General features: G+C 37.8%; 78 protein-coding genes, 4 tRNA genes, 2 pseudogenes and 1 other annotated feature. Of the genes and pseudogenes, 33 read left to right on the top strand and 51 right to left on the bottom strand.

Annotated features, from left to right (window positions below):
- Both AAX15_RS01930 and AAX15_RS01925 read right to left on the bottom strand, forming a co-directional pair.
- Nucleotides 1-660, bottom strand: a 660-nt coding sequence (locus tag AAX15_RS01930; protein WP_046938875.1) for an NAD(P)-dependent oxidoreductase, incomplete at its 3' end; no start/stop codon positions are given.
- A 12-nt stretch (nucleotides 661-672) separates the two neighbouring features.
- Nucleotides 673-1,782 carry a methionine biosynthesis PLP-dependent protein gene (locus AAX15_RS01925; RefSeq protein ID WP_046938874.1) on the bottom strand — a complete coding sequence of 370 codons (1,110 nt, stop codon included), beginning with the start codon at nucleotides 1,780-1,782 and terminating at the stop codon, nucleotides 673-675.
- Between the two features lie 245 nt (nucleotides 1,783-2,027).
- Between AAX15_RS01925 and AAX15_RS01920 the strand changes: the two genes are divergently transcribed.
- From AAX15_RS01920 to AAX15_RS01905, 4 genes are all read left to right on the top strand, one after another.
- Nucleotides 2,028-2,103: transfer RNA gene (locus tag AAX15_RS01920), tRNA-Gly, on the top strand.
- Nucleotides 2,104-2,109: 6 nt separating this feature from the next.
- Nucleotides 2,110-2,183, top strand: a tRNA-Cys gene (locus tag AAX15_RS01915).
- A gap of 27 nt (nucleotides 2,184-2,210) precedes the next feature.
- A tRNA-Leu gene (locus AAX15_RS01910) sits at nucleotides 2,211-2,297 on the top strand.
- A 19-nt stretch (nucleotides 2,298-2,316) separates the two neighbouring features.
- Nucleotides 2,317-2,392: transfer RNA gene (locus AAX15_RS01905), tRNA-Lys, on the top strand.
- A gap of 212 nt (nucleotides 2,393-2,604) precedes the next feature.
- Here AAX15_RS01905 and thrC read toward each other — a convergent pair.
- The 3 genes from thrC to thrA are packed head-to-tail and all read right to left on the bottom strand — an operon-like array spanning nucleotide 2,605 to nucleotide 7,315.
- Nucleotides 2,605-3,879 (bottom strand): threonine synthase, encoded by a 1,275-nt coding sequence (thrC, locus tag AAX15_RS01900; RefSeq protein ID WP_046938873.1) that lies wholly within the window; start codon nucleotides 3,877-3,879, stop codon nucleotides 2,605-2,607.
- Nucleotides 3,880-3,910: 31 nt separating this feature from the next.
- Nucleotides 3,911-4,855 (bottom strand): homoserine kinase, encoded by a 945-nt coding sequence (gene thrB, locus AAX15_RS01895; protein ID WP_046938872.1) that lies wholly within the window; start codon nucleotides 4,853-4,855, stop codon nucleotides 3,911-3,913.
- A gap of 12 nt (nucleotides 4,856-4,867) precedes the next feature.
- Nucleotides 4,868-7,315 (bottom strand): bifunctional aspartate kinase/homoserine dehydrogenase I, encoded by a 2,448-nt coding sequence (gene thrA / locus AAX15_RS01890; protein ID WP_046938871.1) that lies wholly within the window; start codon nucleotides 7,313-7,315, stop codon nucleotides 4,868-4,870.
- A gap of 35 nt (nucleotides 7,316-7,350) precedes the next feature.
- Nucleotides 7,351-7,469, bottom strand: a sequence feature (Thr leader region).
- Nucleotides 7,470-7,639: 170 nt separating this feature from the next.
- Between thrA and AAX15_RS01885 the strand changes: the two genes are divergently transcribed.
- Nucleotides 7,640-8,341 carry a YggS family pyridoxal phosphate-dependent enzyme gene (locus tag AAX15_RS01885; protein WP_046938870.1) on the top strand — a complete coding sequence of 234 codons (702 nt, stop codon included), beginning with the start codon at nucleotides 7,640-7,642 and terminating at the stop codon, nucleotides 8,339-8,341.
- A 75-nt stretch (nucleotides 8,342-8,416) separates the two neighbouring features.
- Here the strand turns inward: AAX15_RS01885 and AAX15_RS01880 are convergent, their stop codons facing one another.
- From AAX15_RS01880 to AAX15_RS01850, 7 genes are all read right to left on the bottom strand, one after another.
- Complete coding sequence (locus AAX15_RS01880) at nucleotides 8,417-9,172, bottom strand: class I SAM-dependent methyltransferase (protein ID WP_032824169.1); 756 nt, start codon at nucleotides 9,170-9,172, stop codon at nucleotides 8,417-8,419.
- A 132-nt stretch (nucleotides 9,173-9,304) separates the two neighbouring features.
- Nucleotides 9,305-10,450, bottom strand: coding sequence for an N-acetylglucosamine-6-phosphate deacetylase (gene nagA / locus AAX15_RS01875; protein ID WP_046938869.1), 1,146 nt, complete (start codon nucleotides 10,448-10,450; stop codon nucleotides 9,305-9,307).
- 57 nt (nucleotides 10,451-10,507) lie between these two features.
- Nucleotides 10,508-11,311 (bottom strand): glucosamine-6-phosphate deaminase, encoded by an 804-nt coding sequence (gene nagB, locus AAX15_RS01870; protein WP_046938868.1) that lies wholly within the window; start codon nucleotides 11,309-11,311, stop codon nucleotides 10,508-10,510.
- Nucleotides 11,312-11,488: 177 nt separating this feature from the next.
- Nucleotides 11,489-12,367, bottom strand: coding sequence for an N-acetylneuraminate lyase (nanA, locus tag AAX15_RS01865; protein ID WP_005631506.1), 879 nt, complete (start codon nucleotides 12,365-12,367; stop codon nucleotides 11,489-11,491).
- Between the two features lie 10 nt (nucleotides 12,368-12,377).
- The gene (locus AAX15_RS01860; RefSeq protein WP_046938867.1) at nucleotides 12,378-13,244 is read right to left on the bottom strand and encodes a MurR/RpiR family transcriptional regulator; all 867 of its coding nucleotides are present in this window, start codon (nucleotides 13,242-13,244) and stop codon (nucleotides 12,378-12,380) included.
- Nucleotides 13,237-14,139, bottom strand: a complete 903-nt coding sequence (locus tag AAX15_RS01855; RefSeq protein ID WP_046938866.1) for an N-acetylmannosamine kinase — start codon at nucleotides 14,137-14,139, stop codon at nucleotides 13,237-13,239. Before AAX15_RS01855 ends, AAX15_RS01860 begins: the two co-directional genes overlap by 8 nt.
- Before the next feature lie 45 nt (nucleotides 14,140-14,184).
- Nucleotides 14,185-14,871 (bottom strand): putative N-acetylmannosamine-6-phosphate 2-epimerase, encoded by a 687-nt coding sequence (locus AAX15_RS01850; RefSeq protein WP_046938865.1) that lies wholly within the window; start codon nucleotides 14,869-14,871, stop codon nucleotides 14,185-14,187.
- A gap of 360 nt (nucleotides 14,872-15,231) precedes the next feature.
- Between AAX15_RS01850 and AAX15_RS01845 the strand changes: the two genes are divergently transcribed.
- The 5 genes and pseudogenes from AAX15_RS01845 (at nucleotide 15,232) to AAX15_RS01825 (ending at nucleotide 21,440) form a co-directional block, all read left to right on the top strand.
- Entirely contained in the window at nucleotides 15,232-16,218 is a 987-nt protein-coding gene (locus AAX15_RS01845) for a sialic acid TRAP transporter substrate-binding protein SiaP (protein WP_080950397.1), read from the top strand.
- Nucleotides 16,219-16,289: 71 nt separating this feature from the next.
- Entirely contained in the window at nucleotides 16,290-18,140 is a 1,851-nt protein-coding gene (locus AAX15_RS01840; protein WP_046938863.1) for a TRAP transporter large permease subunit, read from the top strand.
- A 123-nt stretch (nucleotides 18,141-18,263) separates the two neighbouring features.
- The gene (locus AAX15_RS01835) at nucleotides 18,264-19,391 is read left to right on the top strand and encodes an N-acetylneuraminate epimerase (RefSeq protein ID WP_046938862.1); all 1,128 of its coding nucleotides are present in this window, start codon (nucleotides 18,264-18,266) and stop codon (nucleotides 19,389-19,391) included.
- Nucleotides 19,392-19,478: 87 nt separating this feature from the next.
- Entirely contained in the window at nucleotides 19,479-20,942 is a 1,464-nt protein-coding gene (gene nagE, locus AAX15_RS01830; protein WP_046938861.1) for an N-acetylglucosamine-specific PTS transporter subunit IIBC, read from the top strand.
- Between the two features lie 63 nt (nucleotides 20,943-21,005).
- Nucleotides 21,006-21,440 (top strand): annotated as a pseudogene (locus AAX15_RS01825) (methyltransferase family protein).
- Nucleotides 21,441-21,482: 42 nt separating this feature from the next.
- On the opposite strand, the gene hflC reads toward AAX15_RS01825, so the two are convergent.
- The 18 genes from hflC to AAX15_RS01735 form a co-directional block, all read right to left on the bottom strand.
- Complete coding sequence (hflC, locus tag AAX15_RS01820; protein ID WP_005625632.1) at nucleotides 21,483-22,370, bottom strand: protease modulator HflC; 888 nt, start codon at nucleotides 22,368-22,370, stop codon at nucleotides 21,483-21,485.
- Nucleotides 22,370-23,605, bottom strand: a complete 1,236-nt coding sequence (gene hflK, locus AAX15_RS01815) for an FtsH protease activity modulator HflK (RefSeq protein ID WP_046938860.1) — start codon at nucleotides 23,603-23,605, stop codon at nucleotides 22,370-22,372. The genes hflC and hflK overlap by 1 nt, the downstream gene beginning before the upstream one ends.
- A 463-nt stretch (nucleotides 23,606-24,068) precedes the next feature.
- Complete coding sequence (locus tag AAX15_RS01810) at nucleotides 24,069-24,365, bottom strand: hypothetical protein (RefSeq protein WP_032803375.1); 297 nt, start codon at nucleotides 24,363-24,365, stop codon at nucleotides 24,069-24,071.
- Between the two features lie 62 nt (nucleotides 24,366-24,427).
- On the bottom strand, nucleotides 24,428-24,871 hold the full coding sequence (gene cdiI / locus AAX15_RS01805) for a ribonuclease toxin immunity protein CdiI (RefSeq protein ID WP_052749714.1): 444 nt from the start codon (nucleotides 24,869-24,871) through the stop codon (nucleotides 24,428-24,430).
- Complete coding sequence (locus tag AAX15_RS01800; RefSeq protein ID WP_046938859.1) at nucleotides 24,855-25,097, bottom strand: hypothetical protein; 243 nt, start codon at nucleotides 25,095-25,097, stop codon at nucleotides 24,855-24,857. The genes cdiI (AAX15_RS01805) and AAX15_RS01800 overlap by 17 nt, the downstream gene beginning before the upstream one ends.
- Nucleotides 25,098-25,254: 157 nt before the next feature.
- A complete protein-coding gene (gene cdiI, locus AAX15_RS01795; RefSeq protein WP_080950394.1) occupies nucleotides 25,255-25,692 on the bottom strand; it encodes a ribonuclease toxin immunity protein CdiI in 438 nt (145 codons plus the stop codon).
- Nucleotides 25,676-25,897: a hypothetical protein gene (locus AAX15_RS01790; RefSeq protein ID WP_046938858.1), complete on the bottom strand. Its 222-nt coding sequence runs from the start codon at nucleotides 25,895-25,897 to the stop codon at nucleotides 25,676-25,678. Before AAX15_RS01790 ends, cdiI (AAX15_RS01795) begins: the two co-directional genes overlap by 17 nt.
- Nucleotides 25,898-26,068: 171 nt before the next feature.
- Nucleotides 26,069-26,776, bottom strand: a complete 708-nt coding sequence (locus AAX15_RS01785) for a 4'-phosphopantetheinyl transferase family protein (protein WP_046938857.1) — start codon at nucleotides 26,774-26,776, stop codon at nucleotides 26,069-26,071.
- 59 nt (nucleotides 26,777-26,835) lie between these two features.
- Complete coding sequence (locus AAX15_RS01780; RefSeq protein WP_046938856.1) at nucleotides 26,836-28,167, bottom strand: anaerobic C4-dicarboxylate transporter; 1,332 nt, start codon at nucleotides 28,165-28,167, stop codon at nucleotides 26,836-26,838.
- Between the two features lie 204 nt (nucleotides 28,168-28,371).
- Entirely contained in the window at nucleotides 28,372-28,602 is a 231-nt protein-coding gene (gene acpP, locus AAX15_RS01775) for an acyl carrier protein (RefSeq protein ID WP_005627318.1), read from the bottom strand.
- Nucleotides 28,603-28,874: 272 nt separating this feature from the next.
- Nucleotides 28,875-29,603 (bottom strand): 3-oxoacyl-ACP reductase FabG, encoded by a 729-nt coding sequence (fabG, locus tag AAX15_RS01770; protein WP_005627320.1) that lies wholly within the window; start codon nucleotides 29,601-29,603, stop codon nucleotides 28,875-28,877.
- A 12-nt stretch (nucleotides 29,604-29,615) separates the two neighbouring features.
- A complete protein-coding gene (gene fabD, locus AAX15_RS01765; protein ID WP_046938855.1) occupies nucleotides 29,616-30,554 on the bottom strand; it encodes an ACP S-malonyltransferase in 939 nt (312 codons plus the stop codon).
- 627 nt (nucleotides 30,555-31,181) lie between these two features.
- Complete coding sequence (locus AAX15_RS01760; protein ID WP_046938854.1) at nucleotides 31,182-32,132, bottom strand: beta-ketoacyl-ACP synthase III; 951 nt, start codon at nucleotides 32,130-32,132, stop codon at nucleotides 31,182-31,184.
- Nucleotides 32,133-32,152: 20 nt separating this feature from the next.
- Complete coding sequence (gene plsX / locus AAX15_RS01755) at nucleotides 32,153-33,172, bottom strand: phosphate acyltransferase PlsX (protein WP_046938853.1); 1,020 nt, start codon at nucleotides 33,170-33,172, stop codon at nucleotides 32,153-32,155.
- Nucleotides 33,173-33,193: 21 nt separating this feature from the next.
- A complete protein-coding gene (rpmF, locus tag AAX15_RS01750) occupies nucleotides 33,194-33,364 on the bottom strand; it encodes a 50S ribosomal protein L32 (protein WP_005544470.1) in 171 nt (56 codons plus the stop codon).
- Between the two features lie 22 nt (nucleotides 33,365-33,386).
- Nucleotides 33,387-33,911, bottom strand: coding sequence for a 23S rRNA accumulation protein YceD (yceD, locus tag AAX15_RS01745; RefSeq protein ID WP_005633285.1), 525 nt, complete (start codon nucleotides 33,909-33,911; stop codon nucleotides 33,387-33,389).
- An 89-nt stretch (nucleotides 33,912-34,000) separates the two neighbouring features.
- A complete protein-coding gene (locus AAX15_RS01740) occupies nucleotides 34,001-35,377 on the bottom strand; it encodes a rhodanese-like domain-containing protein (RefSeq protein WP_046938852.1) in 1,377 nt (458 codons plus the stop codon).
- 13 nt (nucleotides 35,378-35,390) lie between these two features.
- Complete coding sequence (locus tag AAX15_RS01735; protein ID WP_046938851.1) at nucleotides 35,391-36,377, bottom strand: YeeE/YedE family protein; 987 nt, start codon at nucleotides 36,375-36,377, stop codon at nucleotides 35,391-35,393.
- A 142-nt stretch (nucleotides 36,378-36,519) separates the two neighbouring features.
- Here AAX15_RS01735 and asd point away from each other — a divergent pair, with 142 nt between their 5' ends.
- From asd to yedF, 4 genes are all read left to right on the top strand, one after another.
- Entirely contained in the window at nucleotides 36,520-37,389 is an 870-nt protein-coding gene (asd, locus tag AAX15_RS01730; protein ID WP_046938880.1) for an archaetidylserine decarboxylase, read from the top strand.
- Between the two features lie 25 nt (nucleotides 37,390-37,414).
- Nucleotides 37,415-38,038 (top strand): FKBP-type peptidyl-prolyl cis-trans isomerase, encoded by a 624-nt coding sequence (locus AAX15_RS01725; protein ID WP_046938850.1) that lies wholly within the window; start codon nucleotides 37,415-37,417, stop codon nucleotides 38,036-38,038.
- 203 nt (nucleotides 38,039-38,241) lie between these two features.
- On the top strand, nucleotides 38,242-39,462 hold the full coding sequence (gene yedE / locus AAX15_RS01720; RefSeq protein WP_005638945.1) for a selenium metabolism membrane protein YedE/FdhT: 1,221 nt from the start codon (nucleotides 38,242-38,244) through the stop codon (nucleotides 39,460-39,462).
- A 17-nt stretch (nucleotides 39,463-39,479) separates the two neighbouring features.
- Nucleotides 39,480-39,749 carry a sulfurtransferase-like selenium metabolism protein YedF gene (yedF, locus tag AAX15_RS01715; protein WP_005627337.1) on the top strand — a complete coding sequence of 90 codons (270 nt, stop codon included), beginning with the start codon at nucleotides 39,480-39,482 and terminating at the stop codon, nucleotides 39,747-39,749.
- Between the two features lie 452 nt (nucleotides 39,750-40,201).
- Here the strand turns inward: yedF and AAX15_RS01705 are convergent, their stop codons facing one another.
- The 5 genes from AAX15_RS01705 to suhB all read right to left on the bottom strand — a co-directional run bounded on the left by AAX15_RS01705 (nucleotide 40,202) and on the right by suhB (nucleotide 46,038).
- A complete protein-coding gene (locus AAX15_RS01705; RefSeq protein ID WP_046938848.1) occupies nucleotides 40,202-41,407 on the bottom strand; it encodes a BaiN/RdsA family NAD(P)/FAD-dependent oxidoreductase in 1,206 nt (401 codons plus the stop codon).
- The gene (gene nrfF, locus AAX15_RS01700) at nucleotides 41,404-42,561 is read right to left on the bottom strand and encodes a heme lyase NrfEFG subunit NrfF (protein WP_046938847.1); all 1,158 of its coding nucleotides are present in this window, start codon (nucleotides 42,559-42,561) and stop codon (nucleotides 41,404-41,406) included. The genes AAX15_RS01705 and nrfF overlap by 4 nt, the downstream gene beginning before the upstream one ends.
- The gene (locus AAX15_RS01695) at nucleotides 42,558-43,088 is read right to left on the bottom strand and encodes a DsbE family thiol:disulfide interchange protein (protein WP_046938846.1); all 531 of its coding nucleotides are present in this window, start codon (nucleotides 43,086-43,088) and stop codon (nucleotides 42,558-42,560) included. Before AAX15_RS01695 ends, nrfF begins: the two co-directional genes overlap by 4 nt.
- Nucleotides 43,088-44,995, bottom strand: coding sequence for a heme lyase NrfEFG subunit NrfE (gene nrfE / locus AAX15_RS01690; RefSeq protein WP_046938845.1), 1,908 nt, complete (start codon nucleotides 44,993-44,995; stop codon nucleotides 43,088-43,090). The genes AAX15_RS01695 and nrfE overlap by 1 nt, the downstream gene beginning before the upstream one ends.
- Before the next feature lie 239 nt (nucleotides 44,996-45,234).
- The gene (suhB, locus tag AAX15_RS01685) at nucleotides 45,235-46,038 is read right to left on the bottom strand and encodes an inositol-1-monophosphatase (protein ID WP_005633301.1); all 804 of its coding nucleotides are present in this window, start codon (nucleotides 46,036-46,038) and stop codon (nucleotides 45,235-45,237) included.
- A 199-nt stretch (nucleotides 46,039-46,237) separates the two neighbouring features.
- On the opposite strand from suhB, the gene AAX15_RS01680 reads away from it, so the two are divergent.
- The 8 genes from AAX15_RS01680 (at nucleotide 46,238) to degS (ending at nucleotide 54,506) form a co-directional block, all read left to right on the top strand.
- A complete protein-coding gene (locus tag AAX15_RS01680; RefSeq protein WP_009499856.1) occupies nucleotides 46,238-46,756 on the top strand; it encodes a type II secretion system protein in 519 nt (172 codons plus the stop codon).
- The gene (locus tag AAX15_RS01675; RefSeq protein WP_046938879.1) at nucleotides 46,750-47,466 is read left to right on the top strand and encodes a PulJ/GspJ family protein; all 717 of its coding nucleotides are present in this window, start codon (nucleotides 46,750-46,752) and stop codon (nucleotides 47,464-47,466) included. Before AAX15_RS01680 ends, AAX15_RS01675 begins: the two co-directional genes overlap by 7 nt.
- Nucleotides 47,466-48,149 carry a DUF2572 family protein gene (locus AAX15_RS01670; RefSeq protein ID WP_046938844.1) on the top strand — a complete coding sequence of 228 codons (684 nt, stop codon included), beginning with the start codon at nucleotides 47,466-47,468 and terminating at the stop codon, nucleotides 48,147-48,149. The genes AAX15_RS01675 and AAX15_RS01670 overlap by 1 nt, the downstream gene beginning before the upstream one ends.
- Nucleotides 48,142-48,429, top strand: coding sequence for a DUF5374 domain-containing protein (locus AAX15_RS01665; RefSeq protein ID WP_046938878.1), 288 nt, complete (start codon nucleotides 48,142-48,144; stop codon nucleotides 48,427-48,429). Before AAX15_RS01670 ends, AAX15_RS01665 begins: the two co-directional genes overlap by 8 nt.
- A gap of 46 nt (nucleotides 48,430-48,475) precedes the next feature.
- Nucleotides 48,476-51,829 (top strand): exodeoxyribonuclease V subunit gamma, encoded by a 3,354-nt coding sequence (gene recC / locus AAX15_RS01660; RefSeq protein ID WP_046938877.1) that lies wholly within the window; start codon nucleotides 48,476-48,478, stop codon nucleotides 51,827-51,829.
- An 83-nt stretch (nucleotides 51,830-51,912) separates the two neighbouring features.
- On the top strand, nucleotides 51,913-52,362 hold the full coding sequence (nrdR, locus tag AAX15_RS01655) for a transcriptional regulator NrdR (RefSeq protein WP_005627362.1): 450 nt from the start codon (nucleotides 51,913-51,915) through the stop codon (nucleotides 52,360-52,362).
- A 2-nt stretch (nucleotides 52,363-52,364) separates the two neighbouring features.
- Nucleotides 52,365-53,483: a bifunctional diaminohydroxyphosphoribosylaminopyrimidine deaminase/5-amino-6-(5-phosphoribosylamino)uracil reductase RibD gene (gene ribD, locus AAX15_RS01650; protein WP_046938843.1), complete on the top strand. Its 1,119-nt coding sequence runs from the start codon at nucleotides 52,365-52,367 to the stop codon at nucleotides 53,481-53,483.
- A complete protein-coding gene (degS, locus tag AAX15_RS01645; RefSeq protein WP_046938842.1) occupies nucleotides 53,484-54,506 on the top strand; it encodes an outer membrane-stress sensor serine endopeptidase DegS in 1,023 nt (340 codons plus the stop codon).
- Nucleotides 54,507-54,567: 61 nt separating this feature from the next.
- Here degS and mutM read toward each other — a convergent pair whose 3' ends face one another.
- The 4 genes from mutM to radC all read right to left on the bottom strand — a co-directional run bounded on the left by mutM (nucleotide 54,568) and on the right by radC (nucleotide 56,752).
- Nucleotides 54,568-55,383 carry a DNA-formamidopyrimidine glycosylase gene (gene mutM / locus AAX15_RS01640; protein WP_046938841.1) on the bottom strand — a complete coding sequence of 272 codons (816 nt, stop codon included), beginning with the start codon at nucleotides 55,381-55,383 and terminating at the stop codon, nucleotides 54,568-54,570.
- 71 nt (nucleotides 55,384-55,454) lie between these two features.
- Nucleotides 55,455-55,625: a 50S ribosomal protein L33 gene (gene rpmG / locus AAX15_RS01635; RefSeq protein ID WP_005613503.1), complete on the bottom strand. Its 171-nt coding sequence runs from the start codon at nucleotides 55,623-55,625 to the stop codon at nucleotides 55,455-55,457.
- Between the two features lie 11 nt (nucleotides 55,626-55,636).
- Nucleotides 55,637-55,873: a 50S ribosomal protein L28 gene (rpmB, locus tag AAX15_RS01630; protein WP_005542826.1), complete on the bottom strand. Its 237-nt coding sequence runs from the start codon at nucleotides 55,871-55,873 to the stop codon at nucleotides 55,637-55,639.
- 213 nt (nucleotides 55,874-56,086) lie between these two features.
- On the bottom strand, nucleotides 56,087-56,752 hold the full coding sequence (radC, locus tag AAX15_RS01625; protein WP_046938840.1) for a RadC family protein: 666 nt from the start codon (nucleotides 56,750-56,752) through the stop codon (nucleotides 56,087-56,089).
- A gap of 163 nt (nucleotides 56,753-56,915) precedes the next feature.
- On the opposite strand from radC, the gene coaBC reads away from it, so the two are divergent.
- The 5 genes from coaBC to crp are packed head-to-tail and all read left to right on the top strand — an operon-like array spanning nucleotide 56,916 to nucleotide 60,216.
- Nucleotides 56,916-58,118 carry a bifunctional phosphopantothenoylcysteine decarboxylase/phosphopantothenate--cysteine ligase CoaBC gene (coaBC, locus tag AAX15_RS01620; protein ID WP_046938839.1) on the top strand — a complete coding sequence of 401 codons (1,203 nt, stop codon included), beginning with the start codon at nucleotides 56,916-56,918 and terminating at the stop codon, nucleotides 58,116-58,118.
- 47 nt (nucleotides 58,119-58,165) lie between these two features.
- A complete protein-coding gene (gene dut, locus AAX15_RS01615) occupies nucleotides 58,166-58,621 on the top strand; it encodes a dUTP diphosphatase (RefSeq protein WP_005631431.1) in 456 nt (151 codons plus the stop codon).
- Nucleotides 58,622-58,624: 3 nt separating this feature from the next.
- On the top strand, nucleotides 58,625-59,281 hold the full coding sequence (slmA, locus tag AAX15_RS01610) for a nucleoid occlusion factor SlmA (RefSeq protein WP_046938838.1): 657 nt from the start codon (nucleotides 58,625-58,627) through the stop codon (nucleotides 59,279-59,281).
- 21 nt (nucleotides 59,282-59,302) lie between these two features.
- Nucleotides 59,303-59,554 (top strand): YheU family protein, encoded by a 252-nt coding sequence (locus AAX15_RS01605; protein WP_005631427.1) that lies wholly within the window; start codon nucleotides 59,303-59,305, stop codon nucleotides 59,552-59,554.
- On the top strand, nucleotides 59,539-60,216 hold the full coding sequence (gene crp, locus AAX15_RS01600; protein ID WP_046938837.1) for a cAMP-activated global transcriptional regulator CRP: 678 nt from the start codon (nucleotides 59,539-59,541) through the stop codon (nucleotides 60,214-60,216). The genes AAX15_RS01605 and crp overlap by 16 nt, the downstream gene beginning before the upstream one ends.
- A gap of 366 nt (nucleotides 60,217-60,582) precedes the next feature.
- Here the strand turns inward: crp and rlmC are convergent, their stop codons facing one another.
- The 12 genes and pseudogenes from rlmC to AAX15_RS01540 all read right to left on the bottom strand — a co-directional run bounded on the left by rlmC (nucleotide 60,583) and on the right by AAX15_RS01540 (nucleotide 71,608).
- Nucleotides 60,583-61,761: a 23S rRNA (uracil(747)-C(5))-methyltransferase RlmC gene (gene rlmC, locus AAX15_RS01595; protein ID WP_046938836.1), complete on the bottom strand. Its 1,179-nt coding sequence runs from the start codon at nucleotides 61,759-61,761 to the stop codon at nucleotides 60,583-60,585.
- On the bottom strand, nucleotides 61,758-62,810 hold the full coding sequence (gene nagZ / locus AAX15_RS01590; RefSeq protein ID WP_046938835.1) for a beta-N-acetylhexosaminidase: 1,053 nt from the start codon (nucleotides 62,808-62,810) through the stop codon (nucleotides 61,758-61,760). Before nagZ ends, rlmC begins: the two co-directional genes overlap by 4 nt.
- Nucleotides 62,811-62,813: 3 nt before the next feature.
- Nucleotides 62,814-63,164: a YcfL family protein gene (locus AAX15_RS01585; RefSeq protein ID WP_005631419.1), complete on the bottom strand. Its 351-nt coding sequence runs from the start codon at nucleotides 63,162-63,164 to the stop codon at nucleotides 62,814-62,816.
- A complete protein-coding gene (gene hinT / locus AAX15_RS01580) occupies nucleotides 63,164-63,514 on the bottom strand; it encodes a purine nucleoside phosphoramidase (RefSeq protein ID WP_046938834.1) in 351 nt (116 codons plus the stop codon). The genes AAX15_RS01585 and hinT overlap by 1 nt, the downstream gene beginning before the upstream one ends.
- Before the next feature lie 78 nt (nucleotides 63,515-63,592).
- Nucleotides 63,593-65,461 carry a peptidylprolyl isomerase gene (gene ppiD, locus AAX15_RS01575; RefSeq protein ID WP_046938833.1) on the bottom strand — a complete coding sequence of 623 codons (1,869 nt, stop codon included), beginning with the start codon at nucleotides 65,459-65,461 and terminating at the stop codon, nucleotides 63,593-63,595.
- Nucleotides 65,462-65,527: 66 nt separating this feature from the next.
- The gene (locus AAX15_RS01570) at nucleotides 65,528-66,094 is read right to left on the bottom strand and encodes a manganese efflux pump MntP (RefSeq protein WP_046938832.1); all 567 of its coding nucleotides are present in this window, start codon (nucleotides 66,092-66,094) and stop codon (nucleotides 65,528-65,530) included.
- Nucleotides 66,095-66,104: 10 nt separating this feature from the next.
- Nucleotides 66,105-67,463 carry a tRNA uridine-5-carboxymethylaminomethyl(34) synthesis GTPase MnmE gene (gene mnmE, locus AAX15_RS01565; protein ID WP_046938831.1) on the bottom strand — a complete coding sequence of 453 codons (1,359 nt, stop codon included), beginning with the start codon at nucleotides 67,461-67,463 and terminating at the stop codon, nucleotides 66,105-66,107.
- Between the two features lie 158 nt (nucleotides 67,464-67,621).
- Nucleotides 67,622-69,250 (bottom strand): membrane protein insertase YidC, encoded by a 1,629-nt coding sequence (yidC, locus tag AAX15_RS01560; RefSeq protein ID WP_046938830.1) that lies wholly within the window; start codon nucleotides 69,248-69,250, stop codon nucleotides 67,622-67,624.
- Nucleotides 69,250-69,510 carry a membrane protein insertion efficiency factor YidD gene (gene yidD / locus AAX15_RS01555; protein ID WP_005627402.1) on the bottom strand — a complete coding sequence of 87 codons (261 nt, stop codon included), beginning with the start codon at nucleotides 69,508-69,510 and terminating at the stop codon, nucleotides 69,250-69,252. Before yidD ends, yidC begins: the two co-directional genes overlap by 1 nt.
- Nucleotides 69,474-69,833, bottom strand: a complete 360-nt coding sequence (rnpA, locus tag AAX15_RS01550; protein WP_046938829.1) for a ribonuclease P protein component — start codon at nucleotides 69,831-69,833, stop codon at nucleotides 69,474-69,476. Before rnpA ends, yidD begins: the two co-directional genes overlap by 37 nt.
- A 12-nt stretch (nucleotides 69,834-69,845) precedes the next feature.
- Nucleotides 69,846-69,980, bottom strand: a complete 135-nt coding sequence (gene rpmH, locus AAX15_RS01545; RefSeq protein ID WP_005539760.1) for a 50S ribosomal protein L34 — start codon at nucleotides 69,978-69,980, stop codon at nucleotides 69,846-69,848.
- Nucleotides 69,981-70,161: 181 nt separating this feature from the next.
- Nucleotides 70,162-71,608, bottom strand: a pseudogene (locus tag AAX15_RS01540) (surface lipoprotein assembly modifier).
- A 97-nt stretch (nucleotides 71,609-71,705) separates the two neighbouring features.
- Between AAX15_RS01540 and AAX15_RS01535 the strand changes: the two are divergent.
- From AAX15_RS01535 to AAX15_RS01510, 6 genes are all read left to right on the top strand, one after another.
- Entirely contained in the window at nucleotides 71,706-73,553 is a 1,848-nt protein-coding gene (locus AAX15_RS01535; protein ID WP_046938828.1) for a transferrin-binding protein-like solute binding protein, read from the top strand.
- A gap of 13 nt (nucleotides 73,554-73,566) precedes the next feature.
- Entirely contained in the window at nucleotides 73,567-76,257 is a 2,691-nt protein-coding gene (locus AAX15_RS01530; protein WP_046938827.1) for a lactoferrin/transferrin family TonB-dependent receptor, read from the top strand.
- Nucleotides 76,258-76,450: 193 nt separating this feature from the next.
- A complete protein-coding gene (gene dnaA / locus AAX15_RS01525; protein WP_046938826.1) occupies nucleotides 76,451-77,815 on the top strand; it encodes a chromosomal replication initiator protein DnaA in 1,365 nt (454 codons plus the stop codon).
- Nucleotides 77,816-77,827: 12 nt separating this feature from the next.
- The gene (dnaN, locus tag AAX15_RS01520; protein ID WP_046938825.1) at nucleotides 77,828-78,928 is read left to right on the top strand and encodes a DNA polymerase III subunit beta; all 1,101 of its coding nucleotides are present in this window, start codon (nucleotides 77,828-77,830) and stop codon (nucleotides 78,926-78,928) included.
- Nucleotide 78,929: 1 nt separating this feature from the next.
- Nucleotides 78,930-80,009: a DNA replication/repair protein RecF gene (gene recF, locus AAX15_RS01515; protein WP_046938824.1), complete on the top strand. Its 1,080-nt coding sequence runs from the start codon at nucleotides 78,930-78,932 to the stop codon at nucleotides 80,007-80,009.
- Nucleotides 80,010-80,250: 241 nt separating this feature from the next.
- Nucleotides 80,251-83,611 (top strand): S6 family peptidase (locus AAX15_RS01510; protein ID WP_329956734.1); only part of this gene is annotated, 3,361 nt, incomplete at its 3' end.

Here is an 83,611-nt window from a genome sequence, read left to right as displayed (position 1 = left end):
AAAAGCCTCGCGATTTAATAAATGATAGTTTTCTGGCGTTGCTGGGCAATGAAGCGTAATCACATGAGATTTAGCATAAAGCTCATCTAATTCAACATATTGCCCACCCAGTTCTTCCACCACTGGATTTTTGAAAGGATCGTACACCAAGATATTCATTCCAAAACCTTTCAGAATGCGCATCACTGCGATCCCGATTTTACCCGTTCCGATTACGCCAACCGTGCGTCCATGCATATTGAAACCAATTAATCCCTCAAGAGAGAAATTCGCCTCTCGGGTACGCTGATAAGCACGATGAATTCGACGGTTCAGTGTCATCATCAAACCAATGGTATGTTCTGCCACTGCTTCAGGCGAATAAGCGGGAACGCGTACAACTTGAATGCCTAATTCTTGAGCAGCTTTTAAATCAACATTATTGAAACCGGCACACCGCAAAGCCACGATTTTCACACCAAGTGCGGCTAATTTTTCTAATACTTTTCGGCTACCATTATCATTCACGAAAATGCATACTACTTCGCAATGTTCTGCCAAACGTGCGGTGCTCTCGTTCAGCATAAAATCAAAAAATTCTAAATCGAAATTATATTTCGCGTTAATGAGCTCAATATATTTTCGGTCATAGCTTTTAGTGCTATAGATTGCAATTTTCATGGTTTGCTCCAATTATTTTAAGTTTGCAAAAGCCTGTAGTAAGTCTGCTTTAATATCTTCTACATCTTCAATACCGACTGAAAAACGCAGCAAGGTATTAGTAATTCCACGAGCTACACGCTCGGCTTCTGGAATATCCATATGAGTTTGAGTGGCAGGATAAGTAATAAAACTTTCTGTGCCGCCTAAACTTTCTGCAAAAGTAATCAATTTGATGGATTTTAAGAACGTATTAACCCAAGCTTCATCTTGCAAACGGAAAGACAACATCCCACCTTTATTTGGATAAAGCACAGATTCCACTTGTGGTTGAGCTTTTAAAAATTCCGCAATAGCTTGTGCATTTTCTTGATGACGTTTCATGCGCAAAGAAAGGGTTTTCATACCACGAATAGTCAGCCAAGAATCAAACGGCGAAAGTACTGCACCCGCACCATTTTGAATATAAGCAATGCGATCACAAAGTTCTTGCCCTTTCGCAACAATCAAACCAACAAGTGCATCATTATGACCAGCAATATATTTAGTCCCACTGTGAATCACCACATCAGCGCCTAAATCTAATGGGCGAGAAAGCACTGGTGTTAAAAACGTATTATCCACAATCAACATCAAATTATATTTTTTCGCAAGTTTTGCAATTTCAACTACATCACATTCTTCCATTAAAGGATTTGATGGGGTTTCAATAAAAATCGCTTTCGTATTTGGGTTAATTGCCGCCTCAATTTCTGAAGCAGATGCCGTATTGACATAAACAGGTTTTACACTATTGTTATTTTTATAAGAAAAATCTAATAGTCGATAAGTACCACCATACACATCGCTAGAAACGATCCATTCATCTGGTGCAGTGAAAAGCGTCATCAAAACTTGAATTGCAGCCATACCAGAAGAAAACGCAAAACCACGATCTCCATTCTCTAATTTAGCTATCGTTTCTTCTAATACTGTACGAGTTGGGTTTTTGGTACGCGTGTAATCAAATCCCGTGCTTTCACCGATACCATAATGTCCATAAGCCGTAGAAAGAAAAATTGGTGTAGAAACCGCGCCGGTACGCTCATCACTGCGATTGCCTGCTTGAGCTAATAAAGTATCGATAGCATATTGTTGTGTCATAACATCCTCTAAAAATAATGAAAAAATCAACCACACTTTACGTGCTAAAAACGTTTAGCATTTTGGCACAAAGGAAAAAGTGATAAAAGTAGAAATTAGAAAATTACATAAAATTCCATTTTTCCATCATTTTCTGTGATTTATTTGAACAAAATGAACTTTTTTTAAACGGTTAGATAATTTTTTTAAATCTGTAATTGACAGTTATCTGAATTTCCGTAAAATGCGCACCACTAACAGCGAATGCGGGAATAGCTCAGTTGGTAGAGCACGACCTTGCCAAGGTCGGGGTCGCGAGTTCGAGCCTCGTTTCCCGCTCCAATTCGTGGCGTGTTAGCAAAGCGGTTATGCACTGGATTGCAAATCCATGTAGCTCGGTTCGACTCCGGGACACGCCTCCATAATACGCAAATGTTAGTTGTCTATATGCCCGAGTGGTGGAATCGGTAGACACAAGGGATTTAAAATCCCTCGCCTTTCGAGGCGTGCCAGTTCAAGTCTGGCTTCGGGCACCATTTCAAAAATGATACCAGTGGGTCGTTAGCTCAGTCGGTAGAGCAGCGGACTTTTAATCCGTTGGTCGAAGGTTCGAATCCTTCACGACCCACCACTTAAAAATAAAATAAGCACCGCAAGGTGTTTTTTTATTGCCTAATATCTTGTACAAATCTTTCAAATCACTTGATTACTAAAGAATAGTTATTCTTTCTACCTAATCTAAAATAATTAATATATTTTATCGCTACGTTATATTTTCTAAAATAAAATAGCGCCTGAAAATCAAGCGCTATTCAAAATACAATAAAAATTTACCGCACTTTATTACTTCAATAAGTAAGCCGGTAGTTGTGCAAAATCATTATCCATTTCATCAGAAAGCAATGGTAGCTTATTATGTTTATCCAGAGTTTCAGGTAATGAAAGCTGAATACCAAGAATTCGTTCAACAGATTCTTTAAATTTTGCAGGATGCGCTGTACATAGGAAGATTCCTGTTTCACCTTCTTTAAGTTGATCTTTCAGCACTTGGTAAGCTATCGCACCGTGAGGTTCACATAAATAACCTTTTGCCTGCATCGCTTTTAAGGTATCTTCTGTTTCACTATCACTTAGCATACCCGAACCTAAATCAGTTAAATTCCAACCATTTCGTTTAAACAATTCTTCCACTCTCGGCCAATTATTTGGGCGACTTACATCCATTGCGTTAGAAAGGGTTGCAACTGTCGTTTTAGGATCCCAATTACCCGATTTCAAATAACGTGGCACCGTATCATTTGCGTTTGTTGAGGCAACAAAGCGTTTTATCGGCAAGCCTAATGTTTTTGCAATTAACCCTGCAGTTAAGTTACCAAAATTACCACTTGGCACAGAAACCACAACATTATCACGTTTTTCTTTTGGCAATTGTGCGACAGCCTCAAAGTAATAACAAACTTGAGCTAATAAGCGGCTGATATTAATAGAATTTGCGGAGTTAAGCCCGATAGCTTGGCGCAATTCAGCATCATCAAAGGCTTGCTTAACCAAAGCCTGACATGCATCGAAATCAGCGTTAATCGCAACAGTACGAATATTCCCACCTAAAGTACAGAATAGCTTTTCTTGTAATGGGCTGATTTTACCTTTTGGATAAAGGATAACTACATTAATATTTTCTAATCCATAAAACGCATGTGCTACAGCAGCTCCAGTATCGCCAGACGTTGCCGTTAAAATAGTGATTTTTCCATCACCACGTACCGCCGCAAGTGCCTGTGCCATAAAACGGCCACCAAAGTCTTTAAATGCTAATGTGGGACCATGAAATAATTCAAGTGCATAAATATTATCTTCCACTTTTTCTAAAGGTGCGGTGAAAGTGAATGCATTTTTTACCATCTCATCTAACGTTGCTTTCGGTAATTCGTCACCAATTAATGCACCTAGAATTTTTTGGCTACGCTCAATAAGAGACAATTCAAGTAATTCATCAATGTTATTAAGTTGAGGAATTACTTCAGGAAAGAATAAACCTTGATCCCGACCAAGTCCTTGACGAACAGCCTGAGAAAAAGTGACTTGTTCTTCGGGATGTTTGATATTATATAAATTCATATTTAATCCGTTTTTATCTATTTAAATTAACTTATTTAATTTCTCTTGCGCCTTCGTTATCGACCTTACATACATGCACAAAACCTTCATTATTTTGTAAATAATGATTCTCTAAATAAGTTGAAAGTTTAATTGCAGTTTGTAAATCTGGGGCAATAGAGAAAATTGTTGGCCCTGATCCTGAAATACCTGTGGCAAGTGCACCTAAGTCTCGCGTAGCTTGTTTTACTTCAGCAAAATTAGGTAGCAGAGATTCACGATAAGGCTCAGCAATGACATCTTTCATCATAATCGCTGCAAGGTTTTCTTGATGAGTATGGCAAGCATGTACAAAGCCACCTAAATGACGACCATGGGCAATCACGTCTTGTCGAGTATAGCTTTTCGGTAAAATTGCTCGAGCTTCAGCAGTAGAAACTTCAATTCCCGGATATGCTAACACCCAATACCAATTATCAAAAAATGGAAGCTTTTGACAAATATTGCCGAGCGATTGCACCATAAATTGCACACCGCCAAGATAGCAAGGTGCCACATTATCATAATGGATTGAACCAGAAATACGCCCCTCCAATTCGCCCATCATTTCAAGCAATTCCATTTTCGAAAAAGGTTCATTATGAAACTGATTTAATGCCACTAATGCAGCAACAATAGAACAAGCACTAGAGCCTAAACCAGAGCCTATAGGCATATTTTTTTCGAGCGTTAAACGCAAAGGTTTCACATTTCCTCCGCGTAATTTTAATTGCTCGCTAAATAGCACATAAGCTTGGTAAACAATATTTTTTTGTGGTTCTTTCGGTAATTTACGAACAAAATAGCCCGCACTTCCTAATTCAAAACCACTTGAAATAGATTCTATTTGAACCACATCACCTAACAATGAGCCATCAATAGGAGAGATCGCCGCACCTAAAGTATCGAAACCTACGCTAATATTCGCGCTAGATGCAGGGGCGTAAATTCTTAACATCGGGAATCCTTATTAATGTTGTAATGTTCTTAAAATATCTGCAAAGATACCTGCTGCCGTCACCGCATTACCTGCGCCATAACCACGTAATAAAAGTGGGATAGGTTGGTAATAACGAGTATAAAATGCCAAAGCATTTTCACCGTCTTTCACTTTATAAAGTGGGTTATTCTGATCGACTGCAACAATAGATACTTTACATTTACCTTCACAAATTTTTCCAACATAACGCAATACTTTGCCTTCAGCTTTAGCGGTGGAAACACGAGCTTTAAACTCCTCATCAAGCTGTGGCAACATTGCCATAAATTCATCTGCAGATTTTCCTTCAGAGAAGCCTTTCGGCAATACACCTTCTACTTCAACATCTGAAAGTTCAAGCTCAATTCCAGCTTCACGAGCAAGAATTAATAATTTCCGCGCTACATCTTGTCCAGAAAGGTCATCACGGGGATCAGGCTCAGTAAACCCTTTTTCACGCGCAAGTGCGGTGACTTCTGAAAGAGAAAGTCCTTCTTCCAATTTACCAAAAATAAAGGAAAGGGAGCCAGATAAAATGCCTTCAAAATATTCAAGCTCATCGCCCGCGGCAAGTAAGTTTTGAAGATTTTCAATAACTGGCAAACCAGCGCCCACATTGGTTTCATACAAAAATTTATGTTGGCTTGCCTGAGCATTTTGGCGTAACTCATTGTAATAAGCTAATTCTCGTGTATTCGCTTTTTTATTTGGCGTAACCACATGGAAACCTTCTTTTAACGCTCGAGCATAAAGCCCTGCTACAGATTCGGCTGAGGTACAATCTACAAATACTGGATTCACCACATGATGTAATTTAATGAAAGAAAGCAATACATCAAAATCTGATGGCTGAGTCGCATTTTCTAAATCGGTTTTCCAATCGTCTAAACATAATCCATTTTCATCGAGTAACATGCGGTTGGAATTCGCAATAGCACAAACTCGAATTTCAACATTCTTCTTTGCTAGATACTCCTTTTGACGCTTTACCTGCTCAATTAATTCTCCGCCTACTCCACCAACGCCCACTAAAAACATATCCACTACTTTTTTATTATTGAAAAGAGCCTGATGGGTAGCTTTCACGGCTTCAATCGCCTTATTTTGCGGCACAACCGCAGAAATTGAACGTTCACTAGAACCTTGTGCAATCGCCACAATGCTAATATTTGCCTGTGCTAACGCAGAGAAGAAACGAGCAGCAATGCCTTTCGCTTGCTTCATTCCATCGCCCACAACAGAAATAATGGATAAATCTTTAATCACTTCAATCGGTTCTAATTGATGTTCATTTAATTCATTAGAAAACTCCGTTTCTAGTACGGTTTTCGCTACTTCTGCAGATTTCACTGGCACGCAGAAGCTAATACTGTATTCAGATGAAGACTGAGTAATTAAAATGACTGAAATGCCTGCGCCTGACATAGCTGAAAATACGCGAGATGCCATGCCTACCATGCCTTGCATACCAGGGCCTGATACATTAAACATCGCCAAATTATCTAAGTTAGTGATACCTTTGACTTGTAAACCTTCTGATTTCACATTGCCATCAATAATCGAACCCCGCGCAGAAGGATTTCCTGTATTTTTAATGACACAAGGAATATTTTGTGGCAACAATGGGCCAATCGTACGAGGATGAATCACTTTCGCACCGAAATAAGAAAGCTCCATCGCTTCACGATAAGAAAGAGTTGGTAATAAACGTGCATCTGGCACTAAACGCGGATCACAAGTATAAACGCCATCCACATCAGTCCAAATTTCGCATACGCTTGCGCCTAAACAAGCGGCTAAACAGGCTGCAGAATAATCTGAGCCATTACGACCGAGCAGTACCAACTCACCTTTTTCATTACCCGCAGTAAAGCCTGCCATAAGCACCACTTTATCTTTTGCGATACTTGCTGCATCAACACGTTTTGTTGATTCTTCAATTTCAACAGAAGATTCAAGATAACCGCCTTTCGCTAATAATTGCTTGACCGGATCCACAATATGTACGCTATAGCCACGCGCTTCAAACCAAGCTTTCATCATTGCGATAGAAAGTTTTTCACCTCGGCAATCAATCGTCGCTTTAACTGCATCTTCTACTTTTCCTGCCTGACGAATTTCTTCTAATAATCCTTTGATTTGAGCAAATTCAGCATCAATAAGCGCCTTGGTGCCATTTAAGTCGAATTGATTATTTTCGGCATGTAAGCCATTGACGATGTTATAGAAAATTTCGATTGCTTCGTTGAAATGCGTATCGGTTGGTTGATTTAATGCAGCTTTTTCAGAAAGGGCGACGAGATGATTAGTTATTTTGGCTGGTGCTGATAAAACACCTGCTGCTTGCTCTTCTAAATGAGCTTGCTCGATCAATTTCGCTGCTTGGGAAAAACGTTCCGGATTTGCAAGCGAAGTGCCGCCAAATTTAAGTACGCGCATGATTGGTTCTCCTAGAGATATTGTGTTTTTAAATTTATAAAAAAACCCGCTATTCAGTTGAATCGCGGGTTTTCTGTATCCTGTTTTTTGGTGCACTAACCCGCGCCATTAATCATAGTAATGGTCATCATAATGGTGGTAATCGTGCTAATGATTACAGATAAAGTGCGGTTATTTTTCATTGTGTTTTATCTTGAAAAACGAATGCGTAAAGAAATACCGAAATTTCCCTAGCTTGTCAAACAGAAAGTGACAAATTTTTCAGAAATTTTCTCAGCAAATAAATTTCGTGTAAACTAATCGTACTTTTATAAAGGAGAACCTATGGATATCCAGCATAATCTCAACCTAATTCATCAAAAAATTGAAACGGCTTGCGAAGAAGCAACACGCAATCAAAATACCGTAAAATTACTTGCCGTATCTAAGACCAAACCGATTTCCACTATTCTTTCGGCTTATCAAGCTGGACAAACGGACTTTGGGGAAAATTATGTGCAAGAAGGTGTAGAAAAGATCCAATATTTTGAATCTCAAGGTATTAACCTTGAATGGCATTTTATCGGTCCATTACAATCGAATAAAACCCGTCTCGTGGCAGAACATTTTGATTGGATGCAAACACTTGATCGAGCAAAAATTGCAGATCGTTTAAATGAACAAAGACCAACTAACAAAGCACCGTTAAATGTCTTGATTCAGATTAATATCAGCGATGAAGAAAGTAAATCAGGTATTCAACCTAAGGAAATGCTAACACTGGCAAAACACATCGAAAATTTACCACACTTATGCCTACGTGGCTTAATGGCAATACCCGCGCCGACCGATAAAATCGCTGAACAAGAAACCGTGTTCAGAAAAATGTCAGATCTATTTGAACAACTTAAACAAGCCTTACCCAATCAACAAATTGATACTCTTTCTATGGGAATGACGGATGATATGCCGAGCGCAATAAAATGCGGTTCTACTATGGTACGTATTGGTACTGCGATTTTTGGTGCAAGGGATTATTCAAAATAAATCTAAACAACCCTAGTGAAAAAATTATCGTAAAAGAAGCGAACCGCACATAAAAGAGCGGTTCGTTTTTTTATATTATTTTTGGCTACATACAGCAATAAAATGTAATTTATGTTCAGGATCATTAAAGGTTTTGAACATTCTTTTAAATTGCTCACGATTTTCCGCTTTCATCGCATTACGGATGATTTTTAACGTTCCAAGAATACCCTCATCATAAATCATTCCTTTTGGTGAAAGTAATGTCATCTCACCAGAGAAAGTATCAACATTTCTAAAGCCACTTTCTTGGAATATTCCTTTCCAGCCATCTTTCGTTAATGGCGTGACAGTCACATTAATCGCTTTGCGCATATTTTCTAGAATAGTTTGATGATCATTCCCTACCAGCATAACATCGTGAGTAAGCAATAAGCCATTCGGTTTTAATACTCGAAAATATTCTGCAATGGCCTTTTTCTTAGCTTCCACGGGTAACATCGTGAGCATCGCTTCATTGATGACAATATCAAAACTTTCATCCTCAAAAGGCAACTTCATCGCATTCGCACGCTGCACATGAATTTTTTCTTGCAAGCCATTTGCTTCGATATTTGCTTGTGCTTTTTCTAACGCATGTTCGTCTAAATCAACACCTTCAATATGGCAACCAAATTGCTTCGCCAATCCAATTGCTGTCGTTCCCATATTACAGGCAACCTCTAACACTTTTTTATCTTGGCTAAAATCACCATTGGCAATTAACCAATCTGTTGCTTTTTTACCGCCTGGACGCAAACGAGTTTTACCTAAACGTGCAAGAAAATTATGCCCTACTTCATCTTTCGCCATATCTATCTCCTAGTAATTAACTTGGTTTTTATATTATAGATGAAAATTATTCTTATTAAAGTAGTAAAGCAAAAAATAACCCAACCGATTGGCGGGGCTATAAAAAATCAGGAAAATTTACCGCACTTTAAATCAATTAGGTTTCCATTCACCATTGAGCACGGTTGCTGTCACTTTATAATCTGACGTAAACACGGCTAAATTTGCGATTTTTCCTTTTTCTACCGAACCTAAACGATCATCTACACCAATTGCTCGTGCAGGATAAAGGTTACTCATTCGAATTGCTTCAGCAAGTGGAATTTCAACAAACTCCACTGCATTCTTAATAGATTCGATCATGGTAATTGATGCGCCCGCGATCGTACCGTTCGCATCAAAACAGCGACCATCTCGGATATAAATGGTTTTACCTACAAAGGTGAATGTTTCCAATTCAGGTGGAGCGCCTGCTGCTGCAAGAGAGTCAGTCACAATACAAAGTTTGTCACCTTTGATTTTTTTATCAATGCGAACATTGCCGTAATTGATATGCACGCCATCCACGATAATACCAGTGTAAACATCAGAATCCAGTACCGCACCTACTACGCCCATTGCTCGTCCAGAACTAATTGGCGACATTGCATTATGCAAGTGCGTCGCAAAAGTTGCGCCTTTGTGGAATGCGGCTTTAGCGACTTCATAAGTCGCATTAGAATGGCCTACAGAGACAATGATGCCCGCTTTCACAAAATCAGGCGTATAGTTAATGGTTGGGTTTTCTGCAGCAATGGTAATTTTTGTAATGACATCACCATTTTCACAGAGGAAATCCTTCATTTCAGGCGTAATTTCACGAATATATTCGGGACGGTGTACACCTTTTTTCTCAACACTGATAAACGGTCCTTCAATATGTAAACCAAGTGCTTGGTTTTTATGCTTATTTAAATATTCACGCATAATTTTCACCGCACTTTTTATGTTTTCATCTGGCGCAGTGATAAAGGTTGGAAGGAAACTTGTACAACCTGATTTCAAGTTAGTTTCCTGCATAATTTCCAAGGTTTCAACGCTAGTTTGATCGTTAAACATCACGCCACCACAGCCATTTAATTGAAGATCAATAAAACCAGCGGTTAAATTATTACCTTGTAAATCAATGGTTTTGATACCTGTTTCTAATTCAGCTTGTGGAACTACCGCTTCAATAATTTCACCGTTAATAATTACAGCAAAATCACGTAAAACATCATATTTTGTGTAAATCACACAATTCGTTAATGCATATCTCATTTTTTGTCCTTAAATAAAATAATCAGAAAAATTACCGCTCTTTTAAGCGGTATGATCTTATAACACGCTATGAATCGCGCGTTGTTCTAATTCAGTAAAATATTTAACAGTTTTTACTTTCAATTCTTGTTGTGCAGGCTCATCACAAACTAACACAAAATGGCGATGTAGCTGAAGTGCACTTACTGTCCACATATGGTTCACACCACCTTCGACTGCTGCTTGAACTGCAAGCGCCTTATGATGGCCTGTCGCAAGAATCATCACTTCTTCGGCATCTAATAATGTGCCTACGCCAATAGTCAAAGCATATTTAGGCACTTTATTTACATCATTATCAAAGAAGCGTGAATTTGCGATCAGCGTGTCTTGAGTTAACGTTTTAATACGAGTACGGGAACTTAATGATGACGCCGGTTCATTAAAGGCGATATGGCCATCATTGCCTACTCCGCCCATAAATAAATTAATTTTTCCGTAAGATTTAATTTTTTCTTCATAACTGCGACATTCCGCATCATGATCATCCGTGTTGCCGTTAAGAATATTGATATTTTCTGGCTGGATATCGATATGATTGAAGAAATTGTTATACATAAAACTATGATAACTTTCAGGATGTTCCTCTGGTAACCCCACATATTCGTCCATATTGAATGTTACTACATGCTTAAAGCTCACCTCTCCCGCTTTGCAAAGAGCGATTAATTCTTGGTAAGTTTTTAATGGCGTGCCACCAGTTGGTAAACCGAGAACGAAAGGACGTTCAGCCGTAGGATTAAAATGATTGATACGATCAACAATATGGCGTGCAGCCCAACGACTCACCTGTTGTTCGTTGTGTAGAGGGATAAGACGCATACTATACTTCCTTTATTTTCAATACCGTGGATAAACAAACCAACGGTTAAACATAATGGTTTCCCACTACGAAATAGAAAACTGAGAAGCAGGAAACGAGAATTGCTACCCCAAGAGGGATAAATTATGAGTAACCTAGGGAAATCAATCCCCTAGGTTCTCACAATATTCCATTAATTATAAAAATTTCGCTTTCAACTCTTTTGCTTTAGCAAGCTGAGCATCTGTTGCTTTTGCTGTCATTGGCTCACGGCAATAACCCGCATCCACACCTTCTAATTTAAGCAATTCTTTGATGGTTAAATATAAACCATTCGCTAAAATGCCTTCGATTAAATCGTTGGTTACGTGTTGAATTTCTAACGCTTCGGCTAATTTACCCGCTTTGGTTAATTCAAAAATTTGACGAGCACGAACACCGTTTACGTTGAAAGTTGAACCGATTGCACCATCCACACCAAGTGCAGCCGCAGGTAACATCATTTCATCGAAACCAGCCCAAATTAAGTGGTTTGGATAGGCTTTTTTCAAACGTTCTAATAAATAGAAGTCACCTGCTGTGAATTTTACCCCTAATACTTTCGGGTTTTTGTAAAGTTCACCAAATTGTTCAATTCCCATATTCACGCCAGTTAAGAACGGAATAGAATACACGATCATATTATTGCCCGTTTCTGCAATAATGGTGTCGTAATAATGTTTGATTTCAGGGAAACTAAATTTATAGTAGAACGGAGTGACGGCAGATAAGCTATCATAGCCTAATTCTGTTGCATATTTACCTAATTCAACTGCTTCTTTTAAGTTTACGCTACCTACTTGAGCAATTAGTGCGATTTGATCTTTTGCTTCATCTTTTGCAATACGAAAGATTTCTTTTTTTTCTTCAGTTGAAAGCATAAAGTTTTCGCCTGTTGAACCACCCACATATAAACCATCAACTTTCATCTTGTCGATATTGTGGCGGATAATTTGACGTAAACCTTTTTCATTAATTGTGCCATCTTCATTAAAGGACACTAATAATGCACTGAAAATACCTTTTAAATCACGCATAAGTTTTCTCCTATTTTATACGTTGTTCAAGAATCACATTGAGAGTTTTTTGCTTGGTTTGAGCTGCAAGTTCTTCTTCGCCCTGCACTAACAAAGCATAAATTAAATCTAATACAAAAAGCTGTGCAATTTTGGTACCAATGGAGTCACCTTGTAGCTTCCCTTGTTTATTACCATTTACTAAAACATAATCAGCATATTCTGTAACGGGTGAACGCAAACTATGAGTTAATGCCACTGTCGTTGCGCCATTTTGTTTAGCAATTTTGAGTGTATGTGCTGTTTCGGCGGAATATCCTGAATGACTTAAACCAATTGCCACATCAGAAGGCGTAAGTAATGACGCCTGCATATACATAAAATGATTATTACCTGTTGCATCCACTTGGAAACCGATACGCATCAATTTATTTTTCGCATCTTCAGCGGTCACACCGGATGATCCCACGCCAAATAAAAAGATACGACGTGCTTTTTTAATGGCTTTAACCACTTGTTCAAGCTGTTTTAAATCTAATAAATTAACCGTTTCTTCCATTACATTAGAAACTGCCGCTTGCAACTTTTGTGCAATCGTTAAAGAATCATCGCTTGGCATAATTTCTGTTTCGAGCACAGTTTCATCATTGTTATCTTTCGTAGCAAGCTCAATGGAAAGTTCTAATTTAAAATCGCTGAAACCTTTAAAACCAATGGTTCGACAAAAACGGACGAGTGTTGCCTCTCCAACTTCCAAATGTTTAGCGATTTCTGAAAGGGGACATTGAGACACCAAATCAGGCGAACGTAAAATCGTATCAGCAATTTTTTTCTCTGATTTAGTTAAGCTATGGTAAAGCGAACTAATGGTATTTAACACATTTCCGGATTTAGCCATAAATTGTTCCTTTTGGTTTATCAAGCAGAACATCTTTCACCCAATAAGCTGCGCCGACTAATCCTGCATCTTGACCAAATTTAGCAGATTCAATGTCACAGCTATATACAGCAGGCATATCCTGTAAGAAACGTTTGACTAATGGTAAATAACCTTCAGCCAACCCGACACTACCACCTATAACAACTTTTTGCACATCCAATCCAATCACTAAATCCGCCACTAAATTGGCAATAGCTTGGGCTGAACGTTCTATAAGTGCGGTAGCTTTTGCATCATTTTTTCTAAAACGTTCAAAAACTTCTCTTGGCTCACAAGGATCATCCCATTGGGAAGACACTGCTTCAATTGCACGCCCTGCAGCAACGGCTTCTACACAACCTCGACGACCACAACCACACATTGGACCATTAGGATCCGCTAATGTATGCCCAATATGTCCTGCGATTCCCTTCGGACCAGTTTGTAATTGTTGATTTAATATGACACCACCACCCACACCAGTAGAAACAGTAATAAAAACAAAGTTTGATACTTTTTCTGAATCTTGGAGTTGGTATTCCGCATAGGTTGCGGCTTGCGCATCATTTAATAAACCAATTGGGTTATCTGTGTGTTTAGCAATACTTTCTTTTAGTGGAAATTGATTCAAACCACCTAAATTTTTAGGATTAAGTGCGGTTAAAACACCATCATTTATAATACCGGTTGAAGCCACCGCCACATAATCAAATTTCCCCGCATAATGAGTAAGAAGTTGTTCTAATGCTTGATGCATTCCTTCTACCACATTTTCACGCGGTGTATGAATTTGTTGGCGTTGTTCAACTTCGCCATTTTTTACGATAGCCGCCGCGATTTTTGTACCGCCAATGTCTAGAGCTAAACAACGCATAACTTATCCTTATTAGTATGAAGTATTTTCTCACACGTCTTACGACTATCTTGCAGATTTCACAGAATTAGCGAACCAACTCACGATATGCTCAAGGCGAGTTAAAGCTGAACCAACGGTTACGCAATCTGCGCCAATTTCAATGGCCACTTTTGCCAATTCAGGCGTGTTATAGCGACCTTCTGCCATCACAAAACAACCCGCTGCTTTTAAATCTTTCACTAATTGATAATCAGGTTCTTCGGGAACTGGACCACCTGTATAACCAGACATTGTGCTGCCCACAATATCAAAACCGAGTTTTTGACAATACAAGCCTTCTTCTAAATTAGAGCAATCTGCCATTGCCAAGCAGCCCATTTCATGGATTTTATTCACCGCACTTTCAATATCAACTGGACGAGGACGGCTAGTGCCATCTACTGCAATAATATCTGCCCCAGCATTGGCAAGATCTTCAATATCTTGCAGAAATGGCGTAATACGAATCGGACTATCAGGTAAGTCGCGTTTTACAATACCGATAATTGGAATGTTTACAAAAGGACGTGTCGCTTTAAGGTTATCTACACCTTCAATACGTAAACCTGATGCGCCACCAGCAACGGAAGCCTGAGCCATGGCAGAAACAATTTCAGGTTTATCCATTGGACCATCATCAACTGGTTGGCAAGAAGCAATGAGACCATATTGAATTTGAGAAAGCACATCTTGATGAGATAATTTCGACATAATATCACTCCTAAATATATTGAGGCCGATAATGCTTAAATGCTTTATTACAAGCCATCTAGGCGCTAGCATTATTTAGACTCAATCATCCTCAAAAATATAACTGAGCCCGCATTTTCGTCAGTGCTCAGCATTATATAAAAACATAACTCCATTTTAAAATATTTTTTGAAGTATTTTTTTGCAAATGTGATCTACCTCTCAATTTTGAAATAAAACTTCAAAGAGCAGTTCAAAAAGTATTTTTTTACTTTAGAATAGCGCCCGAGTAGTTTTTTTTGATGTCTAAAACATCAAGCATTCACTTTCAATTCAAGCCAATTATGGCTTATATCAACATAGGTTCACACAGGAGCGAACATTATGAAATTTACTAAACTTTTCCTTGCAACTGCTATCACATTAGGCGTTTCTTCAGCCGTTTTTGCCGCAGATTATGACTTAAAATTTGGTATGAATGCGGGTACTTCATCTAATGAGTACAAAGCAGCAGAAATGTTTGCAAAAGAAGTAAAAGAAAAATCACATGGTAAAATTGAAGTTTCACTTTATCCAAGTTCACAACTTGGTGATGACCGTGCAATGTTAAAACAATTAAAAGATGGTTCTCTTGACTTCACTTTTGCTGAATCAGCTCGCTTCCAATTATTCTATCCTGAAGCGGCAGTGTTCGCGTTACCATATGTAATCAGCGACTACAATGTTGCACAAAAAGCATTACAAGAAACCGAATTTGGTAAAGATTTAGTTCAAAAAATGAATAAAGAATTAGGCTTAACCTTATTATCACAAGCTTACAACGGTACTCGCCAAACAACTTCAAATAGAGCGATCAATAGCATTGCAGATATGAAAGGCTTAAAACTTCGTGTACCCAATGCTGCAACTAACTTAGCATACGCAAAATATGTAGGCGCATCTCCAACACCTATGGCATTCTCTGAAGTATATCTTGCACTTCAAACTAACTCTGTAGATGGTCAAGAAAACCCATTAGCGACAGTACAAGCACAAAAATTCTATGAAGTGCAAAAATTCTTAGCGATGACTAACCACATTTTGAATGACCAACTTTATTTAGTGAGTAACGAAACTTATAAAGAATTACCTGAAGATCTTCAAAAAGTAGTCAAAGACGCCGCTGAAAATGCAGCAAAATACCATACTAAATTATTCGTAGATGGCGAAAAAGATTTAGTGACATTCTTTGAAAAACAAGGTGTTAAAGTGACTCACCCAGATTTAACTCCATTTAAAGATGCGATGAAACCATTCTATGCTGAGTTTGTAAAACAAACTGGTGAGAAAGGCGAAAAAGCATTAAAAGAAATCCAAGCAATTAAATAATCTCTATCACGTGCGCCAGCAATCTGGTTGGCGCACTCATTTTCGTTCTCCACAATCTCTCGGAGTGAAGTATGAAATTTTTTAACAAACTTGAAGAATGGATTGGCGGCGCGCTATTCCTTGTAATCTTCGGTATTCTTGTTGCTCAAATCCTATTCCGCCAAGCTTTCCAATCACCATTAATTTGGAGTGAAGAACTCGCTAAATTATTGTTTGTATATGTAGGTATGCTCGGCATTAGTGTTGCTATCCGCAAACAAGAACACGTTTACATCGACTTCTTAACCAATTTAATGCCAGCTTCTGTCAAAAAAGTAACAAACTCTTTTGTGCAGTTAGTGATTTTCCTTGGCATTATTTTCTTTATCCATTTTGGTATTAAAACGTTCCTTGGCGCAGATTTCCCTATTGACGCATTAGGCGGAATTTCAGAGAAATGGATTTATGCTTCTCTGCCGATCATTTCTATCCTAATGTTAGTGCGCTTCTTCCAAGCTCAAGCAGACAATTTTAAAGAAGATAAAAGCTATTTACCAGCGATGTTCTTCATTGTAAGTACGATCATTTTATTAGGCATTTTATTTACGTTCCCAGAGTGGTACAAAGTATTACGCATCACAGAATATGTGAAATTTGGTTCTAACTCTGTATACGTTGCCCTAATATTCTGGCTAGTTATTATGTTCCTTGGTGTGCCGGTAGGTTGGTCATTATTTATCACTACATTGCTTTATTTCTCTATGACCAGATGGAATGTGGTAAACGCAGCAGCTGAAAAACTAACCATGAGTTTAGATAGTTTCTCATTACTTGCTGTGCCGTTTTATATCCTAACGGGTATTTTAATGAATACTGGCGGTATCACAGAACGTATCTTTAATTTCGCAAAAGCCTTACTCGGTCACTACACTGGTGGTATGGGGCATGTAAATATTGGTGCAAGTTTATTGTTCTCAGGGATGTCAGGTTCTGCACTTGCTGATGCGGGTGGCTTAGGTCAGTTAGAAATCAAGGCTATGCGCGATGCAGGTTATGATGATGACATTTGTGGTGGTATCACTGCAGCATCTTGTATCATCGGTCCATTAGTTCCACCAAGTATCGCCATGATTATTTACGGTGTAATCGCCAACGAATCCATTGCGAAACTCTTCGTTGCAGGTTTTGTACCAGGCATACTTGTAACAATTGCTTTGATGATCATGAACTACTATGTATCTAAAAAACGTGGTTATCCAAGAACACCAAAAGCAACTCGTGAAGAACTTTGCACATCATTCAAAAAAGCATTCTGGGCAATTTTAACCCCATTACTCATCATCGGTGGTATCTTCTCTGGCTTATTTAGCCCAACAGAATCTGCCGTTGTTGCTGCAACTTACTCCGTCATCATTGGTAAATTCGTTTATAAAGAATTAACCATGAAAATGCTCTTTAATAGCTGCATTGAAGCTATGGCAATTACTGGTGTGGTTGCATTAATGATTATGACCGTGACCTTCTTCGGAGATATGATCGCACGTGAACAAGTTGCAATGCGTATAGCAGATGTATTCGTTGCCGTAGCTGATTCTCCACTTATGGTATTAGTCATGATCAATGCGCTCTTGCTCTTCTTGGGTATGTTCATTGATGCATTAGCATTGCAATTCTTAGTCTTACCAATGTTAATTCCAATCGCAATGCAATTTAATATCGACTTAGTATTCTTCGGTGTAATGACTACTTTGAATATGATGATCGGTATCTTAACACCGCCAATGGGTATGGCTCTGTTTGTGGTGGCGCGTGTGGGTAATATGTCAGTATCCACTGTGACTAAAGGTGTATTGCCGTTCTTAATACCGATATTCTTAACATTAGTATTAATTACGATTTTCCCACAAATTATTACTTTTGTACCAAATCTATTGATGTCTTAACACTAAAGTGCGGTTAAAAAAAGCAAAGCTTTTATAACCGCACTTTTTTTATAAAATAAATCCTATTCAATGCGGTTTTATGAATAGCAAACCATAAACATAACTTAATAAATGAGGTTTATTATGACATTGACAAAAACAGCATTATGCGCCGCACTTTTTGCAACTGTTGCATTTTCAGCTAACGCACAAGCCTATCCAGATTTACCAGTAGGCATCAAAAGCGGAACTGGCGCACTCATCGGCGATACCGTATATGTAGGCTTAGGTTCGGGTGGCAATAAATTCTATTCTTTAGACTTAAAAGATCCTGCTGCACAATGGAAAGAAATTGCAGCATTTCCTGGTGGTGAACGTAATCAACCTGTTGCAGCAGCCGTAGATGGAAAACTTTATGTATTCGGTGGTTTGCAAAAAAATGAAAAGGGCGAACTCCAACTTGTTAATGATGCTTACAGCTACAATCCAGCTGATAATACTTGGGTGAAACTTCCTACTCGCTCTCCGCGTGGATTAGTGGGTTCAAGCAGCGCATCTCACGGTGATAAAGTTTATATTTTAGGTGGTTCTAACCTCTCTATATTTAATGGTTTCTTCCAAGACACCGTAGCAGCAGGTGAAGATAAAGCGAAAAAAGATGAAATCGCAGCAGCTTATTTCGATCAACGTCCAGAAGATTATTTCTTCACAACAGAATTATTGAGCTATGAACCATCAACTAATAAATGGCGTAATGAAGGTCGTATTCCATTCTCTGGTCGTGCTGGTGCGGCATTCACTATCCAAGGTAATGACTTAGTGGTGGTCAATGGTGAAGTTAAACCAGGGCTTCGTACCGCAGAAACTCATCAAGGCAAATTCACTGCTAAAGGTGTGCAATGGAAAAACTTACCTGACTTACCTGCACCAAAAGGTAAATCACAAGATGGTTTAGCCGGTGCACTCGCAGGCTATAGCCATGGTCATTATTTAGTCACGGGTGGAGCAAACTTCCCTGGTTCAATTAAACAATTCAAAGAAGGCAAACTTCACGCGCATAAAGGTTTAACCAAAACATGGCATAACGAAGTTTACACTTTAAATAATGGTAAATGGAGTATCGTTGGTGAATTACCAATGAATATTGGCTATGGTTTCTCTGTGTCTTACAACAATAAAGTATTACTCATCGGTGGTGAAACAGACGGTGGTAAAGCGTTAACTAGCGTCAAAGCTATTAGCTACGATGGTAAAAAATTGACCGTTGAATAATTTGGCATAGAATAATGTTAAGGCTTGAGGCAAAGAATGGGCTCAAGCCTTTTGATTTCATCAAAATATAAAAATTAAGGAGATTATATGAGTGTACTTAGTTACGCACAAAAAATCGGTCAAGCCTTAATGGTGCCCGTGGCAGCCTTACCTGCTGCAGCATTATTAATGGGTATTGGCTATTGGATAGACCCAGATGGTTGGGGTGCAAACAGTCAATTAGCAGCATTATTAATTAAATCTGGTGCAGCAATTATTGACAACATGGGCTTACTCTTCGCAGTAGGCGTCGCGTTTGGTCTTGCAAAAGACAAACACGGTTCCGCCGCACTTTCAGGTCTTGTTGGTTTCTATGTAGTAACCACCCTGCTTTCCCCTGCTGGTGTAGCACAATTACAACACATTGATATTAGTGAAGTGCCTGCCGCATTCAAAAAAATCAATAACCAATTTATCGGGATTTTAATTGGTGTAATTTCAGCTGAACTTTACAACCGGTTCTATCAAGTTGAATTACCAAAAGCGCTTTCGTTCTTTAGCGGAAAACGCCTCGTCCCAATTTTGGTTTCTTTCGTCATGATCGCCGTATCATTTGCCTTACTCTATATTTGGCCTCATATTTTTAACGCACTCGTTTCATTTGGTGAATCCATCAAAGATTTAGGTGCAGTCGGTGCGGGTATCTACGGTTTCTTCAACCGTTTATTAATTCCTGTTGGTTTACACCATGCCTTAAACTCTGTATTCTGGTTTGACGTAGCGGGTATCAATGATATTCCAAACTTCTTAGGCGGTGCTAAATCCATTGCCGAAGGCACTGCAACTATGGGGGTAACAGGTATGTATCAAGCTGGTTTCTTCCCAGTGATGATGTTTGGTTTACCAGGTGCTGCTCTTGCAATTTATCACTGCGCAAAACCAAATCAAAAAGTACAAGTTGCCTCAATTATGCTTGCGGGTGCGTTAGCCTCTTTCTTTACAGGGATCACCGAACCGCTTGAATTCTCATTCATGTTCGTTGCACCTGTACTTTATGTATTGCATGCATTATTAACGGGTATCTCTGTATTCATTGCAGCCACAATGCACTGGATCGCAGGATTCGGCTTTAGTGCTGGTTTAGTGGATATGGTACTTTCTAGCCGCAACCCACTTGCCGTTAGCTGGTATATGTTGCTTGTACAAGGTATTGTATTTTTTGCTATCTATTATTTTGTGTTCCGTTTTGCAATAAATACCTTTAATCTCAAAACACTGGGACGTGAAGATAAAGCAGAAACAACAGCAGCCCCAACACAAAGCAACCAATCTCGCGAAGAAAGAGCGGTAAAATTTATCGCGGCTTTAGGTGGTTCAGAAAACTTCAAAACCGTAGATGCTTGTATCACTCGTTTACGCTTAACTTTAGTTGACCATCACAATATTAATGAAGATCAACTTAAAGCGCTTGGTTCAAAAGGTAATGTAAAATTAGGTAATGATGGATTACAAGTCATTTTAGGGCCTGAAGCAGAACTTGTGACAGAAGCGATTAAAGCAAAATTAAAATAAATTTTGACCGCACTTTACATGCCGTCTATCACTAGGCGGCATTTTTATTAATGAGATTTAGCGATGTTATTTATTCCACCACCACTACTCTGTTTATTAATTGGCACTGCAATGTATTTTTTGCCAAAAGTTGCTAGTTATTCTGTCCATTTTGCAATTATTGCCTTTGTCATTACTCTTTCATTTTTGATTGCTGGGGGCAGTGTGCTTCAATTTTTTATCCGCAAAACGACTATCAATCCTCATGACTTAAAACATACAACACAATTAGTTTCTACGGGCATATTTCGATTTAGCCGTAATCCAATGTATTTAAGTTTGCTGTTAATGTTAATTGCGTAGTCTCTTTGGTTGGGTAATAGTTTGGCTTGGTTAGGCGTGATTGTCTTTATACTAGTTATGAATCGCTTTCAAATAGCCCGAGAAGAAACCTATTTGGAAAGTAAATTTGGCGATGAATACCGTCATTACAAACAAAAAGTAAGACGCTGGCTATAAAAAAACACCTTCACGAGGAAGGTGTTTTTATCAATTTTAAATCTACTTCTTCGGTGCCTGCATAAAGCGGAAGAAATCACTATCTGGTTTTAAAATCATCATATTGTCAGAGCTTGCAAAACTCGCTTCATAGGCTTTTAAGCTACGTACAAAAGTAAAGAATTGTGGTTCTTGAGCAAAAGCATCTGAATATAATTTTGCAGCCGCAGCATCGCCTGAACCTCGTAATTCTTGTGCAGTTTTATTTGCATTAGCAAGAATCAACGTTACTTTACGATCTACATCAGCTTGGATAAATGCAGCTTTTTCTTTACCTTGAGAACGGTGTTCACGCGCGACTGCATCACGTTCTGCACGCATACGTTGGTAAATTGAAGAAGATACTTCGTCCGGTAAATTAATTTGTTTTACACGCACATCAATCACTTCAATACCCAATTCTGCCGTACTATCTTGCCCTGAATTTAAAGCTTTTTTTGCCCCTTCCATTAATTCACCACGCGTACCAGAAACGATATCTTTAATAGTTCTTGTACCAATTTCAGAACGCAAACGGTCATTTACTTTACGGCTTAACAAGCTTGAAGCTTGAGTATAATCGCCACCACCAGTAGATGTGTAGAATCGACCAAAATCACTAATCTTCCATTTCACATAAGAATCTACTAGCAAGTCTTTTTTCTCAACAGTAACAAAACGTGTTGCCGATCCATCTAAAGTACGAATACGCGCATCTAAAACTTTAATGCTATCAATCAAAGGTACTTTAAAATGCAAGCCTGGTTCATAGACAACCACTTTGTTATCTGCATCACGTTGTACTTTGTTGAATCGCAACATAATACCACGAGTACCTTCCGTCACGACCACGACACTGGAATAGACTACTGCTGCAATGACAAAAATAGCTGGTAATAAAAATTTACGCATTAGTTAAATCTCCCTTGTCGAATCGGCTCAACAGTGCTTGGTAGTTGGCTTGAAGAATGATTAATACGCTCTGGCTGTGATAAAACAGGCGCAGATTCTACCGCTCTTTCTGTTACGGCTGGCGCTTTAGCTGATACTTTTTTACCCATGATTTGTTCTAAGGGTAACACGGTTAAATTGTTACCATTATTGCCATCAAGCATCACTTTTGGCGTATTTGCCATGACTTTTTCCATGGTTTGAATATATAAACGCTCACGCAGTAAATCTGGCGCAGCTTTAAATTCAGGCAATAAACGCTGCAAACGTTCCACTTCGCCTCGTGCATCTAACACAATACGATCTTTATAAGCTGTTGCTTCTTCAATAATACGTTGTGCATCACCACGCGCAATCGGCTCCTTCTCACGGGCATAGGCTTCCGCTTCACGAATGAAACGTTGTTCATCTTCTTGCGCTTTAATCGCATCATCAAAGGCATCTTTTACTTCTTCAGGTGGGCGCGCAGATTGGAAATTCACATCAATAACCTCAAGTCCCATATCATAGGATTTGATAATGTCATTTAACGTTTTCCACGTATCTTCACGAACAACCGCACGGCCTGTTGTTAAAATATCATTCATTGACATATGGCCGATCACATAACGCAATGCACTGTCAGTCGCTTGACCTAAACTATCATCAGCATTCGTCACGCTAAAACGATATTTAGCAGGATCTTGCACTCGATATTGCACGGTCATTTCCACTCGAACCATATTTTCATCTTTAGTCAGCATCGAACCTTGCGTGCGAAGTTCTTTAACTTGCTCTACATTCACTGGCAATACTTTATCTACAAATGTTGGTTTCCAGTTCAAACCAGGTTGAACAATAGAATGCAACTCACCAAAACGAAGCACCACACCACGCTCAGCCTCTTTAATGGTGTAGAAACCACTTATGCCCCAAATAATCGCACCAATGGCAACAGCAAGCGGAACCACTTTTCCAAAATTAAATGGCGTACTGTTTTGAGAACTACCATTATTTTGACCGCTCTTTTTATTTCCACCACCTAATTTTCTGAGAAGGTTATTAAAAATCTCCTCAATATCTGGCGGAGATTGTTCTTGATTCCCACGATTTTGATTGTTATTCCATCCATTATTATTGGATGAATTTCCCGGCTGTTGGTCGTTGCTTTGCCCTGGTTTGCTCCAAGGATCGCGATCTGAACCGTTCTGTGACATTTCATTCTCCATTTGTCAAAAAATTGTTAAGAGTTTAGCTAAATAAATGGGGCGCGTCTATGAAAATGCAAGAGGAGATAACCATTAATTTCGCCTCACTTTTAAGTTATGCCCCTTAGGCGCGGAGATTTTTTTCCGTTAGCGTTGGATAGCTTTTACTGTTTGCTATCGTAGCAGTTACTGCCTTAACAGATTTTTAAATTAAGATTGCCTTTAATAGCAATACGTACATTTTCAGAAAAAGCGATGTTAATTCTCATCACAGCTTAGGTGTCTTGCTCTCTCGTGATATTTCCGTAGAAAATCGGGTGTGCTTACGCGAAGTTGGATGTGGAATTATAAGATTTGCTTAAAGATAAACAGCTCTAAAAATACAAAAAGTGCGGTCAATTTTTGAGAGGTTCAAAAACTCTTTAAAAATTAGCCGCGCTTGATATATCCAAGCTATAAAAACAGATTTTCACTAATCATCATTAAATAAAATCTCCATAAATTCAAAAAAATCTTTTTCTGATACTTCCTCAGGAGAAATCATTTTGTTATATATAATATCTATATCCCTATTTTCTAATTTATATATTTCCAATCCTACCCAATGACTACTCCAGAGCTCAATAGTTGCTGTTTTTTTATTTGAATATAAGTCAAATCTAGTTAAATAACCAAAATCTCCCTCTTTCTCAAAATCAACTTGAACAACTCCGAATTTTTCAATCACCCTAGGATAAACAAAATTTTCAAAAAATTTATATATATTCATTATTTTTTCTAGCACTCTTATATTATTAACTTACATATAAAAACAGACATAAATTTTGACTTTTATTTCATCTTTGATGGTTCCCAGTTGTTTAAAATATCATAAATAAACGCTACATATTCTTTTTCAGGATGTAATTCCAAAAAACGTTCACATGCTTTTTTAAAATACATAAAGCAGATTTCTTCAGATACATGAACCTGATATTTAGGATCACATAAGCCTCCAATCTCAAACCTTACCCCTTCGAAGTGATCTTCTGGAAATGGGCTATTCATATCAGGGTAATAGCAATCTGCTCCCTCCTCACAGAATCCATCCTTTTCTACCAGAACAGAATAAATAGCTTTTAAAAAATCTCCCTCATAATAAACAATATTAAAGTAGCTTTTTATACTAAACTCAGGTTCATCTAAGCCACCTGTTCCACCATAAAAAAAATTTAAAGGACTACGAGAATCTTCTCCTTTGGCTGTATATAAGGGAATACTATTCTGGGTGTACATTTGTTACTCCTTTAGTATCTTTATCAATATAATAACGAAATTTTATCCCATTAATTTGCTGGGAATCTTGATAATTTTTTAAATAATTATTACTTGCTTTAACACTACTAACATATCCTTTAGCTACAGCCTTTTGCCCCATTTCAAGCATCTCATGATCTGAGAATTTGATAAGAAGACTGCCTGCGGTATCGTTTTGTGCTGCCGCTTGTAATGCCGCCGTCACCGCTCGAATCCCCCCACGATGGCGAGCGTCTCCTGACGCGTGCCAAAAACATCAATTTCGTTTAATGATGATTTTACTATTTTCATTAACAACTTCATTTTGTTTATTTTTAGTTAGATATAAGCACGCGTCAGGAGAGGCCGCTATCTGGGAACTTTTATTTCATATTTGATGGTTCCCAATTATTTAAAATATCATAAATAAACTCTGCATATTCTTTTTCAGGATGTAATTCCAAAAAACGTTCACATGCTTTTTTAAAATACATAAAACAGATTTCTTCAGATACATGAACCTGATATCTAGGATCACATAGGCCTCCAATCTCAAACCTTACCCCTTCAAAGTGATCTTCTGGAAACGGACTATTCATATCAGGGTAATAGCAATCTGCTCCCTCCTCACAGAATCCGTCTTTTTCTACTAGAACAGAATAGATAGCTTTTAAAAAATCTCCCTCATAATATACATTGTCAATATACCCACTTATAGTAAGTTCTATTTTATCATTTTCATGCACAACTTCTTTAAGAATAGGTGTATAGAAAGCTCCTATAGGAATGTACTTAGGAATAGTGTTATTTAGGGTGAACATTAGTTACTCCTTTAGTTTCCGTATTTATATAGTAGTGAAATTGTATACCGTTAATTTTTTGTGAATCTTGATAAGCTTTTGGATCTAATCTATTTCTCTCAAGTAAATCACTATATCCTTTAGCTACAGCCTTTTGCCCCATTTCAAGAATCTCATGATCTGAGAATTTGATAGGATCATGCAACAAGACTGCCTGCGGTATCATTTTGTGCTGCCGCTTGTAATGCCGCTGTCACCGCTCAAATCGCCATGCCTGTTTTGCTTCCAATGCCATCAATCTTTTTTTAATGAGGCTAATTTGTTTACTGATTTATTGCGCTTAGTCACTATTTTTACAGCTCGTTACGGTGAGGTTTTAAATATAATAATAGTCCCTCTAGTTCACATGATAAAAACTGAATTCTTGTAGTATTTTAAGTTGCAATCGTTCTCCACTCCATTCATAAAAGTGCGGTAATTTTTCTTGATGATTGACAAAAGCAGCTAAATAAACGGGGAGTTCATCAGTAAACCACAACTGCCCCTGCGGACAATAATCTGAAAAAATTTTTTGTTGTTCAGGGAAATGACGAACATTAGATAATTTTACGATCCCAAATCCTTGAGATTTCAATACAGCCTCTCGCAAACACCAACAGCGATAAAAAGCCTTCAAAGAATCCTGCTGATGATGAAACCAATCAATTTCTTCTTTTGGTGCAATATGTTCCATCAACGCCGTAAAATTTCTTATTTTAGGAAATTCAATATCAATTCCCACCGCACTTTTTTCTTCATTTCTAATATCTAATATCACCGCCACCCAATCACCAGAATGGCTAATATTAAAATCTATTCGCTCATCAAGAAAATAAGGTCTGCCACTTTCAGTACGATGAATTTGAGATAAAAGTGCGGTGGATTTTCCTGATATTTTTAGAAGTTGGAAAAGTAATAAGTGAGCAAGCCGACGACACTGATGACGCTGAAAAACACGCGAGCTATCCGTTTCAATTTGATATAGATTTTCTGGAATCAGTTCATCGGGTAAGGATTCCAAAGAAAAAGGTTGATTTATATTGCCATAGGCGATGTAGGTTGTCATAAAATAAAAGCACCATTCAAAGGTGCTTTTATATTAAAAGGATTTAGTTTGTGTGTAAATTAGCGAATCACTAATTCCGCCACAGAAACACCGACCAAGCAAGCAACAACAACCCCAATTAAACCTGGCACCATGAAACTGTGGTTAAAATAATATTTACCAATTTTCGTTGTACCCGTTACGTCAAAGTTTACTGTTGCAATGTCTGATGGATAATTTGGAATAAAGAAATAGGCATAAGTTGCTGGCATTAAACCAACCAAGATTGGTGCTGGAATACCTAAACCAATACCAACAGGTAATAACATGACTGCAGTCGCTGCTTGGCTATTAATCACAACAGAAACTGCAAATAATGCCAATGCGAATGTCCAAGGATAAGTTTGAACCATATCAGTAATCGCGGCTTTAAATTCTGGCATTGCATATTGGAAGTAAGTATCGCTCATCCAAGCAATACCATAAATCGCAATGGCTGCCACCATACCAGACTTAAATACTACGCCATTTGGCACAATTTGAGGATTTGTTTTCGTTGCGAGTAAAATCACACCGCCAAAGCAAAGCATCATCATCTGGATGATTAGCGACATAGAAATCGCTTTTCCGCTACCGATAGTACGAATTTCAGGAATCATCGCAATCGCAACAATCACCACCAATGCTAATAAGAACAAATAAACTGATTTTTTAGCGCCTTGTGGAAGGGCTTCATTCAATGTTGTGCTTGTGGTATTTAAAATTCGTTCGCTCCATACGGGATCTTGTAAACGACGTTGATATTCTGGATCTTGTTCCAACTCTTTACCACGACGCATACTATATAAAGAAAGCGCTATCGTACCCGCTAAGGTTGCAGGAACTGTCACACAAATAATATCTAACAAACTAATATGCTCAAAACCAGGCATTCCAGTAATTTTACCTAGATAGAAAACAACAGCTGCAGAGAGTGGACTAGATGTGATCGCTAATTGAGATGCCACTGAAGACGCTGCCATTGGACGTTCTGGACGGATTTTGTTTTTCAATGCAACATCACCGATGATTGGCATAATTGTGTAAACAGAATGGCCAGTACCAAGCATAAACGTTAATAAATACACTACCAATGGGCCAAGTAAAGTTACACGTTTTGGATTTTTACGGAGAATGCGTTCGGCAATTTGTAACATAAATTTCAAACCGCCTGCCGCTTCAAGTACAGATGCACAAGTCACCACCGCAAGAATGATGAGCATTACATCAATCGGTGCTTTCCCTACTGGCATACGGAATACAAAAACTTCGATAGCAAGACCGATACCAGAAACAACACCTAATCCGATACCACCGTAACGGCTTCCCATATAAAGCATTAATAATAGGAATAAAAATTCTAAATAAAGCATAAGTACCTCAAAAATAAAAAAACTGTAAAAATAATACCCTTTTTGAGGCATAAAACTAAATATTTTTTAAATTTTAGAGCAAGAATTTAATGAAAAGGTAATTCAGATCAATTTTATAATGCAGGAATAAGAGAAAAGTGCGGTGATATTAGAAAGAAATTTTTGAAAAAAATTAGGCGACTTAAAAAGTCGCCCAACTTGAAATTATTGATTGTTTTGCACGTAGTCAATCGCAGATTGAACAGTTGTGATTTTTTCAGCTTCTTCATCTGGAATTTCGATATCGAATTCCTCTTCTAAAGCCATTACTAATTCAACTGTGTCTAAAGAGTCCGCACCTAAATCTTCAACGAAAGAAGCTTCAGATTTAACATCTTCTTCTTTAACACCTAATTGTTCAACGATGATTTTTTTCACGCGTTCTTCAATACTCATTTGTTTTTCCTATTTTGTTGGTTTTAACTCATAAAAGAGCGGTTAGTGTATGTATTTTTTATCAACTTGCAACTATTTTATAGGCTGGTCGCACCACAAAACGGGCAATCTGAATACACACATTAAAAATAGTTACGTACCGTTGCATACGCTCAAGGCGTAACCAAGCTACACTGCGAATGGGATTCTAACATTATCTAAAATCTTTGGCTATGATTTTGTGTTTAGAACGCCACTCAAGTCTAAATAAAGAGAAATGCTGATTTTCAGCATTAGCTCATATATAAACCACCATTTACATGCAACGTTGTGCCTGTAATGTAAGCCGCATCATCAGAAGCTAAGAAAGCAACGGCTTTAGCAATATCTTTAGCCTCGCCTAAACGACCTGCTGGAACATTAGATAAAATACCCGCTTTTTGTTCATCAGTAAGGACTTCTGTCATATCCGTTGCAATAAAACCAGGGGCAACCACATTTACAGTAATACCACGTGCAGCTACTTCTTTCGCTAAAGATTTAGAAAAACCAATCACACCCGCTTTTGCTGCACAATAGTTAGCTTGTCCTGGATTACCCATTGAACCAACCACTGAGCCAATATTGATGATACGACCAAAACGTTTTTTCATCATTGAACGTAACATGGCTTTAGAAAGATGATACACCGAAGTTAAGTTAGTTTGCATAATATCAAACCACTCATCATCTTTCATGCGCATCAATAAATTATCGCGAGTAATACCTGCGTTATTCACGAGAATATCAATATCGCCAAAATCATTTTTAATTTGCTCAAGTAAAGTTTCGATAGATTCTTTATCCGTTACGTTTAAGACTAAACCTTTACCTTTATCTCCTAAATATGCAGAAATTGCTTCTGCACCTTTTTCAGATGTTGCAGTACCTATTACAAATGCACCTTTTGAACTAAGTTCTTCTGCAATTGCACGACCGATACCACGAGTAGCTCCTGTCACTAAAGCAATTTTACCTTGCATTTTTTCTTCCTTTTACGCTAAAAATTCTTCTACAGCATTGAATGATGCAACATCATTTACAGATATTGCTTGTAAATCACCCACAATGCGTTTGGTTAAACCATTTAATACTTTACCGGGTCCCACTTCAACAAGTGCTTGGACGCCATCTAGCGCCATTTTTTCAACTGTTTCAGTCCAACGAACCGGGCTATATAATTGACGAACAAGTGCGGTGCGAATTTCTGCACTTTCTGTTTCCGCTTTCACATCAACGTTATTTAATACCGATGTTGTTGGTGTATTAATTTGAATATTCTCAAGTGTTACCGCTAATTGCTCTGCTGCTGGTTTCATTAATGCACAGTGAGAAGGTACGCTCACAGCTAATGGCAATGCACGTTTTGCGCCCGCTTCTTTACATAATGCAGCCGCACGCTCAACTGCAGCTTTCGCACCAGCGATAACTACTTGGCCTGGTGAGTTGAAATTCACCGCTGATACAACTTCACCTTCTTCCGCTTGTTTACAAGAATTAATAATCGTTTCATTATCCAAACCAATAATCGCATACATTGCGCCAGTGCCTTCAGGCACAGCTTGTTGCATTAATTTTCCGCGCAATTCCACTAATTTAATCGCATCTTGGAAATCCAACACGCCGGCACAAACTAACGCAGAATACTCACCTAAGCTATGGCCAGCCATTACTTCTGGTTTTAATTGAGGAAATTTTTCTTGCCATACGCGATAAATAGCGACTGAAGCGGCCAAAAGTGCGGGCTGAGTTTGCCAAGTTTTATTAAGTTCTTCAGCTGGGCCTTGTTGAACAAGATTCCATAAATCATAACCAAGAACATCAGATGCTTGTTTAAATGTTTCAGTAACGATTGGATATTCAGTTGTAAGATCAGCAAGCATACCGACAGTTTGGGAACCTTGACCTGGGAAGACCATTGCGAATTTTTTCATTATGTTTTGTCCTATTGTTTTTTAATTGAGAATTCTTCTTCGGTAATTAAAATCGGGTTTCGCCGATGGCGACTTACTTTTTCTTTGCCTCGCCAAAGAAAAAGTAAGCAAAAAGAAAAGCGCCCCTGCTTTTCCTTATTTCCTTTGTTCCATTGAATTTGCTTAACGGAAATTTTCTAAACTCGCTACGCTCAAACAGACGAAAATTTCCTACAAATTCAATTCCACAAAGGTGGAAAAGAAGGGAACCCAATTTGTTCTTTCTCCGATTTAAAGTGCAGTCAAAACTCAAAATATTTTTTGTTCTTAAAATGAATTCAAAATTAACCGCACTTTTTAAATAATGCTCCGATAAATTCCGGACCCCATATAAATCGCCTTTGCGACTTTCAATTTTTAGGCAATTTGCGTCTGTTTGAGCGCAGCGAGTTCAGCAAATTGTCGTTAAGAAAATTGGAACAAAGCAAAGACCAGCGATTTAACTGGGGCGTGTTTTCTTTGCCTACTTTCTTTTACACGAGTAAAAGAAAGTAGGTCGCCGTCAGGCGAAACCTGACAACAAAATACCAAAAGTGCGGTCAAAATTAACCGCACTTTTTAAATTACTTACCTATTCTAACAAATTAATTAGAAGCGTACTAACGCTGAACCCCAAGTCCAACCACCGCCAAAGGCTTCTAATAATAGTAACTGCCCACGTTGAATACGGCCATCTCGAACAGCCTCATCTAGAGCAACAGGCACTGTTGCTGCACTGTTGTTAGCGTATTTATCTAACGTTACCACCACTTGCGACATATCCATTTCTAATTTTTTAGCTGTCGCTGTAATAATACGTAAATTTGCTTGGTGTGGAACAAGCCAATCTAAATCTTTTTTATCTAAATTATTCGCTAAAAGTGTTTCTTCCACCACATTTGAAAGTTCACGAACTGCCAATTTGAACGTTTCGTTACCTTGCATTTCGATATAGCCAGATTTTTCTATACCACGTTCTGGCTGAGCTAAAACAAGGGCATTATTTTTATCTGCTGAAGCGTGCAAATGAGTAGAAATAATCCCTTCTTGCTCACTCGATTCAAGAATGACCGCTCCCGCACCATCACCAAATAGCACAACAGTGCTACGATCAGTTTCATCTAATTTACGAGAATTGAGATCTGAGCCTATCACTAAGGCTTTTTTCACTTTACCTGCACGAATAAATTGATCTGCCACGCTCAATGCATAGACAAAGCCTGTACAAGCCGCTGCCAAATCAAAAGAAATCGCATCATCAATATTTAATAACCCTTGTACTTGGCATGCGGCACTTGGATAAGCGTGTGAATTACTTGTTGTTGCAACAATAATCAGTTCAATATCTTGAGGATTAATTTGAGCAGCTTCGATCGCATTTTTTGCTGCTTCAAAACCCATTGTTGCAACAGTTTCATCTGCCGCTGCAATACGACGTTCACGAATACCGGAACGAGTGACAATCCATTCATCTGATGTATCAACCATTTTTTCCAATTCCGCATTAGTGCGGATATAGCTTGGTAAATAACTACCAGTAGATAAAATTCTGCTATTCATAATAAATAAAAATTAAGTCATTAATAACGAACAAGCCCAGCCAATATTTTTTCTGGAAGTTGCTGGCGAGCTTGGAAAGCGGCATCAGCAATAGCATGTGCAAAAGCGTTCACGTTTGCGCTACCGTGGCTTTTTACCACCACAGCTTTTAAGCCAATAAGTGATGCGCCATTATATTCATCAGGGTTAATTCGTTTCAAGCATTTATAGCGTTGTTTAAATACAAAGCGAAAAAGCCAAGCAAGAATGGGCTTTATAAAACGTGAATTCGCTTTATCTTTAAACAGAGATAACAAATTTCTCACCGCCCCTTCTAAGGTTTTCAATGCTATATTGCCTGCAAAACCATCACTCACAATGACATCGGCTTTCCCATTCAGTAAAACATCACCTTCGATAAATCCGACATAATTAAGTGCGGTTGATTTTTGCAGTAAATTAGCGGCATCACGAATAGATTGATGGTCTTTAATTTCTTCAATACCTATATTCAATAATCCAATTCGCGGGTACACCAAATTAAGTCGAGCTTCAGCAAAAATCGCGCCCATTATAGCAAATTGATAAAGATTTTCCGCACTACACTCAATATTTGCACCAAGATCCAACATCACTGATTTTTCACCATCAATAGTCGGAATCAAAGAAATCAATGCAGGGCGTGCAATGCCTTGTAAAGGCTGTAATAAAATCTTCGATAATCCCATTAATGCCGCTGTATTGCCCGCACTGACACAACCTTGCGCTTCGCCACGTTGTACAGATTCCAATGCTAAACGCATTGATGTTCCTTTACTATGACGCAACGCATAAGATATGCCTTGATTATTTTCTATAACACTTGAACAATGTTGAACTTGTATTCGTTCTAAAAGTGATTGAGAACAGTGATTGAGAAGAGGAGAAATTTGTTGACTATCGCCAAAGAGGATTAAAGAAAGCTCAGGATCATTTTCCAACGCTAAAATAGAGGCAGGGATAGTAATACGGGGACCAATGTCCCCGCCCATCACATCTAACGCCAAGGTTAGACGAGTCAAGTGAATACCTATAAGTAAAAATTACTTATTGATCACTTTACGACCACGGTAGTAACCGTCTGCAGTTACGTGGTGGCGTAAGTGAGTTTCACCGCTTGCTTTATCCACTGATACTGCAGCAGTAGTTAACGCATCGTGTGAACGACGCATGTCACGACGTGAACGAGATTTTTTATTTTGTTGAACAGCCATTGGCCATACTCCTAAATTTAATTTACTTTTGCTTTAAATTAGCTAATACAGCGAACGGGTTCGGTTTTTTTGCCAATTCGTCAGGCAATTCGCCAAAAACCTGTTCCTGCGCGGACACTTCACAGTGTTCAGATGAATGCATTGGTACAAGCGGCAAAGCTAAAATTAGCTCATCTTCCACCGTGCCAATTAAATCTATTTCGCCAAACTCATTGAACTCGATTGGCTCATAAATTTCCGGCAATACATCAGCTTGATCCCAATTAGCCACTGGACTATAAGTAAACTCACATTCCAATGTTTGTTTGTAAGGTTCGTTACAACGCTGACATTCTAATTCAACATCAACTTGCACTTTACCTTTCATCACCACTAATTTTTGTGGATCAATATAAAACGATAATGTTACCTGTGCATCGCTGAGCACGTTCACCACTGATTCCGCCAAACGCTCAAGCTGATTAGCGGCATAATAGCCAACATAATCAAGCCGTCTTTGAGCATCTTTTACCGGATCAACGGTTAGGGGTAGTTTTACCTTTTGCATAGGGCGTGAATATTACCTGTTGTTGCGAAGATAGTCAAAGGGAAATCACATTTTTTATGTAAGAAAACTCGTGATTTTCCCCCGCTTAATTAACTTTTACAGGAATTTCCTTTTTTCATCACTTTACCAAAATCATTTTTCGAATCTGGTTTTGTCATATTATTTGGCGCACCTTTTTGTACAGGATAAACAGAATCCATTTGCCATTGATTCCAGCCACCATCATAAACCAAAGTATCTTTCCAGCCAGCTAGTTGAGTCATAAACCAAGGTACGCCTGCTCGCCAGCCTGTGCCACAATAAAAGGCTAATTTATTACCTTTTTCGATACCTTGAGTTTTCCACAAAGCAAAAATTTCATTTGGGTTACGCAACGTGCCATCCGGATCATAAAAATCAGCCATATTGGAAGAATCAGTGCCAGCAAAGCCCCAAATTGCTCCTTGCGGTTCACCTTTGCCCGGAATGTAATCATAGCCGCTCACTTTGCCAGTATATTCATCCCAAGCACGGTTGCTAATGAGTTTTAAGCCATTTTGTTGTGCCAACATAATTTCTTTCGGCGTTTCAATATCAATCGCAGGATTTGCTGGAATTGTTGCACCAAAATGAGTTTCAGGTATTGGTGTATTCACTGTGGTTTCTGTTGGTAAATTGGCATCCATCCAAGTAGAAAGATTGCCATTTAATACACGCACATCTTTTACGCCTGCCCATTTTAACGCCCAAAATACGCGATAGGCTGCCAATTGATTATCTGAATACAAAATAATAGTTTTGTTCGCCGTAATACCATTTTTCAACAAATTTTGCTCAATCACTTCCGGCGATGATAAATTCCAAATCGGGCCATTTTCGATCCAATCCGTATCAAAATGATAAGCGCCAACAATGTGTTGCACATAACCTTGGGATTTTTCTAACGGTCCCCAAGACACTTCAAAAATCGCAAATTTATCATTGTCGTAAGTTTCTGGTTTTTCGCCTTTCAACACAGAATTAATCCATTCCGGAGAAACGCTATATTGGAAATTTTGAAAACGTTCTAATGGATAATCTGCATTAGCGTAACTGATAAAATCATTAAATACGCGAGTTTTATAGCCTTTTGCGGCAAAATCAGCACTAATGCAAGCTAAATTATCCAGATTAGAATCATAAAATACCAAGGTTTTATCCTTAGTAATCCCCTTGCCTGCTGCAAAAGATTCAAATTTGTCCGGTGCAATGGAATCTAGCCATGAGCAAGAAAATTGCACAGCGTTAGGAATATGTCCACCATGCGTCGTATTTTTATCTTTGAAACCGTTGTAAAGGCTATCTTGGCGAGAATCAATAATCACATAATTCGGATTATTCAAATTATCCAAAAGTTCTTTTGTTTCAATAGTTTTTACTTGATTATCATCACAAGCTGCAAGTGCAAATACAACACCCATACCTAGTAAAGAGCGGTTAAATTTCATTGAGTTTCTCCTTTTATCTTTTCACGAACAATCTGTTACCAATCCAACATCCTAATAAAATAAAGCCTGTGGCAAGCCAGCCTTGCCAAGAAAAATAAGCGGTTGCCACTAAGGAGTTTGTCACTGTGCACCCACCAGCTAATGCTGCGCCCAAGCCCATTAAAATGCCTCCTAAAATACGCCGTAAGGCTTCTTTTGGCTGAGGCATTCTGAGATTAAAATCGCCACTAAATTTTGCCATTAAAAATGATCCCAATGGAATCCCAAGCACAAATAAACTCCCCCAGTTTAAATAACGTTGCTGACCGATGACTAAATATTGCACCACATTAGCCGAAGGAACAGAAATACCATAGCCAAAATTGCGTCCTGTCTTAGAACTAAAATACCAAGCGACAACACCCAACAAACCGATTAATAATGCCCCTAAATAAGGATTCCAACTACGCTTAAAAATGCGGTCAAAAAATGAAAGATTTTCTTGGGAAGCAATTTTTTCACGGCGAGAAAACAGAATCAGCGTGGCGATAATTAAAATCACAACCAACCACCAAGGAGAAATAGAGAATGTTAAATAAATATTATTCCATTGTGTGGTTTGTTGGGTTAATCCGCCAATGAATTGATGAAGGCTGCCAGTTTGTGTTGAAGCCATTGTGAGCGCAAAAGCAAACAGAGCAAGTAAACTGCCTAACGCCCCTTCAGCACTGCGAAACCAAGCCCCGCTCCCACAACAATTACTTAACACCATACCAATGCCAAATAACAATCCACCTAAAATACTGGCAAACACAGGCAACTGAGATGTAGGAATTTTGATGAGTTCAAATTCAGACAGAGTAAAAAGCCCGATAGATTGCACACTGACAGCAATTAAAAGTGCGGTTAAAAAACGGAAGTTTTTTTCAAATAAAAAACAACGAAAACCAGAAACAAAACAGAATTGTGTACGTTGAAGTAGAATGCCGAAAGCTATTCCAATGAATAAGCCGCTAAACATAGATTAAACCTTAATACTGATGGCGGAAATGAATTGCTGATATTAAAGCATAATTGTTCTATAGCTGTCATTATTTAAATAGTTGGAAGAATAAAAAAAATTGCTATAATCACGCCTCTTTTTTTAACAAGGAAAGATAATGATGACTTCAAATTCTTATTGGCAACGTTTAAAAGTGGCATTTCAATATGTCATGCCGCAAATTTATTTAACTCAAATTGCAGGCTGGTTTGCTAAACAAAAATGGGGTGTGCTAACCCATGTTGTAATTAAAGCTTTTGCGAAAAAATACAACATTGATATGAGCATTGCGCAAAAAGAACAATTTTCTGATTACGCAAGTTTTAATGAATTTTTTATTCGTCCGTTAAAAGAAAACGCGCGTCCAATTAATCAAAATCCTACCGCACTTTGTTTACCAGCAGACGGTCGCATTAGCGAGTGCGGTCATATTGACGATAATCTTTTATTGCAAGCTAAGGGGCATTTTTTCAGCCTAGAAGACTTACTGGCAGAAGATAAAGAATTAGTGGAAACCTTTAAAAATGGTGAATTTGCCACTACTTATCTTTCTCCTCGTGATTACCACCGAGTGCATATGCCGTGCGATGGTACGCTACGCAAAATGATTTATGTGCCGGGTGATTTATTCTCTGTAAATCCATTTTTAGCCCAACATGTACCGAATTTATTTGCGCGTAATGAACGCGTGATTTGTGTTTTTGATACTGAATTTGGCACAATGGTACAAATTTTAGTCGGCGCAACCATCACTGCAAGTATTGGCACCACTTGGGCGAGCGTAATTAATCCACCACGCCACAATGAAGTGAAGACTTGGACTTATGAAGGCGAAAGTGCGGTCAAATTATTGAAAGGTCAAGAAATGGGTTGGTTCCAACTTGGTTCAACAGTAATTAATTTATTCCAAGCAAATCAAGTCCGTTTAGCTGATCATCTAAGCGTCAACGAACCTGTTCGTATGGGCGAAATCTTGGCATATAAAAAATAATTTTTTAACGAAAGGAAAACATCAAATGAATTTTGAACAAGTAAAATTAGAAAGCATTTCTGAAAAAGGTAGCTACGGGATTGGTTTGCAAATTGGCCAACAATTAGCCGATAGCCAAATGAAAATCACCGTTGAAGCTGTGGCAAAAGGCATTTTTGACGCGTTAAACCATAATCAACCTGCATTAGACATCAATGAGTTAATGCATTCTGTTCAAGCTCTTCAACAACAAGCCGCTGAAGCACAACAAGCGCAATTTAAAGCCATTGAAGAAGAAGGCAAAAAATTCTTAGAAGAAAATGCGAAAAAAGCAGGTGTAAACGTAACCGACAGCGGTTTGCAATACGAAATCATGACTGAAGGCAATGGCGCAAAACCATCTGCAACAGATAAAGTGCGTGTACACTACACTGGTACATTACCAGATGGCACCGTATTCGACAGCTCTGTGGCTCGTGGCACACCGGCTGAATTCCCAGTAAATGGTGTAATCCGTGGTTGGGTTGAAGCATTACAAATGATGCCTGTTGGTTCTAAATGGAAACTCACCATTCCACACGAACTTGCTTACGGTGAACGTGGCGCTGGCGCATCAATTCCGCCATTCTCAACACTCGTATTTGAAGTAGAATTATTAGATATTCTTTAATCGAAAAATATGATATCTATAAAGGCAAAGCAATAAAGGTTTTGCCTTTATTGTTAAAATAATGTTATTATTTTACCTGACAAATTTCATTTGTCTTATATCGCAAGTTTTGTGTATAGGAAAATGGGCACTTCTTTTTTCACTGCATTCATTATTTATACCTTCCTTGCAAATCTTTCTTTTCAATAAATTTAGGGTATCTTATGAAAGAGATTTGGCTGCAATTTAAACAAAATTACTTAATTAAATACTGGAATCCGATTGTCGCAGTGACTGCAGCGGGTTTGCTTTCCGCTTATTACTTTGGGGTAACAGGCACTTATTGGGCTGTTACAGGGGAATTTACTCGGTGGGGAGGACATGCATTACAAGCATTAGGCGTTGATGTATCTGAATGGAGTTACTACAAAATCATAGGAATGCAAGGTAATATCTTCTCACGTGTTGATGGTGTCATGATCTTAGGCATGTTTGCAGGTTGTATTTCTGCGGCACTTTGGGCAAATAATGTAAAATGGCGCAACCAACCACATAAACGTCGGATTGTTCAGGCTTTAATTGGAGGTGCATTAGCAGGATTTGGTGCACGTTTAGCAATGGGATGTAATTTAGCTTCACTTTTTACAGGTATCCCACAATTTTCGGTACACGCTTGGTTCTTCACTATCGCAACAGCAATAGGTACTTATGCGGGTGTGAAAGTCACATTACTACCAATATTTCGCGTTAAATTAGAACTGAAAAAAGGCGCAGCGAAAATAAAAGAAACAGATCCTAAACAAGCACAACGCCGTTTCTGGATTGGTATGGTTGTATTTTTTGCTTATCTTATTGCTTCACTTTATGTAATGACTCAATCTATTAAGCTTGGTTTTGCTATGCTTTGTGGTTTGGCTTTCGGGTTATTAATTGAACGAGCTCAAATTTGTTTTACCTCAGCTTTCCGTGACTTATGGGTAACTGGGCGTGCTTATATGGCAAAAGCGATTATTTTTGGAATATTAGTGGGCACAATTGGTGTATTTAGTTACATTCAACTTGGCGTCTCGCCTAAAATTATGTGGGCTGGCCCCAATGCTATTATTGGCGGTTTATTATTCGGATTTGGTATTGTACTCGCTGGTGGTTGTGAAACAGGTTGGATGTATCGCTCAATGGAAGGTCAAGTACACTTTATGTGGGTTGGCTTAGGTAACGTAGTCGGTTCAACTTATCTCGCCTATGTTTGGGATGATATCGCTCCTGTTTTAGCACTTGATTACGAAAAACTTAATTTACTAAAATCTTTCGGGCCCGTGGGTGGCTTACTTGTGAATTACGGTTTATTAATTTTATGTTTAATTGCCGTAGTCTGGTGGGAACGTCGTTTCTTAGCCAAAGCAAAATCTCAAATAACCGCACAAACTGGCTGCGGATGTAATTAACCAAAAGGAGCATAATCATGGCATTTACTATTGTTCAAAAATTAGATAAAGATCCAAAAGACATTTCACCCGATTATACATTAGATACGTTAGGCGAACCCTGCCCTTACCCCGCTATTGTAATGTTAGAAACCATGCCACAATTACAAAAAGGTGAAATTTTAGAACTATTAAGCGATTGCGCACAATCTATCAACAACATTCCTATTGATACTAAAAATCATGGATATACACTGCTAAGTGTAGAGCAAGATGGAACAAAATTACGTTACTTAATTCAGCGTTAAAAAATGGCTCCATGAGGAGCCATTTATTATCTACCCATAAAATCAAATTAATCTTCGCCCCAAACCTCTTTAGCGATTTCTTCTCGTGTAACATAAATGCCCGTATCCCACTGAATAGGATACATTAATTGATTGGGACTAGGGATGGTATATTTAACTATGCTACGATCACTAACAATAGCATTCAATTTCTTTAAATGCTCAACAAATAGATGATTTGGATACCTCATCTAACTGAGCTTGGAATAACTTTGTAATTGCTTGATCTTCAATCTCAGTTAATTGTTCACGAGAGATTTCACCTTATGCAAATTTTAAACGAGTTTCTTTTAATGCTTGTGAACGTAAATAAGAGCCTACTGTGTCTGCATGTAATAGGAGGATTTTTGATATTTTACTTCCTTATTTTATGATTTAATTAAAAGAATTCTAACGTATTTTCAACATCCCTTCTATTTTTCACTAATTCCTTGTGAACAAGCATAAGCCGAACTCCACGCCCACTGGAAGTTATAACCACCGAGCCAGCCTGTCACATCTAACACTTCTCCAATAAAATACAAACCTTGTACAAAATTACTTTCCATTGTTTTAGAAGAAATTACTTTAGTATCTACACCACCCATTGTGACTTCTGCCGTACGATATCCTTCCGTGCCATTTGGAGTAAATTCCCAGTGATGAATAAAATCCACCAGATTTTTTACCCGCACTTTGCTGATGTTAGCGATAACTTCATCTTGCACAAGGCCTTGCTCAATCCAAAGCTCAATCAATTTTTTCGGAAGTAATCGAACTAAAATGGTTTTCAACATTTGTTTTGGCGAATGTTGTTTTGCTTGATTAATTTCTTCTTCCAAATTGAGGTTAGGTAATAAATCGATTTTCACTGACTCAGTGGGCTGCCAATAATTGGAAATTTGCAACACCGCAGGGCCTGAAATACCACGATGGGTAAACAAAAGCTGGTTATAAAAAGATTTTCCACTCTGCGCTGTGATCGTAACAGGCAAGCTAATGCCTGAAAGTGCGGTTAAAAATTTATCTGTTTCTCGATAAGTAAAAGGCACTAAACTCGCGCGAGGAGGAATAACGGGGATACCAAATTGTTCTGCGATTTGATAGCCAAATGGCGTTGCGCCAAGCCCCGGCATAGAAAGCCCGCCTGTGGCGATAATCAAATTTTTACATTGCCATTGGGTTGAATTTACCTGTAAAACAAACCGCACTTTTTCATCATTTTGAATCCGTTCAACTTGAGAAACTTCGCTACGCAATAAAATCTTAGCACCATATTTATCGCATTCAGATTTCAGCATTTCAACGATTCGTTCTGCGCCCTCATCGCAAAATAATTGTCCTAATTCCTTTTCGTGATAAGCAATTCCCCGCTCCGCCACAAGAGAAATAAAATCCCAATTGGTATAACGAGCAAGGGCCGATTTGACGAAATGAGGATTTTGTGAAAGGTAATGAGCAGGCGTAACCTCTAAATTGGTGAAATTACAAAACCCGCCGCCCGACATCAAAATCTTACGTCCGATTTTTTTGCCGTTATCGAAAACTGTCACCGACTTGCCTAACTTAGCCAACTGTGCCGCGCAAAATAATCCTGCCGCCCCTGCACCAATAATAATATTTTCAGAATATTGGCTCACGGATTTTGCCCTTTTTCACCACGTTGTAAAAAATCCAACATCTTCATTCGTTGAATAACTGAACGACGATCCACTGCCGCATTACCAGAATCTAATAATTGCTGTAAATATGCACTGGCTTGTGGATATTGACGATTTTCTAAGGCAATTGTCGCCAATAAAGAAAGACTAGATACTTCATTTTTATCTTTTGCCAAAGCTTCATTCAAAAGTTGCTCGACTTTTGGTGTCACTTGCTGGCCTGCTTGATAATAAAGTGCGGTCGCTGCCAAGCCTAAAATATTAGGTTTACTGCCTGATATTTTTTCCGCGTTAGAATAAGCCACAAGCGCACTATCAAATTCATTATTCTGCACATAGGCTTCCCCAAGTTGAAGCCAAGTTTCCTCATTATTCGGATCAGTTCGCAGCTTATTTTGGATCTTTTCAATCACATTTTCATTTTTATGTTCATCATTCATTTCAACATTTTGATTATGCTGCTCAATCATCGATTTCTCGCCTTGTTGAACACGACTAAAACGATCAAGAGAAAAATAATAAGCGGTTGGAATAGCAATTAATAAAAAGAAAACCACAAAAGAAAGTTTGTGATTACTTTTCCCAAAGAAATCTGTCTTTTGTTCCTTTTGCTTAGGATCCGAATAAGACTCAGCATTAACAGAAAAATATCTCTTATCTTTTTCTAACGCACTTCCCTGCTCGACTGAAGATAGGGAGGATTTTTTTCTATTTGAGAAATAAAGCAATACGGCAGCTAAAATTAAAAGAGCGGCTGGCAACAGCCACAATAACGCCGTATTCCATTTGAATGGCGGTTTGTAATTCACAAAATCGCCAAATCTAGCGGTCATTTGATCGATAATTTGCTGATTAGTTTTTCCTTCGTCCACCATTTTGTACACTTCAAGACGCAAGTCATAAGCGATAGGAGAATTAGATTCCACCAAATTTTGGTTCTGACATTGTGGGCAGCGTAAAGATTTTGCCAACTCTACGGCGCGAGTACGATCATCTTGATTTTGGAATTGATAGGTATCCACCATTTCCGCTTGGGCAAATAAGGAAAATGCGAATAAAAGTGCAGTCGCAAAAAAGACTGTTTTTTGAACCTGAATAAAACCACGAGTAAAAATATCTAATATGCTTTTCATTTGTTCTTCAATGCTTCAATTTTTGGCAAAAATACCGTTTGCCAAGTTTCTTTATCCAATAAACCAGAATGGCGATAACGAATCACACCATGTTCATCCACAAGATAAGTTTCTGGCGCGCCATCTACGCCCAATTTTAATCCCAATTCACCATGACTATCATCAATGGTTAAGACGAAAGGATTGCCCATTCGCTTAAGCATTTCAATGCCATTTTGCGGATTATCGCGATAATCCACCCCCACAATAGGCAACGTTTTTGCAATCTCAATCAACAGAGGATGTTCTTCCTTGCAATAACCGCACCAACTGCCCCACACATTTAACAAAAATGGCTGTTTAGGAAACTCTTTCGGGCTTACGATTTGCGATGGCTCATGTAAATTAGCCTGATAAAACTCTGGAACAGGTTTATCAATTAAAGCCGACGCAATTTTTTTCGGATCTTGATTTAACCCTGCAATTAGTAATATACACACTCCTAAAAGCACAAAGAGCGGTGCAAAAAAGATAAGTTTTTTGTTCATTATTTTTCCTGTTTTCTGCGTAATCCGAAAACGCTACAAAGTGCCCCAAACGCCATTAAAATACCGCCAGCCCAAAGCCAACGAATCAGTGGTTTGTAGTGTAAGCGGAAAGTAAATTCCCCTTTGCCGAGAGAATCGCCCATCACAATATATAAATCCCCCCAGAAACCGCCATCAAGCCCCACTTCACTCATTGTCATTGTTCGTACATCGTAATAACGGCGCTCTGGGATAATTTCTGCATAAGGTTTGCCATTTTCAGTTACATCAAAAAATGCGACTTCCGCGGTAAAGTTTGGCCCGATTTCATTAGAAAATTGGCGATAATGAAATTCATATTGCCCCAATTTTTGACTTTGTTGCGGTGCTAAACGTACACCAATTTCACTGCCAAAATAACCGCTCATCACCGCACCAATAGTCACAATCGCCACACCACAGTGTGCTAAAATCATGCCAAATTGAGACAAACGAATTTGTCGCCAATTTTGCCATAAAGTGACAAACAAAAGCCAAATCGCAAGAGTTAATAACACAAAGGCGAAAGCGTGGAAATTTAATGCAGAATTATTGCGTAGCTGTTGCCAAATCATCAAGCCAGCAAGAATCAAAGACGGAATAAGCAACCATACGCAACGTATCAATAATGTACGATCAAATTGCACCCAACGAATGGTGAGTGAAATCACCATTAGGATTAAAATCACTGTAATAATTGGGAAGAAAATACTATTAAAATAAGGACTTCCCACTGAAATTGAGCCCCAATTCATCGCTTGAAATAACATTGGGTAAAAGGTGCCTAAAAAGGTAGAAACGGTGGCAATGGTCAGCAAAATATTCAGCAATAAAATGCCACCCGATTTAGAAACGAACTGAAATTTCACCGCACTTTCTGATGAACTGCCCGCTCGTAAGGCGAATAATCCAAAGGCTAACACTGTCAAAACAAAGAAAATTAATAACAACACATAACCGCGCGTGTTATCCAATGCAAAAGCATGCACAGAAGTGAGTGCGCCAGAACGAACAATAAACGTGCCTAATACGCTAAAGGCAAAAGCAAGCAGAGAAAAAAGCGTTGTCCAATAACTAAATACGCCTTGTTTTTCCGTCGCCATTAAACTGTGCAATAACGCCAAACCAAGCAACCAAGGCATTAAAGACGCATTTTCTACAGGATCCCAGAACCACCAACCGCCCCAGCCAAGTTCGTAATATGCCCACCAAGCACCAAGCACAATGCCAATGGTTAAAAATAACCAAGAAACCAACACCCAGCCACGCATTGAGCGTGCAATTTGTCGAGCAGATTGGTTATAAATCAACGCACTTAAACTCATCGCAAAATTTACCGCAAAGCCCACATAACCAACATATAACAAAGGCGGATGGAAAATTAGTCCCACATCTTGCAACATTGGATTGAGATCGCGACCTTCTGTGGGTGCTGGGAAAATGCGTCCAAATGGATTGGAATAAAATAAAATAAACACCGCGAAGCCAAAGCAAATCAATCCCAATAAAGATAAAGATTGAGCGGAAAAAGTGCGGTTATTTTTTCGATTAAAAAAAGCAAAAGCAGCAAGCCATAAACTCAATGAAAATAACCAAAACAACATTGAACCTTCATGTCCACCCCAAGTGGCAGCCACTTTAAAAAATGTAGGTAATTGGGAATTAGAATGTGCCGCTACATATTCAAGGGTAAAGTCATCCACCGCAAAAGAATAAGCAAGCAAACCAATTGAGAACGTCGTCGCAAGGGTAAAAATATAACTAAGCGGCCAAGCGGTATTAATTAAAGTCGAATTTTTTTTGAATAACCCAAATTGAGGTACTAACGCAAGAAAAAACGCGCTAGCTGTTGCGAGTAAAAGAAGGAAAAAGCCAAATTCTGGAAGCATAATATCGTCGTTTTCTTCGTTGAGGTTCAGATTCGTCCATTGACGAGTTATTTACTAATTAAAAAACACACGCCAATTTAAATCCGTATTAAAGTGCATTTTTCTCACCTGAATTCTACCGAAAATCCTAAATTTTGCACGCAGTTTGTGATTCACTTCAATAGGATAAATATGATTTGTACGGTAGATTTTTCACAAAAAAATAGCGCCCTATTGGCGCTATTCTGGTTATCAAAGAATTAATTATTAAATTCAGCACCTAAACAAGGGCGGATTTTATTTAACATTTCTTTTATTACGCGTGATGGTGCGGCGATAATATTGCCGCTGCGTAAGTAGCCGTTACCTGCATCAAAATCACAGACTAAACCACCCGCTTCACGCACGATTAAATCGCCAGCAGCACAATCCCATGCTTTTAAGCCCATTTCAAAATAACCATCAATACGGTTTGACGCCACATAGCATAAATCCAATGCTGCAGAACCAGTACGACGGAAATCCGCGGCATCTTCAATTAAGGCATTCATCATTGCAAATTGAGTTGGCATTAATTTTGGTTGTTTGAATGGGAAACCGGTCGCTAAAATTGAACCTTGAATTTCACGTTTACTATCTACACGTAAACGTACTTCATTTAATTTTGCGCCTTCACCACGCACAGCGGTAAATAATTCATTACGGATTGGATCATAAACAACCCCAACTTCAGTGCGATTTTTTACACGAATTGCGATAGACACGGCAAAATGAGGAAGGCCCGTCATAAAATTACGGGTACCATCTAGTGGATCAATCACCCATTGTACATCACTATCTTTGCCTTCAAGCGCCCCCGTTTCTTCGCTGATGATGGTGTGGTCAGGATAAGATTTACGAATAATTTCAATGATTTCTGCTTCTGCCGCTTTATCAACGTTTGTCACATAATCATTAATACCTTTTTGTGTGCTTTCGATAGCATCACGGCGTTCATAATTTTTAGCAATCACATTGCCCGCTTTTCGTGCCGCACGAATTGCGATATTTAACATTGGATTCATATTTCCACCAGATTTTAAAGAACAGAAAAATTCCGCGCCATTATAGCGAGATTTGCCAAAATAACCAGTTGAAAATCATAAAACAATGGTTTTTATAGGTTTTCAGAAAAACTTTGCGATACATATAGCAAAAATAGCATGAAGTGATTTTTCTATTCATTATTTGCCATTAAAGTGCGGTAGAAAATTGGAGCGTTTTATGCAAAAAGGTGTGACATTAGTGGAATTATTGATTGGGTTAGCCATTATCAGCATTGCGCTGAGTTTTGCCGTCCCATTATGGCAAACGGATTCACCTAAAACGATTTTAGCCAAAGAGCAACATCGCCTGTATTTATTTCTACGCCAAATTCAAGCACGAGCAGAAAATTCATCGGAAGTGTGGTTTTTACTTATCAATCGTAACCTTGCGACACAACAATGGTGCTTAACAGCACAAGTAAAAAACGATCAAACGTGTGATTGTTTAAACCCAACAAACTGCCCGAAAGAGGCCTATGCTCATTTTTACTATCCTTATTTTCCTAAAAAAACGATGATTCAAAGCCATTATCTTTATCCCAAAGAAATCACTAGGTTTTATGGGGCGCGTAATACGAGTGTTACTCGTTGCTTTATTCTGCAAGCGGAAAATGAACGTACATTATTTTCATTTTTCAATGTTGGCAGTATTCGTTTGAAAACCAATCAAGCGGCTAGTGCATGCAATCAATCATGAAAATATTATTAAAAGGACAAACCCTATTAGCACTGATGATTTCTCTGGCATTGTCGTCTTTATTATTGCTAGGCATTTCGCATTTTTATGTACAAATTCAAACTCAAAATCAACACATGCTATTGCATTTAAAACTACAAGCAGAATTACAACGAACATTACAACTTATTGGTAAAGATCTTCGTCGATTAGGATTTAGAGCATTAAATACAAAAGGAACAGAAAGCAATTTATCTTTATTTGAATTAGATGAACAAGGCACATCTATTTTCATTAGTCAAGAAGATAACGCCCTACCTAATAGCTGCGTGTTGTTCTTTTATGATTTAAATAAAAATGGATGTATTGGCAAAGATTCACCGAAAACCTGTATGAAAAATGGGAAAAATACATCCAAAAACAGTACAGAAGAATTATTCGGTTATAAAGTGAGTAACAAAATGATAAAAACCAAACTGACTTATCAAAGTGTTATTCCAACTAATTGCACAGCAGAAACTTGTAAACGTGCTTTTCAACAATCGGCTTGCAACGCTGGAGGCGGTTGGACTGATTTATTAGACAATAATGAATACGAAGTCACTAGCCTACAATTTAATTGGTTAATTGAAGGCAAAGGATTAGAAATCAAGCTAAAAGGAAATTTAAAACAAACCCCAAACATCAGTTATGAAGCATCCCTTGTCGTTTCGCTCTGGAATCAAAAATAATGGCTACACACAAAGGCATTATCACGCTGACTATTCTGATTTTTATTTCAGGTTTATTAACCGTAATCTTATTGTTGGATGACAGTCATTTAAGTTTTTTTCGTGCACAACAAAATCAACGAAAACACTATGTGGAAAGAACATTACAACTGCAAAAAATGACAGAGGAGAAAAAACAAACTGCCTGCCTTGATTTACCGTTAAATAATAATGAAAGTGTAAAGCAAATCAGCATCACGCTTGATGGCGCCACAGATGCAATTCAATATTTTCTTTGGTGTGAAAAAATGAGCCTATTTAAAAAATCGCCCACAAAAGGCGATAATCAGGGTGCATTGAAAGATTTTATTCACACAGAAAAACTAACGGATTTTCGACCGCGCTTTTCTTCCCCGCCCAAAATTTTAAATGCTAACAAAACACCTAAACTATATTGGTTTTCAGATTCACAAGCGGAGGTTCAAATTAATGGCACCGTGTCTGCCGTATTAATTGCGGAGGGAGATTTAAAACTAACGGGCAAAGGAAGGATTAGTGGCGCGGTGATCACCAACGGGAATTTAACTTTAGATGGGGTGACGTTGGCCTATGGAAAACCTGTCGTAACAACCTTAGTGCAACAATATAGTCAGTGGCAGTTGGCAGAAAAAAGTTGGAGTGATTTTAATGTTCCAGATGAATAAAGGCATGTCGCTCACTACCCTATTATTTTCTTTGGCTTTATTTAGCGTTTTATTTATTGCTTTCAATCAATGGACGGCAAGCCAAAGAAAAAGTGCGGTGAAAACTTATCAAGATTTTCAAGCGATACAGATTGCGGAGAATCAAGCTCAACGCCAATTTTTAGGATTACCTTGTGAACAATTAATACAACAAAATAGCTTAACTTTTCGCGTTCAATGTGAAAACGAACGCGTCATTGTGCGTTATCCTATGGGTGAAATCTCGATAAAAACTAAGTAGAATGGCATTGTCTTTTTCTAGATTAAATCATCAAAAGGTCGCCATTGTGTTCATTGTTTACTACTCTAATCAACTCGAAAAACAAAAAGAAATTCTTTCGTCCTTATTCAAATCATTGCCTCCAGAAGATCCTTTTCAGCAAGATATTATCTTAGTGCAAAGCCCAGGTATGGCGCAATGGCTGCAAATTGAATTAGCGAAAGAAACAGGCATTTCAGCGAACCTAAAATTTCCTATGCCAGCAAGTTTTATTTGGCAACTTTATGCTCAAAACTTACCTGCAACAGCATTGGAAAATCCTTTTGATAAAGATTCAATGACATGGCGCTTAATGCGCTTAATCCCGACTTTTCTCGAGAAAGAGAGTTTTTCACCTTTACGCAATTATTTAGCGTCCTCGCCACATTCTGAACAATACAAACTTTATCAACTCAGCAGCAAAATTGCCGATTTATTTGACCAATATTTGGTTTATCGACCTGAATGGATTTTTGCTTGGGAAAAAGGCGAAGATGAACAAATCACTGCTCAAATACAAAAGCAACAACCTAACCTCAACAATACGTTGTTTGAGCAAATTCAAGGTAATACTAAATGGCAAGGTGAGTTATGGCGTGCATTGGTCACCGATGTTAAATCAGAGGTTGGTGATGCCACACATCGAGCGGCTTTGCATAATCAATTCTTAGCCTTGCTTGCCGATAAAAAAGCACCGAAAAAATTACCTTCACGCATATTTATTTTTGGTATTCCAGCGCTTCCGACTGCTTATCTCAATATTTTGCAAGCCATGTCCTCTGAAGTGGATATTCATTTATTTTTTAATAATCCATGCCAAGAGTATTGGGGAGATATTAGCGATTTACGCCTTGATTATTTGCGTTCTCGCAAGCGTTATCAATTCAATAAACAAGGTGAAAATCAACCGCTCTTTTCTGAGGATCAGCTTTCTCAACTAGAAAACGCTCAGTTTGATGTCACTTATCAAAAAGAAAACCTTCAAGTAGGCAATCCATTACTGGCGGCCTGGGGAAAAATGGGGCGAGATTTTCTCTATACCTTAGTGCGAGATGAAGAACATATTCCAACTTATCCCGTTAATGCTTATCAAGAAATTAAATCGAATAGTTTACTTGGACAATTGCAATCTCAAATTCTACATTTAGAAAATAAACCGCTAAATATCGCAAAAAATGACCGCACTTTAACCCTACATTCTTGCCACAGCGCTATGCGGGAAGTGGAAGTATTGCACGATTATTTACTGGATTTATTCAATCAGGATCCTAACCTTACGCCAAAAGATGTGGTTGTTATGGTGGCAGATATAAACCAATACACACCTTATATTCAGGCAGTTTTCGGGCAAAAAAATGGAGATGCCCCACAAATTCCATTTTCACTTTCAGATAATAAACTTTCAGAAAGCGATGTGTTGGTCTCAAGTTACTTAACTTTATTGCGCTTAAAAGAAAGCAATTTTAGTGCAGAGAATGTCTTAGCGTTGTTGGATATTCCTGCGATGCGAGAACGATTTAATATTTCTCTTGCTGATTTACCATTAGTGAGAGAATGGGTAGCGGATTCAGGGATTCGTTTCGGTTTGCAAAAAAATCAAGATGGCATCAATTTCAATTCTTGGCAGGCTGGATTAGAACGAATGATTTTAGGCTATGCAATGCGTGAAGAACACGGCATTTGGCAAGATAGTCTGGGCTTAAACAGCAGTTATGGCTTAAAGGGTGAACTTGCTGGAAATTTATCTCACTTTTTCACCGCACTTTCCGCGCTGCATGAAACGCTGCAACAAGCGCATTCTATTGAAAAATGGCAGGAAATTTTAACCGCACTTTTATCAGATTTCTTCGTGCAAAATGAAGACACAAGCGACACGATTTTCTATATTCAAGAGAAAATTAATGAATTCGCTGAGCATCTAAAATCTCTCCATTTTGCTGAAGAATTACAAGCAGATGTGATTGCCGATGTCATCACAATGAAATTGGAAGATGCGCCAAATAGCCTAAAATTCCTTGCAGGAAAAGTAAACTTCTGCACCTTATTACCAATGCGTTCAGTGCCATTCAAGGTAGTTTGTTTACTTGGAATGAATGATGCGGATTACCCTAGAACACAAACACCAAACAGTTTTGATTTAATGCAATATCACCATCAAAAAGGCGACCGTGTTCGCCGTGATGATGATCGCTATTTGTTCTTAGAAGCCTTATTGGCAGCACGTGATTATTGCTATATCAGCTATGTTGGCCGTTCCATCACAGATAATCAACCGAAAGAACCTTCTGTATTAGTAAGCCAACTCGTGGATTATATTAATCAAGGGCAAAGCGAAAATACCCTTACGGTGATTGAGCATCCAATGACAGCATTTAGCCCGGATAATTTCAAATATAACGAGAAATTCACCCGCTCTTTTGCGACAAAATGGTTGCCAATAGCACAATTTGACGCGAGTTCCAACAATTCAGAATTTGCCGTCCCTATGACTGAAAACCCAGAAAAAATCGAAGAAATTGAACTGGATCGTTTAGTCAGCTTTGTTGAAAACCCAGTGAAATTTTTCTTTGAAAAACAACTCGGTGTCTATTTCCGTGATGAAGATGCTCGTATTGCCGACAGTGAGAACTTTACCTTAAGTGGATTAGATAATTACGCGCTCAATAATGACTTAATCTATCTTGATGAACAAAATTTTGCTGATTATTTTAGACAAGCAGAAGTAAAAGGCGTGTTACCTCGAGCCGAATTTGGAAAAGTTTATGCTGAAAATATTCGAGACAATGTTTTGGAATTTAAAAAGAAAATAGCGGATATTGGCGAAGCCAAACATGCTTCCGTCGATTTCAATCTATCCGTAAATTGGCACAATAAAAATCAAGAAATTCGTCTATTTGGTTATATGGAGCCTTTATTTGGCGATGATTCACAGGTGATTCAGTGGCATTTTGCAAAATACAAAGATCGCTATTGCATCCGTCCTTGGATTTATTATTTGATTCAATGTGTCACACAAGAAAATGCGGTACCACCAAAATTAATTACGCAAGATCAAGTTATCGAATTACCGCCTATTGATCGTGAAGCCGCTCTCGCTCAATTAAAAATTTACGTAAAAGATTATTTACAAAGCCAAATAGAAATCCAATTAGTACCAACCATAAGAAATATTAATGATTTTATTGTGGACGATGAAAGTGAGGTAGATTTTGACAATATTTCTACAAAATTTCAGGAACTGGGCGAAGACAGCAAATCCGGCGCTCAAGCAGATCCATATTGGTCACGCATATTGGCGCAGACCTCAAGATTTGAACAAACTGAAAATATTGAAAAATTATTAAAACAAACAAAAGATTGGTTTGGCTTATTATTCGTATAAAAGAAGACAAGAAAAGCATAAAGCTAATCGTCAAAGAACCGATTTTTTGCTAAGATAACCGCCCTTTTTACGGAGAATTGTCTATGCGCTGTCCATTTTGTTTTACAGAAGAAACCAAGGTAATTGATAGCCGTTTGGTATCGGATGGCTATCAGGTTCGCCGCCGTCGTGAGTGCGGTCATTGTCATGAACGTTTTACTACCTTTGAAACAGCCGAATTAATCGTACCAAAAATTATTAAAACTGACGGCACTCGAGAGCCGTTCAATGAAGATAAATTACGCAGTGGTATTCAGCACGCCTTAGAAAAACGCCCTGTAAGTGCGGATGATGTTGAACAAGCAATTAACCATATAATTTTTCAATTACGCGCGACGGGTGAACGTGAAGTACCAAGTAAACTGGTTGGAAAACTCGCAATGAATGAGTTAAAAAAACTCGATAAAGTGGCTTATATTCGTTTTGCCTCGGTCTATTTGAGTTTCGATAACATTAATCAATTTACCAAAGAAATTGAGAGCTTAAAGGATTAACCATGAGCGAATTTTCTGCACAAGATCGCAAATTTATGCAACGCGCCTTGGATTTAGCCGCCAAAGGTCAATATACCACCACACCGAACCCATCGGTAGGATGCGTATTGGTAAAAAGTGGTGAAATTGTGGGGGAAGGCTTTCATTTTAAAGCAGGGCAACCTCATGCTGAACGTGTTGCCTTAGCTCAAGCTGGCGAAAATGCCAAAGGAGCAACCGCTTACGTCACCTTAGAGCCCTGCTCTCATTACGGTCGCACACCGCCTTGCGCATTAGGATTAATCGAGGCTGGCGTAGTGAAAGTCATTGCTGCTATGCAAGATCCGAATCCTCAAGTCGCAGGAAAAGGTTTGAAAATGTTGTCTGATGCCGGCATTGAAAGTGCGGTGAATTTATTGAACGATCAAGCGGAAAAAATAAATAAAGGCTTTTTAAAACGAATGCGTCAAGGTATGCCTTTTGTTCAACTCAAACTAGCGATGAGTTTAGATGGACGAACAGCAATGGCAAGTGGAGAAAGTAAATGGATTACGGGCCCTGATGCTCGTTCGGACGTACAAAAAATGCGCGCAAAATCATCCGCACTTTTATCTACTTCTGCGACAGTACTTGCAGATGATCCAAGCCTTAATGTACGTTGGGATGAATTCCCTGAAAATCTTAAAACAGAATATAAAAAAGAAGATCTTCGCCAGCCTGTGCGAGTCATTTTAGATTCACAACATCGCATTCAGCCGACTCATAAACTTTTTTTAACGCATTCTCCCGTTTGGCTAGTTTCTAATGAACCACGAGATTTAATAGGCTTTCCTGATTTCTGCGAACAAATTATTCTTCCAAAAGAAAATTTACTAAAAGAATTAATGCGAGAACTGGGAAAACGCCAAATAAATACCCTTTGGGTAGAAGCTGGAGCAAATTTAGCGGGTAGTTTAATTGATGCGAAATTAGTCGATGAATTGGTTATTTACATTGCGCCAAAATTACTTGGCGACAATGCTCGTGGTCTATGCCAATTACCGAATTTAACTAAACTTGCCGATGCACCATTATGGCAACTTAATGAATTAGAACAAATCGGTGACGATATAAAATTAACTTACACACCGAAAGGAATCTAAATGCTTAAAAAACTTTTCCATTCCGCACTTTGGGGCTTGGCTGCTGCGGGCGTGATTTTGTTTGCTGTTCCAAGACTGAATAACAGCAATATCTTCACTTCAGACGATATTGTATCGTTCAAAAATGCAGTGCGTATTGCCTCTCCAGCAGTAGTGAATGTTTATAACCGCTCTTTTTCTTCCGCCAGCATTAATGACAATGATCAGCTACAAGTGAATAACTTAGGTTCTGGCGTGATTATGAGTAAAGATGGCTATATTCTGACTAATAAACACGTTATCCAAAATGCGGATCAAATTGTAGTAGCGTTGCAAAACGGAAATATTTTTGAGGCCAGTCTTGTTGGTTCAGATAATCTCACTGATCTCGCTGTTCTCAAAATTCGTGCAAATAATCTTTCAACCATTCCACAAAATTCAAATCGTCAAGCTCACGTTGGTGATGTGGTATTAGCAATCGGTAATCCCTACAACTTAGGACAAAGCGTATCCCAAGGTATTATTAGCGCTGTAGGACGAAATGCTGTAGGTGATTCTGTTGGCAGACAAAACTTCATCCAAACCGATGCTTCAATTAACCGCGGCAACTCAGGCGGCGCATTAATTAATTCTGCAGGGGAATTAGTTGGAATCAGTACACTTAGTATTGGCAAAACTGCCAATGAAATAGCAGAAGGACTAAATTTTGCGATTCCAATGGATATTGCAAATGATGTTTTACAGAAAATTATACGAGATGGACGTGTTATCAGAGGTTATTTTGGCGTGCAAAGTGACATCAGTTCAAGTAGTGAAGAAGGCATAGTCATCACTGGAGTAAGCCCGAATAGCCCAGCAGCAAAAGCAGGAATTCAATTAGGTGATGTCATTTTGAAATTAAATAATCAAGAAGGCATTTCAGCCCGAGAAATGATGCAAATTATCGCAAATACAAAACCTAATTCAAAAGTTCTCGTCACCATTCTACGATTAGGCAAAATTTTACAACTCCCTGTTATCATTGAAGAATTTCCGCTAAATTAAAAATAGCGGTCGTTTCTGACCGCTATTTTCATCTCTCTTTTCCATTAAAAACCTATTCTCCCTAGCCCATTTTCTGACATTTCGGGCAAAAGAAACTATTACGCTGGCCTATCACCAAACTTTCAATTTTTCCACCGCACTTCGGACAAGGTTTATCTTTATTACCATATACTAATAATTCTTGTGCAAAATAACCTGGGCGCCCATCTGGCTGTAAGAAGTCTTTAAGTGTCGTTCCACCTTGAATAATGGCTTTTGCCAATACATCTTTAATCGTGTTCACTAAGGAAATACATTGATTGCGAGTCAAATTTTTAGCGAGTTTTAAGGGATGAATACCACAAATAAACAAACTTTCATTCGCATAAATATTACCAACGCCCACCACTACAGCGTTATCCATCAAGAAGGTTTTAAGTGCGGTCGATTTTTGACGAGATTTTTTGAATAAATATTCTGCATTAAATTCATCAGAAAGCGGTTCAGGCCCCAGCTTTAAAAAAAGATGAAAGTCATCTAAATTCTCCGTCCACAACCATGCACCGAAACGACGAGGATCGTTATAACGTAATAATTTGCCATTATTCATCACAATATCAATATGATCATGTTTATCTATTGCGCTATCCTGTGGCACAATTCGCACCGAACCTGACATGCCCAAATGCCCGATGATATAGCCTTTTTCCGTGTGAATAATCAAATATTTTGCTCGACGAGTGAGATCGACAATTTTTACATTTTTTAACGTTATCAATTCCTCTGATACGGCCCAGCGCAATTTAGGCTGGCGCACGACAACTTTTTCAATCGTGAAACTCTTAAGATAAGGGCTAATACCACGTAGTGCAGTTTCGACTTCGGGAAGTTCCGGCATGATTTGTTCCTTAATAAATCTTGGATACAAAAAAACCCGAACAATGTCGGGCTTTTTCTAAATAAGCAAAATTATTTAATTTTTGCTTCTTTATAGATAACGTGTTTACGCACTACTGGATCAAATTTTTTGATTTCCATTTTTTCAGGCATATTACGTTTGTTTTTATCAGTTGTGTAGAAGTGACCGGTCTCTGCAGTAGAAACTAAACGGATTTTCTCACGAGCGCCTTTAGCTGCCATTTTTTAGCTCCTTAGATTTTTTCGCCACGAGCACGGATTTCAGCTAATACTGCATCAATGCCTTTTTTATCAATAATACGCATACCTTTCGCAGTTAAACGTAAGGTTACGAAACGGTTTTCACTTTCAACCCAGAAACGGTGAGTGTGAAGGTTTGGAAGAAAACGACGACGTGTCGCATTCATCGCGTGTGAGCGGTTATTACCCACAGCTGGACGCTTGCCTGTTACTTGACAAACTCTAGACATAATAATCTCCAATAATTAAATATAAGCTCGAGCTTACGGTTCGGATTGTTTAAAGCCAGTTAAAACTAGCTTGCTACCTCGTCAGGTCGCGCTAATCCGACCCGCTTACTATATTAAAGGTCGCAAATTATACTGGCTTTGTTTTCATTTCTCAAGTGCAAATGCGATTTTCCTGAATGTAATCGGTAAAAAAATGGTCAATATTATAAAAATTTATAATAAAAAGTTCTCTGCAAAAGAATAGCAATCTGTTTTTCCGACAATTAAGTGATCAAGTACTCTGATTTCCATTAATTCTGCTGACTCCTGGATTTTTTTAGTAATAAGCTGATCCGAATAACTCGGCTCTGTTATTCCAGAAGGATGATTATGCGCCAAAATTAAAGCAGCTGCGTTGCAATAAAGTGCCTCTTTAATTATTTCCCGAGGATAAACCGCTGATACATTAATTGTACCTAAAAATAACCGCTCTTTTTTAATCAAACGATGTTGATTATCTAAAAATAAAACCATAAATACTTCTCTTTCCTCGTTTTGCAATTCAGTGAGTAAAAAAAGTTTTACCGTTTCAGGATCATTAATAATTGGCGTACTCAACATCTCTTGCTTTAAATAACGCTTGGTCATTTCCGTAATTGCTTGCAGTTGAATAAATTGCGTAATGCCTAAGCCTTTCACAGAACAGAAGGCTTTTTCATCTGCAGAAAGTAACGCATACAAGGAACCAAAATGTGATAAGACATTTTTCGAAAGCTGAATGACTGGGCAGCCTTTTATGCCAGTTCGTAAAAAGATCGCCAGCAATTCATAATCAGCGAGAGTTTCTACGCCAAATTTAAGCAATTTTTCCCGTGGCATTAAATCATCATTGTTTTCCATAAGATATTAAACACAAAATAGAAAAAATTTTGACCGCTCTTTTCTTGTTTTACGAGTAACTTATACAAAGTCTGCGATATGTATCGCAAAAATAGCATTGGGCATTCAATAAAATTAAAGTAAAATAACGGAATTGTGGCTAAGCACTAACAAAGGTTGAAACATGAAATTAAGCGGAAAGCATATTGTAGTCGGCATAACTGGCGGAATTGCGGCCTATAAAACAATAGAGTTGATTCGTTTATTACGCAAAGCAGACGCTGAAGTAAGTGTAGTATTAACCCCCGCTGCGGCAGAATTTATTACGCCTTTAACGCTTCAAGCCATTTCTGGCAATGCTGTCGCACAATCTTTATTTGATCCACAAGCAGAGCTGGCAATGGGTCATATTGAACTTGCCAAATGGGCCGATGCCATTATTATTGCGCCAGCTAGTGCAGACTTTATTGCCCGTCTTACTGTAGGCATGGCGAATGATTTACTTTCAACAATTTGTCTTGCGACTGATGCGCCAATTTTTCTTGCCCCAGCAATGAATCAGCAGATGTATCGCCAATCCATTACTCAACAAAATTTAACGGCTCTTCAAACGCGTGGAATTGAGCTTATTGGCCCGAATAGTGGTTTTCAGGCTTGCGGCGATATGGGGAAAGGACGTATGTCAGAACCAGAGGAAATTTTTACCGCACTTTCTGACTTTTTCTCTCAAAAACAAGATCTACAAGGATTAAATGTCGCTATTACAGCAGGCCCAACGCGTGAGGTAATCGATCCCGTTCGTTATATTTCTAACCATAGTTCAGGGAAAATGGGATTTGCGATTGCTGAAGCATTTGCCGAACGTGGGGCGAACGTCACGCTAATTTCAGGGCCAGTGAATTTAACAACACCAAAAAATGTAAATCAAATCAATGTCATCTCAGCACAAGATATGTGGAAAGCCTCTCTTGAAAGTGCGGCGAAAAATCAAATTTTTATTGGCTGTGCGGCTGTTGCTGATTACAGAGTAGCCAAAGTTGCTGACCAAAAAATTAAAAAATCTGGCGATGAAATATCTATCAAGTTAATTAAAAATCCCGATATTATCTCAGATGTAGGACATTTAAAAACACATCGCCCTTTTACTGTTGGATTTGCGGCTGAAACCCAAAATGTTGATGATTACGCAAAAGATAAACTTGAACGCAAAAATCTTGATATGATTTGTGCCAACGATGTATCTGGCGGACAAGTTTTTAACGCTGATGAAAATGCCTTGCAGCTTTTCTGGAAAAATGGTCATAAAAAATTATCGCTAAAATCAAAAGTGGAACTTGCAGCTGATTTAGTCAATGAAATCATTGAACGCTATCAAAAAACCTTATAATTCCAACCGCACTTTTACCTAAAAATGAATTTCAAACGGAGTATTACATGAAAAAAATTGACGTAAAAATTTTAGATTCTCGCATTGGAAATGAATTTCCTCTGCCAACTTACGCAACTGAAGGTTCGGCAGGTCTTGATTTACGTGCTTTGATCGATGAAAGCTTTGAAATTCAACCAGGTGAAACTAAATTAATTCCGACAGGGCTATCAATTTATATTGCGGATCCAAATTTAGCCGCAGTGATTTTGCCTCGCTCGGGCCTTGGTCATAAACACGGCATTGTGCTAGGAAACCTTGTGGGATTAATTGACTCCGATTATCAAGGGCCATTAATGGTATCAATGTGGAATCGTGGAAATGAGCCATTCAAAATTGAAGTCGGCGATCGCATTGCTCAACTTGTTTTCGTACCAGTAGTACAAGCCGAATTTAATATTGTAGAAGATTTTCAACAAACCGAACGTGGTGAAGGCGGTTTCGGTCATTCAGGTAAACAATAATTTATGGTAGAAGAACAATTATCTTTATCGGGCGTAGAAGAAATTGCGCCTAAAATTGAAACACAAAAAATTGAAAAAAGAACGGTAAAAGAACGTCGTCAACAAGTGCTTACTGTGTTGATACATATGCTTCATTCCGAACGTGGCATGGAGCGTATGACAACGGCTCGTCTAGCAAAAGAAGTTGGGGTATCAGAAGCTGCGTTATATCGTTACTTTCCAAGCAAAACAAAAATGTTTGAAGCCCTGATCGAGCACATTGAAAATACCTTATTAAGCCGTATTACCGCTTCTATGCGTAACGAAACCCAAACAATGAATCGCATTCATGATATTTTACAAACGATCTTAGATTTTGCCCGTAAAAATCCTGGGTTAACTCGAATTCTAACGGGTCATGCATTAATGTTTGAAGATGCGCAATTGCAAGTTCGAGTCGCACAATTTTTTAATCGTCTTGAAATGCAGTTTGTCAATATTTTACAGATGCGAAAATTACGTGAAGGACGCGGCTTTAATGTGGATGAACGTATAATTGCCTCGCATTTAGTGACACTATGTGAAGGACAATTTATGCGCTATGTTCGTACTAATTTCCGTCTGAATGCAAGCCAGTCTTTCGAACAACAATGGCGTTTTATCGAGCCACTTTTTGCCTAATTGACTTTACCGAGTAAATATATGATTATTCCTTGGCAAGAACTGGAAGCAGAAACATTAGATAATATCGTAGAAAGCGTAATTTTACGCGAAGGAACCGATTACGGTATAGAAGAACTTTCACTCAACCAAAAAAAACAACTTTTACTGACTCAAATTCGCAATGGAATTGCGGTGATTGTATGGTCTGAATTGCATGAATCCATTGACATCAAAAATAAAACGGAATTTTTGAAACAGGAATGTAAGGAGCACGAATGTCAAATGAATTAATCGAAATTGATGAAGTTGTAACCTCCTCTCAAGAAGAAGAGATAACTCAACGAGATCCAGTTTTAGATTGGTTTCTTACTCACTGCCATTTACATAAATATCCCGCAAAATCGACTTTAATTCACGCAGGTGAAGATGCAACGACTCTTTATTATGTCATTAAAGGCTCTGTAATGGTGTCAGCAAAAGATGATGAAGGTAAAGAGATGATTCTCACTTATTTGGGTACAGGACAATTCTTTGGTGAGGCAGGATTATTTGATGAAGGTTCAAAACGATCTGCTTGGGTAAAAACAAAAACAACATGTGAAATTGCTGAGATTTCTTATAAAAAATATCGTCAATTAATTCAAGCAAACCCAGAAATCTTAATGTTTTTAACCGCACAATTGGCAAGACGTTTACAAAATACTTCACGCCAAGTCAGTAATTTAGCATTCTTAGATGTGGCAGGTCGTATTGCTCAAACGCTAATGAACTTAGCTAAACAGCCTGAAGCAATGACACATCCTGATGGGATGCAAATCAAAATTACACGTCAAGAAATAGGGCAAATGGTTGGTTGTTCACGAGAAACTGTAGGACGTATTATTAAGATGTTAGAGGATCAGAATCTTATCCACGCTCATGGAAAAACCATCGTTGTATATGGCGCAAGATAATTTTTCATCATAAATCATTCAACATGAAACCATCCAAAATCAATTTGGATGGTTTTTGTTTAATTAGAAATAATATTCAAAACATTAATTGACAATTAATATAAAGGATTCTATCATTACCCAACTTCTTACAAATATAGTGGGAAGACAGGATTGGTCTCCTGATATAGTGGCTTTTAAAGGTTTATAACCTTATTGCATAGTTTTATGCCGCAAAAGCTAGAACACCGAGATGCATTTTCTAATCTATGGTGGGCTAGGTAGAAATCCCGCAGGGATGCGTGCAGTAAGCCACTTGCTGTTAAGACCAATTCTGCTTAGTTCCACCACCCTTCTTTCAAATTCCCTAGCTTTTTCTATCTCACCTTAATTAATCTTTTTTCTTTCTAGTAAAACTAATACTTCATAATGAGATGTTTGCGGAAACATATCAAAAAGTTGAATTTTCAATGGTTTATAACAAGTGAGATGCTGTAAATCTTTACCCATTGTCACGGCATTGCAGCTGGAATACAAGATAAATTGCGGTTGAATTTGGTTAAGAAATTCACTTAATTCCTTTCCAATTCCACGACGTGGTGGATTTACAATCACAAGATCTGGCTTATTCTCATTCTGATTTTTCATCACACTCGCCGCATCGAGGGATTGGAAATTCACATGTTCTAAATCCAATATTTTAGCGGAATGACTCGCAGCAAAAATAGCGGATGAGGAAATTTCAATTCCAGTTAACTCTATACTTTTTCCCCATTTTTCCTGTAAAGCTTTTGCGCAATGTAAGCCAAATCCTCCCACGCCACAAAATAAATCCCAGACTTTATAGATTGGTAACTCACTCACCCATTGCTGAGCGGTTGCATATAATCCCGCCGCCACTTTAGGATTGGTTTGAAAGAAACCTTGTGGGCGAATAAAGAGAGGAATACTATTGAAATTCTCAGGCAAAAATTGTTGTTCGGTCAGAAAAATTTCTTGTTCACCTTCTAAGATGGCCGCGTGCTGTGGTTGTAAATTAATGCTAACTACTTCTAAGTTCGGTAATTTTTCCAATAATTTAGGTAATTCTCGACGAATTAATGGCAATTTATTTTCTGTGCGCAACACAAAGCGCAACATTAATTTTCCCGTCGCAAGACTTTCTGTCAGCAAAATATATTTAAGCTCGCCTTTTTGTTTAGCAATGTTATAAGGTACTAAACCAGCACGGCCAATAAAATCCTTCAAAACCGGAAAAATCAATGAAAAATGAGTTGGATAAAGGGGACAATCACACAAATCAATCGCACTTTGTGGATCATTAGGATTTTTTAGAATACCAAGTATCGGGCGTTCAACACTGCCACTAACAACCATCTTAGCTTTATTACGAAAGCCTTGTTCATCAGATTCAAAAGGAGTTAACCATTGAGCTCCATCGCAATTAATAGAAATCAGTTGCTGCTTTAAATGATGTTGTTTTTCAGCTAGCTGCTGACTATAAGGTATGTCAAGCCATTGACAAGAACGACATTCATTTTGTTGATAGTATCGACAATCAATCATTTTCTTGCAGCCTGAATCTCTAGCCAACGGCTTTGAATATCTGCGAGATTTTGGTGATTCAGTTTCCAACGTTGATCTAAAACCAAGTCATTCCACTTGATCACTCTACGTTTAAATAAATTTTGTAAGCGAGCTTGACGAGCCATAAAGTGCAGTTCATTTTCAGCAAGTTTTAGATTATCTAATACTTGAATGACACCTTCACGTTCATTGCACAGTAACAAAAGATCACAACCTGCATTCAGTGCTTTTTTGCTACGCTCCACAAAATCGCCCATTACACCTGCGCCTTTCATACCGAGATCATCGGAAAAAATTGCACCTTGGAAATTTAATTGTTTTCGTAAGATTTCTTTCAACCAATATTCTGAGCCGCTTGCTGGTTGACTATCACATTGTCTATAAATGACATGCGCAGGCATAATGGCATCAAGTTTATTTTGTGAAATCAACTGTTGGAAAGGTTGGAGATCGCCACTAAAAATTTCGTCTTTTGCGCGATCATCATAAGGTGTTTCTAAATGAGAATCGGCTAATACATGGCCATGACCAGGGAAATGTTTACCTGTAGATGCCATACCTGCTTGATGCATACCATCGATAAAAGAGGCTGCTAAATTTACCGCACTTTTTACATCAGATGAAAAACTGCGATCACCAATCGCTCGACATTCATGCCCCAAATCCAGCACTGGCGCAAAACTCAAGTCAATATCCAAGGCAATCATTTCTGCGGCCATTTGCCAACCTGCTTCTTTAGCGAAGTTCACTTGTTCAGTTGCTGATAATGTTTCTTGAAAAGCCTGCATTGAAGGCAACATCGTGAATCCATCACGGAAACGTTGAACTCGTCCACCTTCTTGATCAACCGTAATCAATAAAGGCTTTTTCACTCGCTGACGAGCAGAACGAATTAATTCTTGAATTTGTTCTCTGTCTTCAAAATTTCGAGTAAATAAAATCAATCCCGCAACAAGAGGGTGAGAAAGTAACTCAACTTCCTCTTGTGCCAACTCTTTTCCTTTTAAATCAATTAACAACGTGCTCATAAATTATTTTAAATAAAGGCGATAATTTTTACTTTCTACAGTGGGTTTAATTAAATCGATCGATTTCTCTTCTTGTGGTTTTAGCAACAATTGAGCGGAATAGCTCTCTTGCTGATTTTCCCAAGTTTGGGTTACTCCTAAATGATCGTACCAATATAAGTAGTAACTTATATTCAAAAGTTGCTGACTTTTATTTTTTATAAGCGCTGATTTTTGACTCGTTTCAACTTGAATTAAAGGTGAAAGATTAGATGTGATATTTAAAATCGGCTTCGTTGAATAAGTTAAGTTTTCTACTGAACTTGAACAAGCAGCGAGCACAAGGCTCGCCAAAATTAAAAAATATTTTTTCATTATTTCGCTAACATTCTACCTAAAGGTTCACCACCGACTAAATGCATATGCAAATGGAATACTTCTTGCCCACCATGTTTATTGCAATTCACAATTAGGCGATAACCGTCTTCTGCAATGCCTTCTTCTTTAGCGAGTTTAGCCACCACGCTAAATAATCGACCTAGCGCTACTTCATCTTGCTCCGTTACATCATTCACTGTTGGGATTACTTTATTTGGAATGATCAAAATATGTGTTTTAGCTTGTGGTGAAATATCACGAAACGCTGTGACTAATTCATCTTGATAGACAATATTTGCAGGAATTTCTTTACGGATGATTTTACTAAAAATTGTTTCTTCTGCCATTGTTTGCTCCCTATAAAAAAGTGCGGTGAATTTACCGCACTTTTTATCAAAATTTATCTGAGATTGCAATTTAATCAATTATTGCTGTGCTTCATCATCTTGATTGATGAAAGAATCATTTACTTCAATTTTTGCTCTCTCACGTAATCCTTGCATTAATTGCGCTTGAACTTCAGCCTGACTTGTACGTAATAATTGAGCACTAAATTGGCTTAATTCTTTATCGTTAAGCACGCCGTCTTCTACTTTATTTAAAGCAATAACAACCACATCGCCTTTCTCATTACGAGCCACTTGGTAAACAACTTTACCTGATGCTGGTTTAGCAATTGAGAATACTCCATTTGTTAAAATTGGATCTTTATTTTCACTTAAAGTAAAAGTTTGATCACTTGAGAAATTAATTCCATCCACTTTCGATTCAGTATTTTCGCTTAATGCTTTCACCTCTTGTTGAGCTTTTTCGTTAAGAACATTTTCAGCCTTCTGGCGTTTTAAGAACATTTCAATATCCGCTTTTGCATCTTCCAATCCTCTCACACCTTCAGGTTTGTGATCTAACACACGAACTACAATAGCGTGATAATCGCCGACATTCAAAGGCTCTGAATTAGCGCCACCATTGGCAATATCAGATTCAAAAACGGCAGAAACTACATTAGGGAAATTTAATTCTACAGGTACATTTTGACGAGAAAAATAACCGCTCTCTTGAACTTTAACACCTGCAACTTGTGCAGCGGTATTCAGAGATTTGCTATCTTCAAAAGCCTTATCACGCACTTGCTTTTCAATTGCGTAATAACGATTTTCTAATAAGGATTTACGCACTAAATCAGCAACCTGTGCTTTCACTTCATCTAAAGTTTGAGCTTTACGCTCTTGCACTAAAACAATATGGTAATTACCATCCACATTGATTGGTTGGCTATATTGCCCTACCTGCAATGCAGCTGCGGCATCTTCAAAGGCTTTTGGTAATTCATTCGCATTTACCCAACCTAAATCACCACCATTCTCACCAGAAACTTTATCTAAAGATTTAGCTTTAGCTACATCAGCGAAATTTGCCCCTTTTTGCAATTCATCGTAAGTAGTCTTAGCGTCTTTCTCATTTGCAAATTGAATATGTGCTAAACGCTGAGTCATAAATTGAGCTTTATTATCTTGATAATATTGCGCAATTTCTACATCTTTAACTTCGATACCTTTTTCGATTTGGGTACCTGAGAGATCAATATATTGAACCTTCACTTGTTCTGGCTGAACAAAAGATTTTTGATTAGCCTCGTAGTAAGCTTTAATTTCATCATCAGATACCGCTTGCTTTGCCATTTCATCAGCAAGAGATAATGTAGCTAAGCGAGCTGAACGCTTTTGAAAGAAAACTTCTGCGGTATTTTTTACTTGAACAGGCACGATAAACTCACTGTTAGCAACACCACTTTGCATTTGTTCAAGGGTTAATGCGCCACGCAAAGTAGCAGCATAACCATCTGAAGTTAAACGATTTTGTTGTAATACTTGTTGATAAACAGCGTTATCAAATTTGCCATTAACTTGAAAATTAGGATCTGTCACGATTGCACGCTTAATCATTTCATCGCTCACGCCTAATTTTAATTCTTTCGCATATTGACGAAGCAATTCTTGATCAATCATTCGATTGATGGTGCTTTGACGAAGTGCGGTAACAAATTCAGGAGAATCTGACTGAGCCATAAATGCTTCGCCTTCGCGTTGTGCACGAGCCTCAAACTCTTGGTTGTAGCGATTTAAAAAATCCTGTTGCGAAATCACTTCACCATTAACTTTTGCTGCGTAAGTATCATTTGAACTAAAAAGATAGCCAGACATACCTCCGACTAAAAACGATAAAGTAATCAAACCCAAAATAAACTTAGAAACTTTTGAATTTGCTAAGTGATGCATTTTTTCAATTAACATTCAATAACCCTTGTTATAAATATGAAATTTTCCCCGATTATAATCTAAACGTAGAAAATTAGCATCTTAAAAAGTGAAAACACCGTGCTCATAAAGCAAGCTAATGCCAATTCCAATCAGCACTATTCCACCAAAAATCTCCGCTTTTGATCTAAATTTTTGCCCAAGAAAATGACCGCTCTTTACGCCGAATAATGAAACGATAAAAGTAGTCAGTGCAATAATTACCATAGCCGAAAAAATATCGACAGAAAGAAAAGCAAAAGATATGCCAATTGCTAAGGCATCCACACTCGTAGCTAAACCCAAAGTCAATAAACGTTTCAAATTTATAGATGGCTCTACACTTACTTCGGAATCAGCATTTAATCCCTCACGCACCATATTAATGCCAATTAATGCAAGTAAAACAAAACCAATCCAATGATCCCAATCTTGAATCATTGAACTGAATTGCAAGCCTACAAAAAAACCTATTGCAGGCATGATACCTTGGAGAAATCCAAAACAGAGAGAAATATAAAGAGCGTGTTTGCAACGAAAAGATCTTAATGCAACACCTTTAGAAATGGATACAGCAAAAGCATCCATTGATAAGCCCAGTGCAATAATACAAAGTGTATAAAAGCTCATAATTTAGAAATTATTTTCCAATACAGAAAGAACTAAAAATATTACCTAGCAAGTCATCTGATGTGAATTCACCTGTAATTTCACTCAAGTGAGCTTGTACTAAACGTAATTCTTCCGCTAAAAGTTCTCCCGCATGAAATTCTGTAAGTTGAACCAAACCGATTTGCAAATGCTCTGCAGCCTTCTCAAGTGCATCTAAATGACGACGACGAGCTAAAAAGCCCCCTTCCATGCCAGTTTGGAAACCCATTACTTGTTTCAAATGCTCACGTAAAAGTTGTACACCATCATGCGTTTGAGCGGAAAGACTAATTATTTGATAACCGCCCTGTTCGCTTTCATTTGCTTGCTCACCATTTAAATCAATTTTGTTTCGAACAATAGTGACAGGCAATGTTGTGGGTAATTTTGCTAAAAATTCTGACCGCACTTTGCTTAAGTCTGCACTTTCAGGATCACTACTATCTAACATCAAAATAATACGATCGGCTTGTTCGATCTCCGTCCATGCGCGAGAAATGCCAATGCGCTCGACTTCATCGGTTGCATCTCGAAGACCCGCGGTATCAATAATATGCAATGGCATGCCGTCAATATGAATATGCTCACGCAGTACATCGCGAGTTGTCCCCGCAATATCCGTTACAATAGCTGCTTCGCGGCCAGCAAGCGCATTAAGTAAGCTCGATTTACCTGCATTCGGACGACCGGCAATCACCACTTTCATGCCCTCACGTAAAATAGAACCTTGTTTGGCTTCAGAGCGAACATCTTCCAACTGATTAATAATACCGCGTAAGTTTGCTTCAATTTTTCCATCTGCCAAGAAATCAATTTCTTCATCAGGGAAATCAATGCTTGCTTCTACATAGGTGCGTAAGTAAATCACAGAATCAACTAATTCATTTACTTTCTTTGAAAATTCACCTTGCAAAGATTTTAATGCGGAACGTGCTGCCTGTTCTGATGTTGCATCAATTAAATCAGCAATGGCTTCCGCTTGAGCAAGATCCAATTTATCATTCAAAAAAGCTTGTTCAGAAAACTCACCCGGTCTCGCCAAACGGATTCCATCAATTTGTAAAATACGTTTGAGTAATAAATCTAATACAACCTGCCCACCGTGACCTTGCAATTCCAATACATCCTCACCAGTAAATGAATGTGGTGATTTGAAGTAAAGGGCAATCCCTTGATCTAAAACAGTGCCATCAGCATCCTTAAAAGGGAGATAATCAGCCATTCTTGGCTTAGGACATTTCCCCAACACCGCTTGTGCAACTTCTGTTGCTAAAGGCCCAGAGACTCTTAAAATCCCAATACCACCACGACCTGGCGCAGTAGCTTGAGCAACGATTGTTTCTTTCATAAAAAACTCTTTAAAATCTAGCCGCACTTTTAATTTAGAGGGATAACGCTTATCCCTGTTTCTACTAAAAAAACTCTATCTCTACAAAATGTGGAATATATTAAGATCAAATAATAAAGAAAGGCACTATTCGTGCCTTTCTTTTTGCCAGTTAGTGACTATTTCTTACGAGAATGTAATCCCTTTTTCTCTAATCCACGGTAAATTAATTGCTGTTGTGCAATTGTAATTAAGTTAGAAACTAACCAGTACAACACTAAACCAGCAGGGAACCATAAGAAGAAGAACATAAAGACTAATGGCATAAAGTTCATCACTTTTTGCTGCATTGGATCAGCCACTGGTGTTGGCGACATTTTTTGCAACAAGAACATTGAGATACCCATTAAAATAGGGAAAATATAATAAGGATCTTGTGCTGATAAATCTTGAATCCAACCAAAGAACGGAGCGTGACGTAATTCAACTGCTTCCATAAATGTCCAATACAATGCGATGAAGATTGGCATTTGAAGAAGAATTGGCAAACAACCACCAAGTGGATTTACTTTTTCTTCTTTATAAAGTTTCATCATTTCTTGGCTCATACGTTGGCGATCATCACCAAAACGCTCACGCATTTCTTGCATTTTAGGTTGCAACATGCGCATTTTAGCCATTGATGTATATTGTGCTTTCGTAAGTGGATACAAAATTGCTTTAACCACGATTGTTACACAGATAATCGCTAAGCCCCAGTTAGATACAATCCCTTGAATAAAGGTTAATAACCAGAATAACGGTTTAGCAATAAACCAAGCCCAACCGTAATCAACTGTTAAATCTAAATGATTTGCTACGGTAGCCATTTGATTTTGAAGTTTAGGCCCAGTCCATAATGAACTTGTAATCGTCTCGTGACCACCAGCAGGAATTGTCACAACTGGACCACGATAACCGATTGAAGCGACATTATTTTTAGTATCTGTAATTGTGTAAAGTTGATTATTTACATCTTGATTAGGGATCCAGGCAGATACGAAATAATGCTGTAATACTGCAACCCAACCAGCTTTAGTATCAATAGAAAGATTATTATCCTTCATATCGCCAAAACTATATTTTTTATAGTTAGTTTCTGAAGAAGAATATGCGCCACCAGTATAAGTTGGCATTGCGACATTACCAGAGCTTTCAACAATAGAATGTTTTAATTGACCATAAGGCTCTACTTCAATGGCTTGACCACTTTGGTTATTAATCTTGTAATCCACACCTAAATCGTAACTACCACGTTTTAATACGAAGATTTTTTGATAAGTCACACCATCTTTTTCAAAAAGAAGAGGCACAGAAAGAGACGCTTGACCATCTGCTAATTTAAAATTATCACCTTCAATTTGATATTGCGCACGACCAGAACGAGTATCGATACCGTTTTTACCAATTAAACCACTTTGTGCAATATACACATGTTCTTTGGTATCTTTTAATAACTCAAACGGTGTTTTTGAATCCAATTCTGCATCATATTTTAGTAATTCAGAACTAATTACATCACCGCCTAAAGTATCAACTTTCAAACGGAATACATCGTTTTCAAGGGTAATAATACGGCCATGAGTTTGAGAATCTGCTACGACTTGTGAATTAGAAGAAGGAGAACTTGCCGGAACATCAGAATTGGCAGTCATTGAAGTTGTTTGCTCAGTTGGCACTTGTGGATTTTTATCCAACTGCCATTGCTGATAAACAAGGAAAGAAATAAAAATTAGCGCTAACACTAATAGGCTACGTCTTGAGTCCATTATTTTTTCTCATCGTTATTATTGATTTTAGGTGGAACAGGATCGAATCCACCAGCGTTCAAGGGGTGACATTTTAATACACGTTTTAGAGTAAGCCAACTACCTTTTAACAATCCATGTGTTTTTAACGCTTCAATGCCATAGCAAGAACAAGTAGGTACAAACCGACAACGCGGCCCGATAAGAGGACTAATAACAACTTGATAGAAACGAATAAATCCAATTAAGATTTTTGCACCAAACGAATGTGTCGTTGCCATAATTTTTCTAAGATTTGCACAAAAGAGCTATTATCAAGCTTACCAATACCACCTTTTGCAACAAAAACAAAATCACATGCAGGTAAACGATGTTGCGATAAACGAAAACTTTCTCGTACTAAGCGTTTAATACGATTACGCTCATGAGCTCGTTTTAAATGTTTTTTAGCCACAGTCAAACCTAAGCGAGGATGCTCAAGATTATTTTTTCTGGCAAGGATGGTTATTTCTGGAGTGCTAGCTCTGAACGGTTGTTCGAAGACATTTTTAAATTGAATGGGAGTTAACAAACGCAACTCCCTTGAAAAGTTCAGCTTAACCACTAAGAACGGTGATTATGCAGATAAACTTTTACGACCTTTAGCACGACGACGCGCTAAAACTTGACGGCCATTTTTAGTTGCCATACGAGCACGGAAACCGTGAGTACGACTACGTTTTAATACAGAAGGTTGAAATGTACGTTTCATTGTAATCTACCTAAATCCAGATTATGAGTTAACAAAAATAGAGCGCAATTTTAATCATAAAATACGCGTTCGTCAAATAAGAAACGGAAATTTTTTAAAAAACTTCAAACAAATATAAAAAAATATATGCACTTTGCTAAAGTTAGAGATACCTCAAAGGTTAGGTTACAACTTTTCAACCTTAAAATGTTTTTCCAATTTCGAGATAAATTCTATTTTTATCATAACGATAAAAAGCATGATTACTGGTGGATTTTTGATAATCCCACGATAATTTAGGTGTTAACCCCATAAAATGTATATTTCGATGCCATAAAGTAATTGTGGTTGTGTATTCACGATTTTTTTGCTGTATACCAATAAAATCTTTCTCTCTGTACGCTCGATTAGCATAACTAAAAGTAAAACGTGATGAAATACCATGAGACCAATCCTGCCCCCAACCAAGTCTCAATGTCTTTTGTTGATAAGCATTATCTAATGCTTGTGTATTTTCTCGATGAAAATCCATTCCAACAAACCAAAATTGAGTGCTTTTAGGTAAATAAAATAATGTTGATGAAATGAAATAATAATTACCATCTAAATGTTTTCGGATTTTATAACGAGATTTTCCATACTCAAGTGCGGTAGAAATTTGCCAAGTTTTACTTAGCCAATCTACCATTTCTAAACGAATACCTAACTTATCCGCATATTGCTTCATTGTATTCGTTCCAGAGCTACCGCCTGCATACCAGCGTTTTTCTTTAAAAGGAATCAACGAGACTTCAACTGAGGCAGTTTGATAGCCTAAACCACCACCTATACGCAAAGTAGCCTCATTGTATTTTTTATTATCCCAATAATATTTTCCATTTCCATTAAACATAGTTTTACTAAAAAAATGATCTACCTACGGCCATTTTTTTTCTACCGATAAAGAATACCCTACACCCTGCCCACTTTCTTTTTTCCAAGCGGTCCAATTACCAATTTTTGTACCACTTTTTGGAGCGTTATTCAAATTATCGTCATTTAAAAAATTTAATCCTACTTGCCATATCCATTGATTCCGCTGATTTAGTGTAAAAAGATACTGATCAATAACACCTAAAAATTTTTCATCATCTACCTCTGTACGTAATTTTTCAAAGTGAATTTTGGCAGATTCATTTTCATAGTTAAAAAATAGGGTTTGAGCTAATTGATAGCGCAAAGGTAGTAAAGATGCGTCTCGAGCGAATAATTCACGATAATAAGCAATAGATTGAGTTAAATCACCTTGTTCACGAGCTTCAATAGCCTTTGCCCAAGTTAGTAGGAAATTATCTTGCTGAGGAAATTGTTTATATAGTGGTAATAACAGTTGAACTGCCTGAGTGTTATTTTGATATAAAGCAAGAATTAACCCACGCAAAACAAGTCTTGGATGGTTCGCTAATTGGCTTTTGGATAGAGAAATAATATGCTTATTTGAAATCTCTTGGGGCATAGAAGAAAAAGATGAAGTTTTTAATTCCGCACTTTGAATCGTATTTGTCAATGTATCATTTTTATTTAGGAAGCACAACATCTGCCCAAGCTACATTCATCAATGATAAGCCTATTAATGATTGGAAGGAAACCTTCTTTATACAATTTTTCATATTTTATCCATATTATTCAGAAACTCTTAGTTGACATTATTACAGAAAAAAACAGATAATGCGAATAATTATTATTTAAAAACAAGGATATAATTCTATGAAATCTGTTTCTCTTATCACTGGTGGACTTTCCTTTTTACTAAGTGCTTGTAGCGCGGGGGGAGGTGGTTCTTTTGATGTAGATAACGTCTCTAATACCTCCTCTTCTAAACCGAATTATCAAGACGACACTTCAAATTCAAGAACAAAATCTAATTTAGATCAGTTGTTCATTCCTTCTTTAGGAGGAGGAATGAAGTTAGTTGCGCAAAATATGCATTTTAAAGCAAGCAAAGAACCAAGCTTATTGAATGATTATGTTGTTTTAACAAAGCTTTCCTCAATAGCAAAGGATATTGAAAATAACAATAAAAACGGGGATACCCCAATTGGCTCAATTGAGGAACCTTTGGTAATAAATGCAACAGAAAATCATCATGGGCAGCAATATGTATATTCGGGTCTTTATTATATTCCATCGTGGAGTCTAAGAGATTTACCAAATAACAAGTTTTATTCAGGTTACTATGGATATGCGTATTACTTTGGCAATCAAGTTGCCTCTACATTGCCTGTAAATGGCGTAGCTAAATATAAAGGGACTTGGGATTTTATTACTGCGACTCAAAAAGGCAAGAATTATGAATTGTTAAGAAATTCTGGCGGTCAAGCTTATTCTAGACGTAGTGCAACGACTAGCGATATGGATTTAGAAGTTGAAAATAATGAGGGAAGAGAAAAAGGGCTAGTGAGTGAATTTAGTGCAGATTTTGGGACTAAAAAACTGACAGGAGAACTGTTTTATACCCAAAGCAAAAATAATAATCAAGAATATAAAAAGGAAAAACTCTATGATATTAACGCCGATATTTATAGTAATAGATTCAGAGGTAAAGTAAATCCGACCCAAAAAGATTCTGAAAAACATCCCTTTACCAGTGAGGGAGTCTTAGAAGGTGGTTTTTATGGACCTAACGGTGAAGAATTAGGAGGAAAGTTTTTAGCTGACGATAAACGAGTTTTTGGAGTATTTAGTGCCAAAGAAACGCCAGAAAACTCAAAATTATCCAAAGAAACCTTAATTGATGGCAAACTAACTACTTTCTCTACTAAAACAACTGACACCACCAACTTTATTACGAAAGATATACCAAGTTTTGGTGAAGCTGATTACCTTTTAATTGATAATTATCCCATTCCGCTTTTACCTGAAAATACAGGTGACTTCGTAACGAGTAAACATCACGATATTGGAAATAAAAGCTATAAAGTGGAAGTATGTTGCAATAATCTAAACTATGTAAAATTTGGTATGTATTATGAGGATAAACCTACCAAAGATAAGAACAACGCAAACCAAACAGAGCAATACCACCAATTTTTGTTAGGCCATCGTACTGCTAATGCCGAAATACCTAAAAAAGGAAGTGCAAAATATCATGGTAGTTGGTTTGGTTATGTTAGTGATGGTACGACATCTTACTCCACTACCGGAGATAAACAACGAGATAAAAGTGGTGTTTCTGATTTTGATGTTAATTTTGACAATAAAACATTAAAAGGTGAGTTAAAACGTGCAGACACACAAAATACCGTTTTTAATATTGATGCTACCTTTAAAAATAATGGTAATGCCTTCACTGGTATAGCAACCGCAAAAGATTTAGTAATAGACGGTAAAAACAGTCAAACTCAAAATGCCCCAATTAATATTACAACTGATGTTAATGGTGCATTTTATGGACCTCATGCTTCTGAATTAGGAGGATACTTCACCTATAACGGAAAAAATACTGCAACTACAAATTCTGAAAATTCCTCAATCGCAGCCCCATCATCCAATTCAGAAAATGCAAGAGCGGCAGTTGTCTTTGGTGCTAAACATCAAATCGAAAAAACAAAATAGAGAGGAACTGAAAATGACTAAAAAATCCTATTTTTGCTTAAGCATGCTCTCTTGCATTTTAATTTCACACTATGCAAAAGCAGAAACTAAAAGCACAAAAGATACAGAATTAGAAACTATATCAGTCACTTCAGAAAAAGTAAGAGATCGTAAAGATAATGAAGTAACAGGCCTCGGAAAAATTATCAAAACTAGCGAAAGTATTAGCCGAGAACAAGTATTAAACATTCGTGATCTAACACGCTATGATCCAGGCATTTCAGTTGTAGAACAAGGTCGCGGTGCAAGCTCTGGGTATTCTATTCGTGGTATGGACAGAAATAGAGTTGCTTTATTAGTAGATGGTTTACCTCAAACGCAATCTTATGTAGTCCAAAGCCCTTTAGTTGCCCGTTCAGGATATTCTGGCACTGGTGCAATTAATGAAATTGAATATGAAAATGTAAAAGCCGTCGAAATAAGCAAAGGGGGCAGTTCTTCTGAGTATGGTAATGGAGCACTAGCTGGTTCTGTAACATTTCAAAGCAAATCAGCAGCCGATATCTTAGAAAGAGACAAATCATGGGGAATTCAAACTAAAAATGCTTATTCAAGCAAAAATAAAGGCTTTACCCATTCTTTAGCTGTAGCTGGAAAACAAGGGGGATTTGAAGGGGTCGCTATTTACACTCAACGAAATTCGGAGGAAACACAAATCCATCCAGACGCATTAAAAGGCGTACAAAGTTATGATCGATTAATCGCTAAAACAGATACATCTTCGGGGTACTTTGTGATGGAAAATGAGTGTCCAAATGGTTATAACAATTGCAAAACCTCAGCCAAACCACCTGCGACTTTATCCTCCCAAAGAGAAACTGTAAGTGTTTCAGATTATACGGGGGCTAACCGTATCAAACCTAATCCAATGAAATATGAAAGCCAATCTTGGTTTTTAAGAGGAGGTTATCATTTTTCTGAACAACACTATATCGGTGGTATTTTTGAATTAACACAACAAAAATTTGATACCCGAGATATGACATTTCCAGCTTATTTAAGCCCAACAGAAGGAAGAGATTTAAGCAGTCGTTCTTTTTATCCAATGCAAGATTATGGTGCATATCAACATATTGATGATGACCGAGGCGTTAAATATGCAAGTGGGCTTTATTTCGATGAACACCATAGAAAACAGCGTGTAGGTATTGAATATATTTACGAAAATAAGAACAAAGCTGGAATCATTGACAAAGCAGTGTTAAGTGCTAATCAACAAAACATCATACTTGACAGTTATATGCAACATACGCATTGCAGTCTTTATCCTAATCCAAGTAAGAATTGCCGCCCAACACTTGATAAACCTTATTCATACTATCATTCTGATAGAAATGTTTATAAAGAAAAACATAACATGTTGCAATTGGATTTAGAGAAAAAAATTCAACAAAATTGGCTTACTCACCAAATTGTCTTCAATCTTGGTTTTGATGACTTTACTTCAACGCTTCAGCACAAAGATTATTTAACTCGACGTGTTATCGCTACGGCAAATAGTATTTCAGAGCAAGCTGGTGAAACAAGAAGAAATGGTTTATCCTCACAACCTTACTTATATCCGAAACCAAATGCATATTTTGCAGGACAAGATTTTTGTGATTATCAAGGTAACTCCTCTAATTACAGAGACTGTAAAGTGCGGTTAATTAAAGGGAAAAATTATTATTTCGCAGCACGCAATAATATGGCATTAGGGAAATACGTTGATTTAGGTTTAGGTATTCGGTATGACGTATCCCGTACAACAGCCAATGAATCAACCATTAGCATTGGTAAATTTAAAAATTTCTCTTGGAATACTGGTATTGTCATAAAACCAACTGAATGGCTTGATCTTTCTTATCGCCTTTCTACTGGGTTTAGAAATCCTAGTTTTGCTGAGATGTATGGATGGCGGTATGGCGGCAATAATGCTGATGTTTATGTAGGTAAATTTAAGCCTGAAACATCTCGTAACCAAGAGTTTGGTATCGCTCTAAAAGGGGACTTTGGTAATATTGAGATCAGTCATTTTAATAATGCTTATCGAAATCTTATCGCCTTTGCTGAAGAACTTAATAAAAATGGAGTTGGAAAGGGCAATTATGGATATCATAATGCACAAAATGCAAAATTAGTTGGCATAAATATAACTGCGCAATTAGATTTTAATGGTTTATGGAAACGTATCCCCTACGGTTGGTATGCAACATTTGCTTATAACCGAGTAAAAGTTAAAGATCAAAAAATCAATACTGGTTTAGCCTCCGTAAGCAGTTATTTATTTGACGCTATTCAACCCAACCGTTATATCTTTGGTTTAGGCTATGATCATCCAAGTAATGCTTGGGGAGTAAATGCTATCTTTACCCAATCAAAAGCAAAATCTCAAAGTGAATTGCTAGGACAACGTGCATTAGGTAGCAATTCAAGGGATATAAAATCAACAAAAAAACTTACTCGGGCATGGCATACCTTAGATGTATCAGGTTATTACATGGTGAATAAAAATATTATGCTTCGATTAGGGATATATAATTTATTCAACTATCGTTATGTCACTTGGGAAGCTGTACGCCAAAGTGCACTAGGAGCGGTCAATCAACATCAAAATGTTGGTAACTATACTCGCTACGCAGCACCAGGACGAAACTATACCTTAACATTAGAGATGAAATTCTAAATTAAAGTGCGCCAGATGGACTAGACATGCTATATCTATACCTTACTGGCGCATCTTTTTCTGTTCTGTAATCTGGTTAAGTGAAAAACCAAACTTGGATTTTTTTAGAAGATCTTTCCACGCATTTATTGTAAAATCTCCGCCAATTTTTACCGCACTTTTCTCTATTACAAAAACAACAAGGATCCTTTTTGTGAATCTCTCAAATCTTTGGCAAAGTTGCCTGTTACAACTTCAAGATCAAGTTTCAGCCAGCGATCTTAGCACTTGGCTTCGTCCTTTACAGGCTGATGTGGTGGCGGATAACCACATTGTTTTATATGCTTCTAATATGTTTGTGAAAGGTTGGGTGGAAACTCATTATCTCGCACAAATCCAGCAAATTTGTCAAACACTTGCACAAAATCCTGAACTACGCATTTCTTTAAAAGAAGGGGTCAAACCTACACCCAAAGTAGTGGACTGTGCACCAAGTGGCAATCCTAAAACAGAAAGTGCGGTAGATTTTCAAGCTGAATTTAGTGCTTCAATAAAATTTGAATCTCATCTAAACACTAAACACTTATTTGATAACTTTGTTGAAGGTAAATCGAACCAACTCGCACGTGCTGTCGGTCAAAAACTTGCTCAAGCGCCAGGTGAACCTTCGGCCAATCCTTTCTTCTTATATGGTGGTACAGGTTTAGGTAAAACCCACTTGCTACACGCGATTGGCAACGGCATTTTAGCCAATAAACCGAATGCGCGCGTGCTTTACATTCACGCAAATAACTTTATGCAACATATGGTAAAAGCAGTGCGTGATAATAAAATGGATCAGTTCAAAAAATTCTATCGTTCTCTCGATGCACTTTTAGTAGATGACATTCAATTTTTCGCTGAAAAAGAAAAAACCCAAGAAGAATTCTTCCATATATTCAATAACTTATTTGAAACTGGTCGCCAAATTATCTTAACATCCGATCGTTATCCTAAAGAAATTGAAAAAATTGAAGAACGTTTAAAATCACGTTTTGGCTGGGGCTTAACAACAGCCATTGAGCCGCCCGATCTTGAAACGCGTGTGGCGATTTTATTGAAAAAGGCGGAAGAACATAATATGAACTTGCCAGAAGAAGTCGCATTCTTCATTGCTCAACGCTTGCGTACCAACGTGCGTGAACTCGAAGGGGCGTTAAATCGCGTGAAAGCAATGCAAGACTTCAAAGGCGGTGACATTGATATTGATTTCGTGCGTGACACCTTAAAAGATATTTTGGCTCTGCAAGAACGCTTGGTTACCATTGAAAATATTCAAAAAGTGGTGGCTGAATATTATCGAATTAAGGTTTCAGATTTAAAATCAAAAAGTCGTGCGCGCTCAGTGACTCGTCCACGCCAAATTGCAATGGCCTTAGCAAAAGAATTAACAAACCGCAGTTTGCCTGAAATCGGTCGTGCCTTTGACCGAGATCACACGACCGTATTAAACGCTTGTCGCGAAGTCCCAAAATTCCGCGAACAAGACAATAGTATTCAAGAAGATTGGGCGAATTTAATCCGCACTTTGTCCGCATAAAAGGAGAACGCAATGCAATTTAGTATTTCAAGAGAAAATTTATTAAAACCGTTGCAACAAGTATGTGGCGTATTGAGTAGTCGTCCAAACATTCCTGTATTAAACAACGTGTTGTTGCAAATTGAAGATAATCAATTGACTATCACAGGTACAGATTTGGAAGTCGAATTATCGAGTCAAACTCAGCTTTCATCGTCTTCTGAAAATGGCACCTTCACGATTCCAGCAAAAAAATTCTTAGATATTTGTCGCACTTTATCTGATGATTCAGAAATCACGGTTACTTTTGAAGAAGATCGTGCATTAGTGCAGTCTGGGCGTAGCCGTTTTACACTGACAACCCAACCTGCAGAAGAATATCCAAACCTCACGGATTGGCAGTCTGAAGTAGATTTTGAACTACCGCAAAATACCTTACGCCGTTTAATTGAAGCCACTCAATTTTCCATGGCAAACCAAGATGCGCGCTATTTCTTAAATGGCATGAAGTTTGAAACAGAAGGCAATTTATTGCGTACTGTAGCAACAGATGGCCATAGACTTGCGGTGTGCACCATCTCGCTTGAACAAGAATTACAAAATCATTCTGTGATTTTACCGCGTAAAGGCGTGTTAGAACTTGTTCGTTTATTAGAAACAAGCGATGAACCAGCGCGTTTACAAATCGGTACCAACAATTTACGTATTCATCTAAAAAACATTGTATTTACATCAAAATTAATTGATGGTCGTTTCCCTGACTATCGCCGAGTGTTGCCTCGTAATGCAACAAAAATTGTCGAAGGCAGCTGGGAGATTCTCAAACAAGCCTTTGTTCGCGCCTCAATTTTATCGAATGAGCGTGTGCGTAGCGTTCGTTTAAACTTAAGCGAAAACCAACTAAAAATTACCGCCTCCAACACAGAACATGAAGAAGCAGAAGAAATTGTTGATGTCGATTACAATGGCGAAGAATTAGAAGTCGGCTTTAATGTCACCTATATTCTTGATGTACTAAATGCACTTAAATGCAATCAAGTTCGCATGCGCTTAACTGATGCATCTTCTAGTTGCTTAATCGAAAACTGCGAAGATAGCAGTAGCGAATATGTAATTATGCCAATGCGTTTATAATATGGCGATTTCGCGCTTACTGGTCGAAAAATTTCGTAACTTAACAGCCGTGGATCTTGATTTTGATCCCGGCTTTAACTTTTTGGTCGGCAACAATGGCAGCGGAAAAACAAGCTTATTAGAAGCCATTTTTTATCTTGGTCACGGACGCTCATTCAAAAGTGCGGTAACAAATCGCATCATTTCTTACGACGAACCTCACTTTACCTTATTTGGACAAATCCAAGAAAGCCAACATCAATGGTCAGTGGGGTTACAAAAACTTCGTCAAGGCAACACGTTAGTAAAAATTAACGGTGAAGATGGCAATAAAATTTCCGATCTTGCTCATCTTTTGCCAATGCAATTAATCACACCAGAGGGCTTAACCTTACTGAATGGGGGGCCAAGTTATCGCCGAGCATTTTTGGATTGGGGACTTTTTCACCATCAAATAAGTTTTTATGCTGCTTGGAGCAATCTTAATCGATTACTCAAACAAAGAAATGCAGCTCTTGCACAAAATCAGCCCTACTCCGCTATTAAAGTTTGGGATGTTGAGCTTGCCAAACTCGCTCATCAAGTGAGTCAATGGCGTGCCGAATATGCAGAAGCACTACGCTCTGAAATAGAGCAAACTTGCCAACTTTTTCTCCCCGAATTAGACATTAATGTCAGCTTTCATCAAGGATGGGAAAAAAATAGGGATTACTCTGAGATTCTTGAGCAAAATTTTGAACGAGATCGCGCCTTAAATTACACATTTTCTGGACCTCAAAAAGCTGATTTTCGTTTCAAAGCACAAGGGTTGCCAGTGGAAGATGTGCTTTCTCGTGGACAACTTAAACTTTTAATGTGCGCATTGAGGCTGGCTCAAGGCGAGCATTTAATGAAAGAAAAACAACGCAATTGTATTTTTTTGATCGATGATTTTGCATCGGAATTGGATCAATATAAACGAGCACTGTTGGCAGAACGATTACAACAAAGCGGTTCACAAGTGTTTGTTACAGCCATTACTAAAGAACAATTAAAAGAGATGCAAGTCGAAAACAGAAAAATGTTTTCAGTCGATAATGGAATCATTAAAACGTTAGATTAGATAAAAGTGCGGTGAAAAATAATTGAATTTTTAAAAGTTAGACATAATTATCATTAGCCAGTAATTTATTGGTGAATATGATTCACTTTTTAAACAATTTATGGTAAAAAAACGCCCCTAAAATAAAACTGGCAAATTAACACCGCAACACATCTCCAAGATTTGAATCACCTCATAGCCGTAATATAAAACTGGTCCTATCAAATCTACTTTTTAAAATCAATTTATAAGGACAGCCAACATGCTAAATAAAAAATTCAAGCTTAATTTTATTGCCCTAACTGTCGCCTATGCACTAACCCCTTATACAGAAGCCGCGTTAGTTAGAAACGATGTTGATTATCAAATATTCCGTGATTTTGCAGAAAACAAAGGAATGTTCTCTGTGGGGGCAACAAATGTGCTGGTAAAGGATAAAAATAATAAAGATTTGGGCACTGCCTTACCTAACGATATTCCGATGATTGATTTTAGTGTAGTGGATGTGAATAAACGCATTGGCACATTAGTGAATCCGCAATATATTGTGAGCGTAAAACACGCTCGTGGATATATGAATGACTTTTATTTTGGACATTATAATGGCCACCGCGATGTTTCTGACAATGAAAATAAATATAGTGTGGTAACACAAAATAATGATAAACCAAATGAAAGTTGGAATTACCAAAAACGTATTAATGACTATAATATGCCTCGTTTAAATAAATTTGTAACCGAGGTTGAGCCAATAACACCAACATTAGCAGGTGAAGGGATAGATACTTATAAAGATAAAGAAAAATATCCTCACTTTGTCAGAATTGGAGCAGGAACACAATTTATTTATGAAAAAAATAAATTTTATAGTACTGTGGCTGATAAAAAAACTGAAAGCGGTAACGATATTGAATTTCTAGCTGAAGCATATCGTTATGCTATCGGAGGTACACCTTACAAAGAAATAAACATTGATAAAGTTGAAACAAAAGAAGGACTAATTGGTTTTGGTGATAGTCAAAAAACAGATCTCGATGCAAAAATCTTACTCTCACAAGATTCCCTAACCAACTACGGTGTATTAGGCGATAGTGGTTCACCTTTATTTGCTTTTGATAAACAACAAAACAAATGGATCTTCATAGGGCCTTATACTTATTGGGCAGGCTATGGGAAAAAATCTTGGCAGGAGTGGAATATTTATAAAAAAGACTTTGCTAATACTATTCATGCAAAAGATAACGCTGAATATGTTCCTTTCTCTAACACTGAATATCACTGGGACATTATAGATAACAACTCAAGCGTAATTAAAAATGCCCAAAAAACAATTTTAGTCAAACTCCCAAATTCTAACACTCCACTTGTTAATTATCAAAAAGAAGAAAACGAAAATACTGGGCAGAATGTAATTTTTGAAGGAAATGATAATTCTAAAAGCACACTTGTTTTAGAAAATAATATCAATCAAGGTGCTGGCGGTTTATTCTTTAAAGGAAACTACGACGTTAAAGGAAAAACAAACGATATAACTTGGTTAGGCGGTGGAATTGATGTTGCAGAAGGTAAAAAAGTTATTTGGCATCTCAAAAATCCGAAAGATGACAAACTAGCGAAATTAGGAAAAGGAACGCTTGAAATTAAAGGCACGGGAGAAAATCAAGGAGAGCTTAAAGTAGGAGATGGTGTAGTAATCTTAAATCAACAGCCATCAAGCGGAAAAGTACAAGCCTTTTCACAATTAGGAATTGTGAGTGGACGTTCTACTGTAGTGCTAAATAGTGCCAATCAAATTAACCCAAATAAAATTTATTTTGGTTTCCGTGGTGGTCGATTAGATATCAATGGCAACAATCTAACTTTTGAACATATACGTAATATTGATGATGGCGCAAGAGTGGTTAATCATAATATGACCAACGCCTCAAATATAACGATAACAGGAACTAGATTAATTACAGATCCAAGTAAAATTTATATATATAATGTTCAAATTGACAACGATGATGAGGATGAATCTTATCGTTTTATTCATCCTCCTGTACCAGAAGGTAAAGATCTATATTTTAATTCTAAATGTTATAGCTATTACGCTCTAAAACATGGTGGTAGTACTAGATCTGAAATGCCTTGTAATAATTCAAGTAATTCTGATTGGGCATTTATGGGGAATTCTAAAAATGATGCCCAAAAGAAAGCCATGGAATACATCAACAATAACCGTATGAATGGTTTTAGTGGTTATTTTGGTGAAGAAGTCGGTAAAAAGGCAAATGGTGAACTAAATGTCACTTTCAATGGCACAACCAATCAAAATCGCTTTTTGTTGACAGGCGGAACAAACCTTAACGGTGAATTAAAAGTTGAAAAAGGTACATTATTCCTTTCCGGCAGACCAACACCACACGCAAGAGATATTGCTAATATTTCTTCAACGGAAAAAGATCAACACTTTACTGAAAATAATGAAGTGGTGGTAGAAGATGACTGGATTGACCGCACTTTTAAAGCAACCTCAATGAAAGTGAATGGCAATGCCACCCTTTATTCAGGACGCAATGTTGCAAATATTACTTCTAATGTCACAGCCTCAGATAATGCGCAAGTGCATATTGGCTATAAAGCTGGCGATGCAGTTTGTGTGCGTTCTGACTATACAGGCTATGTAACTTGTACTAACAACAAATTATCTGATAAAGCATTCAAAAGTTTTTCACCTACCAATATGCACGGAGATATAAATTTAACAGGTAATTCTGTGTTTACATTAGGTAAAGCTAATCTATTCGGTACAATTCACAGCGCAGAACAAAGTGCGGTGCATTTTGAGCCAAATAGTCAATGGCATTTAACCGGGAATAGCCAAGTTAACCAATTAGTAATGAATGGGGGGGATATTCATCTTAATGCTAATAATGCCCTAGAAACCACAACGGCTTACAACCAATTAACCGTAAATAATCTTTCAGGACAAGGGAGATTCTATTATTTCACCGATTTAAGCCACCAACAAGGCGATAAGGTCGTGGTAAATCAGTCCGCAAGCGGTCAATTTACCCTTCACGTTCGCAATAAAACAGGTGAACCAAAATACGATGCGTTGGAATTATTTAATGCTTCCACAGCACAGCGCAATAATTTAACTTTAACGCTAGATGGAGGAAAAGTCGATTTAGGTGCCTACAGTTATACACTTCAAGAAAAAGATGGAGTATGGCGACTTTATAATCCAAAAATTGAGGAAGAAATTAAAGCAAAACAGTTGGCTAAACGAACGGATGAACCTCAAAATACGCCTGTGCCAGAGGCACCAAATGCGGCTAGTTCAAACCAAAACGATCCTAATTTTAGTCGTACAGAAATTGGCAACTCAACTAAAATTGAAGCACCTCAATTCGTGATGCTTACTTATAAAGATCCTAACGGAAATATTTTAGCTGAAACAGTCGTATTAAAAACTTCATTTGATGAAAATACTGCGAAGAACCAAAAATCTTTTACAGGCTTAATTGTAGATTCAATTAAACCAAATGGTACCAATGCTTATGTGATCACCTATAAAAAAGATGACACGCAAGCATTAGCCGAAGCCGCACGTCAAGCGGAAAAGGCTAGCAGAGCAG

It is taken from the genome of Haemophilus haemolyticus (assembly GCF_001008275.1).
GTDB lineage: Bacteria > Pseudomonadota > Gammaproteobacteria > Enterobacterales > Pasteurellaceae > Haemophilus > Haemophilus haemolyticus_P.
The sequence above is the reverse complement of the archived record's forward strand: the minus strand, read 5'-3'. Positions and strand labels throughout refer to the sequence as shown.

Bases quoted from the DNA above. Each gene is read 5' to 3' on its own strand.
- degS (WP_046938842.1), top strand. From the start codon at position 53,484: ATGCTTAAAAAACTTTTCCATTCCGCACTTTGGGGCTTGGCTGCTGCG.
- rpmG (WP_005613503.1), bottom strand. From the start codon at position 55,625: ATGGCAGCTAAAGGCGCTCGTGAGAAAATCCGTTTAGTTTCTACTGCA.
- cdiI (WP_052749714.1), bottom strand. From the start codon at position 24,871: ATGTACACCCAGAATAGTATTCCCTTATATACAGCCAAAGGAGAAGAT.
- AAX15_RS01840 (WP_046938863.1), top strand. From the start codon at position 16,290: ATGAAATTTTTTAACAAACTTGAAGAATGGATTGGCGGCGCGCTATTC.
- AAX15_RS01885 (WP_046938870.1), top strand. From the start codon at position 7,640: ATGGATATCCAGCATAATCTCAACCTAATTCATCAAAAAATTGAAACG.
- AAX15_RS01810 (WP_032803375.1), bottom strand. From the start codon at position 24,365: ATGAATATATATAAATTTTTTGAAAATTTTGTTTATCCTAGGGTGATT.
- AAX15_RS01665 (WP_046938878.1), top strand. From the start codon at position 48,142: ATGAATAAAGGCATGTCGCTCACTACCCTATTATTTTCTTTGGCTTTA.
- acpP (WP_005627318.1), bottom strand. From the start codon at position 28,602: ATGAGTATTGAAGAACGCGTGAAAAAAATCATCGTTGAACAATTAGGT.
- ribD (WP_046938843.1), top strand. From the start codon at position 52,365: ATGAGCGAATTTTCTGCACAAGATCGCAAATTTATGCAACGCGCCTTG.
- AAX15_RS01605 (WP_005631427.1), top strand. From the start codon at position 59,303: ATGATTATTCCTTGGCAAGAACTGGAAGCAGAAACATTAGATAATATC.
- coaBC (WP_046938839.1), top strand. From the start codon at position 56,916: ATGAAATTAAGCGGAAAGCATATTGTAGTCGGCATAACTGGCGGAATT.
- crp (WP_046938837.1), top strand. From the start codon at position 59,539: ATGTCAAATGAATTAATCGAAATTGATGAAGTTGTAACCTCCTCTCAA.
- suhB (WP_005633301.1), bottom strand. From the start codon at position 46,038: ATGAATCCAATGTTAAATATCGCAATTCGTGCGGCACGAAAAGCGGGC.
- nanA (WP_005631506.1), bottom strand. From the start codon at position 12,367: ATGCGTGATTTAAAAGGTATTTTCAGTGCATTATTAGTGTCCTTTAAT.
- radC (WP_046938840.1), bottom strand. From the start codon at position 56,752: ATGGAAAACAATGATGATTTAATGCCACGGGAAAAATTGCTTAAATTT.
- AAX15_RS01670 (WP_046938844.1), top strand. From the start codon at position 47,466: ATGGCTACACACAAAGGCATTATCACGCTGACTATTCTGATTTTTATT.
- dnaN (WP_046938825.1), top strand. From the start codon at position 77,828: ATGCAATTTAGTATTTCAAGAGAAAATTTATTAAAACCGTTGCAACAA.
- yedF (WP_005627337.1), top strand. From the start codon at position 39,480: ATGGCATTTACTATTGTTCAAAAATTAGATAAAGATCCAAAAGACATT.
- ppiD (WP_046938833.1), bottom strand. From the start codon at position 65,461: ATGTTAATTGAAAAAATGCATCACTTAGCAAATTCAAAAGTTTCTAAG.
- hinT (WP_046938834.1), bottom strand. From the start codon at position 63,514: ATGGCAGAAGAAACAATTTTTAGTAAAATCATCCGTAAAGAAATTCCT.
- rpmB (WP_005542826.1), bottom strand. From the start codon at position 55,873: ATGTCTAGAGTTTGTCAAGTAACAGGCAAGCGTCCAGCTGTGGGTAAT.
- AAX15_RS01925 (WP_046938874.1), bottom strand. From the start codon at position 1,782: ATGACACAACAATATGCTATCGATACTTTATTAGCTCAAGCAGGCAAT.
- asd (WP_046938880.1), top strand. From the start codon at position 36,520: ATGACTTCAAATTCTTATTGGCAACGTTTAAAAGTGGCATTTCAATAT.
- AAX15_RS01740 (WP_046938852.1), bottom strand. From the start codon at position 35,377: ATGAAATTTAACCGCTCTTTACTAGGTATGGGTGTTGTATTTGCACTT.
- AAX15_RS01785 (WP_046938857.1), bottom strand. From the start codon at position 26,776: ATGACAACCTACATCGCCTATGGCAATATAAATCAACCTTTTTCTTTG.
- fabD (WP_046938855.1), bottom strand. From the start codon at position 30,554: ATGAAAAAATTCGCAATGGTCTTCCCAGGTCAAGGTTCCCAAACTGTC.
- AAX15_RS01725 (WP_046938850.1), top strand. From the start codon at position 37,415: ATGAATTTTGAACAAGTAAAATTAGAAAGCATTTCTGAAAAAGGTAGC.
- nrfE (WP_046938845.1), bottom strand. From the start codon at position 44,995: ATGCTTCCAGAATTTGGCTTTTTCCTTCTTTTACTCGCAACAGCTAGC.
- nagB (WP_046938868.1), bottom strand. From the start codon at position 11,311: ATGCGTCTTATCCCTCTACACAACGAACAACAGGTGAGTCGTTGGGCT.
- AAX15_RS01850 (WP_046938865.1), bottom strand. From the start codon at position 14,871: ATGTCGAAATTATCTCATCAAGATGTGCTTTCTCAAATTCAATATGGT.
- mutM (WP_046938841.1), bottom strand. From the start codon at position 55,383: ATGCCGGAACTTCCCGAAGTCGAAACTGCACTACGTGGTATTAGCCCT.
- thrB (WP_046938872.1), bottom strand. From the start codon at position 4,855: ATGTTAAGAATTTACGCCCCTGCATCTAGCGCGAATATTAGCGTAGGT.
- yidD (WP_005627402.1), bottom strand. From the start codon at position 69,510: ATGGCAACGACACATTCGTTTGGTGCAAAAATCTTAATTGGATTTATT.
- AAX15_RS01880 (WP_032824169.1), bottom strand. From the start codon at position 9,172: ATGGCGAAAGATGAAGTAGGGCATAATTTTCTTGCACGTTTAGGTAAA.
- yceD (WP_005633285.1), bottom strand. From the start codon at position 33,911: ATGCAAAAGGTAAAACTACCCCTAACCGTTGATCCGGTAAAAGATGCT.
- rlmC (WP_046938836.1), bottom strand. From the start codon at position 61,761: ATGATTGATTGTCGATACTATCAACAAAATGAATGTCGTTCTTGTCAA.
- hflC (WP_005625632.1), bottom strand. From the start codon at position 22,370: ATGCGTAAATTTTTATTACCAGCTATTTTTGTCATTGCAGCAGTAGTC.
- nrdR (WP_005627362.1), top strand. From the start codon at position 51,913: ATGCGCTGTCCATTTTGTTTTACAGAAGAAACCAAGGTAATTGATAGC.
- AAX15_RS01680 (WP_009499856.1), top strand. From the start codon at position 46,238: ATGCAAAAAGGTGTGACATTAGTGGAATTATTGATTGGGTTAGCCATT.
- slmA (WP_046938838.1), top strand. From the start codon at position 58,625: ATGGTAGAAGAACAATTATCTTTATCGGGCGTAGAAGAAATTGCGCCT.
- AAX15_RS01835 (WP_046938862.1), top strand. From the start codon at position 18,264: ATGACATTGACAAAAACAGCATTATGCGCCGCACTTTTTGCAACTGTT.
- nagZ (WP_046938835.1), bottom strand. From the start codon at position 62,810: ATGAGCACGTTGTTAATTGATTTAAAAGGAAAAGAGTTGGCACAAGAG.
- nagE (WP_046938861.1), top strand. From the start codon at position 19,479: ATGAGTGTACTTAGTTACGCACAAAAAATCGGTCAAGCCTTAATGGTG.
- AAX15_RS01790 (WP_046938858.1), bottom strand. From the start codon at position 25,897: ATGATACCGCAGGCAGTCTTGTTGCATGATCCTATCAAATTCTCAGAT.
- nrfF (WP_046938847.1), bottom strand. From the start codon at position 42,561: ATGAAAAGCATATTAGATATTTTTACTCGTGGTTTTATTCAGGTTCAA.
- AAX15_RS01695 (WP_046938846.1), bottom strand. From the start codon at position 43,088: ATGAACAAAAAACTTATCTTTTTTGCACCGCTCTTTGTGCTTTTAGGA.
- AAX15_RS01585 (WP_005631419.1), bottom strand. From the start codon at position 63,164: ATGAAAAAATATTTTTTAATTTTGGCGAGCCTTGTGCTCGCTGCTTGT.
- AAX15_RS01780 (WP_046938856.1), bottom strand. From the start codon at position 28,167: ATGCTTTATTTAGAATTTTTATTCCTATTATTAATGCTTTATATGGGA.
- fabG (WP_005627320.1), bottom strand. From the start codon at position 29,603: ATGCAAGGTAAAATTGCTTTAGTGACAGGAGCTACTCGTGGTATCGGT.
- thrA (WP_046938871.1), bottom strand. From the start codon at position 7,315: ATGCGCGTACTTAAATTTGGCGGCACTTCGCTTGCAAATCCGGAACGT.
- rpmH (WP_005539760.1), bottom strand. From the start codon at position 69,980: ATGAAACGTACATTTCAACCTTCTGTATTAAAACGTAGTCGTACTCAC.
- yedE (WP_005638945.1), top strand. From the start codon at position 38,242: ATGAAAGAGATTTGGCTGCAATTTAAACAAAATTACTTAATTAAATAC.
- mnmE (WP_046938831.1), bottom strand. From the start codon at position 67,463: ATGAAAGAAACAATCGTTGCTCAAGCTACTGCGCCAGGTCGTGGTGGT.
- dut (WP_005631431.1), top strand. From the start codon at position 58,166: ATGAAAAAAATTGACGTAAAAATTTTAGATTCTCGCATTGGAAATGAA.
- yidC (WP_046938830.1), bottom strand. From the start codon at position 69,250: ATGGACTCAAGACGTAGCCTATTAGTGTTAGCGCTAATTTTTATTTCT.
- AAX15_RS01530 (WP_046938827.1), top strand. From the start codon at position 73,567: ATGACTAAAAAATCCTATTTTTGCTTAAGCATGCTCTCTTGCATTTTA.
- nagA (WP_046938869.1), bottom strand. From the start codon at position 10,450: ATGAGATATGCATTAACGAATTGTGTGATTTACACAAAATATGATGTT.
- AAX15_RS01860 (WP_046938867.1), bottom strand. From the start codon at position 13,244: ATGGCTAAATCCGGAAATGTGTTAAATACCATTAGTTCGCTTTACCAT.
- recF (WP_046938824.1), top strand. From the start codon at position 78,930: ATGGCGATTTCGCGCTTACTGGTCGAAAAATTTCGTAACTTAACAGCC.
- AAX15_RS01535 (WP_046938828.1), top strand. From the start codon at position 71,706: ATGAAATCTGTTTCTCTTATCACTGGTGGACTTTCCTTTTTACTAAGT.
- AAX15_RS01855 (WP_046938866.1), bottom strand. From the start codon at position 14,139: ATGCGTTGTTTAGCTCTAGACATTGGCGGTACAAAAATCGCGGCGGCT.
- AAX15_RS01570 (WP_046938832.1), bottom strand. From the start codon at position 66,094: ATGAGCTTTTATACACTTTGTATTATTGCACTGGGCTTATCAATGGAT.
- AAX15_RS01760 (WP_046938854.1), bottom strand. From the start codon at position 32,132: ATGAATAGCAGAATTTTATCTACTGGTAGTTATTTACCAAGCTATATC.
- AAX15_RS01735 (WP_046938851.1), bottom strand. From the start codon at position 36,377: ATGTTTAGCGGCTTATTCATTGGAATAGCTTTCGGCATTCTACTTCAA.
- cdiI (WP_080950394.1), bottom strand. From the start codon at position 25,692: ATGTTCACCCTAAATAACACTATTCCTAAGTACATTCCTATAGGAGCT.
- thrC (WP_046938873.1), bottom strand. From the start codon at position 3,879: ATGAATTTATATAATATCAAACATCCCGAAGAACAAGTCACTTTTTCT.
- hflK (WP_046938860.1), bottom strand. From the start codon at position 23,605: ATGTCACAGAACGGTTCAGATCGCGATCCTTGGAGCAAACCAGGGCAA.
- rpmF (WP_005544470.1), bottom strand. From the start codon at position 33,364: ATGGCTGTTCAACAAAATAAAAAATCTCGTTCACGTCGTGACATGCGT.